Here is a 115,343-nt window from a genome sequence, read left to right on the forward strand (position 1 = left end):
CAATATAAATATCACCAACAGTATTTACCGGAAGTAAATTTAAATCTGTATCTAAAATATAGAAAGAAGTTTCTTTAATAGGTTGACCAATATTCTGAGGCAACGTTCCGGATTCAATCTTTTTTGTTGAGGACCAGATCGTAGTTTCTGTGGGTCCATACATATTCCAAAGTTCTTTGCATGATGCAAGCAATTCCTCAATAAGATCATTATTGATCAAATCACCACCACACATTATTTTTAATTCCGAATCTGGTTCCCAGCCTACACTAAGAAGTCTTTTGAAAAAACTTGGGGTCGCCTGAATAACAGAGGGTTTCACCTCGACAATTTCCTGTATTGTAGCCACTGGATCTCTCAAGGTCTTTTCACTGGCAATGTATAGTGTGGCACCATTAATCAGAGGGGTAAAAAACTCCAGAATAGAAATATCAAAAGAATAAGTAGTTACTGAATACATTGTGTCTTGATCGTCGATTCCCGGCTTTTCACTTATACTTTCTAACAGGTTTAACAATGAAGCATGCCCAATTTCAACCCCTTTAGGGTTTCCTGTAGATCCCGATGTATAAATAATATATGCAGTATCTGTTGGAGTAACATATACTTCTTTATTGCAAAGACTTTTGTTTACAATATCTGAAACTAAAATACTCTCGATATCAGTAAGATTAAGAGAAATATTTTCTTCAGATATTAAAAGCTGCGCCTTACTATCCTGTAAAATATACTGCAATCTTTGTACAGGAAATTCAGGATCGAGAGGTATATAAGCCTTCCCCGCTTTCATTATTCCCAGCAAAACACAAATCATATAAGCCGACCGGTTCAATAAAACAGCAACCGTCTTTTCATCGTTATGATGATGGAGAAGGTAATCAGCTATCTGTGTAGAGATCTTATTAGTCTCAGTGTAGGATAAAGAAAAGTTTTCATCGGCAATTGCAACTTTATCAGGAAATTCTAAAGTCTTCTCATTGAATAGATCAAGGAATGTTTTATTGTGGTCTTGATTTTCATCTTTAGATGAGAATCTTTCATTAAATAAGAAGAGACTTTCTTTTTCTTCCTCAGACAAAAATGAAATTTTATACAGAGGTTCAGCTGCTAATGTTTCGATGTTAACGATCATATAGTGAATATGTCGTACGCACTGTTCAATAGATTGGTCATCAAAATAATCGGTATTGTAATCAAAATCTATTTTAATATCCTCATTATCATCGAATTCCCTTACAAACAAGGCTAAAGCAGACCTCTCAGATTTATTGGTAAGCGGAATCACTGTAGTTTGAGTACCTTCAAAGTGATCAGCATAATTATGTTTCTCGTAAGATAGGGTAATATTAAAAAGCTTATTTTTTTCATTAAAAAGTTTCAGGTCACTTACAATTTTTCCCAACGGATATCTTTGATGCCTGTAGTCGGACATCAGTTGCTTTTTTGTACTATTGATCAGATCCAACAAATTAGCCTGATAATCCAGTCTCATCCTTAAGGGTGAAACTCCCATAAATAATCCAACTGTTTTTTTGAAGACTTTGGTGTTTCTGTTCAGCACAGGAATTCCAATAGCTAGATCATCACTCTGATTAATTCTTCCAAAATACAAGAAAAACAACCCTAAAAATCCGTGAAATGTAGAGAAATTATGCTTTTTACCCAATTCTATGAGTTTGTTATAATCTTCCCTGCGAACTATTAGTTCTTTCCTGTCGCTTTCATGAACAGCGTATTCTTTATTATCTTTCCTGTTAAAAACAACCGGAGGTAGTGTTGAATATCTTTCAGCCCAATACTGCTTATCTTTATAAAATTCATCGGAATCCTGATAAGCCAGATCGTGAGTTACAAACGTACTATATTCGTAAGGGTATTGGTCTTGAACCATATCAAATTTCAGGATGTCATTATAATTTTTAATCAATCTCTGGAACATAAGAGAGGTTCCCCATCCATCTGTGATGATGTGATGGTATACTGAGAAAAGGTAATAGTGAACATTACTGCATTTGATAAGAACAAATCGATACAGACAATCATCTTCCAACACATTGAAAGGTATTAAAAACTCCCTCTCCATAAAGTGTTCAGCGCTACTCACAGCATCAGTTTCATTTGAAAAATCGATCCATTCCAAATGTCTTGGTTCTTCTTCTTTTATATGCTTTTTTACCTCATCTTCAGATTGTCTGAAAAAACTTCGATAGGCATCGTGCTGATTGATCATCTCACGATAGGCCTTCTTAAAAGTTTCAATCTGAATTTCACCTTTAATTTCTATTTTGGCCCCTATATTATAGATCGGAGTATCGGGATACAGCAGTTGTTCAAAGAAAACATCCAGTTGGGGAAGTGTCAGTTTCATAAACCTATGGTATTAAAAGTAAGCATTTTGAAAATTTGCAGGAATATCTTCTTTCACGATTTTACCGTAATCAAATTTCAAAAGCTTATCACAGTAATGGAAATATCTATCGTCATGAGTAACAGCAATGATGGTTTTACCTTGTGATTTCAATTTGGGAATCAATTCTTCATAGAAATATTTTCTGAAATACGGATCCTGATCTGCCGCCCACTCGTCCAGTACTACGATCGGTTTGTCTTCCAATAAAGCAAATATCAACGCCATCCTTTTGCTTTGACCTTTTGAAAAACTTCTTCTGGCAGATTCTTCTGAATCGTCTTTTACGATATTTTCAAGTTTAAATGTTTCAAGTAATATTTTATATTTTGGATTATTTTCCAGTATATAATCATCATAATTTTGTGAAAAGAGGTGATTGCTGGTAAATACAGCAGAAATAAGATTCTGGATTTCCTTCTCTGAATTTATTTTTTCACCGTCAAAAAAAATATCCCCCTGGTCAGGAACATACAAACCTGAAAGAATATTGATAAAAGTACTTTTACCGCTTCCGTTTCCTCCTACAATAAAGATAACTTCTCCTTTGTTAATTTCAAGGTTGATAGGCCCTAACTCAAAATTAGCATCTGCATTATCATTTTTATAGTTAAAATGAATATTCCTAAAATTTAATTTTGAAAAGTCGGCAGCCAGTTCTTTATTATGTACATTAACAATCTTTTCATTTTTAAAATCCTCATAAAATGTTTCAAGACGTTTGTTCGCTACAAACAGTCTGGTGACCACATCCTGAAGATTGATCAGGTTATTAATAGGACCAGCAATAAATAATAAAACCAGTACATATGGAATTACAAATTCTCTTTTCAGCCATCCTAATTCAGGTAATATAAAAAGAATAATACCCATTATAATGTACATCCCATACTGACTGATAAGCCCTATTGATAAAAAGGAAAAACTAATTTTAAAATCCAACGCATAGGATGCAGTCCTGTTTTCATATACATAGTTTTCAAGCAGTTTCTTTCTTCTTTTATCACTGATCATTAATTCTTTAAAACCACTGATCACGTCCTGTACATACCCGAAATAATGCTCATTATATTTTTTCACCTTTTCTATCGACTTTGATAAGGAATTCATTACTAAATAATAGATTCCAGCAATTATCAAAATCGCAACAAGAATAATTACCGCAGATACCGGAGATAATTTGACGAGATAGAAAAGGCATAATATTACCATCAGTAAAGAGGAGAATGCTGCAGTTACCACAGCCGGCAGTGAATAAAATGTTCTTGTATCTTCCACAGCTGTATAAAACCTCTGAGTTCCTAATTTCTCGATTTTTATCAATGGTGTATCCAGTATTTTCTGGAATAATTTCTTTTCTAATTGGGAAAGCAATTCAAAGGTTATTTTATTGAGCTCTCTCTGAAAAAAGATACTTAATAAATAAGCATAGACAACAAAAGCAAAAAAGGTTATATAAATATAGCTGCTTGCCGAAAGCTGATTAGACAGTGTATTGTTTATTATATAAATAATAGCAAAACTCAGTAAACTGCTTATAACCGCATATACAGATATTAAGATGATGTGTTTAGATTTTATTTTTAACATAATTTGATTCTTTTAATTTAAAACAATGGTTAATGAGTTTTCCTATTTCTGGTCCGTTATCATGAATAAAAAAGTGATTTCCAGGCAATATTGAATGATGAAATTGAGACTCTGTAAATCCTCTCCAATTTTCAATTTTTGTATTGAGTGATTCTTCGCTGCCCATCATCGCATAAATGGGTGTTTTAATGACGACATCATTTTCAAAACACTGTTCTTTTTCTATGCATTCGAAATCAGCCCTCATGATTTTAGCGAAAAAAGAAAATGCATCGTGGTTTTCAAGGATTTCGATTGGAATTCCACCCATCTCTGATATTCTTTTTTTGAAAGTATCATCATCTAAATTGTATCTGATAGGAATTTTATGATTTTTTAAAGGCCCCGGATTTCCTAATACCATTAAAAACTCCGGGAAATCATGATCTTCTTCAAGCATCCGGGTAACAGAAAGGCCAAGCAAGGCTCCCATACTATGTCCTAATACGATAAAAGGAGAACCGTTCCTCTTTTTTTTTATCTGCAGAAAAAGGTCATCAATTGCTTCTTTTTTTCCGGTTATTAAACTTTCTCTAAATCTTTCTCCTCTACCCGGCAGTTCTATAGGAATAAATTCGACGTCGGAGGTTATTGTTTTTTGTAAAAAATTGTAAGAATATTTATTTCCGCCTGCAAAATGTAGCAAAAAAAGCTGTTTATTCATTATTTAGGGGTTGGTGTTTAGGGGTTAAACTTTGTCCATGCATCATCTTGCGATGCTTTTTCAAAACTGGATTTCATTTTAGATAAACTATCTTTTATAATGGTATCATTCTGAAGCTTGTTGATTGCTGAAATGATTCCTGAATTATTTATCGAATGAGTTTCTATTTTTATTCCTAATTGGTGGGCAGCTACCCTATCTGCATTTTCAAACTGATCAAGCCCTAATGGAATAACAGCCATCGGAATTTCATGCATGATGCATTCTTTAACCCCCCCCATTCCGCCATGTATGATGGCAAGGTCTGAATGTTGAAGCATGGCCACCTGAGGAAGCCAATGGTGAATTCTTATGCTATCTGAAGCCTGAGATTTATAGTTATCAAATAAGTTTCCGACCGATATATTAAGGATATAATCTTCCATAGATTCCTGTCGAAAACTATCGATAAGTGTTTGCGTAATGTATTGTGCTTTTTCGTTATCAATTTGTTCGGCCCATGAACCTAATGAACAATAAACCAACTTTTTTCCAGATTTCTTCTGTTTAGAAATCTCATTTTCAAGATTATCCATATCATAATGTAAATGAAATATATTCTGCTCAGGGATACAAGGTCCTACATACATATCATTTCCATTAACCACTGCATTTTCTATTAAGAATTCTTTTGAGGCAGGTACTACATTATAGAAGTTTTCAAAAACACATAAAACATCGTTCAGAGAATTCATTGCATATCCTTTATCGATAAGGTAATTAATCAGAAGATTAGTAGATTCCAGGTTGGCATCATCCATAAGCATATTGATGCTCCATTCTTTTACCTTTTCTGTAAATGATGTTTTACTGAAATCGTTATCAACAGGAAAGTGGCAATATACCAGGAATGTTTTTATCTTATATTTCAAATAGAAAGTGGCTGCTTCTATTGGATTATAGGCTGTAAAAAGAATAGCTGACGGATTAAAATCCTGCATCAGCTCATCAAGACCACCATCGATAATTGTACGAATAACATCCGCATTGATTTTACCAGACTCATATTTGCTGCCTTTCGGATAATAATCCCCAAAAATAGATGTGTATGGAAATGATGTCCCGGATATTATTTCTGTCACATCAGGTACACCGATATAATGAACATGGGCCCCCATCTGATGAAGTTTTTCACTGATTCCCAGCGTAGGAATTATATTTCCTCTAAATGCATCCGTATAAACCAATATTTTTTTCATAAGGTTATTGTTTTTTATGGTTATCTGCTTCTCTCTCTTTCACTTTCATTTCCAAGTGCTCTTTCTCCTTTGGAAATTTTATCATTTCCAAAACTATAGTTGATGGAAAATCTAAAGAATCTATTATTGGCGAACGATTTATAAGTCTGTGCGATCCCGTTAATTTCCGACAGCATGGTCCGTGGACTGGAATTAAATATATCGTACGCTGCAATGCTTAGATTTAATCCTTTATAGGGCGTCTTGTAAGAAAGAGCCATATCTAATGAATTGGCATCAGAGTAATGAAACAAATTTTGATTAGATGATGATCCGTACCAGTAATTGATATCCAGGGTCAAGGTTTTTGATTGATTAAGAGTCAATGAATTATTAAGGGCTCCAAAAAACTCAAATCCGTTCCTCAAAACTAGATTAATATCCTGGGTCTTTTTTGACTGGGAATAATTCAGGAAAAGAGTAACATAACTTTTCCACCATGCAAGGGCATTAAATTCATACGTTTCCGATAAAGAATAGCCATAACTTTTAAAATAATTATCAAAGGTTACGATCTGCTCTTTAGTTTCATCATTCATTTTAAAGAACACATTATATGCATTTGAATTTACATTAAAAGCCAATTTGGAAGTCAGGCTCTTATAAGTATGGGAAAGTTCAATATTATCTACATAAGATGGCTTCAGATATGGATTACCCATAGAAGAAATCTGGCTGTTGATATAGGATCTTGCCGGGTTTAGCTGCCCATAAGATGGTCTTTGTATCCTTCTGGAATAGTTTAATAATAAGCTATTATTTTCATTAATTGTATTTTTGATAAATACTGACGGAAATAATTTCAAATACTTATTATAATCAGTCTGATCTAAGATGACAGAATGTCCTTTGGTCTGTGTATATTCTGTTCTCAATCCTATTTGTCCCTCCCATTTATCAGAAAACTTCTTTGTTGCATTAAAATAGAGAGCCTGAATCGCTTCATCATATTTGAACTGATCTGATTGAGTTAGAGTATTATTGGAAGTAAGATCATAATTATTGAGTAAATAATTGGTTCCTGTAAATCCTACTTTACCTCCATAGTTAAGATTCATGAATTTTCCGGGATGTTCAATATCAAATTTTAAACTATAATTATTAATATCCTGGTTTGAAATCCCTCTATTAAAGAAATTAATTCCCTCAAAACTGTAATCCGGATTATATTGATTGGAAAGGATGGTATTATTCCTATCTGTTACATAGCTAAGATAATCCAAGTCTATATTTAACTTTTTTCCCAGGGTATCTAACTTCTGTTCCAAATGAAGGTTCAATGAGTGATTATTATTTTTATCACGGATATGTCCATCTCCTTTCAGAAAATAAAGAGGCACGTTTGCGTTGTTAACTACAGCTGTATTTACATTATCGTCAACGTAATTGTTGTATACTCCTCCCAGATACTGTAATCCAATCTTTGTTTTGGGCATTATGTCATAATCTATCAAAAACCTCCCGGAGAACTGATTATAATTCCACTTTTGCTCCGTCGTTAAGAAATAGGGATCCGAAAAGAAAATATCCGACATCTGTTTTGTAAAGGTGTCACCGTAGCTATATCCCGTGTTGAGTAAAAAACTGAGTTTATTCTTCTGATAGGTAAAATTGTTATTTACCGTCTGTAAGATATATTTTGTTTTTGCAACATCAGTTGTCAAAGTAGTATTGTTATTCCATGAATTCTTTTTGGTCTTTTTAAGAACAAGATTCACAATTCCACTGTTTCCTTCGGCTTCATACCTGGCTGATGGGTTACTAATGACTTCTACAGATTTAATGTTTTCGCTTGGTATAGATTTTAAAAAGTTTTTCAAATCATCTCCGCTTAAATTGATCATTCTCCCGTCAATCATTACTTTAACAGCGTCCCTTCCAAGCATTGATATCTGATCATTTTTCAAAACAAGCCCCGGTACAGATTTCATCGTCTCGAAAATATTCCCCTTGTTCGCAAGAGCATTGTTTTCAACATTAAACACGGTCCTGTCCAGTTTATGGGTGATCATTTTGGGTGAAGAAGTCAGTTTAACCTCTTCTATTAATTTAGATACGGTTACCAACTCTATGTCAGCCAATTTAGTATCCGAATTAATGATTATTTCTTTTTCAAAAGAGGTATACTCGGAGTTTTTAACGGTCAGTATGTATTTACCTTTTATGAGCTCTATACTAAAGTTTCCTCCATCATTTGTCATTACTTTCCTGTTATTATTTGAAGGAGTAGTTTTAAAAAGAAGTTCTGCATTTTTTACAGGTTCTTTTTCTTTGTTTAATACCCTTCCTTCTATTTTATATTGCGAATAAAGTAGAACAGGAAATAGTAAAATTAAAAGATGTAGTAGTTTAACGTTTTTCATAAATATGTAATTACTGCGTTTTTAAAAAGTCTGTGAATTCTTTAATATACTTTGGAAAATCAATACTGGCAGTAGATGCGGGTTGTGATAATTGAATTAAGACTCCATTAGAATATTCAAAGGCTTTCAGATTAATTCCGTCAAATTCTGTCATTTCTTCCATGTATTCATTAAAATAATCATATTCTTTTTCTTCATTCTGGCTTAAATAGCTATAAAATCCAAAAATATTTTTTTCGATATCTTTACTTTCCATGGATTCTATATCCTGTCTAATGACTTGATATGGAATTTTTTGCACTGATCTGCACTCAATCATTCTTACATAGTTCTTCATCATTTCCTCAATTGAATAATTTTCAGAATCAGCATGTGAAACCATAACAAGATTAGTTAATACCCCCATCATATTACCATACTCCGAACTTTCTCTATTACTGCTTAGCATTCCGAATAAATTTTTGTTTGGACTTTTATAATCGGTCATAATTCTGGAAAATACCGACAGGCATAGAGCATTCATAGGAACAGACGCTTTTTTAGATACTACCCTAAGATGTACGAAATCTTCATTTTTAATAAAAGCTTCCTTGATCATAAAATTCTGGAAGAAAACATGGTCACTACCGGAATCTTTATTTTCATACAAAGGAGTTGTCAATAAGGAATTAACCTGATTATTTCTAAGTTCAATCCCGTCATCGGATTTTAAAAATTTCTCCTGGGAATCAATAAAGGTAAAATGGTGAGGTTGCATACTAATTTCTTTACCAGAATTAAAGTAAGCCTCCAATTCATGTTTTAAATAATTAGATGAATAATTATCCAATAAGGAGTGGTGTATTCCGAAAAATAACGAAGCTTGTGGAGTACCGGAAGTTTCGGTTTTAACAACAAAAACTCTTATCAGTTCGCCCTCAAATAAGTCGTACGGCTGGAATATAAACTCTTTTCCAATAGCTTTAATATCCTCTTCTGACCTCACCTGTAAGCTTTCAATATGTATTTTTATAGCTACTTCTGTTTCGGAGATATATCGTTGTAAAACCTGGAGCTGATCCTGCTCATATTTCGTCATCAAAGAAGGAAATCTGGAAAAGCACTTTCTAAGGGTATGTTCAAAATTATTTTCATCAAATCTTTGTATGTCTATATTAAAGTTTACTGATGAATATTTATTCCTGAACAGATGATATTGGTTAGGAGACAACGTCATTGTATCTCCATATTGCCATTCATTGCTGCTTTCATTTTCATTTTCTTCCAGAATCTTTATCATATTTTTCTTATACAATTGAGATAGTTTTTCGATTGTAGATTCATGAAATATGTTTTTTGAATAAAGGATATTTACAGATAGCACTCCGGAAACTATGATCCCTGAAACATCCAGTAAAATAGAAGTTTTCAAATTGTCAGCAGAAACCGCTGTACCTATGCTTTCTGATGAGAAATCAAGCCTCATTTTTTTGTTGTTAACACCTCCTGCATCATCAAAACTTCCCATAAAATTAAAGCATATGCTCGGATCCGATGAGGATTTAATTTTTTCATTCAGGTAGTGAAGAACTCCATATCCAATCCCTTTTTTGGGAATGTTATTTAAGCCTTCTTTTACACTTAATATAAAAGGTTTGGTTTGATCACCAATATCTAATGAAAAAGGATAAACACTTGTAAACCAACCTACTGTCCTGCTTACATCTACATCAGCAGAAATGTTCTCTCTACCATGTCCTTCCATCAGCACCTTAGTTTTGCTTATCCCAAAATGTTCCTGCAGAGACATAGCCATTGCTGTTAACAGAATATCTTTAACTTCAGCATTATATTTCTTGCCTGCATTGGTTTGTAATAAATGAGTCTGCTCTTGATCAAAAGAGAATCCCATACTACTATCAGAAACCTGATTTTCTGCTAAAGGATAATCTGTAGGAATCATTTGATAATCTACGGATTCTATGCTCTCCCAGTAAGCACGTTCTTTTCCTAGAGAAGAGCTGGTACTATATTCCTCCAACACTTTACTCCATTTTTGGAAGGAATGTGTTTTAGCTGGAAGGATATATACATTTCCTAATATAGCCGAATCATACAGATTGTTAAGATCTTCCAACAGAATACGCCAGGATATTCCATCCGCAACCAGGTGGTGAAGGATTAACAGAATTCTGTCGCCGTCACTCATAGACACATGTCCTACATGGAACAAAATCCCCGAAGTGATGTCTATTGAAGTCTGAAGTGTTATTCCAATATCTTCTAAACGTTCAAGTTCTTCTGTTTCTGATGTGCTTGAAGTGATATCAAAATACTCATATCGATAATGCTTACCGGATATATCGGAATTGAATTGTCTCCAACTACCTTCCTCATTAGTATACATCATCCTCATCGCATCATGATGATTGACCAGCTGCTCTATACAATTCTCTAAAATTGAACCTGAGAGTCTTTCAGTGCTTTTTAATACAACGGATTGATTAAAATGATTTTTATTAACAATCTTTTCATCCTCAAAAAAACTACGCTGAATAGGTGTCAGGCTGATCTCTCCACTTACGACAGATTGTTCTATTGCTGAGACTTCGCTTGTAATATGCTTAGTCATTTCTTCCAAAACAGGATACTGTAAAATATGCTCTACTTTCAGGGTATATCCTTTTTGTCTTAATTTTGATACAATCTGAATAGATTTGATGGATTCTCCTCCAAGATTATAATAATTATCCTTCATACTGATAGGACTGTGTTTCAGAATCTGTTCACAAACTTCTACCAAAGCAGATTGCGCTGGTGTAACAGGAGCAACATATTCATTCTTTATAAGGTCGGTAGAAGAAACATCAGGCAGTTTTTTACGGTCAATTTTCCCATTGCTGGTTAAAGGAATATCTTCCAGCTCAACATAAAAGCTCGGCACCATATACTGTGGTAATTTTTCCTCCAGATATTTGGTTAATTCGTCTTTGTCAATCTCAGTATCTGCTACATAATATATCACAATGCTTTTATCACCTTCATGCTCTTTCACATCTGTAACGGCAGTCTTAATGGCATGGCTGTAAGAAATTACCTGGCTGTCGATCTCTCCCAACTCAATACGATGTCCGCGAACCTTTACCTGGCGGTCGATCCTGCCAGAATATTCAATAGTCCCGTCAGGAAGCCATCTTCCCGTATCCCCGCTACGATACATTTTAGTACCCGGTATAAATGGGTTTTCTATAAACTTCTCAGAGGTAAGTTCAGGATTATTAACATATCCCTTTGCCAAACCTGCTCCTGAGATATAAATTTCTCCTGTTACCCCCACAGCCACCAAGTCTTTATCGGAATCCAGAATATAAATTTGCGTATTTGCTATGGGCTTACCAATGGGTATGATTGATAATGCCAAATCACTTCCTTTTTCTATTTTATGCACAGTAGCACAAATACTTGTCTCAGTAGGCCCGTAAGCATTGTAAAAAGTACCATGCTGAAGAAATTCTTTTGTCTTCCCGATAACTGCCGATTCTCCAGCTGTAATTACTGCTTTCAGGTTTTGAAGCTTCTCTACATTGAGTAAGTTGAAGAATGCAGGAGGCAGCGTTACTATATCAATAGAATGCTTCTCTACATATTCTTCAAAGGCAAAGGAATCTTTTCTAACTACATCGCTAAGAATATGAAGGGACTTTCCACAAAGTAAGGTCATAAAAATCTCGAAAATAGATGCATCAAAAGAAAAAGAGGCAAACTGCGCTACATTGTGGTAAGCAGAGACTCCAAAGAATTCCTTTTGAAACTGTGTCATATTGAGTATACCTCCATGGGTATTCATCACACCTTTTGGTTCCCCAGTAGAGCCTGATGTATAAATGATATAGGCAATATCATCCTTTTCTAAAACTTCAGAATTAAATTCTGAATTAATTTCTCCTGTCAATTCTAAATCTATTGAAAAAGATCCACCGGAATAAAAATCAAGATCAAAGAAGTAGTAAGATTCAGTGATCAGTAAAGTCAAACCGGAGGTCATCACTTCTTTTCTGGATTCAGGAAGGTTGGCATCAATCGGCACATACACTGCACCCAGTTTTAATATTCCCAGGATAGAAATGACCTGATTTTCCCCACGGTTAAGCATCACACCTACATGGTCGCCTTTTTTTATTCCATGGGTATTCTGCAATTCCCAGGCAAGGCTAGACGCCCTATCATTTAACTCGGCATAACTTAATTTCAGATCCTCATAAATAATTGCAGTATGATCAGGAGTCTGCTTTACCTGATCCTCAAATAAACTAACGATACTTTGATTCTCAGGATAAAAAGAAGTGGTATTGTTGAAATCTTCTAATAAAAGTTTTTTCTCATTCTCGCCTAAATAACCAGCTTCTAAAATTTTTCTTTCGCCATCAATGAATATATTTTTTAACAAATTAGTAAAATGCATTCCGATGTTATCCATTAATACTCTGTTGAAGACAGAAGCATCATATTTAATATCAAGCATTACCGAGTCTTCTGATGGGAATACAGTAATCAAAAAGTAATAATTGGTTTCATCAACTACTTCTACGTTTTTGATCTCTTCAATTGATGAGCTGCTTTCATTATCCACATAGTTGTCCATGATAGAGTCCTGAACAGGGTAATTTTCAAAAACAATGATATTGTTAATCATGTTATTTCCTAACCCCGAAATTGTCTGGATATCTGAAAGTTTAGAATAATGATAAGGACTGCTTTGAATGGACTTGGTATGTAAATCAAGGAAAAATTCTTTAACTGTATCTTCCTTTTTATATTTTACTCTGATCGGAATGGTATTGATAAATAGTCCTACAATATTTTCAACATCTTCCAGTGCAGGAGGGCGGCCAGACACTACTGCTCCAAATACAGCATCTTCTGATCCGTTATATCTGGAAAGCAGATATCCCCAGACTCCCTGAATATACGTGTTGATCGTAATTCCAATATTCTTGCATAATTTTTCAATTCCTTTGAAAGAATCTCCTTCAATTTTAATCTTATTGCTTACAATTATCTTAGGTTCGTTGGCAGAAGCACGGTCTCGTTCAAACGGAATTACTGCTGGCACGTTAACACCGCTAAGATAGGATTCCCAATATTTCATTGTTTCCTGGTCATCTACTTCTCTTAACCACTCAATATAAGACGAATATTTCTTGGTTTCCGGCAGATTTATTTCTGTTCCGTGTTCCAAAGAACTTAAAATTGCGGAAAAATCATTGATCAGAATACTGAGGCACCAGCCGTCCATAATGATATGATGGTGACTCCAGATGAATTCATAATAGCCATCCGGTAACTCCACAATAACCAAACGCATTTGTGTAGGTTCACTTAAAACAAAGCCTCGGTTTACATCCCCTTGCTTTATATTGTCCAGTTCAAGTTCCGATTCTAATATCAAATGTTTGAAGTCTACATGAGCTTTTTTATGAACAATCTGTAAAGGCACTTCTCCATAACGGTTTTCAAAGGAAGTACGAAGAATGGAATGACGGTTGAGCAACATTCCAAATGCTTTTTCTACCAGAGATAAGTTCAGTTCAGATGATTTAATACGATAGGAGGTCTGCATATAGTAAATTGAGCCGTGAGGGTCTACCAGCCAATGGTAATACAAGCCCTGCTGCATCGGGGAAAGCTCATAAATATCTTCTATATCATTCCCTTTACTGATCTCCTCAATCGTGCTGAATGATAATCCTTTGTAAGTAAGGTCTGATGGAGTTAGAATCACAGATGAATCTTCACTCTCTTTCACTATAGCTTCCAGGTGAGACTGATAAGCGAATAAAAGTTTTTGTATCGTATTTTCTGTAAATAATTTATCTGAAAAACGGATATTGATACTCATCACTCCGTTCACCGTCATTCCTGAGACATCCAACAAGAGATCTGTAGATAAATTAGCAGAATCTACAGAAGAGCCTATATTTTCGGAACTGTAATCAAATAAGGAGCGCTTCCCTTCAGTTTCAGAATCTCCAATTTCATTAAAATCTCCAAGGTAATTGAACTGTATGGAAGGATTACTTGTTGAAGAAAATGCATCACCCAGATAATTCAAAATACCATAACCAATCCCTTTGTTTGGAATACCTCGTAAACCTTCTTTTACACTTACCAAAGCAGGCTGACTGTTATCGCTGATATCAAGGTTAAAAGGATATACACTGGTAAACCAACCTATCGTCCGGCTGATGTCAAGTCCTGTGTTCATCACTTCCCTACCATGTCCTTCCATTAATACCTTGGTCTTGCTAACCCCAAACTGATTCTGTAAAGCCAATGCCAAACCGGTCAGTAAAACATCATTGATCTCTGCACTGTATTTCCTCCCTGCACGAGTCTGTAATAATTTAGTAGCATCAGTACTTAAACTAAAACCTAAGCTTTTATCTAAAACCTGTTTGCCTTCTACAGGATAATCTGTAACAAGAGCTGTATAGTTTTCAGATTCTACGCCTTCCCAATATAAACGCTCTTTGGATAGTTCCAAACTTCTGCTGTATTCATCCAAGGCTTTACCCCAACTCTGGAAGGAATCCGTTTTAGAGGGCAGAGAATATTGTTGTCCTCTAATTTCTGACTCATATAAATTACCTAAATCTTCCAGCAAAATTCTCCACGAAACACCATCCATTACCAAATGATGAACAACTAAAATGATACGGTCCCCATCACTCATGGAAACATGACCCACATGGAATAAAACTCCAGACTCTATGTTGATTGTACTCTGAAGGTCCTTTCCTATTTGTTGTAATTGGAATAATTCTTCTGATTCACTGCCACTGTCCCGGATATCAAAAGACGCTAAACGGTAATGTACGCCATCAATTCCCGAATTATACTGATTCCATTTCCCGTCTTTATGACTATACATCATTCTTAAAGCATCATGATGCTCTACAAGACATTTTAAGGAAGTTTCTAAAACAGAAGCCGACAGTCTTTCACTGCTTTTTAAAATAACAGACTGATTATAATGATTTTTATTGGTGATCCCTTCACTTTCAAAGAAATACCTCTGGATAGGAGTTAGAATACTTTCTCCTGTAACTTCAGACTGGTCGATTTTAGCAACATCTGTTGTCATATAGCACGCCAGCTCTTCTAATACAGGATACTGTAAAATATGTTCTACCTTCAGACTATAACCCTGCTGACGAAGTCTGGAAACTATCTGAATGGATTTTATGGAGTCTCCTCCTAAATTATAATAGTTATCACGGATACTGATCGGACTGTGTTTCAAGACCTGCTCACAGACAGAGACTAATACCTTTTCTTCTTTACTGGTAGCTGCAACATATTCTGTGGTAATAAGATCTTCTGAACTTACTTCTGGTAAACTCTTTCTGTCAACCTTTCCATTGCTTGTTAAAGGAATCTGGTCAAGTTCCACATAAAAGCCGGGTAACATATATTGTGGAAGCTTGCTCTCCAGATGTCTCGCCAGATCCTGCTTGTCAATCGGGGTATCACTTACATAGTACACCACCAAACTCTTATCTTCTTCATGTTCTTTTACTTCTGTAACAACAGATTTAATCGATTCACTGAAAGAAAGCACCTGGCTGTCGATCTCTCCAAGCTCTATCCTATGACCACGGATCTTTACCTGATGGTCAATCCTTCCCAGATACTCTATTGTACCATCAGCTAGCCATTTTCCTAAATCTCCTGTGCGGTACATCTTCGTACCCGGAATAAATGGATTGTCTACAAACTTCTCTGCGGTAAGCTCTGGATTATTTAAATAACCCTGAGCCAATCCAGCTCCAGAGATATACATCTCCCCGCTTACTCCTGCAGGAACCAAATGTTTATTCTCATCTAAAATATAAATCTGCGTATTGGCGATAGGCTGACCGATAGGTATGGTAGAAGAAGCTAAATCACTCCCCTTTTCAAGTTTATGTACGGTAGCACAGATGCTCGTCTCTGTAGGACCATAAGCATTGTAAAAAGTTCCATACTTCAGATATTCTTTCGTCTTACCAATAATTGCTGATTCTCCTGCGGTTATTAAACCTTTCAATCCCTGAAGTCTCTCAACATTCAGTAAACTGAAAAATGCCGGTGGCAGTGTTACCAGATCAATGGAATGATTGTTTACATACTCTTCAAAGGCATAAACATCTTTTCTCACTGAATCACTCAAAATATGAAGACTCTTACCACTTAGCAACGTCATAAAAATCTCTGAAATAGAAGCATCAAATGAAAAAGAAGCAAACTGAGCAACATTCTCATAAGAGGAAACTTCAAAGAATTCTTTCTGGAATAACATTGTATTCAAAATACCGCCATGAGTATTCAAAACTCCTTTTGGTTCTCCCGTAGAACCGGAAGTGTATATGATGTATGCAATATCATCTCTTTCTAAAACTTCTGATGTAAACCCTGAGGCATCTTCTTCTGTAAATTCTAAATCTATAGAAAAAGATTCACCAGAATAGAAATCAAGGTCAAAGAAATAGTAAGATTCGGTGATCAGTAAAGATAAATCAGAAGTCATCACTTCTTTCCTGGATTCTGGAAGATTCGCATCTATAGGTACATAAACTGCTCCTAGTTTCAATATCCCAAGAATAGAAACGATCTGATTTTCTCCACGATTAAGCATTACTCCTACATAATCGCCTTTCTTGATTCCATGATCCACCTGAAGACGATAAGCTAAAGCATTCGCTTTATTATTCAGCTCTTCGTAGCTTAATACTGTATCTTCGAAAACAACAGCTCTTGAATCTGGATTTTTGGCCACTTCTTCTTCAAATAAACTAACAATATTTTGATTGTCAGGGTATGAAACAGAAGTATCATTAAATTCTTTTAGCAATACTTCCCGATCAGCAGAGCTTACATATTCTAATTCTGATAAAGGAGTATTGGGAGAGTCAATAAATTTTAATAGTAATTCTTTGTAATGTTTTATAAAGTTCTGAATAATATCTGAATCATACAGATCCTTATTATAGTTTACTTTGATGTATAACTGGTCATTAATAACACCAAAGTGAAACTCAATATCATTCTTACAGTTACCTCCTTTAAATTCCTGAATATTATCTGTTACTATTTCATGTATTGAATAAGGATCTGTTGTGGCTTCATGAAATGTAATTGAAATATCAAAAATTGAGCTTTTAGACTGATCTCTTTTAAAATCAATATCATTCAATATCTCACTCAGCGGATATATGGAATGCTCATAAGCGGAGATCAGGTTCTCTTTAACTTTTTCAAAGAAAGTATTAAAGCTATCTGTAGAACTTACTTTATTTCTTAACACTAATGTTCTTAAAAAATAACCGATCTGCTGAGAAAATTCATCTCTTTCCCTGATAGCCATCGGGGATCCTACAATAATATCTTCATGGTGGGTATATTTGTACAATAATGCCTTTAACACTGTAAGAACTCCCATGAAAAGGCTTCCATGACGTTTCTGCACCAAATTACTAAGCAGCTTGGTATTCTCAAGGGATAAAAACATCTGAAAAGCTACACTGTCATAGGTTTTGAAAGATGGTTTTATCTTATCTGTAGGAAACTGAACTACTTCCGGTAACGGTAACAAAACATCCTGCCAGTATTTTTTGTGATCCTTTGAAGCTGACAATTGTTCATAGGTCCAGTCAATATAATCCTTATACTGATATTTTACTTCTTTTTCCGGCTCAGCCCCGATTAAATAGGCCTTATATACTGAGAATATTTCATTTTCAAATATCTTAACGGACCATTCATCCGCTATAATATGATGTATATTATAATAGAAAATGCTATTTCCTTCAGGAAGATGAATTAAATAACATCGTAAAAGCAGACCGTTTTCTAAATCAAAATTTACAAGATTATCTTTATTGATAAAATCCATCCCGTCCCCATAATTACCATGAGTATAATTGACTTCATGTATATCCGCTTCTACTTTATGATGGATTATTTGCTCCAAATCTCCTGAAGCATTTAATTTAAAATTGGTTCTTAAAATTTCATATTTGTTTAGAACAAAATTCAATGCCCTTTTTAATAATTCAAGATCTAAAGTTTCCCGAATATAGAAATTTGAAGGTAAGTGGTAGGTTATGGATGCTGTAGGGTCCTGGCATGTTATCCATATTTCCCTTTGAACATGAGATGTTCTGTAATGGATATTACCTTGTTCATCTACAGAAACATTTGAGAGTGATTTATTTTTAAAAAATTGAACTAAAGAATCTTTATTTATTTTTATTTCCTTCAAAAGCTCAGTTGGAATATTCTCTTTCGTGGAAATGATTTCTAAATCATCATTCTTCAATACAACTTCTATGTTATTTTCTTTTAATTTATCAATAAAATTTTTCATAAATTTTGGTATAATTGATATTTCTGTTAAAAATTATCCTTAGTTAATGCAGCTTATAATCTTTGATTATTTTTTAATATATAAAACAATATCAATCTGTTAAGGGAGATAATATTGAGTTTACATAGAAATATCGTTGGGATTCAAGCAGACCATTTAAAAACTTTGCATTTTTATTTAAACCAAATGCAAAGTTTATAATTGATCATTGATTTAAAATCTAACTTTACATTACAATTCAGTAATTCCGTTATACATATTCTATTGTCTTTTCCCCGAATAATCTTTCTGCCTCGATGCCTCTGGATATACATTCTTCCAGCAGTTTATTGGATTCTACAATAGCTTTGGATTCATCTGTATATTTAATAGAACTGATGAATACCAGCCAAGGTTCCATTCCCATTGCATATACAAATACATCTTTAGGATTAAAAATATCGATAAAGGCTATTCCCTGATTGTAGTCAGATCCGGCCAGACGTCGGGAAAGGTCTTTATCCCTTTCTAATTTTTTATACATTAATGGTCCGTACAGCCAGGATAAAGGAGCTCCTTCACATTCCATTCCCAGGAATAACACATCCACTTCTCCAACGATTCCTTTTACTTTTTCATAGATCTTTGGCTCGATGTTACAAGAATCTGCTGCAAATAAAAGTCTGATGCCATTGTGTAGGGAAAAGTGATAACACAGTTTACTTCTAACATCAAGATCGGCATGTTCTCCTAAGAATGGAAGTCCTGTGATCACACAATTCTCCATTTCGATGCTTTCCAACTCATTCAATTCAATAACCTGCTTAAAGCCTATTTTCTTAAACATCAACTTAAGATCTGGATCCTGTAAGTTTCCTTTACTGCTGCTTGGAACAATAATCGTTTTTATTCTGTGGCGTAATTGTAATAACGTTTCCAAAAGAATATGATCCTGATGGTTGTGAGTAATTAAAACATAATCAATTTCTTCAGGAAGATCATTAATGGTATATCTGTTCACATCTGTTTCATATCCGTCATAGCTTATAACGGGATCTACCACAATTGATACTTTTTTGGTTTCAACCAAAACGCAGGCATGTCCGAAATATCTGGTTCTAACTCCCGGCCCGTTATATTTTCGGAATTCTGCCGGTTTTTCTTTAGTAAAAAAGGTTTTGAAAAGCTCTTCTTTTTCAGCAGGAATATTTAATAATTCTTTGATTCTATTATAATCTCCCGGAATTTTTTTCATTGTAAACAGCTCATCTATTACTTCAGATTTGAAAGGAATATCAAGATGAATAACATTTTCATCCGGTAATCTTGGAGTACTTAACACAAATGATCTTGAATCATCGGAATCAATTAATTGTAAGCTTATAGACTGAGCCGACTCATCGTAATACTTACTCGCATATAATAATGGTTCTATTAATCTGTAGTTGACATTATTATTTAAATCGTAATACAGCTCAACATATCCTTTTAGAATTTCAGGAATCTTTTCATACATACTATTAAGAGAGAAGCCCTGAACTTCTGATTGCAAAATCTCATTTAATTCTCTTAAGGCATTGTCCAATTCTAATAAATGTGCTCTTTTTTCGATGGTCTCGTCGTGTAATCTTGAAACCTCATTTACCCTTTCCGTCTGATAATCGATGAACGGACCTCCCAGCATTTTAGGATTTTTAACCGCTAAACTATGTGTTTTTGCATTTTTAATATAAGAGGACATAATTCTCAGGTGTCTATGCTTTATATTCATTGCTGCAGTAACCGGAGATATAAGGTGAGACCATGCATACCATAGATCTACCAATGGCTCAATTACGACATTAAGTTTTAAATAGGTATCGTTTTTTAAATTTTCCATTTTTTAATAATTTTTATAGTCTTTACTAGGTTAAATAATAGTTCTAAATGTGTTTTCTTCTTTGTTTTCTATTTCGTTCATCACTTCAGCCAGCTCCTTAATGGTAGGTTTCTCAAGGAAAACATTAATTTTCACCACCTTTTTCATTTTCTTTTGTATTTCTCCAATGATCCTTATGGCATTCATACTGTTTCCACCCAGTTCAAAGAAATTATCGGTAACTCCTATGTTTTCAATTCTTAATATTTCCTGCCAGATTTCTTTCAACTGTTGTTCTGATTCGTTGGTTGGTGCGATGTATTCGTTCTTTATTAAATCTGAACTGTTTACTTCTGGTAAACTCTTTCTGTCAACCTTTCCATTGCTTGTTAAAGGAATCTGGTCAAGTTCCACATAAAAGCCGGGTAACATATATTGTGGAAGCTTGCTCTCCAGATGTCTCGCCAGATCCTGCTTGTCAATCGGGGTATCACTTACATAGTACACCACCAAACTCTTATCTTCTTCATGTTCTTTTACTTCTGTAACAACAGATTTAATCGATTCACTGAAAGAAAGCACCTGGCTGTCGATCTCTCCAAGCTCTATCCTATGACCACGGATCTTTACCTGATGGTCAATCCTTCCCAGATACTCTATTGTACCATCAGCTAGCCATTTTCCTAAATCTCCTGTGCGGTACATCTTCGTACCCGGAATAAATGGATTGTCTACAAACTTCTCTGCGGTAAGCTCTGGATTATTTAAATAACCCTGAGCCAATCCAGCTCCAGAGATATACATCTCCCCGCTTACTCCTGCAGGAACCAAATGTTTATTCTCATCTAAAATATAAATCTGCGTATTGGCGATAGGCTGACCGATAGGTATGGTAGAAGAAGCTAAATCACTCCCCTTTTCAAGTTTATGTACGGTAGCACAGATGCTCGTCTCTGTAGGACCATAAGCATTGTAAAAAGTTCCATACTTCAGATATTCTTTCGTCTTACCAATAATTGCTGATTCTCCTGCGGTTATTAAACCTTTCAATCCCTGAAGTCTCTCAACATTCAGTAAACTGAAAAATGCCGGTGGCAGTGTTACCAGATCAATGGAATGATTGTTTACATACTCTTCAAAGGCATAAACATCTTTTCTCACTGAATCACTCAAAATATGAAGACTCTTACCACTTAGCAACGTCATAAAAATCTCTGAAATAGAAGCATCAAATGAAAAAGAAGCAAACTGAGCAACATTCTCATAAGAGGAAACTTCAAAGAATTCTTTCTGGAATAACATTGTATTCAAAATACCGCCATGAGTATTCAAAACTCCTTTTGGTTCTCCCGTAGAACCGGAAGTGTATATGATGTATGCAATATCATCTCTTTCTAAAACTTCTGATGTAAACCCTGAGGCATCTTCTTCTGTAAATTCTAAATCTATAGAAAAAGATTCACCAGAATAGAAATCAAGGTCAAAGAAATAGTAAGATTCGGTGATCAGTAAAGATAAATCAGAAGTCATCACTTCTTTCCTGGATTCTGGAAGATTCGCATCTATAGGTACATAAACTGCTCCTAGTTTCAATATCCCAAGAATAGAAACGATCTGATTTTCTCCACGATTAAGCATTACTCCTACATAATCGCCTTTCTTGATTCCATGATCCACCTGAAGACGATAAGCTAAAGCATTCGCTTTATTATTCAGCTCTTCGTAGCTTAATACTGTATCTTCGAAAACAACAGCTCTTGAATCTGGATTTTTGGCCACTTCTTCTTCAAATAAACTAACAATATTTTGATTGTCAGGGTATGAAACAGAAGTATCATTAAATTCTTTTAGCAATACTTCCCGATCAGCAGAGCTTACATATTCTAATTCTGAAAGGGGCTGATCCGGGGAATCAACGAGACTTTCTATCATGTTCTTTAAATGATCAACAAACTTCACAACAGACTCTCTGTCATATAAATCAGTATTATAGGTGGCAATTCCTAATAATTCATGATCACCTTCAGAAAAGTTAAATTCAATATCATTCTTAGAAATATCATAGGCATATGGATAGCTTTCGATCACCAGATCATCCATTTCTTTTGGCCCTTCAAATAAAGCCATGTTATTATGATTGTTCAATACTACAGACACATCATAAAGAGCAGATTTGCTAATATCTTTTTGATAGTTTATATCATTAAGGATTTGATCAAAAGGATAATTTCCATTAGAAAATGCATCTATAATATTTTTTTTCTCCTTCATCAAGAGCGTATTGAATGAGTCATTATTATCAACATTTGATCTTAAAGGAAGAGTATTTAGGAAAAGTCCAAGCTGATTTTCTAAATCCGGATGGTCCCTGCCGGAGAATGTCGTTCCAATGATAACATCATTTTGATGGGTATATTTATTCAGTAATACTTTGGTACAGGCTACTAAATAAGTAAATAAGGAGATGTTATTTCCCTGTAAAAAATGTTTAACTTTTTTTACATTTTCTCCATCAATTACAAATGCAAATTTATCACCATTGAAAGTCTGATACTTCTTTCTTTTTCCTGAAAAAGGCAGCTCAACTCTTTTTATATCATAGGAAAGCGTTTTGATCCAGAAATCCCTGCTCTCTTCAACATTTTTCTTATTTACCCAATCTGCGTAGTCTTTATACTGTATTTTAAGATCCGGTAGGTTGGGAGATTCATTTCGTACTAAAGAATTGTACGTTTTTATAATTTCTGAAGCAAAAAGATTGCTTGACCATCCATCGCAAATGATATGGTGGGTATTGAACCAAAGAATGTATTCATCATTATCAACTTTAATAAGATATACTTTGAATAAAGGAAATTCATCTAATCTAAAATTGATCTTTTTGGTATTCAAAAGCTCAGCTAACTCCTGATCCTTATTCTGAGAGGATGATAAATCAATATTCTCAATCTTAAAATCAATATTATCAAAAGGTAAAACCTGTTGAAAAACAGTTCCGTTGATATTAAGGAAAATTGTTCTTAAAATTTCATATCTATTAACCAGTAATCTGAATGATTCTTCAAGTTTAGATGCTTCCAGATCTCCTTTTAATTTATAGGCTTCACTCACATTATAAGTGGCAGAAGCTTCATAATTTTGCTGGATCACCCAAAATCTGTACTGAGCAGCAGTGATTGGGTAATATTTCGCTTCTGCAACATTGGGAATGGGTTCAAAGTTTTCAACATTTACATCTCCTGAGATTTTTTGGGCTACCAGATCGATGCTTGGGTTTTCCATGAAATCTTTTATTGAGATGGTTTTATTAAATGTAGTTTTAATCTTGTTGATAATTCTTATAAGAATCAGGCTATGTCCTCCCAATCCAAAGAAATTATCTGTAACTCCAATATTTTCTACTCCCAGTATTTCCTCCCAGATCTCTTTTAACTGCTTTTCAGTTTCATTTCTCGGAGCTATATATTCCTGTTTTATCAAATCTGACGGAGATACATCCCTAAGTTTTTTACGATCTATCTTTCCATTATTCGTTAATGGAATATTCTCCAACTGAACATAAAAATCCGGAAGCATATAATTCGGCATCTTCTTCTCAAGATAACCTGTCAGTTCTTTTTTATCAATCTGTTCATCAGATACAAAGTATACCACAAGATGGGCTTCTCCCTCATGATGCTTCACTTCAGTTACTACTGTTTTAATCGTAGAGCTATAAGAAAGTACGTGACTGTCTATTTCACCCAATTCTACACGGTACCCTCTTATTTTCACCTGATCATCAGTCCTTCCCAGATATTCTATATTTCCATCAGGAAGCCAACGTCCAAGATCTCCGGTACGGTACATTTTTGTTCCGGAAGAGAAAGGATTCTCGATAAACTTCTCATTGGTGAGTTCTAAATTATTCAGGTATCCCTTAGCTACTCCTGCTCCGGCTATGCATATTTCACCAGGAACTCCAACCGGAACAACATCATTTTTCTCATTACGAATGTAAACCTGAGTGTTGGATATCGGCTGTCCAATATTTTCACCCGCCTGCTCTATCTTACGGGCTATGCATCCTATGGTTGTTTCTGTAGGACCGTATTCATCATAAATGTCAATGTTTTCACGGATTGAACGAATAGTCTGAATATGGTCTGCATGAAGTTTCTCCCCACCTAAAATAATTTTAGACAGACCGGAAGAGGTAACTTCAGTATTTTTTATTAAAGAAATATGAGATGGAGTAAGCTTAAGAACATCCACCTCTTCATTTCCAAGCATTGAAAGTAAAGACGCTACATTATCTTCCTGCGAATTGCCAAGGAAAAGCTTTCCTCCTCTTGTAAGGGAGCAAAAAACAGCGGTCCCCGATAAATCGAACGAAATTGATGTAAATAACCCCCAATTACCTCTGTCTCCTGCAGTAAAATAAAAATCGTTACTCCATAGTATATAATTAAGGATATTAGCATGCGTGATAACGACTCCTTTTGGGTTACCTGTAGTTCCTGAGGTATAGATAACATAAGCAGAATCGCCAGAACCAATTGTCACAGAAGGATTATCTTTTGAATAGCCTTCCTTCTGTTTATCAAACTCTGATAAAAAAGCATCGTCTATAACTACTTTCGCATTACTATCTTCAATAATGTACTGTATTCTTTCAGCAGGATAATCGTAATCTACAGGAACGTAAGCGGCTCCGGATTTTAAGATCCCCATGATAGAAATAATCATTTGTTCACTGCGGGGAATTTGAATACAAACTAAATCATCAGGCTGGATATTATAGTGAGCCTTAAGATAGTGTGCCAGCTGATTTGACTTTTCATTAAGTTCCTGATAGCTTAATGATCTTCCATTATACTCAATTGCCTCAGCGTTTGGGGTTGCTGTAACCTGTGATTCAAACAGATGGACAATACTGTTTTTGTCTTCAAAATTAGCTGCCGTAGAATTGGTAAGTGCTATAATTTTCTTGTCTGCTGGGGTCAATTCCTGTTTTTGCTGGTACAATAATGTATCATATATTCCTTTGAACTGCTCTCCTAGAATTTCTTTTTCTACAGGTGAGAAAACATCACTATTGTAATAAATATCTACAGATAAAGCTTCACCGGAATCAATTACTGTCAACTTGTAATCAAAAATATCCTGTACGGAATAGGCATTAATGATACCAGCATGTGATTCGCTAAGGATTTTTCCTGTATTAACGTATTCAAAGCAATATTTGAAATAAACTGTATTTTGCTTTTTTCGGTTTAAGGTAAAGTAATCAGCCCAGCTTTTTACAGCTTCCACTTCTTTTTTGATTTTTGCAATAGCTTCTGATAAAACAAGATTTCCCGAATGTGCCTTAAGATTTAATGCTACCTTAGAGTTAACGTACCCTATGGTATGTGCAAGTTCTTCGTATGGCCTGTCCTGAGTTACATAACCGATGGTCAGATCTTTATCATCTGTTGAAAATTGTGAAAAATAATTACTTAAACACAACAACAGATATGATTCAGTAGTAAGATCGTTTTCCGCTAAATCTTTGATTAATTTCTCATAATTTTCCTTATCAACGGAAATGATATTCTCCCTTACAGGTTTGAAAGTTTCGAACTTTTTCCCAAAAGGAATAATTTTGTTTTCAGGATCTGCATTATAGGTTTCCCAGAATAGTTTTGCTTCTTCTTCGGGTTCTGCTAAAAGCTCGTTTTGCCAGGAGCAATAATTATAGAATTCTATTTTTTCATGATGTTCATAACTTCCTTTTATCCTTTGTATAATTTCATTAGCCAAATAGATACAACTATAAAGGTCTCCAAATAATGAATATATTCTAATCGCTATATACCTTGCTTCTCCGGAAGTACCGACTCCGATTTTAAGTGCCTTATTTTCATGATAATGATAAGAAGAATCAAAATCTTTATCAACCACTTTTATAAAGTGGTCCTGATCAATTTCCGTATCAAAATACCAATGTTTAATTTCATGCTCTTTGGTATCTTTATATTGGATCGCATTCTTTACATCATTATTGGAAAACAATGTATAAAACAATACTTCATGTCCTTTTATGGCTTCATTAATATGAGCGGTAATTTTTTCGTCAGAGCATTCATCATTTATTTTAATAATAACCTGATTATAAAGACAGTCCGCATTATAAGCCTGATTTGACACATAATTAATCTGATTCTCAGATAATTTATATCCTTCGATTTTCTCCATTTATTTAGTATTTTTTTGGGAATTAGCAAATAGAAACAATTATTTTACGCTCGCCTTCATACGCATTTCTTCCATGAGAAGACAAATAGTTGTCAAGGAATAATACATCTCCTTTTTCCCACGGAAAATCTATCGTTGCTTTTTGGTAAGCTTCATAAAGCTCTGAATATTCTTCTTTAGTGATTTCCTGTCCGTCACCAAAGTAGGTATTATTAGGAAGCTCATCATCTGATTCTATGGCTGAAAGAAGAACCTCATCGTAGCTGTATTTATTAAAAAATACTCCGTGATTAAACCATATTAATTCTTTGGTCACAGGATGCTCTATAATGGCTTTTTTCTTCCAGTTGATTACGAGATCATTATCATCCAGCCACTCATAGGTGATTCCATTCTTTTCACACTCTTGTTCCACCTCATTTTTATTTTCAGTCTGGAAAACCTCTTTCCAGGATAATCCTAACATCCCATTCATTCTTCTTCGGTACAGAATTCCTTTTTCAAGGAATTTATTCCTAAGATCATCACTGATATATTCCAATACCTTTCTGTTATCCGCAATAGGTGTTTCTCCTTTTAAGGTTGCCGGAGTAATGCAGCAAAATATAATTCTATTAGGTGGTACCGGAGCATAAGAATTTTCACTGTGCATATTGATGCTATAGCTATTAGGATAAGTTGTTGATACATAAACATTTTCCATAATAGAATGCCTTGGGGAAGAGCGGAATTTGTATTCCAGAAGAGGCTGATCAAAAACAGAAACTAAATCCTGAAATTTTTCCACAGTATCAATTTCAAAATTTCTGCATAATATGGCTCCGTTCTCTGATAAACAGGTATTAAAATATTCATTATTCTCAATCAGCCAGTTTTTTAAACCTGTATTGGGGTTTGAAGGCTGAACTAGCAAAGGAAATTTATTCTCATTAAAAAATTCCTTCAAAGCAGGCTCCTCCGAAGATACCGGAGCACTGTTTTGATTTTTTAATTTGTTTAATCTGTTCATAATATTATTGTTTTTTATTTTTTATAAATGCACTAAGCTTGTTTGAGTTCTTTTGCTTGATCACATCGGAATCTGTAGTGTTGACAATTTCTTTAATGTCCTTTTGTCTGATTGCTTTAAAATATATGCTCTGTTTCTCCAGTTCATCGTTAATTTCAGCAAAAGGGACATTTATATTTTCTTTGAAAAATGCAAGGATTTCTTTAAATACCCTTACAATATTGACCACTGAATAGTCATCAAAAACATTTTTATTATAATCAACCAGGATCCTTAAATCTTCATCTGTAGGAAAAACCTCGAAATTAAAAGGATAAGTTGTCTGCAACTGAAACTTAGATTTTTCAATTTTTATAGAGTCAGGATCTTTATCATTTTCAGGATCAACTGAACGCTCAGCCATTAAGAAATTTTCAAAGATCAGAATATGATTAATGAGATTTCTCTTCAAAGTACTTTTGTTCTGTATTTCCGCTAAATTCAGATAATGATATTTTGTACTTCCTATAGACTCACGGTGCATTTTATCCAAAAGGATCTGCGGGGTTTCGTCTTTATTGATCGCCACACGCACCGGAACGGTATTAATAAACAACCCCACCATACTTTCAATGCCAAGTACTTCTGGCGGCCTTCCTGATACTACTGCTCCGAAAGTCACCTCTTCAAAATCATTATAAGCACTTAAAAGATAAGACCATACTGCCTGTATATAGGTATTTAATGTAATTCCTGAGTTTTTGCAAAACTGCACAATCTCTTTATATACATCTTTGTCTACAAATGAAATATGGGACGACAGATCATACTGGATGGTATCTTCGTGAAATTCTTTTGCAAAAGGAATCAGGGTCGGAGAATCTTTTCCCTGAAGATAATCTTCCCAATAAGCCAGGACTTCATCCTTATCAATATTTTTCAACCACTGGATGTATGAAGAATATTTCTCTACCTCTGGTAATGACAAAATAGTTTCCTGTTGAAGGCTTTGTAAAATGGCAGCAAAGTCATTGATCAGAATACTCAGGCACCATCCGTCCATCACGATGTGATGATGGCTCCAGATAAATTCGTAGTAATCATCCGGTAATTCTACCACAACCAAACGCATCTGGGTTGGTTTATTCAAAATAAAGCCTTGATTTATGTCTTCCTGTTTGATGTTATCCAATCCAATTTCTGATTCCAGGATCAAATGCCTGAAATCTACACGGGCTTTTTTATGAACAATCTGAAGCGGTACTTCTCCATAACGGTTTTCAAAGGAAGTGCGAAGAATCGTGTAACGGTTTAGTAACATTCCAAAAGCCTGTTCTACCAAGGATAGATCCAGATTGACAGACTTGACTCTATATGAGGTCTGGACAAAGTATGCTGAACCTTTAGTGTTCATCAGCCAGTGAAAATATAATCCCTGCTGCATTGGGGAAAGTTCATAAATATCTTCTATTTCATGACCAACACTGATCTCTGTAATGGTATTGAAGGATAATTCTTTGTAAGTAAGGTCTGATGGCGTCAGAATTACAGATGAATCTTCACTCTCTCTCACGATAGCTTCCAGATTTGTCTTATAAGCAGATGAAAGATTCTCTATGGTACCTTCTTTAAATACCTTAGTTGAGTAACGGATGCTGATATTCATTTCTCCGTTCACCGTCATCCCTGATACGTCGAATAAAATATCTGTTGATAAATTGGAAGGATCGACGGAAGAGCCTATATTTTCAGAGCTGTAACGGAATAAAGAAAATTTCTGTGTTGCATCGTCCTTTTTATCTCCTTCTTCATTGAAGTCCCCAAGGTAATTGAATAAAACAGAAGGTATTGATTGTGAATCGATCTCTTTTTTTAGATCACGTAAAATACCATAACCGATTCCTTTGTTTGGAATACTTCGTAAACCTTCTTTTACACTTACCAAAGCAGGCTGACTGTTATCGCTGATATCAAGGTTAAAAGGATATACACTGGTAAACCAACCTATCGTCCGGCTGATGTCAAGTCCTGTGCTCATCACTTCCCTACCATGTCCCTCCATTAATACCTTGGTCTTGCTAACTCCAAACTGATTCTGTAATGCTAATGCCAAACCAGTCAGCAAAACATCATTGATCTCTGCACTGTATTTTCTCCCCGCGCGAGTCTGTAGTAATTTCGTAGCATCAGTACTTAAACTAAAGCCTAAGCTTTTATCTAAAACCTGTTTGCCTTCTACAGGATAATCTGTAGCTAGAGGAGCATAGTTTTCAGATTCTACTCCTTCCCAATACAAACGTTCTTTGGACAGTTCCAAACTTCTGCTGTATTCATCCAAAGCTTTACCCCAACTCTGGAAAGAATCCGTTTTCGATGGCAGGTCAGAAGATAAGCCCTGAACTCCCGATTCGTATAGTTTTCCTAAATCTTCGAGCAAAATTCTCCACGAAACACCATCCATTACCAAATGATGAACAACTAAAATGATACGGTCCCCATCACTCATGGAAACATGACCCACATGGAATAAAACTCCGGACTCTATGTTGATTGTACTCTGAAGGTCCTCTCCTATTTGTTGTAATTGGGATAGCTCTTCTGATTCACTACCACTCTCCCGGATATCAAAATATGCTAAACGGTAATGTACACCATCAATTCCTGAATTATACTGATTCCATTTTCCCTCTTTCTTGCTATATACCATTCTCAGAGCATCATGATGTGACACCAAAGTCTTTAGAGAGGATTCAAGTATCTTTTCGGAAAGTCTTTCCCTGCTTTTTAAGATAACAGACTGGTTGTAATGGTTTTTATTAGTGATCCCTTCACTCTCAAAGAAATATCTCTGGATAGGAGTTAGAATACTTTCTCCTGTAACTTCAGACTGGTCGATTTTAGCAACATCTGTTGTCATATACCGAGCCAGCTCTTCTAATACAGGATATTGTAAGATATGTTCTACTTTTAAACTGTAACCCTGCTGACGAAGTCTGGAAACTATCTGAATGGATTTTATGGAGTCTCCTCCTAAATTATAATAGTTATCACGGATACTGATCGGACTGTGTTTCAAGACCTGCTCACAGACAGAGACTAATACCTTTTCTTCTTTACTGGTAGCTGCAACATATTCTGTGGTAATAAGATCTTCTGAACTTACTTCTGGTAAACTCTTTCTGTCAACCTTTCCATTGCTTGTTAAAGGAATCTGGTCTAGCTCTACATAAAAACCAGGAAGCATGTATTTTGGAAGCTTGCTCTCAAGGTGTCTGGTCAAATCCTGCTTGTCAATCGGGGTATCACTTATATAATACACCACCAAACTCTTATCTTCTTCATGTTCTTTTACTTCTGTGACAACAGATTTAATCGATTCACTGAAGGAAAGTACCTGGTTGTCGATCTCGCCAAGCTCTATCCTATGACCACGGATCTTCACTTGATGGTCAATCCTTCCTAAATATTCTATTGTGCCATCAGCTAACCATCTTCCCAAATCTCCTGTGCGGTACATTTTAGCACCTGGTATGAAAGGATTTTCTACAAATTTTTCTGCTGTTAAGTCTACACGGTTCAGGTAACCTCTAGCCAAACCATCTCCCGAAATGTATAATTCTCCGGTCACCCCTATTGGTACTATACCATTCGCATCATCTAAAACATACATCTGGGTATTATCAATAGGTTTACCGATGGGTATTATTGTATTTTTTATGTCTTTCTTACAATCATAGTAAGTAACATCTATGCATGCTTCTGTAGGTCCGTATAAGTTAACCAATGAAATATTTTCAGGGAACAGTCTGTAAAAAAACTCTTTCTGATAAACAGATAACGCCTCACCACTGGTAAAAACGGTCTTCAGGCTTGTCAGTTTTTGTTTTTCTTCAGGATAGGTATCTATGTGATTCAGGAAAGCGGTAAACATAGACGGAACGAAATGGATAATACTTACGTGGTCCCTTTCTATTGTCTCTATGATAAGAGACGGATCTTTTTCGGCTCCTTGTTCAGGAACAGATAACGTGGCACCATATATACACCACCAAAGAAGCTCCCACACAGAAACATCAAATGTATAAGGTGTTTTCTGAATGAGTACATCTTTATCAGCTAAAGGATAACGCGATTGCATCCACATCAACCGATTGACAAGAGAACCATGCTGTATCATCACTCCCTTTGGATTTCCCGTTGTCCCTGAAGTGTAGATGATATAAGCTAAATGATCCTGTCGTATTACGGACTCTTGATTCTCTTTTGAATATAGGTCTTTACAAGATTCGAACTCCAAAGAAAAGATTCATTAATATTAACTTTAGCCCGGGTATCGGATAAAATATAATCGGTCCTGTCTTGTGGATAATCCTGAGAGATCGGTACATAAGCTGCACCTGATTTCAATATTCCTAAAATAGATACCAGCATTTTTTCACTGCGGGATAATTGGATACAAATCAGATCGTCTCCTTTGATAGAAAACTTTTCCCGTAAATAATATGCCAGTTGATTTGCTCTTGCATTTAATTCAGAATAACTAAGAGAAACTCCTCCATAGATAACTGCCGTGTGATCGGGAGCTATTAACACCTGTTTTTCAAATAAACTTACAATAGTTTCATCTGAGGGATAATCAACTTTTGTATGGTTGAATGAATCTAAAGCTATTTTTTCCTCAGCACTTATATAATCCAGAGATCGTAAAGGAACATCCGCTGCACTGACAAACTTCTGAAGAACCTGCCTGAAGTGATTTATAAATGAAATAATAGTTCCTTTATCATAAATGTCTGCATTAAACGCTACAATCATTTCTAAAAATGAACCTTTATTTATAAATTCAAAATTGATATCAAAAGCCCTTTTTGTGAATCCAATTTCTTCTATTTCATCGCTGTACACTTCACCTGATTCGTTATCCAGATAGTCCTGGAAAACCACCGTAATATCAAATAAAGGATTCCTCGAAGTATCTTGGGATAAGTGTAAGTCTTCAATTAAAAGATCAAAAGGGTAATCCTGATGCGTAAATGCTTTTGTAAAAGAATCCTTTACCTTTCTGAATGTATCTGTTAAGGTGTCTTTCTGGTCCAGTATATTATTTAATACAATGGTATTTACAAAAAGTCCGGGCATTTCATTAAGGCTTGGATGATTTCTTCCGGAGGTAAAAGTTCCTAATGTAATATCATTTTCTGAAGTATATTTATTTAATAAGACATAAACAGCGCTCAGTAAACTTACATTTAAAGTTCCCATGTTCTGTTTAGCAAAAGCATCAAGCTTTTGGGTAAGTTCTGATGAAATAACTGTTTTTAGCGTGTAGCTGTTGAATGTTTTAACAGAAGGCCTCTTAGCATAAGAAGGTAAATCGATCGTTGAAATTTTCTTTGATAATAGATCTGTCCAATACCGTTGCGCAGCATTGTAATTTCCATTATTAATTCCCGCAAGTTTCCAGTACGTATAGTCCAGATACTGGAGCTTTGGACCACTTATTTCTTCTGAATGCACTATTGCATGGTAATAGCTTAAAATGTTTTGCTTTACAACATTCAGAGATACTCCATCGATAATAATATGATGAAAGATAAAATAGGTGACGATCTTGTCTTTAAGTTCAAAAATTTTACATCTAAGCAAAGGACCTTTACCCAGATCGAAAGCCTGTGAATTCAGATTTTTAACAAGGTCTGCTATGGATCTAATATCAGCGAATTCTCTTTTAAGATCTATAATCTCAACATCAAGTGCGGCATTATTTTCTTCCAAAATGATTTGCCTTACTTCATCCTGGTCATTGAGATGAAATACCGTTCTGAAGATCTCAAAATTTTTGATCAATTGTAAAACAGCAAGCTTCACCACATGCGGATCATAAGAGGAAGGAAATTCAATAGGAAAATTGATATGATATGATTTGGATCCTTCTTCAGTAAGACTTTGCAGCCACAACCTTTTCTGAGCATCTGAAACAGGATGATCTTCTCCGGTAGAGGTATGTTTGGCAATACTGTTAGAATTATGTTTTAAAATATAGGATATGATTTCCTCTTTATAAACTCTAATTCTTTTAATAAGACTTTCTTCAATATCTTCTGTGGTATCAATAACAAGGTTATTATCTTTTACAGATATATGAATATTTTTATCTTTTAATTCTTCTAATAAATTTAACATATAAAGAATAGGATTTATATAATGATGGTCTTTCTATTAGGCTCACTGCTTACTTCTGTTTTTGAAACATAGGATATCATTTCTATATGCAGAGCAAGATCTTTAATAGTAGGTGAAGTATAAAGATCCTGTGGCGCTAGCTCCAGATTGAATTCTTTATTGATATTCTTCAAAATGCTCATCGCTTTTAATGAATCCCCGCCCAATTCGAAGAAATTATCGGTAGTTCCAACCTTTTTAGGTTCAAAAAAGTTATTAAATAGGCTACACAGCTTAATTTCTGTTGCAGAAACAGGGGCCACATATTCAGTACTAGATAGGATGCCTCCCGAAATTTGATCTTCCGGTTTGTTAATCGTTTTGTAATTATAGGTGAGGTATTGATTGGGATTTTTTGCCGATGCAATGATCTGATGATTTTGAACATTGGAAAGTACTGTAGCCTTAAAAATATCGACGAGTTCAGTCTCATTTATTGCACCCTCACTAACTCCATCCAGATTTACACTGACCCAATTCTGAGGTTTGGATTTTCCAATAAAATAATCTATATAAGAATTGGCTACTGAATACGCTCCAAAAGTCTGACCACCAAGGATTGCTGATAAACTGGAACTGATCCATACAAAATCAGGGGTTTTGCCGGAGAATACTTTATACAAATTAATGATTCCCTGTACCTTAGGAGACAACTGATCCTGAATCATTTCCATATCCAGATGCTCTACTAATTTTAAAGAATTACTTGAAGGGTTTCCTGTTAAATTCAGCACACCATGGATTTTTCCATATTCCTGTTCTATGAAAGCTATCGTTGATTCTAAAGATGTCAGATCTGAAATGTCAGAAGTAAAGTAAGACAATTCATTTCCTATTCTGTTTCTGAATCCTTCATCCAGTTGATCAATTAGTTTCCTACCTACAACGACAACTTTAGCTTTGTTTTCTAACAGGTAACCGGTCAAAACTTTTCCGATCTTACCTGAACCTCCAATGACAACGATAACTTTGGAATCGAGCTGAACATCACCTCTATCTTCACTCCATCTTTCATAAAACGGAACATATCTCTGATCTCCTTTATAGGTTACAAGAGGATCAGAAAAGTTGTATTCGATTTCATCAATGATCTTTCCATAAGCAATATCATTCCCTGATGGAATATCTAAAAGAAAACTGAAGATATTTTTATTTTCCTGCGCACAGACATACAGCTGACCAAATGAAGACAGCAATGTGATGTTACTGTTTTTATTGATCTCCATATTATTGAAATCCCCTACCAAAGTAATCTTTGAATTTAATGTAGGATCATTAGAGATTAAGAATTTCCCGATGATATTAAACAACCTGAAAACAGAGACCATGGAACTTAATTGATCATCCTGTATATTCCAGGTGAAAATAATCTGATAATTAGTATTGTCTGAAATATTAATTTTATCCAGATAATCTACAATACTTCCTAGCTCTATCTCCCCATTTGCTTTTAAAAATTCATTTTTTTCTAATTCAATAAAGCCTATCTCCCTGCTTCCTAGTTCGTTAATGATATTTTGCGATACAGCACTATTTTCAGAAAAAATAATAAATGTTGCCTTTTCCTCCTTCTCGCCTTTAGACAATAGGTTGCTCTTCCATTTTTTCTGATAAAAAAGGTCTAAAGACGAACGATTGTTATCTACCGTAAATCTTTTAAAAGGATTGACATGAAAATCCAGTTTATTTTTTTCAAATGCGTAGGTCGGCAATGAAATTTTCTTTCTTTTCTGATTTTGATAATATTTCTTCCAATCTATCTCAATACCCGATTGCCACAAATCACCCAAAGCTTTGTTTAAAAATTGCAGTTCCTCATTTTGACCGGATCTTTGCAATAAGCGAATAATGGTATTATCATTATAGAACTCGTTTTGTTTAATTGCATTGGTTAGTGTAGAAGGTCCTAATTCTATGAATATATAGTCTTTTGGATCCTTAAGAATATTTTTAATTCCTTTTTCAAAAAGAACAGTATTCAACATTTGTTCTTTCCAGTATTGGGGAGATTTAGCTTCGTCCCCTGAAATAAAGTTGGCTGTAAGATTTGATAGATACGGAATCTCAGGTACCGACAACTGAATATCAGAAAATAAATTTTCAAAATCTGCAGCAATACTATTCATCATTCGGGAATGAAATGCATGTGAAGTTTTTAAAAGAGTGGTTGTAATATTGCTTTCATTAAATACATTAATACATTCCTGAATATCTTCTTCTGTTCCAGACAAAACTGTTGTATGATCCGAATTGATCGCTGCTACCGAAATTCTATCCGGGATCTCATTTTTTATCTGTTCAAAAGAGGCATTTACAGCAACCATTTTTCCGGTTGGTACTTTACTCATTAATAAAGCTCTTTCTGCAACCAGCAATAGTCCATCTTCAAAAGAAAGTACTCCGGAAACGCAAGCTGCAACATATTCTCCCAAACTATGACCTATCATTAATGAAGGTTTTATTCCAAGTTCAATAAGAAATTTTGCTAATGCATATTCAATAAGGAATAATAAAGGCTGGGTATATTGAGTTTCATTAATCTTTAACGGATCAGAAGTTTGAGTATTACCATATCCCAGGACTTGAGAATAGTCTGCATTGAATTTATTCTTCAGGATTAAAAGCCCTTCATCTATATACTGTTTAAAATCTTCTTCCTGATGATAAAGATGTTTCCCCATTTTAAAGTACTGAGCTCCCTGGCCTGGAAAAACAAAAACAATATGTTGGGAAGATTTTGCTTTTTGGTAAAAATCTTTTTTAGCTTCTAACTCATTTAATAAATCTTCTCTGTCTTTGAAAACAATTGTATTTCTATAGTCAAACTGAGCTCTGCCTGTATTTAAGGAATAAGAAAGATCTGAAAGATTCATTTCCTGATTTTCGGTGATGAACTTTTTTAGTTTTATAAAATATTGTCTTACCGCTTCCGGTCTTTTGGCAGAATAGGTTATGACATTACTTACCTGTTTGTCTTTATGGTGATCGTCTGAATGATCAGCTACAAAATTTTCTAAAATCGCGTGAGCATTGGTTCCCCCAATTCCAAAACTACTTACTCCCGCAATTAATGGACGATTGTCTTTTGTCTCCCATTGTTTTGCCTGAGTATTAACATAAAATGGACCTTTGCTAAAACTTATTTCTGAGTTAGATTTTATATAATGTAAAGATGGTGGTATGACCTTTTTCTCTAAGGATAAGGCTGTTTTAATAATTCCTGTAATTCCTGCCGCATTACCGGTATGACCAAGGTTTGACTTCACAGCTCCTATGGCACATTTCAAAGATTGGTCATAGTTAAATGACTTATTCAGTGCCTCGATTTCAATAGGATCTCCCAATTTTGTTCCGGTACCATGGGTCTCGATATAAGAAATCTCATCAATAGAAACCTTTGCAAAATTATGGGCTTGCTTTATACAATCAGATTGTCCTGCTATGCTCGGTGCGGTATACCCTACTTTTCTTTTTCCATCATTGTTAACGGCAGTTGCTCTTACAATAGCATAGATATGATCATTATCATTGATAGCATCTTCCAGCCTCTTCAAGACAACTATACCACCGCCTTCTGTACCTACTGTTCCACTTGAATTTTCATCAAACGCCCTGCAATGTCCATCTTTAGAAGAGATCATTCCCTCTTCATACATATATCCTTTTTCATCTTTGGTGTTTAAAGCAATTCCTCCTGCTACCGCCATGGAACACTCTCTTAATAACAAAGCCCTGCATGCAGTATGCATTGCTACCAGCGAACTTGAGCATGCCGTATCCATAAAAATACTTGGCCCTTTTAGATTTAGATTATAAGAAATTAAAGAACTGCAAAAGTTTTTATTGTTGATTTGTGACAAATAAAAAGGATCCACCGTATCTTTTTTATTAATGGTAGTATGGGCAATCCAGTTGAAATTATCCGGAGCAGTAAGATACAAACCTACTTTATCCTGAATTTTTGATGGATCATAACATGAATCTTCAAATGCTTCCCAAACCAATTGATGTAAAATTCTGGTTTGTGGATCCATACTATTGGCTTCATCTTTTGTGTAGCCAAAAAATGTATAATCGAAAGCATCAGAATGATCAATAAATGTCTTTACTTTCACATAATTGGGATCCTGAATAAGCTTGGGTTCTACTCCGCTTTCCAATAATTCCTGATCTGTATAAAACTCAATCAGCTCATTTCCATTGGCGAGCTTTTCCCAGAATGTATGGGGATTATCGCAACCTGAAAACATACAGGCAACACCTATTATGGCTATGTCTCTTTTTAAGGATTCTCTTTGCATAGTAAAATTTAATCGAACAGGTTATCAATAAGGTTATCTACGTGATCCGACAGATTTTGATCTTCTGCTGTCGTTTCTTCAGTGTATGAGTTCATGCTTTGTATGAAGTGTGCTAACTCTGATACACTTGGGTAAGAAAAGAATTTGGCAATTTCTATTTCTAAACCAAAATCTTTACGCAATAGCTGGGAGAGCTTTACAATAGACAATGAATTTAATCCCATATCAAAGAAGTTGTCCTGAATACTGATCTCTTCTTTCTGATAATTCAAAATTTTTGCTAGTAATTCAACCAGTAGTTGCTCCGTTTCCGTTTGAGGTGCTACATATTCGTTCTTGATTAGATCCGAACTTTCCACTTCAGGTAAGCTTTTCCTGTCAATCTTGCCATTGCTGGTTAAAGGAATAAAATCCAGTTCCACATAAAAACCTGGCAGCATATACTGCGGAAGCTTTGTTTCCAGATATTGAGACAAGTCTTGTTTATCAATCGATATGTCTGAAACATAATACACTACCAAACTCTTATTGCCCTGATGTTCTTTAACGGCAGTAACTGCATTTTTGATAGAATCTCCATAAGAAAGTACATGAGTGTCTATTTCTCCTAGCTCTATCCTATGACCGCGGATCTTAACCTGATGATCAATTCTTCCCAAATATTCGATATTACCGTCTGGTAACCATCTTCCAAGATCACCGGAACGATACATTTTACCGCCTTTTACAAAAGGATTATCAATAAATTTCTCTTCAGTTAAATCTTCAAGGTTAAGGTAACCTCTGGCCAAACCATCACCGGAAACATACATCTCTCCAATCACTCCTACAGGAAGCAAATGACCGTATGGATTCAGAATATAGCAGCCCAACGTTGGGATAGGTTTTCCTATATTAGATAAAGAACGGGTCATGTCTGCAGTGTTAAGCTTTTTATAGGTAACATGGACAGTAGTTTCCGTGATCCCGTACATATTGATCATTTGGATTTCCGGATATTTACGATGCCAATCCTGCAATAGAACAGGATTAAGAGCTTCTCCTCCAAAAATGACATAGCGTAACGACAGTTTCTCGTTATTAAATTCACTGTCAAATTCCAGAAGATTATAAAAAGCAGCAGGAGTTTGATTTAATATCGTGATCTTGTTCTCAATCAGATAGTTTAAGAAGGCTCCGGGATCCTGAGCCGTCTGCTTTGAGATGATATGCAAACTGCCTCCGTAAAGTAAGGCACCATAACATTCCCATACCGAAAAGTCAAAATTATAGGAATGGAATAAAGTCCATGAGTCATTACTGTTAAAATCATACAATGCTTCGTCATTGAACAATAAACGAACTACATTTTTATGTTCAATCATTACCCCTTTTGGATTTCCTGTGGTCCCTGAAGTATAGATAATATAAGCTAAGTGATCTGGTCTGATTACTGTCTCAGGATTCTCTGTGGAATATTTTTCTTTTAAAGAATCAAACTCTAAAAGGAAAGATTCATCAATACTAGCTTTAGCCTGGGTGTCACTCAAAATGTAATTGATCCTTTCCTTTGGATAATCAACATCTATTGGCACGTAAGCTCCTCCCGACTTCAGTATCCCTAATATTGCAACCAGCATATTCTCATTACGAGGTAACTCAATACAAATCAAATCATCTCCCTCTATAGAATATTTCTCACGTAAATAATGAGCTAACTGATTGGATCGGGCATTGAGGTCAGCATAGGTCAGCGAAATATCTTCATAAACAACTGCTGCATGATCCGGAGTCGTTAGTACCTGTTTTTCAAATAAACTTACAATAGTTTCATCAACAGGATAATTAACTTCTGTATTATTGAATGATTCTAAAACTGCCTTTTCTTCAAGGCTTACATAATCCATTGTTTTTAAAGGAGTATCTGCTGCACTTATAAACTGATGAAAAACTTCTCTAAAATGAGACAATAAAGACGTCATTGAAGATGGAGCAAATACGGAAGAATTATAGCGAAACTCAATATGCAGACTGCCATTATCAGGAACCACAACAATGGTAAAAGGATAATTCGTCTGTTCAAAAGAACCTGCTGACTCAGACGATAAGCCTGCATATGAACTTGCTTCTGCATTCCCTTGCTCATTCTTTACATAATTCTCAAAAACAATAATATGATTAATCAGCTCTTTACCTAAAGAGGATAAAGACTGGATCTCTGCCAGACTATTAAAATGATAACGGCTGCTCTGAATAGAGTCCTGATGAAGTTGGCTTAACAGACTACGTGGAGTATCCTCCTCACCAATTCGGGCACATACTGGTATTGTATTGATAAATAACCCCACCATATTCTCAATTCCAGGAATTTCAGCAGGTCTTCCTGAAACCACACTCCCAAAGACTACTTCTTCGGATGCATTATAAGAGCTTAACAAGTAAGACCACACTCCCTGGAAATACGTATTCAACGTAATACCGGAACCCTGACAGAAGTCTTCAATAGCCTCAAAATCATGTTTTCCTATGGTAAGGGTTTCAGTAAGGTAATGGTTGTGGGATGATTCATTGGTATTAATAAAAGGAATTAATGTCGGGGAATCGATTCCCTGGAGATAATTTTTCCAATAGGTTAAAGCTTCTTCTTTATCTACGCTTTCAAGCCATTTAATATATGAAGCGTATTTCTCAGTATCCGGTAATGGAATAGCAATACCATTTTGAAGACTGCCTAATATTGTAGAAAAATCACTGATCAGAATACTAAGGCACCAGCCGTCCATAATGATATGATGATGACTCCAGATGAAGTCGTAATAACCATTAGGTAATTGTACAACCAGCAAACGCATCTGTGTAGGTTCACCCAAATTAAAACCACGATCTATATCACCTTGTCTGATATTGTCTAGTTCAAGTTCTGATTCTAAGATTAAATGCTTAAAGTCAATTCGAGCTTTTTTATGAACAATCTGTAAAGGCACTTCTCCATAACGGTCTTCAAAGGAAGTGCGAAGAATCGTGTAACGGTTTAATAATATCCCAAATGCCTTTTCTACCAAAGATAAGTTAAGCTCAGAAGCTTTAATGCGGTACGAAGTCTGCATAAAATATGCTAATCCTTTAGGATCTACCAGCCAATGATAATACAAGCCCTGCTGCATCGGGGAAAGCTCATAAATATCTTCTATATCATTCCCTTTACTGATCTCCTCAATGGTGCTGAATGATAATCCTTTGTAAGTAAGGTCTGATGGAGTTAGAATCACAGATGAATCTTCACTCTCTTTCACTATAGCTTCCAGGTGAGACTGATAAGCGAATAAAAGTTTTTGTATCGTATTTTCTGTAAATAATTTATCTGAAAAACGGATATTGATACTCATCACTCCGTTCACCGTCATTCCTGAGACATCCAACAAGAGATCTGTAGATAAATTAGCAGAATCTACAGAAGAGCCTATATTTTCGGAACTGTAATCAAATAAGGAGCGCTTCCCTTCAGTTTCAGAATCTCCAATTTCATTAAAATCTCCAAGGTAATTGAACTGTATGGAAGGATTACTTGTTGAAGAAAATGCATCACCCAGATAATTCAAAATACCATAACCAATCCCTTTGTTTGGAATACCTCGTAAACCTTCTTTTACACTTACCAAAGCAGGCTGACTGTTATCGCTGATATCAAGGTTAAAAGGATATACACTGGTAAACCAACCTATCGTCCGGCTGATGTCAAGTCCTGTGTTCATCACTTCCCTACCATGTCCTTCCATTAATACCTTGGTCTTGCTAACCCCAAACTGATTCTGTAAAGCCAATGCCAAACCGGTCAGTAAAACATCATTGATCTCTGCACTGTATTTCCTCCCTGCACGAGTCTGTAATAATTTAGTAGCATCAGTACTTAAACTAAAACCTAAGCTTTTATCTAAAACCTGTTTGCCTTCTACAGGATAATCTGTAACAAGAGCTGTATAGTTTTCAGATTCTACGCCTTCCCAATATAAACGCTCTTTGGATAGTTCCAAACTTCTGCTGTATTCATCCAAGGCTTTACCCCAACTCTGGAAGGAATCCGTTTTAGAGGGCAGAGAATATTGTTGTCCTCTAATTTCTGACTCATATAAATTACCTAAATCTTCCAGCAAAATTCTCCACGAAACACCATCCATTACCAAATGATGAACAACTAAAATGATACGGTCCCCATCACTCATGGAAACATGACCCACATGGAATAAAACTCCAGACTCTATGTTGATTGTACTCTGAAGGTCCTTTCCTATTTGTTGTAATTGGAATAATTCTTCTGATTCACTGCCACTGTCCCGGATATCAAAAGACGCTAAACGGTAATGTACGCCATCAATTCCCGAATTATACTGATTCCATTTCCCGTCTTTATGACTATACATCATTCTTAAAGCATCATGATGCTCTACAAGACATTTTAAGGAAGTTTCTAAAACAGAAGCCGACAGTCTTTCACTGCTTTTTAAAATAACAGACTGATTATAATGATTTTTATTGGTGATCCCTTCACTTTCAAAGAAATACCTCTGGATAGGAGTTAGAATACTTTCTCCTGTAACTTCAGACTGGTCGATTTTAGCAACATCTGTTGTCATATAGCACGCCAGCTCTTCTAATACAGGATACTGTAAAATATGTTCTACCTTCAGACTATAACCCTGCTGACGAAGTCTGGAAACTATCTGAATGGATTTTATGGAGTCTCCTCCTAAATTATAATAGTTATCACGGATACTGATCGGACTGTGTTTCAAGACCTGCTCACAGACAGAGACTAATACCTTTTCTTCTTTACTGGTAGCTGCAACATATTCTGTGGTAATAAGATCTTCTGAACTTACTTCTGGTAAACTCTTTCTGTCAACCTTTCCATTGCTTGTTAAAGGAATCTGGTCAAGTTCCACATAAAAGCCGGGTAACATATATTGTGGAAGCTTGCTCTCCAGATGTCTCGCCAGATCCTGCTTGTCAATCGGGGTATCACTTACATAGTACACCACCAAACTCTTATCTTCTTCATGTTCTTTTACTTCTGTAACAACAGATTTAATCGATTCACTGAAAGAAAGCACCTGGCTGTCGATCTCTCCAAGCTCTATCCTATGACCACGGATCTTTACCTGATGGTCAATCCTTCCCAGATACTCTATTGTACCATCAGCTAGCCATTTTCCTAAATCTCCTGTGCGGTACATCTTCGTACCCGGAATAAATGGATTGTCTACAAACTTCTCTGCGGTAAGCTCTGGATTATTTAAATAACCCTGAGCCAATCCAGCTCCAGAGATATACATCTCCCCGCTTACTCCTGCAGGAACCAAATGTTTATTCTCATCTAAAATATAAATCTGCGTATTGGCGATAGGCTGACCGATAGGTATGGTAGAAGAAGCTAAATCACTCCCCTTTTCAAGTTTATGTACGGTAGCACAGATGCTCGTCTCTGTAGGACCATAAGCATTGTAAAAAGTTCCATACTTCAGATATTCTTTCGTCTTACCAATAATTGCTGATTCTCCTGCGGTTATTAAACCTTTCAATCCCTGAAGTCTCTCAACATTCAGTAAACTGAAAAATGCCGGTGGCAGTGTTACCAGATCAATGGAATGATTGTTTACATACTCTTCAAAGGCATAAACATCTTTTCTCACTGAATCACTCAAAATATGAAGACTCTTACCACTTAGCAACGTCATAAAAATCTCTGAAATAGAAGCATCAAATGAAAAAGAAGCAAACTGAGCAACATTCTCATAAGAGGAAACTTCAAAGAATTCTTTCTGGAATAACATTGTATTCAAAATACCGCCATGAGTATTCAAAACTCCTTTTGGTTCTCCCGTAGAACCGGAAGTGTATATGATGTATGCAATATCATCTCTTTCTAAAACTTCTGATGTAAACCCTGAGGCATCTTCTTCTGTAAATTCTAAATCTATAGAAAAAGATTCACCAGAATAGAAATCAAGGTCAAAGAAATAGTAAGATTCGGTGATCAGTAAAGATAAATCAGAAGTCATCACTTCTTTCCTGGATTCTGGAAGATTCGCATCTATAGGTACATAAACTGCTCCTAGTTTCAATATCCCAAGAATAGAAACGATCTGATTTTCTCCACGATTAAGCATTACTCCTACATAATCGCCTTTCTTGATTCCATAAGCACTTTGAAGCTGAAGAGCAAGGCTGGATGCTTTTTCATTCAATTCGATATAGCTTAAGCTAAGATCATCAAAAACAACAGCAATATTGTCAGGAGTAACATTCACCTGATCTTCAAATAAACTAAGAATTGTTGTACCTGCAGGATAAGCAACTTCTGTAGCGTTAAGCTCATTGATCAGGAACTCTCGTTCAGAGAAACTTAGATAATCTAATTCCGAAAGAGGAGTATCAATGTACGTTTTAAATTGGTTAAGAGCATTTTTCAAATGAGAAACCAGAATCTTGATAAAAGAAGAATATACTGATGCATTGTATTCAAAATCCATATTTAAATGATCCTCATATGGTTCTGCGACTAATGTAAAGTTATAGTTGGATTGATCAAAAACTTTTACTTTTTCAAAGTTTTCATTCGGTTCATTCTTTACGTAGTTTTCAAATATAATAATGTTGCTTAGCAAATCTTTCCCTAAAGAAGATAAGGATTGAATTTCCGCCAAACTGTTGAAATGATATCCTGTATTCTGTATAGAATTCTGATGTACTTTTTTCAAAAGGCTACGCGGTGTATCATCTTTGTTAACCAAAATCCTTACAGGGATGGTATTGATAAACAATCCGACCATACGTTCTACGTCCTCAATTTCTGCCGGTCTTCCTGACACAACAGCTCCGAATATGATTTCTTCTGAGGAATTGTATTTACTTAAAAGATAAGACCACACACCCTGTATATAAGTATTGAGAGTAATTCCAAGTTTCTGACACAGCTGATCAATTTCTTTAAATTCATCTCCCACCACACTAAATTTTTCGGTAACAAAATGAGGAGGTTCTTCTTTGGAGTTCTTTTCAAAAGGTATAAGCGTTGGAGCATTAATTCCTTCTAAATAGTTTTTCCAATGCAACATTGCCGAATCTTTATCAATCCCGCTTAGCCATTTAAGATAAGCAGAATATTTCTGAGGTTCTGGTAAATTGGCTTCCAGACTTTGTTTAAGCGAGTCTAATATTGCAGAGAAATCGTTGATCAGGATACTCAGACACCATCCATCCATAATGATATGGTGATAACTCCAAATAAACTCATATGTATCATTTGATAATTCTACTATTATCAAACGTAATTGTGTAGGTTGATTCAGAGCAAAACCACGGATAATATCATTTTCTTTAATAATCTCCAGATCGTTTTCCAGGGAATCTTTAGATCCTATTGTATGATATTTAAAGTCAACTTGTGCTTTTTTGTGAACGATCTGCAAAGGAACTTCTCCATAACGATTATCAAAAGAAGTCCGTAAAACCGTATAGCGATTGACAAGGATTCCAAATGCCTTTTCTACTTCTGACAGATCAAGACCCTCGGATTTTGTCCTGTACGAAGTCTGCATGAAATACGTGGCTCCTTTGGGTTCCACAAGCCAATGGTAATACAAGCCCTGCTGCATTGGCGAAAGCTCATAAATATCTTCAATATCCCCTTTCTTATTGATCTCCTGAATCGTATTGAATGACAATCCTTTATAAGTAAGATCTGATGGTGTTAAAATCACCTCTGAGCCTTCACTCTCGCCAATCATTTTCTCCAATTGATTCTGATAGCTATCCATCAGTTTCTGAACCGTAGCTTCAGTAAAGAGATCTCCTGAATAACGGATCGTGATAGTCATGGCACCACTCATCGTGATTCCTGAAACATCCAATAGAATATCGGTTCCTAGGTTTTCTTCAGATACCGGATTCCCGATAAACTCTGAGCTATAATTAAATGCTGATCCTATTGTATCATCAAAATCTCCAAGATAATTGAACTGAATAGTAGGACTTCCTGTTGAAGAAAATGAATCCCCTAAATAATTTAATACTCCGTAACCAATCCCTTTATGAGGAATACCTCTCAAATTTTCTTTGACACTCACCAAAGCCGGCTGACTCTCATTGCTGATGTCTAACGAAAAAGGATACACACTGGTGAACCATCCTACTGTTCTGCTGATATCAAGGTCAGTACTCATCACCTCTCTACCATGACCTTCCATCAGCACCTTGGTCTTGTTAATACCAAACTGATCCTGTAAGGATAAGGCCAATCCCGTCAATAAAACATCATTAATCTCTGCACTGTATTTCTTACCTGCACGCGTCTGTAATAATTTCGTAGACAATTCATTTAAGGAAAAGCTGATGCTGCTATCTAAAATATGTTTGCCTTTTGCAGGGTAATCGGTTGGAATAACCGGATAAATCTCTGATTCTATACCTTCCCAATACAAACGCTCTTGGGATAAAGAAGAACTATTGCTATACTTCTCCAATGCTGCTCCCCAACTCTGGAAAGAATCTGTTTTGGAAGGAAGTTCATAAGATACTCCTTTCATTCCCGATTCATATAAGCTTCCTAAATCTTCAAGCAAAATCCTCCAGGAAACTCCGTCAACCACAAGGTGGTGAATAACCAATATGATTCGGTCACCATCACTCATCGAAACATGTCCTATATGGGATAATATTCCGGATTCTATATTGACGGCGCTTTGGAGACGATCTCCTATTTTTTGTAAAGAACTCTGCTCGTTTTCAAAAGAGCCTTCTTCTCTGATATCAAAATATTCAAAATGATAATGATGACCTTCTGATCCTGCATTATATTGATTCCACTCACCTTCTTTCTGGCTATACACCATTCTTAAGGCATCATGGTGTTCTACAAGACGTTTGATCGAAGATTCCAAGACAGAACCTGATAGTCTTTCATTGCTCTTTAAAATAACAGACTGATTATAATGATTTTTATTGGTGATCCCTTCACTTTCAAAGAAATACCTCTGGATAGGAGTTAGAATACTTTCTCCTGTAACTTCAGACTGGTCGATTTTAGCAACATCTGTTGTCATATAGCACGCCAACTCTTCTAAAACAGGATATTGTAAAATATGTTCTACTTTTAAGCTATAGCCACGCTGACGTAATCTGGATACGATCTGGATTGACTTAATCGAATCGCCTCCAAGGTTATAATAATTATCACGGATACTGACAGGACTGTATTTTAAAACCTGCTCACAGACTTCTACCAATGCTTTTTCTTCCGTTGTTACTGGAGCCACATATTCAGTCTTGATTAAATCTGAAGTGCTTACTTCTGGCAAACTCTTTCTGTCGATCTTTCCGTTACTGGTCAGTGGAATATGCGCTAACTCAACGTAAAAACCAGGTAGCATATATTGGGGAAGCTTACTCTCTAAATAATAAGCTAGTTCTTGCTTGTCAATAACAGAATCACTGACATAATACACCACTAGCTTTTTGTCTCCTTCATGTTCTTTGACTTCCGTAACTACAGATTTAATAGATTCACTAAAAGAAAGCACCTGATGATCAATCTCTCCAAGCTCTATTCTATGCCCACGGATCTTTACCTGATCGTCAATCCTTCCCAGATACTCTATTGTACCATCTGGCAACCATCTTCCCAAATCTCCGGTACGGTACATTTTTGTACCTTCAACAAACGGATTGTCTATAAACTTCTCTTCTGTCAGATCTTCACGATTTAAATAACCTCTTGCTAAACCCGCTCCCGCTATATACAATTCTCCATGAATTCCAACTGGTAACAGATGACCATATTCATCCAATATATAAATCTGTGTATTCGAAATTGGACCTCCGATCGTGTTAACAGATAGCTCAACTTTCCGGGCAATACAGCCTACGGTTGCCTCTGTTGGGCCGTACTCATCATAGATCTCAATATCTTTATTGATAGCGTGAATAATCTGAATATGCTCATTATAAAGCTTTTCTCCTCCTAAAATAATTTTTCGGATACCCGTATTATTGATTTCTACATTCTTTAATAATGAAATATGAGAAGGCGTTAATTTTAAAATATCTATATCTGGATTTTCAAACGCATTCATAAGAACAGCTAAAATGTCTACTTCATTCTCTCCCAACCATAAAGAGCTTCCTCTCGTCAGAGAACAGAATAGTGCAGTAACTGAAAGATCAAAGGATATTGAAGTGAATAATCCCCAGTTGCCTCGGTCTCCACCATTAAAATAATATCCATTACTCCAGGAAACATAGTTCATCAAACTAGAATGGCTGATACAAACTCCTTTAGGGTTTCCTGTTGTACCCGACGTATAAATAACATAAGCCAGATCTGAACGATGAATCTCTGTAGAAAGATTTTCTATTGAATAATTTTCTTTCAATGAATCAAACTCTTTCCAGAAAGACTCATCTATACACAATTTAGACTGTGTATCTTTCACAATAAAATCTTTTCTTTCCTGAGGGTAATTCACATCAATCGGAACATACGCTCCTCCTGATTTTAGAATTCCAAGAATCGAAACAATCATCTTTTCATTACGTGGCAGTTCAATACAAACCAAGTCATTAGATCTGATATTGTAATGATTTCTCAGGTAATGAGCTAGACGGTTAGATTCTGCATTTAAATCATTGTAGCTAAGCTTTACATCATCATATATTAATGCTACACTATTCGCACAGCTATTAACCTGTTCTTCAAACAATTTTACAACAGTCTTTTCAGAAGAATATGAAGTTTCTGCACCATTGAAGTCTTCCAATAATTCCTTTACTTCCGGATTACTTAAATAGCTGAAGTTTTTGATTGCCTGATCAGGAAAAGCTGCAAACTGTCCCAATATATTCTTAAAATGCCCGGCTAAAGATGTTATTAAAGATTTATAAAATACAGATGAATTGTATTTAAAATCTATTGATAAGCTATTTTTTCCCGGAACGGCAATAATATTAAAATCATAATTCGTCTGTTCAAAAGTATCTGCTTTTTGATCAGCCATTCCCATGATCGAAAGATGATTATTAACATCTCGCTTTGCATAGTTCTCAAAAACGATAATATTGTTGATCAACTCTTTTCCTAATGAAGATAGAGACTGGATATCGGATAAACCGGTAAAATGGTATCCGGTACCCTGAATAGAATCGTGATGTAATTTTTCGAGTAAATTTCTTGGTGTTTCATCTTTACTTACATTCACACATACAGGAATAGTATTGATAAAGAGTCCGACCATATGCTCAACCTCTTCAATATCTGCAGGTCTTCCTGAAACCACACTCCCAAAAACTACTTCTTCAGATGCATTATAACAACTTAACAAATAAGACCAAACTCCCTGGACATATGTATTGAGAGTGATTCCCAGATTTTTACAAAGATTGCTAATACCAGCGAATTCCTCATTTTCTACTTTTATTATTTCGGTAATAAAGTGAGGATCCTTTTCTGATGTACTCTTTTTAAAAGGAATAAGTGTTGGAGAAACCACCCCTTTGAGATAATTTTCCCAGTAACTTAAGGCTTCTTCTTTATTTACTGTTTTCAGCCAGTTGATATAAGACGAATATTTTTTAGATTCCGGCAAATTAATCTCCACATCTTGTTTCAGGGAGTTCAAAATAACAGCGAAATCATTGATAAGGATACTTAAACACCACCCATCCATGATAATATGGTGATGACTCCAAATGAATTCATATTCTCCATTAGGAAGCGTGATAACCGTCAGGCGCATTTGGGTAGGTACACCCAGGCCAAATCCTTGGGCTATATCCTCTTCTTTTATAGTATCTAATTCAAGCTCTGATTCTAAGATTAAATGCTTAAAGTCAACTTGTGCTTTTTTGTGAACGATTTGCAAAGGAACTTCTCCATAACGATTATCAAAAGAAGTCCGTAAAACCGTATAGCGATTGACAAGGATTCCAAATGCCTTTTCTACTTCTGACAGATCAAGACCCTCGGATTTTGTCCTGTACGAAGTCTGCATGAAATACGTGGCTCCTTTGGGTTCCACAAGCCAATGGTAATACAAGCCCTGCTGCATTGGCGAAAGCTCATAAATATCTTCAATATCCCCTTTCTTATTGATCTCCTGAATCGTATTGAATGACAATCCTTTATAAGTAAGATCTGATGGTGTTAAAATCACCTCTGAGCCTTCACTCTCGCCAATCATTTTCTCCAATTGATTCTGATAGCTATCCATCAGTTTCTGAACCGTAGCTTCAATAAAGAGATCTCCTGAATAACGGATCGTGATAGTCATGGCACCACTCATCGTGATTCCTGAAACATCCAATAGAATATCGGTTCCTAGGTTTTCTTCAGATACCGGATTCCCGATAAACTCTGAGCTATAATTAAATGCTGATCCTATTGTATCATCAAAATCTCCAAGATAATTGAACTGAATAGTAGGACTTCCTGTTGAAGAAAATGAATCCCCTAAATAATTTAATACTCCGTAACCAATCCCTTTATGAGGAATACCTCTCAAATTTTCTTTGACACTCACCAAAGCCGGCTGACTCTCATTGCTGATGTCTAACGAAAAAGGATACACACTGGTGAACCATCCTACTGTTCTGCTGATATCAAGGTCAGTACTCATCACCTCTCTACCATGACCTTCCATCAGCACCTTGGTCTTGTTAATACCAAACTGATCCTGTAAGGATAAGGCCAATCCCGTCAATAAAACATCATTAATCTCTGCACTGTATTTCTTACCTGCACGCGTCTGTAATAATTTCGTAGACAATTCATTTAAGGAAAAGCTGATGCTGCTATCTAAAATATGTTTGCCTTTTGCAGGGTAATCGGTTGGAATAACCGGATAAATCTCTGATTCTATACCTTCCCAATACAAACGCTCTTGGGATAAAGAAGAACTATTGCTATACTTCTCCAATGCTGCTCCCCAACTCTGGAAAGAATCTGTTTTGGAAGGAAGTTCATAAGATACTCCTTTCATTCCCGATTCATATAAGCTTCCTAAATCTTCAAGCAAAATCCTCCAGGAAACTCCGTCAACCACAAGGTGGTGAATAACCAATATGATTCGGTCACCATCACTCATCGAAACATGTCCTATATGGAATAATATTCCGGATTCTATATTGACGGCGCTTTGGAGACGATCTCCTATTTTTTGTAAAGAACTCTGCTCGTTTTCAAAAGAGCCTTCTTCTCTGATATCAAAATATTCAAAATGATAATGATGACCTTCTGATCCTGCATTATATTGATTCCACTCACCTTCTTTCTGGCTATACACCATTCTTAAGGCATCATGGTGTTCTACAAGACGTTTGATCGAAGATTCCAAGACAGAACCTGATAGTCTTTCATTGCTCTTTAAAATAACAGACTGATTATAATGATTTTTATTGGTGATCCCTTCACTTTCAAAGAAATACCTCTGGATAGGAGTTAGAATACTTTCTCCTGTAACTTCAGACTGGTCGATTTTAGCAACATCTGTTGTCATATAGCACGCCAACTCTTCTAAAACAGGATATTGTAAAATATGTTCTACTTTTAAGCTATAGCCACGCTGACGTAATCTGGATACGATCTGGATTGACTTAATCGAATCGCCTCCAAGGTTATAATAATTATCACGGATACTGACAGGACTGTATTTTAAAACCTGCTCACAGACTTCTACCAATGCTTTTTCTTCCGTTGTTACTGGAGCCACATATTCAGTCTTGATTAAATCTGAAGTGCTTACTTCTGGCAAACTCTTTCTGTCGATCTTTCCGTTACTGGTCAGTGGAATATGCGCTAACTCAACGTAAAAACCAGGTAGCATATATTGGGGAAGCTTACTCTCTAAATAATAAGCTAGTTCTTGCTTGTCAATAACAGAATCACTGACATAATACACCACTAGCTTTTTGTCTCCTTCATGTTCTTTGACTTCCGTAACTACAGATTTAATTGATTCACTGAAAGAAAGCACCTGATGATCAATCTCTCCAAGCTCTATTCTATGCCCACGGATCTTTACCTGATCGTCAATCCTTCCCAGATACTCTATTGTACCATCTGGCAACCATCTTCCCAAATCTCCGGTACGGTACATTTTTGTACCTTCAACAAACGGATTGTCTATAAACTTCTCTTCTGTCAGATCTTCACGGTTTAAATAACCTCTTGCTAAACCTGCTCCCGCGATATACAATTCTCCATGAACTCCAACTGGTAACAAATGTCCATATTCATCCAATATATAAATCTGTGTATTCGAAATAGACTTTCCAATATTTACATTTGGATCATTGACAATGGAAACAGATGACCATACTGCACACTCTGTAGGACCATATTCATTATACAGAATAGCATCGCTATGTTTTTGATGATTTAATACTAAATTTTTACTTAATTCCTCTCCTGCAACAATGACATGTTTCAGCGTATTTTCTCCTGAAATGTTTTCATTGAGATAAGGAAGCAAACTGGAGTAATAATTGGGAACACATAATATTCCCTCAATTTTATTTTTTATAATCCGATGCGAAATATATTCAACATCTTTAATATTCATATTGCTTTCAATAAATAATCTTCCGCCACTGCACAGTGTTCCAAAGATTACGGCTACCGAAGAGTCAAAAGAGAAAGAAGGGACAAGTAACATACTTTCAATATCATAGAAAGCAATTCTGTTGATCGTAGAATGAAATACATTCTGATGCTCAATCATTACCCCTTTAGGTTTTCCGGTAGTTCCTGATGTATAAATAACGTATGCCAGATGATTTCCTTTTATTGCACAACCACAGCTTTCCGCTGAATATGCATGTTTAACTTCATTAAACTTGGCCAGGAATACTTCATCTATATTCACTTTAGCTTTAGTATCAGATAGAATGTAGTCAATCCGTTCTTTTGGATAATCTCTATCGATAGGAACGTATGCTCCTCCAGATTTTAATATACCCAGTATGGATATGATCATCATTTCATTCCGGGGAAGTTGAATACAGATCAGGTCATCAGCCTTTATATCATATTGATTTTTAATATAATGAGCCAACCTATTGGATTCCATATCAAGATCAGCATAACTCAATGCTACATCTCCATAGATTACTGCAAGCCCGTCGGGATTTTTCCTTACCTGAGAATCAAATAAATCAATAATTGTCTGATCAGAAGGGTAATCAGTTGTCAAGTTAAACCTGCTAAGCATTTCTACTCCCTCCTCTTCTGAAACAAGGGCATAATCGGTGAGACTTGTATCTAGTAATTGATCATAATTGGAAAGAATATGCACTAAACTCTTCAATAAATTCTCAATTAAATATCCTCTATAAATATCTTTATAACAAATACTTAAAACAACCTTTTCTTCAGATTCGTTATACAAAAGAGAAAGATTATCCTGTACGGATTCAGATCCCTTCCCATACTGAATCGAAAAATTAGAGTATTTCGTTAAATCAAGATCATTGTTATTGTAATCAGAATGAGAAACAGCTTCTTTAATATTGCTGGCAAAACTCTTCAAAAGGTCTTTAAATGTTATCTCTGTATTTTTCTCAACATCCAATAATATTTTATTTTTTAATGGAATATGATCAGATGCAAACACCTTAATAACACCTTGAAAATCTTCACAATATCTATCAAGTAAAAAAGAAAAAACAGATGAAAGAATGGTTAATTTGGATAAAGAACTGTTTTTTGAAATTTTCAGAAAACTATCCAGATCACACTTCAAAATCTCGATTTCCAAAGATGCAGTGTTATCTTCAGATAAGACAACAATTTCTTTATTTTTTGTCTTATTTAGCCAAAAAATATTTGATAAAGAGGATGTGTTTAGCATTATATTAAATGATAAGGTTGGATTTCAGCGATCAGACTTTGTTGTAAAGAATCTATTCTTACACAAATCTTTTGATTGTTATTTATTATAGAATTTTACATGGATAAGACTCGAAAGGGCCGGATATTATAACTTTCTTTTTCTTCTATATTCAGTTCATGTATCCCTTTACACTCATAATAATGGTTCAGACATACTTTAATGCGATTTATTTCTTCATCTAAAATCCGGACTAATTTGCCTCCAGATCTGATAAATAATACAATCTCATCCATTATAAATGCTTTGAAATAATCTTTTATTATTTCCAGATAAATAAAGACATACAAATTAAAAAGAGGCTTTTCTACTTTCTTTTTACGGTCACTCCATTGTGACATTATTATATTGAGAGATAGATATATCGTGAAATCTCGCTCAGCTAAATTCTGAGCTATTTTTCTTTGGAGATGGGATTTGGTATAGATTACATACCAACCTTTGATAAAGTTCATAATGTTAAGCAATCACGGTTATTACAGCTTCGCCACTTAAGTCACAGTTTCTTGTGACAAAAGAGATATTAAAGAACTAAAAAAAAGAGAGATTATTAAAGAGACTTTAGATGATAATATTTTTAATCTTTGATTTTTCCGATTCTTAGTGTTTAGTTTTTCTGAGTTGCTAATGTAAAAAAAAAACATTTAAATTATGTCACTAAATTTTGAATTTAACAAAAAATTAATTTCTCATTAGCAGACAACACCTCTTATTATTCACTTTTTTACAGTAAGTTAGGTAAAATAGTTAAAATATTAATGTACAATATATCAACAAGTAATGAAATGAACAATCGAAAATTCGCCCCTAAATTAAATCAAAAACTAGTGACATAATAAGATTTAAGTAGACTTTATAAATTTCAACAAATTAACAAGATTAACAAAAAATTATTTGATAACAATCTCATCAAGGCCACAAGACCTCATGCGAAGATTACATTCTTCGATGCCGTTTTTCAATTTTAAAATTCGTTACTGTAATGACAGATTAAGCGACAATATTCATTTTGAGTTGATAACTTAAAAAAGTCACTTTTTTGCTAATCTCCTTACCATACCTTTAAAAATAATCCCATGAAATGGTAAAACAGAATACCAGTATAATCTCCCGGTCAGTCCATGCGGCCGGAAAACCGCTTTTTGCCAAAGCTTTCCTTTATAAGTTTTAAACATGAGCCATGCCTCACCGGGAAGTTTCATTTCTGCGAAGAGAATAAGTTTTCCTTCTTCTTTGTTTGCATATAAAACACGCCAAAAATCCAAAGCATCACCTTCGTGAAGTTGATCGGGATGTGTTCTCCCACGCCGCAATCCCGGTCCGCCAATCAATAGATCCAAAAACCCCCGTATTTTCCATAGGCTTTGCCCGTACCAACCGTTTGTTCCTCCTAAAGAAAAAACCCGGTTCAGACATTTTTCACGATCATCGTATTCTGCAGTTCTTAGATCCGTAAAGCATCCATATTTTGGGACATCAAGATAATTTTTCAGATTGGAATCACTTCTGCTGCTGATAAAGCTATCCTTCCAGCTTGATATAATTTCCTTATCCTGAATTTTAGCGAGAGTTCTTCTTAAGGCTGTATCATATGAAAATGGCTGAACACCCGTAATCTGTTTTATTTCCAGTAAGCTTTCTGGTCTGCATACCACCTCAATTTTCATACTTCCAACCAGTGCGGAAGCCAAATTATAGGATGTCGAAGTAATAAAATACAACCAATACGAGGACAGTTTGGGTGTCATTACGGGAACTGTAAAAATCTTTCTTTTCAGCCCTCTGATTTTAGCAAATTCCAAGAGCATTTCTTTATAAGTCAAAACATTATCACAACCTATATCAAAATTTCTGCGATAGGCCTTTTCTTTAAATAATGTAAAAATCAGAAAATCAAGAACATTGGCAATTCCTATCGGCTGACATTTTGTGTGAAGCCACCTTGGAGCGATCATTATGGGTAATTTTTCTACCAGATCTCTTATAATTTCAAAAGAAGCACTTCCTGATCCAATAATAATTCCGGCTCTTAAGACCGTGGCAGGAATTTTACATTGCATAAGAATCTTTTCAACCTCAAACCGGGAACTTAAATGTTGGGATAATTCTTTTTCGTTGACCAGACCCGAAAGATAAATGATGTGTTTGCATTCCGTGTTCTCAATAAAATTGGAAAAGTTAACAGCGCATTCTTTTTCTTTTTCAGCATAATCATTGCTATTGCTCATCGAATGCATAAGATAATACGCTCCTGAAATATCTTTCGGAATATTTTCCAGGGTTTCAGGTTTTAAAAAATCTACTTCCACTACTTCCACCTGACTATCGTTAATATCGACACTTTTGGAAAAACGATTTTTATCTCTGCAACAACAGATAACCCGATAACCCTGAGCAGCGATAACGTCGATCATTCTTTTTCCGATGTATCCGGTTGCGCCGGTGAGCAGAATTTTTTTCATAGGATTAGGCTTTGGTGGTTTGACAATGTTTGCCGGTGAAAGAAAAAATTATACCTTTTCTAAAAGATGTCCGAAATAATCTTTCTTTTTTGCCAGGTAACTTTCATTGACCTCATTCGACTCTATTTCCAGCGGAATTCTATTCTTTAGCTTAATTCCACTGTTATCAAGAGATTTCAGCTTTTCAGGATTGTTGGTCAGCAGATTAATTTCATTTACTTTTAAAATCTTCAGCACTTCTATCGCGATATCAAAATTTCTGCCATCAGCCGGTAATCCCAGTTTCAGATTAGCTTCTACCGTGTCAAAGCCTTTTTCCTGAAGTGCATAAGCTCTCAATTTGTTGATGATTCCGATATTCCGACCTTCCTGACGCAGATAAATAATCATTCCGCCGTTCTCATGCACATATTTCATAGCAGCATCCAGCTGTTGCCCGCACTCGCATTTTTTAGAATGAAAAACTTCGCCGGTGATACACTCCGAATGAAAACGCACATTCACCGCAGTACTAAAATCTGTATTTTCCGCCACCCAAACCAGATTCGGATTCCAATCATCTTCGAACTCTGAAAATGCATAAACAGTAAACATTCCAAAATCAGTTGGAATATTCGATTGCGCTTGTATTGTCAACATAATTTAAAAATTAAAAAATCATATAGTACAAATTTATACTTTATTTTAAATAAAAATAAAATTATTTACTAAATTTGTAGATAAATACATTTTCTTATGCAGGAAAATCCAATATCACACAGGAAAAAAAACTGAATTATATATTGAATACCAAAAAGTTATAATAAATGAAAGAGAAGTCCCGGATCAATGTTTCACTAATTACAACCTTTCGAAATTAATTTTTTTGACAAGGTGAAATAAAATAAAATTGAGCACTGATAAATAACAACCGGCCTTTTAATCCAGAGAACAGGCAAAACTTTACAACCCTAAGCAAGAATTCAGACGATTATGGCTAAAATAATAAAACATACCGCTCAACTGATTTTTCCGCATCAGCTTTTTGAGGATACTGATTACCTTATCCAAGATCAGCCGGTATTTTTGATAGAGGAATTCTTATTTTTCAGGCAATATGCGTTTCATAAACAGAAGATAGCTTTTCATCGTGCGACAATGAAGTTCTATGAACATACATTGAAAAAATCCGGTTTTGAGGTTGAATATATCGAAAGTTCATCAAAATACTCAGACATCAGAAACTTAATTCTGAAACTGGAAAACGACCATTTTAAAACTATAAAAACGACAGATGTTTGTGATAATTGGCTGGAAAAAAGATTAAGACAAACCAAATTAGATCTTGAAATTCATGACAGCTCTCTTTTTTTGAATACCAAAGAAGAGCTGAAAGATTACTTTGAAGGGAAGAAATCATACCATCAGACTGATTTTTACAAGCAGCAGAGAATCACCCGGAATATCCTGATGAAGGCAGGAAAACCGCTGGGAGGAAAATGGACCTATGATACGGAAAACCGAAGAAAATATCCTAAAAATAAAAAAGCACCTTTCATATATTTCCCGACAAACAATCAATATTATGAGGAGGCGAAAGAATATACCGAAAAACATTTTTCAAAAAATTACGGAATTCTTACAGATGAACAGCTTTATCCTACAACTTTCAAAGAAGCTGAAAAATGGCTTGAGCAATTCCTGGAAATGCGTTTTCCGGAATTTGGCATTTATGAAGACAGCATCGTGGAGAAAGAAAATTTTCTGCATCACAGTGTTCTTTCTCCATTAATGAATGTAGGACTTTTAACTGCGGAAAATGTTTTGGAAAAAGCCATTTCCTTTGCAAAGGAAAATGATATTCCGGTAAACTCACTGGAAGGTTTTGTTAGACAAATTTTAGGATGGAGAGAATTTGTCCGGGGTGTTTATCTTTATCAGGGTGTGCATCAGCGGAATAAAAATTACTGGAAACACAAGCAAAAACTTCCGGCATCTTTTTATACCGCTAAAACGGGAATCCAGCCAGTTGACAGCTCAATTCAGAAAATTCTAAAAACCGGCTATGCACACCACATCGAAAGGCTGATGATTTTTGCCAATTTAATGAACCTCTGCCAATTCGATCCTGATGAAGTATATCAGTGGTTTATGGAAATGTTCATTGATTCTTATGACTGGGTAATGGTTCCGAATGTATATGGAATGAGCACCTTTTCGGATGGTGGCAAAATGAGTACGAAACCCTACATCAGTGGCAGCAATTACATCAAAAAAATGAGCGATTATCCTAACGGAGAATGGGCAGAACAATGGGATGCACTTTTCTGGAACTTCATCAATGATAACAAGGATTTTTTCGCCAAAAATCCAAGGTTGGGAATGATGTTGAGAACGCTTGAAAAAATGCCGGAAGAGCAACGGAAACAGCATATAAAAAGAGCAAAAGAATTTATTGAAAATCTGAAATAATAAATAAAAAGTTCAACATACGGGAAAGGGACCGGATTATCGAGATGGCCTGGGAAGACCGTACTCCATTTGAAGCTATAGCATTTCAGTTTGGGATCAGAGAATCTGAAGTGATTGAAATAATGCGTGCTGAATTAAAAGAATCGAGTTTTAAACTTTGGAGAACGAGGGTGAATTCCGGCGTGAGTCAAAAACATTTAAAAAAGCGAAATGAAGATATCATTCGCTTTAAATGCAGTAGACAAAGAACCATTAGCAACAATAAAATTTCTAAAAGATAATAGAGTAATCATGAAAAATATTGTCATCGTCGGATGTGGAAAAGGAATTGGACATGCAACAGCAGAAATCCTTTCCGAACAAAATAAAATCATAGGAATTTCAAGAACAATAAATCCCGGGGTAAATCATGCTAATATAACATTCCATCAAATGGATATTCTTTCCGGAAATTTAGATGAAATTACTTTTCCTGAAGTTGTAGACGGACTGGTATACTCTCCCGGAAGCATTAATCTGAAACCGTTTAACAGGCTTACCATAGATGAGTTCAAGAATGATTTTGAAATTAATGTGATAGGAGCAGTGAAAGTTATTCAAAAGCTTTTACCGAATCTTAAAAAATCTGAAAGTGCCTCTATTGTACTTTTCAGTTCTGTAGCGGCAAAACTGGGAATGCCGTTTCACTCTTCAATTGCTGCCAGCAAAAACGCTGTGGAAGGTCTTACCAAAAGTTTAGCGGCTGAATTTTCGGCACATAAAATCAGGGTAAATGCCATTGCCCCTTCTTTGACAGATACTGAGCTCGCCTCAAGCCTCTTATCAACTCCTGAAAAAAAGGAAGCATCCGCTAAAAGGCATCCTCTGCAAAGAATTGGAAATGCCGAAGAAATCGCGGAAATGACAGCTTTTTTAATTTCCGATAAATCTTCCTGGATTACGGGCCAGATTTTTGGAATCGACGGTGGAATGGGAAGTGTGAAACTTTAACGTAAAAAAGATATATTTTTAGATTAAATTTGTGCCATGAATACCGATTTTTTCATTGATTTGCTTCATCAGGTAAAAGAATTTGAAAACTCCGAAGCTTGTAAACCTCATTCTACCACTGAGGATTTCCGTCTTTGGCTCAATGATCAGAAATACAGAAAAGAAAGCCCTACAAAGCTTTTTAAAAATGAAGAGCATCAGGTTGCTTTTACCGAAAATGAAATCTGCAAACAGGTTCTGCTTTTGGCAAGATATTCCAAGCAACTTATTAGAAAAGGGCTGAATGACTTTCCTGAATTAGCCAATGAAGAATTCACCTATCTGTATAGACTGAAAGATGAACCAAACCTGACTAAAATTCAGCTCATTGAAAGAAACGGACACGAGAAACAGACGGGAACTCAAATTATCAAGCGTTTATTGGAATACGGTTTAATTGAAGAAAAAAACGACAGCGAAGACAAAAGAAGCAAACGTCTGAACATCACTAAAAAAGGAGAAGATTATTTCCACCGTTCTGTTAAAAAAGTAAATATCACTTCAAGAATTCTTGCCGGAAAGCTTGAAGATAATGAAAAAAATGAGTTTCTGGAATTACTCAGAAAGCTTAATGATTTTCATTCTAATCTTTACTTTCAATATAAAAATTCTAATATTGACGAGATTACTGAAGCATTCGACTAGATCCAGAATTACGTGAAGTTTAAACCATGATCTCCTTAAATCGCCTATTCCCGGACCGACACCGGTTGTAAAGGCTAAACCACCAAATAAAGATTCTCTCTTCGAGGTTGCTTTTTTGTTTCTTTAAATGAGATCTTTTTCTCAATTTTCCTATCTTTAAATTTTCAAGTAAGAATTTTCTATGAGCAAGCCTTCTGATCCTAATGCAGAAATGATGAAACGCCTGCAGGGCATGCAGAAAGAACAGCTTATCATTGCCCGTTTAGCCAAAGACTTTTCTACCGTTTTAAACAAAAAACAACTTCTTTCTGTTCTCAATACCTCTTTCAAAAATGAACTGGGCTTTAATGATTGTATGATTGTCAGGGATTACAGAGGGATTATTGAAATGCTCATCAGTGGGATTGAAAATCAAAATTATACTATAGATCATGCACTTGATACGTATTTAAAAAAATGCCTTGATTCCGCGGAACCCCTGTTTTTTGATCTTAAAGAATTGTCATCATTTCCTTCCTGTTTTACCGAAGTTAGAAATTCGGGAATGCGAATGGCTGTGGGATTAGGTCTGCCTGCTGTTAATGAAAATAAAAATGTGCTTTTCCTTTTCTACAGAAATTTTATCTCAAGAGATGCTATTCCGGAAAGAATTTTAAACGGCGTTTCTACCCAGGTTTCCATTACTCTTCATAATATTGATGTTCAGGAACAATTGAAAGCGTTTCAGGAAAATATCCAGAACTTTCCTAAAGAAACTGAAGAAGAAAATAAAAGTGAGTATGGTTTCCATGGAATTGTGGGACAAAGTGAAATAATGCAGACTATTTTTGAACAGATCTCGCAGGCAGCTCCATCACAATCCAATGTCATCATCTTTGGAGAAACGGGTACAGGAAAGGAGCTTATAGCAAAGGCTATTCATGAACTTTCAGAATTTTCGGGAAAGAAGATGGTCAGGATAAACTGTGCAGCCATTCCTGCCAATCTGATAGAATCCGAACTTTTCGGGCACGAAAAAGGAAGCTTTACCGGGGCAACCGAACAGCGGAAAGGAAAGTTTGAACAGGCGCACAACAGCACCATTTTTCTGGATGAAATAGGTGAACTTCCCCTGGAATTGCAAGCCAGACTTCTGAGGGTTCTTCAGGAAAAAGAAATCGAAAGGATCGGGGGAAACAAAAGAATAAAAGTGAATGTAAGGATCATTACGGCCACCAACAGGAATCTTGAAAAAGAAGTCGCGGAAGGACGGTTCAGAAGTGATCTTTTTTACAGGCTGAATGTATTTCCTATCCATCTTCCTGCCTTAAGGGAAAGAAAAGATGATATTCCTTTACTGGCTGACTATTTCCTTGAGAAACTCTATACTAAGACAGGCAAAAAGATTAATGGTTTTTCTCAGAACGTGGTCAAAATGATGATTGCTAATCCATGGTTGGGTAATATCCGTGAACTGGAAAATATGGTTGAAAGAAGCATGCTGACGGCAAAAGGAAATATGATCAGGAAAATGGATTTTCCGAAAGTTATTAACTCTCAAAATACGGATCAGGATTTCCGGATCAAAACGCTCCAGGAATTCGAAAAGGAATATATTCTAAAAATAATCAAAAAATGTAACGGCCGTATTTTTGGTGAAACAGGTGCTGCAAAGCTGCTGGGATTACCGCCAACCACGCTGATTTCCAAAATGCAGAAACTCGGAATAGAAAAAAAACACTATTTCAAGGGATCTGAATAATGTTTGTCAAGCTCCATTTCTATTTTCCCGGAAGACAAAGCCCAGAAAATCCAAAGGCCTAAAATGATCAGCAGCGACAAGACCGGGATCCAGAACGACAGGATTAATGCAAGCACATAAATCGGAAGCCCGTAAAGGTAATTATTATGGATTTTTTTTATAGCAGCATCGGTAATACCGGGACGCAAAAGTTTTTTATTCCGGGTGGCCAGAAACCATAATAAATTATAAGCAAGATTGATCAGAACAAAAATACCGGTATAAAGTGCCACAACAACAGAGGAAGCTTCACCGTCAAAATACCTTGCCAGCAAAGCGGTAGGATAAGAAACTGCTGAAACCAGAAAAAGGATCAGTCCATTCGCAAACATAATTGCGGAATTCCGACTATAGATCTGTTTGAAGATCTTATGATGGTTTACCCACATGATGAAAATGCTGAAAAATGAAAGGATAAATGCCAGAAATGCCGGCCATTGATTCTTCAGAAAGACCAGCAGATCGTTCCCGTTCTGTATTGAATGCTCTTCAGGGAAATGAAGATCCAATACCAAAAGCGTAACGGCTATTGCAAAAACGCCATCACTGAATCCTTCTATTCTGAGTGTTTCTTTTTCCATAATTACCTGATTGATTTATTATCTGATACTCTGCGTAGTAAAGGCATAATGATTTTGTCCTCAATTATTTGAAGAATTATGATTAAAAAAATGAATGAAAATATGGTCTCCGGTTAGCTTTGCCCGTGATTATTTATAGCCTTTGTCAATTCCTAATTTTTTCATTTTGGAGTATAAAGTCTGAGCTTGTATTTTCAGCAGCTCTGCAGCACCGCCCGGTCCGGAAACTTTTCCGTTAGAAGTCTGAAGCGCACTTATAATATGATCTCTTTCCATATCTTCCAATGATTTCAGCTGGCCTGGCATTTCAGAAGATTTTTCAATGATTTTGGGCAGATCAAAGCTTTCTATTTCTGCGGTTTTGGCCAACAGAACACTTCGTTCGATCAAATGCTCCAGCTCACGAATGTTTCCCGGCCAGTGATAATTCAGCAACTGTTCTAATGCTTTTTCACTGATAGAAGTGATATTTCTTCTCGAAGCAGCGGCATATTTATTCAGGAAAAAATGGGCCAGCAATACGATATCTTCCTTTCTTTCTCTCAGCGGAGGCAGTTCTATAGGGAAAACATTCAAACGGTAATACAGATCCAGCCTGAATCTTCCTTCCGCCACTTCTTTTTCCAGGGAGCGGTTGGTCGCTGCAACAATTCTTACATTTACTTTAACTGTATTATGTCCACCAAGCCGTTCAATTTCCTTTTCCTGTAAAACTCTCAGTAATTTAACCTGTGAATCCAGTGGCAGCTCTCCTATTTCATCCAGGAAGACGGTTCCTCCGTTGGCTTGTTCAAATTTTCCGATCCTCAATGTATTGGCTCCGGTAAAGCTTCCTTTTTCATGTCCGAAGAGCTCGGATTCGATAAGCGCATGCGGCAGTGCGGCACAGTTGACTACAACAATAGGATGAGCGCTGCGGTCTGAAAGCTCATGAACGGAATGAGCCACTTTTTCCTTACCCGTTCCGCTTTCCCCGACCACCAGAACAGAGGTATCTGTAGGAGCGACTATTCTTATTTTTTCAACAACATCCTGAAGTACCTTACTTTTCCCGATAATTCCTTCAATCACTTCACGATTTCCGTTATCTGTACACAGTTCACAGCCTCTTTCCATATCATAACGGTATCTGGCAATGTCAAGCATAACAATCATATCACGCTCCCGGAAAGGTTTTACCATAAATCCGTAGGGCTGCGTTTCTTTCACTGCTTCCAGGGTAGACTGGTTGGTATTGGCTGAAATATAAAGAAAAGGCAGATTCATTTCACGCAGTTCCCAGGCAAGATCGATTCCTGTGAGGTCTCCTTTTAAGATGATATCAAGAAGTACCCAATCCGGCTTGCTGTCTGCAATCAGTTTTCTGGCCTGAACCACCGAAGATGCGATTCCTGTGATCTGGTAACCGGCTTTCATCAGCATCAGCTTCAGATCATTGGCTACAATAAATTCATCTTCTACAATTAATATTTTTTCTTTCATGATAGTCAGCCTTTAGTTGGAAGGAGTTATTTCTGTATTTCTTCTGAATGTAATTGTAATTTTTAATCCACTTTTATTTTCGAGATGGAAGGTCCCGTCTAACTGGTCAGTAAGCCCCCGCATCAGGTTCATTCCCAGAGATTCCGTTTCTTCAATATTGAAATCATTGGAAGCCCTACTCCATTATCTGATATAATCAGTTCACAAAGATGGTCATCCGTATTTTTGAATGAGACGGAAACTTCACCTTTCCGGTCATCCGGAAACGCGTATTTTACCGTATTATTGACTGCTTCATTAACAATTAATCCCATAGGAACCGCCTGGGCGACGTCAAGTAACACTTTATCAGTATCCACTGTGAAATTAATTTTTTTGTCATATGAATAACATTCTTTGATATAAGTGATCAACTCATAAATATACCATGACATATCAATCATCGAAAGATTATCGGACTGATAAAGTTTCTGATGGATAATGGACATAGCATGCATTCTGTGCTGGCTGTTCTGGATGGCCATCAGGGCATCTTCATTATCCAGGTAAGCAGACTGCGTATTCAGCAGGCTGATCACAATCTGCAGATTGTTTTTGACCCTATGATGGATCTCTTTTAAGAGCCATTCTTTTTCGGCAAGTAATTTTTTCAGCTGTTCGTTCTGTTCATCAATCTGCTTACGTTTCAGTTCCAGGTTTTTATTGGCATTGCTTTTTAATCTTGATCGGTTATACAACAAGGCAGCAAAAAGGATCAGTGCGAGAATACTTCCAATGAAAACATATCTGATAAAGGTATCATTCGCAATCTTAATATCCTGTAGTTTTGCTTTCTGGGTCAGCAGCTGAATGTTTTTATCTTTCTGTTCTGTCTCAAACTGAATTTTAAGGCTGTTGATCTGCTTGCTTTTTTCGCCGTTAAAAACAGAATCTGAAAGTTTCTTGTACAGCTGATAATGCTGTATGGCATCCAGGTATTTTCCCTGTACAGAATCTGCTTTGAACCACATTAAATGGTTTTCCGAACGAAGCATATCATTTCCGTTATTTTTAGCTATCGAATCAAAAAGCCTCGCTTCGCGGTACATTTTATCAAAGTTACGGGTCTGGTAATGATAAAAAACAAAGCTTCGCAGCAATGAAGCCTGCTGATTGTTCTTTTCTGCATTTTCACCGTAATAGGCGACCAGTTTTTTGTAGTAGGCTTCGGCTTTATTAAACTGCTTTAAAATGGTATAGGTGCTGAACAGGATATAATTTTCTGACATTTCAAAATCCTGGTCTACGATAGGGTAACGTTCTCTATATTCTTCTATCATGGTAATAGCCTGCTTAAACTTTTTCTGCCTGATCAGCATCGTAGAAATATTATTGGCAACGGTTCTGATGTAGCTGTTATCTTTATTTTTTTTAGCAGTAGCTAAGGATTTTTCCCAATATCTCATGGCATCGTCGTTCTGGCGGAGATAGTAATACACCATTCCGATATTGCTGTAAATAGAACACATCTGCAAAGAATAATCATTTACGCTTTCTGCTGTTTTTTCTGCCAGAAGACCATAACGGAGTGCTTCCCCATAATCCGCCTTCTGAATTTCAACCTGGGAAATAAGGTTATAAACACTCTGTAATTCTCTGAATTTCACCGACTGATAAACAGAAAGGGATTGCCTGAGCAAACCGAGCGCTTTATCAGGATTTTCTTTGATATAATATAGTTCTCCAAGATCTTTTAAAACGCCTGCCTGATTCAGTTTTGATCCTGAATTTTTAAAAAGTTCCAATGCTTTTTCTTTCAATCTAATTTTAGTATCAAAATACTCGGGTTTATTGTCATACATATACGATAACTCGTTATATGCCTCTCCGGTCTGTTCCTTAAATTGATGGGTTTCAAAATAAGCAAGTGCTTCTTTCATTTTGGATAAAGCAATGTTTTTACTGCCTCTTTCTTTATCTAGTTTAGCATCCAGAAATATGAGCTTTCCGGCAGACATCGGATCTCCGGATTTTATATTCAGTGCTTTTGCCTGTCTGTTCAGAATAGCGGCACTGTCGAGATCAGCCTTCAACTCTCCTTTTTTACTAATATAATAGTTACTCAGCCGCAACAATAAAGTGGTTTTCTGAGTAGTATTGGGGGAAGAGGAAATCTGTTTTCTCAACAGTGCAGGATTTTCTTGGATTTGTGCTTTTATACTCCATGAAAACATAAAAACCAATGAAAAATATACTACCTTAAATAGATTTTTTGATAAAAAATAAAGCCTGAAATTCATTTTTTAAAGGTAATATTTTATACCGTATTTTGCCATAGTCCCGTACTAGTTTTTACGGTGATAAAAATAGCAGATGATCATGGCCAGCCCCGGTAAAATCAATGTTTCGAGTCCAAATTGTTTTCCCGCATATGCTCCTAAAAAACAGCCTATCAGAAATCCAAGTATGGTAACCAACTGCTTCTTCAGGCTTGCCCAGGCTTCAGGGTGTTGAAAGCCACTTGACAGAAGCGTTCCAAAATCCAGGGAAGCCTGGGTTACATTTCCTGTCATCATGGTAGTAGGACCATGGGTTTCCTTTGCATAGAGTTTCCCGAAAGCATTCTGAAGCCCCATCGCAAAAACGGTCATCATAGCCACAGTATACATCATAACTTCTGAAAACGTTCCGTAGTAACTGAGAACGGCAACAATAATTCCGGCTAAAAAAAGCAATGTTCCTTCCCAGAATAGCAGCGTGTAATGATTGATAACTTTCCCGGCAATCTTCCCTCCTGCCATAACCGCGAGAATAAAGACCGGAAAAGTAAGCAGCTTTACCCAGGCATGAATATCCGATCCCTTCACAAACTGATAGGCAAATACAATAAAGTTCCCTGTAACATGTGCCGAAAAAAGGGCATCTGCCGCTACAAATGTCACGGTATCACAGTATCCGGCAATCATGGTTAACAATAAGGTGACAAAACCGATATTATGTTTTACTTCCATTTTTCTATTTTAAATGTGAACGGAGCATCCAGGCCATTTTCTCATGGGCTTCCAGTAATCCTGTAATGTAGTCGCTTGTCCCTGAATCACGGAATTCCACAGCGAAGTTTTCAATATTTTCACGAAGATGAATGATGATACTTTCGTGGTCGGAAAGAAGCGCTCTGATGTAAGTTAGGCTGTCGTTCGATTCAAGATGGTGCTCAGACAAATGGGTTAATTCAAGATATTCCCTTAAAGTAGCCGGTGCATAATGTCCCAGCGTCCTGATTCTTTCAGCCAGATCATCAATGATGTCGTCCAGCTGCCCGTATTGTGCTTCAAAAAACAGGTGTTTATTGTAAAAATCCGGTCCTTCGACATTCCAATGTGCTTTTCTAGTTTTGGTATACAATACAAATTCGTCTGCTAAAGTGGTAACCAGTACCTCAGCAACTTTTGCTAAATTTTCGTTTTTAATTCCGATTGAAGTTTTCATTTTATAAAATATTTAATAAGTAATAATCAAGTGAATATCTTCCTGCACCCAATGCAAGAATCAGTAACAGGGAAAGGGTGTACATAAAAGGAACATCCCGCACTTCCAATGAATCCTTTCTATGAACCACAAAATATCCGATAGCCGTCACGCCGATTGTCGGTAAAACCGCAAGCCTGGTTCCCAGTCCTAAAATAATCAGAAACGGAACTACCAGATCAGCAAATGAAGCAACTATGGCATTGAGTTGATCAGGCAATCCCAGAGGGTTTGGAATGACTTCCCTTTGCCCGTTTTCCAGTCTGAATTTCTTTAAGCCATGCACTCTGAACAATTGAATCGCAAGGAGTACCCGGAAAACCAAGAATGAAGCATCATTACATGGTGAACCTAAATCCGATGAAAGGATCTGTTTTAAAATTTCCATATGTATTGATAGTTAAAAAGCAAAGCACGAACAGCCTAGAGCTCCCCAGAATGTGTGGTAATTATTAACGGGCACATTGCTCATTCTTGCCTGGTTATGGTTATGATGGTGAATATCGCAGCTTCCTGCACAGCTGTGAATTTGTGAGGTCAGCGGGGCTTTTAAATCCTGTTTCGCATTTTTCTCAATTTCTTTCTGAAAATGTCCGCCTGCAGGGTAATATCCGTTGTAAAGATTGGTGGGAGACCAGTCCGGAAGCACAGGAATAGATGGTGGTGCATAAGATGAGAATGTTCCTTTGGCATAGACTATTTTCCCGTCTACAATGGTCATTTCCGCTTCAATATTTTTGATATCTTCATCATCAACCGTAAAATAATCCTGATCAAGAACTGCCAGATCGGCAAACATTCCTACCCTGATATCACCTTTTTTCTGCTGTTCCTGAGAAAACCATGCGCTGCCTTTTGTGTACAGTTCCAATGCGGTTGATCTGTCCAGCTTTGATTCATGATACAATTGAAGTCCGCCAACAGTTTTACCTGCGGTCAGCCAATACATGGAAACCCACGGATTGTAGCTGCTTACCCTTGTGGCATCTGAGCCTCCACCTACAGGAACTCCCATTTCCAGCATTTTTTTTACGGGTGGTGTACTTTCTGCGGCGCCGGAACCATAACGGTCTGCAAAATATTCTCCCTGATAAGCCATTCTGCTCTGGATGGCGATTCCTCCGCCAAGCATTTTTACACGTTCTATATTTTTTTCATCAATGGTTTCTGCATGATCAAAAATCCATGGAAGACCATTAAAAGGAATATCCCGGTTTACTTTTTCAAAAACATTTAAAAAACGGGTGATGCTTTCATTATAGGTTGCATGAAGTCTGAATGGCCAGCGGTTTTCTACCAGTAAACGGACTACTTTTTCGAGATCTGCTTCCATGTTTTCAGGCAGGTCAGGTCTTGGCTGAAGAAAATCTTCAAAATCGGCTGCAGAAAATACCAGCATCTCTCCTGCCCCGTTGTGACGGTACATATCGTCCCCCTGATATAATTTTACCGTGTCGATCCAATCGCTGAAATCTTCAAATTCATGCTTAGGTTTCTGGGTAAAAAGATTATAGGCGATCCTTACGGTAAGCTGTTTTTTCTCATTCAGTTCGTTCACCACCTGATAATCATCCGGAAAATTCTGGAATCCTCCGCCGGCATCAATGACACTGGTAATTCCGAAGCGGTTCAGTTCTGTCATAAAATGCCTTGTGGAATTCAGCTGGTGTTCGTAAGAAAGCTTCGGGCCTTTTGCCAGTGTTGAGTATAAGATCATGGCATTGGGTGTGGCAATAATCAACCCTGTGGGTTCACCGTTAGCATCTCTTTCAATATGTCCGCCTGCCGGAGCCGGAGTATCTTTGGTAAATCCTACTGCTTTTAATGCAGCTCTGTTCATCAATGCCCTGTCGTATAAATGCAGAATAAAAACTGGTGTTTCGGGGGCGATAGCATTAATCTCTTCCAGGGTTGGCATCCTTCTTTCTGCAAATTGGAATTCGGACCATCCTCCTACGACACGAACCCATTGCGGAGAAGGCGTACGGTCTACCTGGTCTTTTAACATTCTGAGCGCGTCGGCCAGTGACGGAACCCCGTCCCATCTTAATTCCAGGTTGTAATTCAATCCGCCACGAATCAGGTGAATGTGAGAATCATTGATTCCCGGTACTACTCTTTTCTTTCTGAGATCAATAAGTTCTGTAGATTCATCTACAAACTGGTCTGCCAGTCCGTAATTTCCAACCGCGATAATTTTCCCGTCTTTAATGGCCACTGCAGAAACGTCCGGAGTTTCTTTATTGAAAGTGTGTATTTTTCCGTTGTATATGATAAGATCTGCTTTCATCTTTAATTATTTGGTGTTCAACTTTGAAATAGCTTCCTGAATTCCTCCTCCGGCAACGGTGAAAAAAGACGGTCCGGCCAGCAGAATCAGTTTTTTTAGTTTCATTGTATCGGATAAATGCTGAGCTTTTAAATAAGACTGTGTACGGTAGGCATCAAAAGCGCCCAAAACCACATTTTCTGCCACTAAGGCGGTTGGAGAATCAATTCCGGCATCTTTGATATCACTGGCAAAGGATACGGTATGTACCTGTAGTTTCAAAGCTTCTCTCATGGCAACACTTCCTACTTCTTTCATCAGTTCGGCATCGAAAGAGTTTCTGTTACCCAAGCCTATCAACAGCAATTTTCCGGAGGCAAGGCTTCCTTTCGGAGGATTAATTAATAAGGTTTCTAAAGCGTGTCCCTTGAACTGTCCTTTTTTACGGACTTCTGTAATAATTCCTTTTAATGCTTCATCCAGATGAACCATGCCGTTCAGTTCTTTGGGAAGCGCAGGAGGATTGAAAATATCTCCTTCCGTATACTCGAAAACACAGGCGATCTGTAAATCTGCTTTGGCCGCAGATGGCCCCTGTACCATACCTATGACAGAAATCCCGTCAACAGTTCCCCATGTTTTTGAGGTCCCGATAGCTGTTTTTCCTGCAACAGCCTGTGCTGAAACGAATTGGGTTCCCGCAGTTGCCAACACCAATACTGTAAAGATTGTTTTTGACCAATTGATGTATTTTGAAATTGAATTTTGCATAATAAATGATTTAGTAATGATTAAAATTTGAATCCCAGCCTTATATTCCAGAAAACACCGCTTTTTGCATCCTGAATGATATCTTCGATAAAAGGTCCTTTGTGTAAATACTGAAGTCCGCTCACCAAAGAAAAATGTTTGTTGAAATTATAGGTAAAGCTGGTTAAATAAGCCGTTCCGATATACCTTTTATCTGAGCTGCTTCCGGGACGGTTCAATGCTCCGCTTGGCCGGTAAACTCCGTCGTTCAGGGAATATCGCCAGTTGAAGACAACATCCATCTGCATTTTGAGTTTGGAAGTCAGATCAAGGGTCATATACGGATGAATATCAATTAAATTGACAGGACCCACCTGCGGACTGAAGCCGAAATACCCTCCTTTTGGATATAAAGGATTAAATGTACCGAGCTTTCCATCGTTTTTAGAATGATCTCCTGATATATAATCGTTTCTCAGATTGATGCTTGGGCTGAATCTAACGTTTTCAAAGAGATATCCTACATCCACAGAGCCCGTCCAGGCACTGATATTGTCGTTTCCAAAACGTCCGAACTGATAGGCCGCTTCCAGGTTATAGATAAATCCGCCGCCATATTTCCAGAGCCTTCCGCCAATTGTGTGACGCTTTTCTCTGGCTGTTCCGGCTTCAAAAACAGATTCATCTCTACGGATTCCGAGGTAATATAGATCCAGATTTCCGGTTTCAGGAATAATAATTTTGGAATAAAGTCCCCAAAGGTTAAGCTGCTTTGAAATGGTATTATCAAAAACGCCGGTCTTGATAGAGTCTGCCATCATCGCAAAAGCATCTACGGAAATATTTTTATAGGAATACATGATTTTGGCTCCTGTAAAAGACAACCTTGCATTCGGCCCTTCCCTCACAGAAATTAATCTTCCGGAACCGTAGTCCAGCTCCTGTCTTCCCAGTCTCACTATCAGCTTCTGATCTTCCATATTCACCAAACCTGCATCCAGAAAGAGGTTCTGAATATTCATCTGGTCTTCATCAATGCCTCTTGAACCGTTTTTTCTTCCGTTTTGCAAAGCACTTCTGATCTGTGAAAATATTCTGAAGTTTTTCCCGAAATGCCAGTCTGCATGAAGATCATAGCGTTGGAGAAAAAAGTCGTTGTGTCCTATGTTAAGCCTTCCCCAATCTTCGTTGTTGAAATCCACATATTCATACCTTGCCTCACCACCCAATGAGAGATAGATATCTTTCTTTTCATTGAGAGGGAGATATTTAATTTTATCATAAAAGCTTTTGGTGGAATCTTTCAGATATTCATAATTTTCATCATACCGCAGAAGTTTAAAGCTCTGGGAGGAGAAAGTTTCAGAACATAAAAGAACTGTCATGATAAAAGCTTTTAAAAACAGTATTGAAGGTGCAGATTTCAACATTGAAAATGGTATATGGATTTTAGTGATTCAGCATATGGTGAGCATAGTGGATTCCCAATCCGTAAGAAGCACCATATTTTTTCATAAGGTCAGTTACAGGACCATATGTTTCCTGACGTGCCCAGTCTCTCTGAAGTTCCAGGATATACTGAATGGAAGTCATAGGCTTTACTCCTGAATGGATCATTCTCTGTACAGCTCTTTCGTGTGCCTCATCGCTTACATCGCCACAGGCATCGGTAATGACGTACACGTCATAGCCTTCCTCAAGTGCAGATAATGCCGGCCCCACAATACAAACGCCTGTCCATAATCCTGCGAGAACCAGTTTTTGCTTCTTGGTTCCTGTAATGGCTTTATAAGCGGCTTCATCTTCCCATGTATTCATCGTTGTTCTGTCTATATAGCCTGAGGTTGCCATAGGATATGCTTCCTCGATTTCCGGGAAAACAGGACCTGAAAAGCTTTGTTCTGCAACTGTAGTAATGATGGTCGGAACATTGAATATTTTGGATGCCCCACACAGTACTGCTACATTGTTACGCAGTTCGTTCATAGAGATACTTTTGGTTGCAAATGCCATTTGTCCTTCAAAATCAATCAGTACCAGTGCATGATTTTCAGGAGAAAGTAGTTTTGATGATGGTTTCATAAAGTTTATTTAGATGTTATTGAGTTTGAATTTTATTGCTTAAGAAATTTTAATAATTCTTCATTGAATTTGTCTTTTTCTTCGAGGAACAGTGCATGTCCGCTGTTTTCAAAAGGAATAAGCTTAGATCCTTTAATAGCTTTGTTCATTTGCTCTGCTAAAGCATAAGCCACTATCCTGTCCTGTTTTGCCTGCATGATAAGGGTCGGAATCTTGATTTTCGGTAAATCTCCACGAAGATCTTCGTCTCTTAAAGCGATTAAAGCCTGCTCCATTGCATAAGCAGATGACTGCATTTCAATCCCTCCCAGCCAGGTACCTACCCCTGGTGAAACAGAAGTTGCGGATAAAACAAATCTTTCACCTATCGTATTCAGTAATCCCGGTCTGTCTACGCTTACAAGGTCTATCCATTTGGTAATATCTTCTTTTGTAAATAGCGGATAAGGATAATCAGGTTTTTTGGTATGAACAGGTGCCGCAGCAGCGAATAATGCCAATTTACTGACATGAGCACTGTTGTATTTCGCCACGTAATGCAAAGCAATCGCACCACCCATAGAATGGCCGCCCAACGTAGCATCTTTGATATCCAATTTGTCTAAAACAGTTTTGATATCAGAAGCAAACTGGTCATAATCATATTTTCCATAAGGCTTGTCCGACTGTCCGAACCCTCTCAGAGTGATTCCTATAACCCGATAACCCGCTTTAATTAAAGGAAGATACTGGTACTCCCATGAAGCATCACTTACCGGATAACCGTGGATTAAAACAACCGGCTTACCTTCTCCAAGGTCGGAAACATGAAGCCTTACATTAGGTTCCACTTCGATATATTCTGCTCTGGCTTTCGTAGATTTTGCCGTATTTTGTGTATTAATATTGGTAAGGAATACCGCTGACAATAAAACGGCAGTACCAAAAATTGTTTTTAGTTTCATAATGATGATATTTTTAATGGCTGATTTTTGACAGATTTATTGTAAACATGTCAAAGTGGTATTGAATCAGCTGCCTTCCCTAAAAGGATCTCCATTTAAAAAGAAGACAGCAGATTTGAAAAAGAAATTATCTTTTTAGTAAATATTTATGCTGCCCTTCCAGAACGAGTTCAGATTTTTGGTTATAGACTCTCACTTTTGTGGTCACTATACCTCTGTCTTCCTGTGGCGTTAAATCGGTGATTTCCAACGAAGAATACAACGTATCTCCTGAATGTACCTCTTTCAAAAAATGGCATGATAATTCTAAAAAAGCAATAAAAACACTTCCGAAGTAATGAGGCAAAAGAGTCGCGCCCGGTGCGGTAAAAGCCAATACCTGCAAACCGTGAACTACCGGAGCTTCATGGCCATATCTTTTTGCATATTCCACATCGTAATGAATCGGATGATTATCACAGGAAACCGTTTGAAAAGCTGAAGCATGTGCATCAGTAAGAGTTCTGCTTGGCGCCCTGAACAATTCACCTACTTTCAGTTCGTCAAACGTACGGGCAGGAACAATAGCAAAATCTTCAGGATTGAATTCCGCTTCGTGAGTTTTTGAGTTTTCCATATATTTTGGATTTGAATGGAATGATAATTATTCAGCAATAAATTCCAAAAGGTCTTTATTAATGGTTTGATGCTCTGTAGTGGGCATTCCGTGAGGGAACCCCGGATATGTGATCAGTTTTCCGTTCTTTAGTAATTTAATTGATTTTAATGCCGCATTGGCAATAGGGACGATTTGGTCATCCTCACCATGCATCACCAAAACAGGAATATCCACAGCTTTTAAATCTTCGGTTAAATCTGTTTCTGAAAAAGCTTTGATCCCGTCATAATGAGCAACAATTCCTCCCATCAATCCTTGTCTCCACCAGTTTCTCTGAACTCCGTCCTTTACACTCGCTCCTTCTCTGTTATAGCCATAGAAAGGGAAAGTAAGATCATAATAAAACTGGTTTCTGTTGTTCATCGTCTGTTCTCTGATATCATCAAAAACTGACATCGGAACACCGTCAGGATTATTTTCACTCTTAACCATTACCGGCGGAATGGCACTGATCAGAACCGCTTTCTTAGCTCTTCCGTTTGCATATTTGTTAACATAACGGATCACTTCTCCACCTCCTGTTGAATGCCCGATGTGTACAACATCTTTCAGATCTAAAAATTCAACCAGTTCTGCAGCATCAGAAGCGTATTGTTCAATAGTATGATTGTAGATATTCTGGCTGGAGCGTCCGTGGCCTCTTCTGTCGTGGGTAACCACTCTGTAGCCTTTCTGTAAAAAGAAAATTACCTGTGCATCCCAGTCATCAGATGATAATGGCCACCCGTGGTGAAACATCAAGACAGGTCCTTGTCCCTGATCTTTGTAAAAAATTTCTGTTCCGTCTTTTAATGTTAATGTGCTCATTGTTGTATTATTTTTTGAATTAAACTTATGAGCATAATGCCAAAAAATAACCCAAAACAACAAAACACCTGATTTACAGAATATTATTTAAAATATCATAATAAAAAAAACTACGATATTTCGTAGTTTTATGATTGCATTATTTAGTTTTGTATAAAGAAAGTTCAATGGAAATAAATTCCATTAAAATTCCGATCATAAATAAACAAAAGCCTTTGAGGTTCCAAAGGCTTGTCTATTGTTTGCTATTTGATGTTTTCTTATTGCTGTTTTACAAACTGTAAATCGCCCGCAAGTTTCACCTGATCGCTTACCATTACTCCTCCGCCCTCAAGCGCAGCATGCCAGGTAAGTCCGAAATCTTTTCTATTGATTTTGCCTTCAAAAGAAAATCCTGCTCTTGTATTTCCGTATGGATCTGCTTTAATTCCGTTGAAATCCACATCAAGAGTAATTGGTTTTGTAATGTGGTTAATGGTAAGATCACCCTTTACTTCATTGCTTAATGCAGAAGCTTCAAAAGTGATTACAGGATGTACTTCAACATTAAAAAAGTCTGCCGATTTCAGGTGATTGTCTCTGTCGGTATTGTATGTAGATATAGAATCTGTCTGAATAGTTGCTACTGTTTTTACATTGGTAAAAGTATCGTCTTCTGCTTCAAGCTGCACATCAAAATTGGTGAAATTTCCTTTGACATTTGAAATCATCATATGTCTTACCTTGAAAGTTATTTCACTGTGTGTCGGGTCTAGGTTCCATTTTGTAGCCATTGTAATTATATTTTAAAGGTTATTTATATCACAAATTTACAGGTATCCAAGTCTGGAAGTTGTTGATATTTGATAATAAATATTTTGCATCAAAATGATTCAATGATTTATTTTGATAACGGATTTGATAATAACTTTTAATGACCAGATAATTTTCATTAAATTCGTAAATCAAGAAATCAGTTCAGGACCTAACTATGAATATCAATCAGGACAGTTTTTTAATTCTTTTCAGTTATATCGAAGCTCACAGCTCATCCACATTAAGTTCTGATGACAAAAAATTTATACGAGAGTTATTTGTTTACAAAAAAATTGAAAAAAAACAGTTTTTTCTAAAGCAGGGAGAAATTTGCAAATACTGTGGTTTCATCATTAAGGGAGCAATGAAACAATATTCTGTGGACGACTCTGGAAAGGAAAATGTCATCAACCTTTATCTGGAAAACTGGTGGGTAGCTGATCGAGAAAGTCTATTAGGTTCAAAACCGTCCATTTATACTATTGAAGCCTATGAGGATACTGAGATGTTGATGATTTCAAAAGAAGACATTAACGAAATGACAAAAGTTCCGGCTTTAAACGAATTGACAAAACGATTGGATATGAACCACGGCATAGCGATGCAAAATCGCATCAATAATGCAATAAGCCTTTCCGCAGCAGAACGTTATCATAATCTTTTTAAAACTCATCCTGCATTTTTACAAAGATTTCCACAACATCTTATTGCATCGTATTTGGGAATTACAAAAGAAACTTTAAGCCGTATCCGTAAACAGAAATAGATTTGAGAAAAATTTAATAAGAATCACCAATTAAATAGTTAACGTTATTTTGAGCGTTAATGATTAAATCAAGCAAGCTATGAATGTTTATCATGCTCTCCCATTCTTGATAGAATCACTCTTCTCAGTCTATCTTCATTCTCGTCGCCCCAACCGCCTAATACAGAAATTACAGGAATTAGTGTCTTACCAAAATCTGTGAGTGAATATTCAACTTTGGGAGGGACCTGAGCATAGATTTTTTTAGTGACAAGTTCATGCTCTTCAAGTTCCTTTAATTGAATATTTAATACACGCCTTGATGCATCCGGAATTTTACGCTGTAATTCACTTGGACGCAGATGTCCCTGATAGATAAACCATAGCAGACGGATTTTCCACTTGCCATAAAGGACTTCACCAATAAGGTCAAGACCACAGTTCAAATTCAAAGGTATTTTTCTTTCATGCATATACAAATGTAGCCCAATGTACCAAATTGTACAATAGGGGAATAAATTATCCCTATGCAATTCGATTTTCCGTTATTGCCTAAAATAGTGATACTTCGGAAATTTGTATCAAAGAATTAGACAATGGAAAATCAATTTAATTACAACGATGAACTTCAAGGTAAAATTGCCTTGGTAACAGGAGGAACAAAAGGGGCCGGACAAGCCATAGCAGAGAGATTGCTACAAGCCGGTGCAAAGGTTATTATTACAGCGAGAAACAAGCCTGAAAAAGAAAATGAAAACCTGCATTTTATTTCGGCCGATTTAAGTACAGCTCAAGGAACACAAAATGTCATCAGCGAAGTGCTGTCTACTTATGGCAGACTCGACATTCTTGTGAACAACCTTGGTTCTTCATCAACACCTGCGGGAGGCTTCATTGCACTGAACGATGAAGATTGGGAATCAACTCTTCGAGCCAATTTGCTTGCTCCGGTGAGACTGGACAGAGGGTTTTTACCACAAATGATAGAGCGCAAAAGCGGTGTTATTATTCATATTGCTTCAATCCAGGGTAAACTGCCGTTGTATGATTCTACTTTGCCGTATGCAGCTGCAAAGGCAGCATTGATCAATTACAGTAAAAGTTTGTCAAATGAAGTAACCCCCAAAGGTGTCCGCGTGCTGACTGTTTCACCGGGATGGATCAATACAACGGCATCCACAGCGTGGCTGGGTGAGATTGCAAGAAATGCAAATAGTACAGAAGAAGAGGCCATGCAAAGTGTTATGGATGCATTGGGTGGAATACCTTACGGCAGACCCGCAGAACCGGGAGAAGTTGCTGAATTAGTAGGTTTCCTAGTTTCATCAAGAGCCAGCTATTTAACCGGAACTGAATTTGTAATCGATGGTGGCACAGTGCCAACAGTTTAATCATCTTAAAAAAATAAAAAATGAACCTACCAAAAGTTATCACAGATTTAATCGAAGCCCAAAACAATTTTGACAGTATTGCTTATGCCAATTGTTTTAATGAAAATGCAGAAGTATTTGATGAAGGCAAAACTCATAACGGAAAAACCGAAATTGAAAAATGGATTGATAAAGCCAACAAAGATTACAATGCTACTATGAAGCCTTTAGACTATAATGAAAATGAAAATATTTTATCGGCAGAAGTTTTAGGAGACTTTCCTGGCAGCCCTATTGTTTTGAAATATCATTTTCAATTGTCTGACGGATATATTCAATCATTGAAAGTAACCGGTTAATATAATAACCGATACAATTAATTAAAGCTGGAGATTTCACTTCAGCTTTTTGGTTTATAAATCCTGCTATTCATTCTCTTTTAATAAAAAATGGCTACAATGAGTAGCCATTTTTCTAAATATTTTTATGATATTTCAATCCTTCTTGGTGGTTTCTGCTTTGCATCTTCCTTCTTAGGAATAGTAAGCATAAGCAATCCGTTTTCATATTTCGCGTTAATGTTATCCTGGTCAACAACATTTTTCGGAAGTTCAAAACTACGCTGGAAGGACTGATAACTGAACTCTCTTCGGGTGAAGTTCTCTTCTTTTGTTTCACTACTGTCCTGTTTCATGGATGAAATGGTCAGCAGGTTACCATCAAGGCTGATATCAAAATCATTCTTATCCATTCCGGGTGCAGCAACCTGAACCTCATACGCATCCCCGTTTTCCTTTATATTTACCGATGGTACGGTTGTACTGGTAGATGAGTAATTGTTATTACCCCAGTTAAAAAGTTCACGACTAAAAAAATCATCAAAGATGTTTGAAATGCCTAAATTGCTGTTTCCGTTTCTTTTCATTAGATTATTCATAGTAATCTCTTTTTAAATAAGTTTAACAATTATTTAATAACACATCAGCTGGCCAGCTGTACTTAAAAACCAGCAAAAAAAATACCACCGGATAAATGGTGATATTTTTTCAGAATTTCTGTCAAAATTTCATTTTTGTGACACAAAATGAGTCCTGATTTCAATCCCATATCTCTCATTTCTTATTTTAAGTGCGTACAGGTTTACGAATCTTAACGAATGCACCGCAACTGATCCAAAAGGTGGATAGCAATAGAGACAAACAGGTAATACCTAATCCGGCTTTATACAGATCATATCCTACCATATCGGATTTATAGGCAATAGATAGTGCCAGGATCCCAAATTCCCCGGTCTGAGAAAGCAATGCTCCACCATAAAAACTGTCTTTCCAGCTGAAGTTCAGAATCCGAAAGAAAACGGATGACATAATACTATTGCTTATTAAAACGACTAAAGTACCGATACCAATCAGCATATAATTGGATAAAAGATAATTAATATCCAGTCTTAGACCAATGGATACGAAAAAAAGTGAAATAAAGAAAACCTTGAAGGGCAACAAAGAGTTTTCAAGCCAGTGGAATGCCTGTATTTTTCCAACCAGAACTCCTGCTATAAAACTTCCCAATGCGGCACTAAGACCAATGGTTTCCGCAATAAGACCAAAGCCAAGACAGATAAAAAGGCCAAAAAAAACCTGCAGATCATGGTCATTTTCAAGAAAAGTATTTGAAATTCTGATCTCCCTTAAATTTCTGACCTTCCTGAATATTAAAAAAATACCGATGCATAAAGCTAAAGGAAGCACAAAGTTAAAGATGTTGAATTCTTCACCACTCCAGAACTTCAGCAGGGTCAGTACCGGAGCAAGAAGAAGGTCCTGCAATAACAGGATATTGAGTATAATTATTCCAAAGGCGGTATTTAACGTTCCATGCCTTTTCATAAAATCGACAACAACTGCTGTACTGTTGAACATAAAAAGGATGGCAATCAGGAGAATACTTTTATAGTCCAGGTGAAGTATCCTTCCGAGGAGATAGGCAAATACAAAGCTCAGCAACACTTTAATACTCTGCGCCATCACAGGCTTAATAATAAGACTTCTTTTATTCGGAATATTGATTTCCATTCCGATGAAGAACATCAGCAACAATATCCCGATCTCTCCAATAACTTCTATTTCATCTGGTTTATCTACAATTCTGAAAACATAGGGTCCCAACAATACCCCGGCAATAATATAAGCGATAAGATAGGGCTGCTTAAGTTTTTTCAGCAAAAACATCAGACCTAAAATTGTCATACACAAAACACATACTGTCCAAAGCATATCTCTATAACTATTAGGGTTTAAATATTTCAATCTTTAGATTCAAACAAGTAAAATCCGTTTAAACGGCAGTGTAAAGGTAGCTGGCCGGCTATGTGGAAAGTCAACAAAAAAAATACCAGTTGATATGCTGTGATATTTTTTCTGAAATACTGTCAAAATTTCATGGTTCCTGGCTGCTAAGATTTATTGAGGGAGGCATCCAGTACACATTAATTAACTGATTATCAAAAATATATTCGTACCTTACACCCATAAATCTAATTGTTTGCAAAGAGCGGATAATTTTATAATTCCAGCATATGCAAACCACCGCAGTACAACCGCATCCCTTATCCCACAGATCAGATAATAACCCATCTTCTCAGATCCGAATTGCTTATTTTATCATGGTACACCACAAGCCGGAAATATTTAAGGCAATGTTCGAAAAAATCTACACCCGTGATCAGTTTTATCTGGTTCATATAGACCGGAAAGCCAAAGAAGAGTTTACCGAGGAAATCCAGCAGTATCTGGTACATTTTCCCAACGTTTATATTCTGGAAAGCATAAATATCGTAGCTGGCGGATTCAGTATGATTCAGGCAGAACTTAATGCCATGGAATACTTACTTAATGTGAACGCAGAATGGGATTATTTTGTCAACCTAAGCGGAGAAGATTATCCACTTAAATCACAAAATATTATTCGTCAGTTTCTCACAGTAAATAATGGCAGGAACTATCTTTTTTATTATGATCAGAAGTTTTACAGACCTGCTACGCTTCAGAGGATACAGAACCACTTCACGGAACTCACCCATAAAATCTCTTCAATGATTTATAAAAGGGCATTCATGGACGGTGTTACTCCTTATATCGGCGGAAAATGGTTTATGTTCACCCGAGAAACATGTTCCTTTTTAACCAATAACAAACGGGTAATGGATTTTGAGGATTATTATTTACATACGCTCTTACCTGCAGAATCATTTTTTCAGACCGTGCTCATGAATACGGTTTTTAAAGATATTATTGTAAATGATGATAAAAGAGCATCTATTGAAAAGTCTTTTTTTAACAGGGATCAATCCCAAAATCATCTTATCGGATTATTAAAAACTACTAACCAGCTTTTTATCCGAAAGTTAAATCATGAGATCCATCAAAAGATTCTTAAATATATTGATGAAACTTACGATCTTCCATTAACTGATGTGAACGAGGTGGAAAGAGAATTAAAAAGGGATGAGCGTAACGATAAATGGTCGTAATACATTGAAAAGCTAGTCGGAATGGTTGTTTCGTAAAAAATGCAGTCCGGGTTATAACCCATTTCACAAAAAATTGTTTCCCTGCCTATTGTTTTCCGGAATTTTCACCCTGAAATACATTGGTATTAAAATTAAATGTGCAGTTATTTGTTAAAATATGAATTTTGAGATTTTCCACATAAACAGGATTTCCTTTTTTGACGTTATCCGTATTTGTTTGTCCAATATCTTTCGCATCCATTATCCACACTGATCCCGATCCGAAACAGCTTGCATTAGCCCCTCTTTCTATAAGCAGAGCCGTGTCTTCCCCCAGACCGATTCCCCAGCAATTTTGATGTAAGATTATGGCGTGTGCAAGCCTCCCGAAACGTGCCCGATGTACAAAATGTGTATCGACAATACAATTTTCTATAAACCCCAACCCGGCACCTAATTCAATATCATGTTCCAGAATAGCTTCCCCGTTGATGGCTTCGAGAATGACTATTTTAGGGATACACATTGCTCCTGCACTGGTTCCTGCAATCATAAAATCCTCCTCTTCAAAGTATTTTTTCTTTAGCATATCTGTGAGAACGGATTGTGTTAAATATTCACAGATACGGTTTTGATCTCCTCCGGTAAAAAATACAGCTTTGGCAGCCTCCAATCTTTTTAAAAAATAATCTGTATGGCAATGATCATCGGCTATATGAAGAAAATCAAAATTTGTGAATCCGATTTCTTGAAAGGTTTTCATATACGTTTTCTTTGCATCATCCGGTTCAGAGGTGGCTACTGTGATCACTTCTATCCGGTCATCTTTAGATTTTACAAGCAATTTAAGAATCTCATAAGGAGAAAAATCATTATTTTTTTCCTTCATTTCAGGATCATTTCCATCCTTATCTTCTTTACCACCTATAATTAGTAATTTTCCTTTGGGTGTCATTTTAAACCGTATTTAATTAGTAGTTATTGAATATTATTTCTATTGATAAAATTTAAATTATAATGAAGTAAATCATCCTTTATCCGATTTCCACTAAATAAATTAAGTGTGGCTCCTCCTGTAAGGATATGTCCTTGTAAATTTTTGGCATAAACAGATGCTCCTGCTTTTATTCTTCTATTTTTTATATTTCTAGCATTGACAACCATTACAGTACCTTTACCTAAACATGAAACTTTGTAGCCTTTGTCAATAATTAATGCCATTCCTCTGTTTAAACCAATGCCTAAGCATTCCTTATTAGCTATGATTGCTTTTACAAGACCTTTACATCTTTCACCATGTTGAAACTTTGTATCTATGATACAGTTATGTATAAATCCAAGACCGGTACCAGTTCCTCCTTCACTTAATATAACCCTTGAGATGCACATGGCCCCGGCATCTATTCCCACAATGGTAAAATCCTCCTCATCATGGTACCTCTTAAGTAAAAGCTCCATTATTGCTGATCTCTTCATCATTTTCCATATTTCAGGCTCTCCACCGGCCAAGAAAACAACTTTAGCTTCACTTATCTTTGTATAACAATTGTGAAAATCTTCGGTATGCTGAACATTTATTATCCCAAAGTTGCTATACCCCTCTGCTTGTAGCATTTTAATTAGCCTTTCGTTAGCGCATCCACCAGAATTGGAAGTTGTAAGGATTTCGAGACGACTATCCTTTTCCTCTGACAAGAAGCTGAAAATTTCAAACGGAAAATCTGGTGATGTAACTTCATTTTTAGCATCATGGAAAATACCCATGTCAGCACCTCTCATGATTATAAGTCTACCTTTTGGATTCATAATAAATAGTGATTAATTCCCTATCTCACGACAGCACTATCTTTTGTAAGTTTCGTCGTGTCTGAGATTTCGTTTAATGTTTGGATCGTATCTGATTTTTTGTCGTTCACAGTCTCTTTTTTATTGGACTGATCAATATACTGTGTTTCAGATTTTGTACATGCCGACAAAACCGACAACAGGAATAAAAACTGTATCAAGTATTTCATAATAATGGGATTTGATAATAGCAAACCTAGCCATTGAAAAAAGAAAAATATATGATCAAAATCACAAAACAATTAAAAAAATTAACCAAAACAATAAACTACACATTGAAAATAAATTTATTATGACATGAATCATAAAAAACGCTTGAAGAGGAAGAAGATACCGACTATAACCTGACAGAGATTGCTGAGACATATATCAATCTTGACGCTGAACAGGAAGATTAATGTGAAAAGAAGGGAGGTTTCAAAAATGGACAATATAATGCAGTGAAAAATCCAATATGACAACCAGTCAATATGGTTTTCATACTTAAGAAAGACAAAAGCAAGATTATATGGTTTTGAGACCTCCCTTATTTTATCATCGAATGTAAGTGATAACAGTATTTATATGCAAAATTTCCGCACAATTCCATTTTTCCAGACCGTGTATTATTTTCTAACCGGAATATGGCCTTTGATCCATCTGGAAAGTTTCTTATTTGTTTCAGGTCCAAAAACAGATATTTGGCTTGTTAAAACCGTAGGCTTACTTCTTTTACCTTATTCATTACTTCTTGCGTACCTTACGATAAGTGTTAGAAAAAATAAGATAATTGCTTTATCAATATTAATTTGTTGCCTCAGTTTACTAATTATCGACCTATATTATTACATCCAAAAAGTTATTAAATGGGTATATCTTGTTGATTGTTTTTTACAAGCTATCTTTTCAGCATATTGGTTATATTATCTGTGTATCAATTCAAACAAAAAACATCTCTGATTTTTTGATTCCCATAAAATAATGTGCTGAAGTAGCAGTGTTTATTATTAATCTTTCAATATATACTCTTCATATACGGTATTGATCAGCTGATCGGAATGGATGTTCCGTGAAAAAATGGGATAATGAAAGCGATCCAGCTTATTGAGAATACGTATAAGTTCCATCTTTTCATTGTAATTAAGGTTTCCTGCCACAATATTCGTGGCCTGGCGGATCTTTTCCATTTGTTTTTCTAAAACCGATAATCCTCTTTCCGTGATACGGATCAATTTACTGCGTTTATCGACCTCGGATTCCGTCTGCTCTATAAGTCCCTGACGCAGTAATCTTGCAATAATAAGCATACCTACCGGTTTATCATGAATATTTTTCTTGATAAGAGCCATCTTCGTCATTTCTCCGAACGCCTTTAAATTAATTAAATAAATAAAATCTTCCTGGGTGGAAAATTCAGAATCCAGAATAGCAGATTTTGAATAGGTTTTTGCATACCGATTCAGATGAACGAGCAGTGTACTGATAGCACTTTCCGGCGTCCTTCCGTTCTCTTTACCCTCCCAATAAGGCTCCTCTAAAGAATTTGACCCCATATTTCCCTGAGCAGAAATCCATGTTTTAAAGCCCTGGATATTGCCCGGATATAAATCAGGATTGGAACGGACTTCCGTTTCAAACTCCTGTAACAGATCTATACAATCTTTAATAAGCGTGTAATTCATTTTAATTAAATAGTTTACAAATATACCAAATTCCTCATACAAGTCTATAGCTTACCATTATGAGCTAGACCAAATAAAATTGATTCAGCTGTTCTTCGCAAAGTGTCCGGATGACTTCGATCCACCGGTCTTCATCATTCAGGCAAGGTATATAATTGAAATTTTCACCACCTGCTTCGAGAAAGAGTTCTTTTCCCTCAACTGAAATTTCTTCCAGGGTTTCAAGGCAATCTGAAACAAATGCAGGACAAACAATAGCAAGATTTTTAATTCCTTTTCCGGGAATCGTTTTTAATGTATGATCTGTGTAAGGCTCAATCCATTTGTCTTTTCCTAATCGGGACTGAAAAGAGACAATCACTTTATCTTTAGGTAATCCCAGTTTTTTGATCACCTGCTCGGTGGTATTAAAACACTGATGGCGGTAACAAAACGAATGGCTGGGAAGGGTATCTTTATAACAGCAATCATTCATATTGCAGGTCTTCGTTGGATCCGTTTTGTAAATATGTCTTTCCGGAACCCCATGATAAGAGAACAACAAGGCGTCAAAATTTTCAGGAAGTTTCTCCCGGATACTTTCTGCCAGACAATTGATGTAAAGGTCCCGATGATAAAAAGGCTGAATGTAATTGATCTTTATATGGGGAAATTTTTTCTTTCTTATTTCTTCAGCTTTTTCAATCACAGTTTCGGTAGTACTCATCGCATATTGGGGATAAAGCGGAAGTAAAACAATTTCTGTAACTCCCTTTTCAGCCAGGTTCCTGATGCCTGTTTCAATGCTGGGTTCAGCATACCGCATTCCTATTTCAACGGGAACATCCACGAGCTTTTGCAGCTTTTGCCGTATCTTTTTTGTTATAACAATAAGTGGAGAGCCTTCATCTGTCCAGACGGTTTTATAAGCTTCTGCTGATTTCGCCGGGCGGGTATTTAAAATAATTCCACGAACCAGAAGTGCCCGGAAAATCCACCGGTAATCAATCACTTTTTCATCCATCAGGAATTCATCCAGATATTCTTTTACATCCTTTACCGCCGTTGATCTTGGTGAACCAAGATTGATTAATAAAATTCCTTTTTTTGCCATGTCTTTTTCGTTATTCTGCTAATGCTTCCTTATAAGTTTTTAATGCTCTTTCTCTGGCTTTTGCATGTTCTACAATCGGTTCTTCCTTGTAATCTGCGGGAAGCCATTTTGTGATATATTTAGTTTCTTTATCAAATTTTTTAGTCTGCTCATATGGATTAAATATCCTGAAGTAAGGTGCAGCATCACAACCGCAACCTGCAGCCCATTGCCAGTTCCCGTTATTGGCTGCGAGATCGTAGTCTAATAATTTTTCAGCAAAATAGGCTTCTCCCCATCGCCAATCAATGAGCAGATGTTTGGTAAGAAAACTTGCAGTGATCATTCTTACCCTGTTATGCATAAATCCGGTTTGATTGAGCTCTCTCATTCCGGCATCCACAATAGGATATCCTGTTTTACCTTCACACCAAGCCTTAAACTCTTTTTCATCATTCCTCCACTTAATATCTTCATATTTCTTTTTAAAACAATGATGAACAACATCTGGAAAGTGATACAGAATTTGCATGAAAAATTCCCTCCAGATAAGCTCATTAAGCCAGACTTCATTATGCTTAATAGCGTACCGTATACATTTCCTTACCGAAATGGTACCGAAACGCAGTGCGATCCCAAGGTGTGTGGTATGATCCATAGCTGGAAAATCCCTGTATTTTCCGTAAGAATCTATTATATTCTTTTTCAGCTCAGGTTCTTTAAATTCAAGGTCTGTTTTCTTAAATCCGATTTTTTTCAGTGAGATGATCTCCGAAGGCCCGTTATAATCTGCAAACTGATCAAATTGTATGGTAAAAGTTTCTACGTTTTTCAAATTTGCCTTCCATTTCTTAGAATACGGAGTAAAAACGGTATAAGGAGAAAGGTCATCCTTCACAATATCATTACCCTCAAACAGTACCTGATCTTTAAAATCTTTAAAATCAATATGACTTTTCAGCAGCAGATCAGCTACCCGTTGGTCCCTTTGTATGGCTGAAGGTTCATAATCCCTGTTGCAAAAAACCGTATCAATAGTAAAATCCTCCGTTAGTTTTTTAAAAACATCAACGGGACTACCATAATAAACCCTAAGTCCGCTGTTGTATTTTTGCAAAGTCTGATGCATCCGTTGCAAAGCCTGATGAATATAATCTACTCGTTTATCATTTTTATCCGGAAGACGGTCCAGGATCTCAGTATCAAAGATAAAAACAGGAACAACCTTTAACCCTGAGGTAAGGGCATGATGAAGACCAACATTATCTTCCAGCCTAAGGTCTCTTCTGAACCAAAAAATATTTACTTTCTCCATGAGGTATCTTTTACAATTAAAGTATAGTATTTGTTTAATAGCTGGGAATTTTCTGTTCTTTACTTTCAGTCAGTTTTTTAAAGAAATAAATAATAAGCAAAAACTGACTGTAACCATACACAGCATCTTCGACAGGAATGGTCCCCATTCTGATTCCCATAAACTCATCAGGGTTATAATTCACCACCGGAGATTGAATCAAAGAACCGGTAAGTATTCCATTTACAGCAAAGAATCCCGGCATTAAGACCAGATACACAAAGCTTGCTTTCCCTATCCATTCTTTTTTACCTATAAAATGGAGATAACAAAGGGTGAAAATCGTAACAATGATCGTTACCAGGGTATATATTCTGTCATAAAAAAGAAGTCCTGTAACACTGAGGATAATAACGGCAGCAAATACGATCAGGTTATTGAAAGCATTGGCCCAGTCCAGATTAAAAAATTTGTCCAGACAGTAGTAGGTAAAAACACACGCAAAGGGAATGCAGAAAAAAAACAGCCACTCTTCAATAGGAAGTCCGGCCATCTTAAATCCCATAGTGTACCTGAGATCAAACCACCACACCCCTTTTGCAGTGAACCATATATCCCAGCCAATAAAAGGAATGGCTACAATAGCAGAGGAAATCAAAAACTTTCCGAAAAGCTTATGAAACTGTATTCTCTTATCAAAAGAAGCCAAAAAGCAAATGATAATAGTGAAAAAATTGATTAGTATGTAAGTATAAGGCATCATTTTTTATTGAAATACATTTTAAAATACTTTACAGGAACCCACAAAAAACCAAAGCACTCCCCGCTTTCCTTTCCCAGATGTTTATGATGCTGTTTATGGGCACGCCTGATGGCAAGGAAATACGGATTCTTTGTCTTAGTAAAGACCTTTGCCCTTTGATGAATAAAAATATCATGCACAAAGAAATAGGCCATTCCATAAAGGCTTATTCCAAGGCCTACAAAAAAAGATAACTGAATTCCTGTTTTACTCCAAGGTATAATAGAGCAATAGCCGGGCTTGCGAAAATGAAAAAGAAGAGGTCATTTCTTTCCAGTTTTCCATCGTGACTATGGTCATGATGATCGCGATGCAGGCTCCAGAGAAAACCGTGCATAATATATCTGTGGATCAGCCATGTTGCGCCTTCCATTGAAATAAAAACACCTAAGACGATCAGAAAATGCATGTTAATAATCATTATTGTTAAAAAGAGCATTTAAAACGCCGGACCTTAAATCGAATATACTTTCGAGCTTTTTCTTTATAAATAACCGATGGGCTATTCTTCCTATGATCCCCAGGGGAAGTTCATAATCTACAGTATCTTTCATCAATACTCCTTTATCATTTGGAATGAATTCATGAAAATGATTCCAATACTTATACGGACCTTTTTTCTGGAAGCCGGTAAAGCTTTTATAATCTTCTACCTGGCTAATCATCATTTCCCATTTGATCGGGCTTCCTAAAAAAGAAAAGGCCCTATACTCTATTTCCATTCCTTTAAAGACCGGCCGGTCCAGAATACCCGAAACAACCAGAAAATTCATTACTTCAGGAGTTGCTTCAGAAAAATGATCATGCGATGAGAAGAAATTCCAGACCGATTCGATAGTACAATTTAATTGTTGCTCCCTGTATAATCTGTGTAACATTCTTTTTATTAATTAGAAATAAGCAGCTTTGTATCTTATATAGCTTTTGAACGCAACAAAAAGTTTCTGTGAATTAGCGATTCTGACTCTTTGCTGTAAAATACGATGAGAGCTTGTCTTCTTTATTTTTTCAAACAATGACAGATAGTATCTGTATGCGAGATATACTCCGAACATAGAGGAACCCGGTAATTTTTTAATCCCCTGTAATGCTTCTTTAAATTCTCCTTCAATTTCTTTTTCGATCTGCCCTTTCACGGTGTTATCAAAGACAGACATATTTACAGACGGGAAATAGGTTCGTCCAAGGACCTGATAGTCATCTTTCAAATCCCTTAAAAAATTAACTTTCTGAAAAGCAGAGCCCAATTTCATGGCAAACGGTTTCAGCTTTTCAAATTGCTGCTTGTCACCTTCAGTAAAAATCTGCAGACACATCAAACCCACCACTTCAGCAGAGCCATAGATATATTCATCATAGAGTTCCGAGTTATAATCAATTTTATGAAGATCCATTTCCATGCTGTGTAAAAACTGCCTGATCAGCCTTGTATCGATATCATACCTGCGAACTGTTTCCTGAAAGGAATGCAAAATGGGATTCAGCGATATACCCTCTTCCAGTGCCCGGTAGGTTTCAGCTCTTAATCTTTTCAAAAGTCTCTCTTTATCATAGCAATGAAAACTATCAACAATTTCATCTGCCAGACGTACATAACCATAAATAGCATAAATAGCAGGTCTGATGGATGGCTTCAATGCCAATATTCCTAGTGAGAAACTGGAACTGTATTTTTGTGTGGTGCTCTTACTGACTTCGTAAGACAATTCATCAAACAATTTTTTCATATTAATTTATTTTTAGTTTACTAACTTCAGCCGCTACAATTTTTCCGGAAATTACTGACGGAGGAACACCCGGTCCCGGAACAGTTAATTGTCCTGTATAAAAAAGATTCTTAATCTTTTTGTTTCTTATTTTAGGTTTTAAAACAGCCGTCTGCGATAATGTATTGGATAATCCGTACGCGTTACCTTCATAAGCATTATAATCTGAAATAAAATCGCTGACACAATAGCTTCTTTTGTATTCAATTCTGGATAGGAGACCGCTTTCTCCCGTATGTTTTTCAATTCTTGCAAGCATTTTCATCAGATATTGCTCTCTTAGAGACTCTTCGTCATGTATTCCCGGAGCAAGAGGCAACAGCAAGAAAAGATTTTCGCCATCCTGAGGTGCTACATCCGGATCTGTCTTTGAAGGACAGCATACATAAAACAAGGGTTTTGACGGCCACTTCTTATCTTTATAAATACAATCTATATGATCATCAAGCTCATTTTCAAAAAACAGGGTGTGATGCTTTAAATGAGGAATTTTCCCTTTAACACCGAGATAGTAGATGAGACATGAAGGAGCAAAGGTTCTGGTTTTCCAATAGGCATCGGTATAGTTTCTTAGGGATTCAGGAATTAATGTTTCGGTATGATGATAGTCTGATGAGGCAATGACGGCATCAAATTCATGGTCTTCCCCATTGATCCTGATGGAAGTAACTTTGCCTTTTTCCGTATTGAACTGCTGTACGTTATGGTTAAAATGGAAAGTTGCGCCTTGTTTTTCTGCCACCTTCTTCATGGCAAGAACAAGCTGATAAAATCCTCCCATAGGATATTTTGTTCCCAGGACATATCCTCCGTAATTCATCAGGCTGTACAATGCGGGAATATGTTGCGGTGAAGCACCGAGGAATATAACCGGAAATTCCATCAGTGATCTGAGCTTCGGATCCGAAAAGTATCCCGAAACATATTTTCTGAAATTACTTACAAGATCAAGTTTCAGAGCACTACCCGCTATTTTTAAAGAAGCGAATTCAAGCCAGCTGTAACATGGTTTTGTCACAAAGTCTTTCATCCCCGTTTCATATTTGAATTGAGCAGACTGCATAAACTGATCATAACGCCGGCCAGCTCCGGGTTCTATTTTTTCAAATAAATCCCGGATTTCACTGTTTTTCTCGGGAACTGAGACTTTCTCTTTTGAAAAAACCATTTCAAACTGAGGATCTAACGATACCAATTGAAAAAAATCGGATGCTTTATAATCAAAATCACTGAAAAAGTCTTCAATGATGTCAGGCATCCAATACCAGCTTGGTCCCATATCAAAAACATACCCGTTTTCCGTTTTAAATTGTCTTGCCCGTCCGCCAGGCTGGTTATGCTTTTCAAATACATGTACTTCATGTCCTGATTTTGCAGCATACGCAGCAGCAGAAAGTCCGGAAAATCCCGAGCCTATCACGGCAATTCTTTTTCTTAAGCTATTGGTATTCGTTATCATTTATTTAATCATTTTAACACAGACTTTTAAACTTCATCAGTTCAGCTTTTTATAGACAGCGTCCAGTAATTCCTGGGCTTCCAGATTCATACGGTAAAGGGAATGATGAAATTCATCCAATTTAGAGAGTATGGCAATGAACAGCATTTGTTCAGAATGGGTAAGGTTTCCTACTACAGCCCTTGAGGCTTTACGGATTTCATCCATATGCTCATTTAATACAGTAAAGCCTTCCTGTGTTAGCTGAACATGTTTTGTTCTTTTATCTTTTTGAGAAATCTCCTGTTTTACCCAGCCATTTCTGATCAAACGATTAATAATAAGAATGCCCGAAGATTTTTCATGCACATTACGTCTTATCAATTCCATTTTGGTCATGGGTCCTACAGACTTCAGGCTTATAAGGTAAATGAAATCATCCTGGCTTGAAAAAACGGAGTGGTAGGTTGCTGATCGCGAGTAAGATTTTGCATATCTCCCCATCCTTGTCAATAAAGTATTGATAATACTGTCGGTGCTCCTTCCTGATTCCATCCCCAGCCATCCAGGTTCTGATTCAGAATCCTCAGGATGCGAAATAATTAACCATTCCGAAAAACCCTGGATGTCGTTACTGTATAGAGCTTTGTCTTCATTTTGCTCCATAAATTGCTGAATAAGCTCTACCACTGTTTTGATAAGATCATAATTCATATCGAATAAATTAGTATACAAATATACTTATAAAAGAATATAAATATACTTTTATTGTATTTTATTTTTGTTAAAAGTCTTATAAGTTAATCGGTAAGAGCATTTAAATTAAAGAATACCATGTGATCATAAAATCCAATAATATTTTGATAAACAATTAATTAAACAATTTTAAAACACCAAGGAACAGAATAAAAAGAGAGGAAAAAAAAATGTCTATTAATAAACTATAAACAAGCTTATAACCAAAATTTTATATACAAATCTCATAATTAATTAAAATCTCATTAATTTTTTAAGTTAAAAGACAAATATCAAATTCGGAATCTTTAATTGAGTAATTTAGCATTGGACAAATGCACTAAGATTTTTATGAAAAATATCTTCTTTTTAATGCTGATTTCAACGGTTCAACCCTTATTATCACAAACTAAACTGGAAAAAGCAATCACTAATCTTGAAAATAATTACGAACAGGAAAAAGTATACCTCCTTACCGATAAACTTCAATATGCAGCGGGAGACCAGATCTGGTTTAAAGGTTTTGTATTTGACGGTTACAACCGTTCGACATTATCCACCACCCTGTTTGTGGAATTGTACGATTCCGATAAGAAGTTAATAGACTGGAAAACAGTACTTCTTACCAATGGCGAAGGCAGCGGAGATTTCAAGCTTAAAGCAGACCTTCCGGAGCAGGTTTATTTTGTAAGAGCCTATACTCCGTACATGACGAATTTCAGCGATGATTTCCAAATTGTTAAAACCCTTCCGGTTTACAATCCTACCTCAACTAAAGCATTAGAAGTTGCTAAAAATTCAGATTGGTCCGCCAAAGCGTTTCCTGAAGGTGGAAACTTCATTAATGGTACACCTACAAAATTTGCTGTAAGACTTTATGGCAATGTTTCTCTTCCGGAAAAATGGAGTGGAAAAATAATAGACGTACAAAATCCAGATGTTCCTATAACCACTTTCACCTCGCTTGATAAAAATGTAGCTTCTTTTAAAATAACGCCGGCATCAGGAAAAAAATACCAGGCCATCATTGAAGATAATACAGGAAAAAAGCAAACCATCAATTTACCCGAAGTTACAGACAGTGGTCTCCATGTAGAAGTTTCCAGCTCGAATGAAGGGATAAAATACAGTTTAAAAGGAGTCAATTTAAAACAACAGCTTCAGAATTATAAAATTGTAGGGACCATTAATAATCACTTAGCTTACAAAGCAAATATTACCCAATCAACCGGTGAAGTCTCAAGCACGATCCCTACAAAAATCAGCAATGGGGCCAACGGTGTTTTACAGCTGGCTATTTTTGATGAACAGGACAATCTGGTCGCAAAAAGACTTTGCTTTATCAAACCGAATAATTTAAAGATTGAGAAAGCAGAAATTGTTGGCCAGAATTTAAAAGAAACACCAAGATCTTTCAACAGTATCGACCTTTCACCGGAGTCTTATTTTAAAAATTATACGGTTTTGGTAAGTGAGGATGACGGAAGTAACACAACTGAAGAAGAGAATATCCTGAGCAGCCTTTGGTTAACAGGAGATCTTTCTTCAAAAATAGACAGTCCAGCCCAATACTTCTCTAAAAATGCCAACACCGAAGCTTTGGATGCCCTGCTTATTTCTGAAAACTGGAAAAGGTTTGACTGGAATTCAGTACTTAGCGGAACGGTTCCCGCCATTAAAGCCAATTCTCAGAAATTTCTTTCTTACAGGATAAAACCCCTTAAAGACAACGCCCTGATGAGAGATACCAATGTAAATGTAGTTCTTAAATTAGGGGAAAACGAACCCAGTATCAATCAGTTCAGAACCGATCAGATGGGATATATTTATTTGAACAATCTTAGTTTTGATGAACCCCTGAACGTTTCCGTATTTGCAAATTCTGAGAAGGGTAAGGAATCAGAAAATGATCATTTATTCGTAACCGTAGAACCCTTAGTTATCCCAACACCCTTTAAAGGAAGCTTGCCGGCTACGAAATACACATTGGTAACAGCCCCTGAGAATAAAAAACTTCCTCCGGCCATTTCAAAAGCCATCAACACTCAGAAAAATATTAAAAAGCTGGAACATATTGATGTCCAAATTGAAGAAGTACAATTAACAGGAAAAAAGAAGGATCCCAAAGAAGAATTAAACAAACAACTATCCTCGGGAATGTTTAGTTCCGTGAATTCCACTATATTCGATTTCGTTAACGAGGACCAACATGTCGCCGGATCAACCAATATATTGGACTGGCTGCAGGGAAGAGCTGCCGGTTTAACATTCCAGAGAAATAACTCAGGGATCAATGTACCCTATATCCGTGGTCAGCAAGCCAAGCTTTACCTGGATGAAACCCCTACCGATGCAAGTATGATCACCAGCCTTCCGGTCAACAATATTGCCATGGTGAAAATTATTAAGGGTTCCGGACTAATCGGTAACGCTGTACTCATCTATACAATGAGAGGCAATATGAAATCTAAAAATAATGAGAAGGATCCTCAAAAGAATAACCTATCGGTTATAAAGGGGTACGACAAACCATCAGAATTTCCTATTGAAACACTGGATACGGATGATCCTGCAAAGAAAATTGAAAATGATACCCGGGAAACGCTTTACTGGAATCCTAATCTGTATGACAGTGATTATGTTCCTCCAATAATTAAATTCTTCAATAACGACACCGCAAAACAATATAAGGTACTGATCATCAGTTTTGATGAAGATGACAATATTCTGTATGAAAACAGGGTGTTTAAATAGTATTTATCTATCTCCAAATAAAAAGATTCGAAAACGTGCAGTTTTCGAATCTTTTATTATTTGTTAATCCGTAAGATTAATAAAATAAAGCCACAGGATCGAAAAAAAACGGTTCACACATCATTCTAAGATTTACGTTTCTTACAATTTGTGGCTTTATTTTTACTTTATTCCTGATTTTGTTTTTTGTGCTTCCATTAAATGGTGATCCAAGGTTGGCAAGGTTTTGCTTGCAAATGACTTCAGTGAAGCTTCCTGACCATCAGCAGCTTCTTTTTTGAACTCTGCAATATCTTCTTTGTGGTCACTCACCATAAGATCACTATACATACGATCGAATTCTGCTCCTTTTTTAGACTTCAGCTCATCGTATTTCTTTTGTTTTTCAGCATCTAAACTTGTTGGTAAAGTATAACCAACTGTTGACGCCCAGCTTTTTAGTTCTTCATTCGCTTTACTGTGATCTTTTACCATCATTTCACCCAGGTTTTTTACATTTTTGTCGGAAGCATTCGTCGCGACAAGCTTCCCCATCATTACCTCCATCAAACCTCCCTGAGCTGCCCCGTCGGCAAATTTCTTATCCTGATCCGAAAGAGAGACTTTGGTATTGGTAGTGCCTGTTACAGTGGTAGAATCGGCCGTCACGGCTGGTGAATCAACGGAGGGAGCCACTGCTGTACTGTCCATCGGTTGATTAACTGTCGTTGTTTCGCTTTTCTTACAGGCCAACATCGTGGAAACTGCAAGAAGGGTTAAAATTGAATTTTTCATAATATAATTAAATTGGTTTGGTCAGTAAAATAAAAAAAATCATCCCTTACACCGGAGAAGATCATTTCTGTTTCACATCGAATTTAGAAAAGTAAAACCGGATACTTTATGACCTGAATCATATTCATCAATCACTTTTTATCTTTTTTATGTTTCTCAAGGGGTAAATCTTTTCTTATGGTAAAACATTGTAAAACCAATACCTCGGTAGTCTAAAACCTATATGCTCAATTCATTAAGAAAAAAGAAAACAATACCCCAACCCAACACCTGATTTACAAAAAATAGGGGTATGCCCTGACCCACAAATTCAATTTTCATAGGAAATTAGCAATACAAACCTGGTTTATGGATATGTTTCGGGATTCAGTTCAATAGAATTCCAGAATCATAATGTCCCATAAGATGGAAAATCAAACCACAAAAATGGAGAGATGGAAATATTACATATCGCTTAAGAAATAATACTATGAAAGAAAAACTTGTAAAGCAAAAGGAAGAACTATCTCAGATACGAACTATTTTACAAAGCCTGGATATTGACAACGATGAAAGATTTCAATGGGGCTCAGAAGGATCACTACAGGACTATGAATATGACTTAAAGGTTGTAAAAAAAGATGTCAGCTTTTACCTGAAAGAGGATTTGTATTACATAAACCGTATAAGGCAAAATTACATCTCATCTGCACCCGATACGGAAGAGCAAAAAATCTTAGAAGCTGAGTTAAGCAGAATGAAAAAAATGTACAATTATAAGATCAATTATCTGACTATTATGTCTCACCTGAAAGATATGGAGGATAAGCCTAAGATTGAATTGGCTAAACTTGAAAAAAGATACTCAGATCAAATTCGCCAGCTGGAATATGAACGTTCCAGACCAATACATTTCAGGCAACGTACCCATGAAGGATACAAGAGGAAAATAATCAGAAAGTCTGAGCGATCATATGATCAAAAAATAAAAAAAACAAAAAAGACCTCGAAGATGAGAAAAAAGAAACAGCTATCAGGATAAAAAAAGAAGAAAAAGAGCTGTTCAAAGAAGTTACTCAGTTTCTGAAAATTGATGAACGTTATATATCGCTTATAAAATCCGGTGTTATGTTATTGCCTAGTGATTCACGCCTGGCAGCAATTTTCCCAAAAAACCGGTGGCTCACATTCAACAGTTTCAACAAAATTAACAGACATGAGATCATGCATCAGTATGCGCGCAAACTTTTAATGAAGCATAATTTGTTTACAGGAGAAACAGGCATATTACCTGGTAGCAGGAAAGGATGTATTTGTATTATGTACATTAAAGAGGGACATATGAAAGATCGTAGTGGAGCAACTTTCAGACCCGTCTTTGGAGCCTCTGGCATCAGGCCTTATGGTGAAAAATTTAATTTAGAAGAAGTACAGATTGAAAGAAATAGTTATATCAGCATGGGAGTCCCCGATCCCATAGATGCAGCCGGTAATTCTTATGAAAAAACAGTCGAAAGGTTACTTAAGCATGTGGATATTATGCAACGCCTTGGCATAAAACCACCTTCAATGCAATCCAGCTTATATTTCCTGCAAACTCCCGAATATAGGGACAATAAAAATAGACAAAACAGGATCACTATGCTTGAAAACTGGATGCCAAGTAACTGTGCTGAACCAGCTATTATGACGGCCATTTACCAAATGTACAGCCGGCCGGCTGATATTTACCTGTCCGTACCTTTTGAAGGTTATTTGTCTGAAGGGAAACTTTTACTTAAATATACCTGTGCGAGGTGTGCCCTATCGGAACCTGCTTTTATGTCACCAGTCGACACAAGCACAGGACAAAGGCTTACCGACATGCGCTTACAGAGTAATAGATCGTTCCTGATAAGCGATCGTATATTATCTAAAGGGCTAATGTATAATCATGCCAAGAAGAAAAACAATGAGGAGGACAAAGCTCATCCTTATAGTAAAAAGGATGTTGCTATAAAACGTACAGCTCTTCTCAATCAGGCATATGGTTTTGAACATGTAAAACGTGGACACGAGCAAGTCGCTATGGATACCACAATGATACTCATGATAGGTCTGAAATTTAAATAAAATAGATACTGACCATATACTGCAATAGTAAGATGCGGATATCCATAGGACTGCAACAATAGCATCGTTAAAGAAAATCCACATCAATTTTAGTACAATACCGCAAGTTTCGGATTTCTTATTTCTCTGTGTAAAGCTAATTTTACTTCATAAAGATTATGATATGAAAGATATAGAAAAGAGGCTTGCTGCGAAGGATTGGCATTCAGTAAAAAGGGAATTGCACGATAAGGGTTTTGTGATTGTCCGGGATATATTAACAAAAATGGAATGTGACAATTTAATTGCTTTATACAATGCAGACAACACGTACCGCAAAACCATCAATATGGAACGGTGTCGTTTTGGCCGGGGAGAGTATAAATATTTCCAATATCCTTTACCTGAACTCATTACCACAATACGGGAACAGGTATATGCTGAAATAGCACCGGTGGCCAATCAATGGATGCAGGAACTTGCTATTGAAAAAACATTCCCTTCCACGCATAAGGAGATGAAAAAACTCTGTATGGAACATAACCAGGAAAAGCCAACAATATTAATATTAAAATATAGTGAAGGTGGATTTAACACCTTGCATCAGGATCTGTATGGTGAAATTTATTTTCCGATGCAGATCGTTTTTATGCTGGATCAGACAGAGGAAGATTATACAGGTGGAGAATTTGTTATAACAGAGCAGATTCCCCGTGCGCAATCCAAAGCTAATGTATTAAAACCCAACCGGGGCGATATGCTGATACTCACAACCAATTTCCGTCCGGTGAAAGGGTCTAAAGGGTATTACCGTGTTAAAATGAAACATGGTGTAAGTCTGGTTCACAGTGGACACAGGCACAGCCTGGGTATTATTTTCCATGACGGATTGAGTTAAGTCTTACCTCCATCAAAACGGTTTAAAAGACTTTTTGAGATAAAAATAAATCTGGAAACCAATATCAAGCAGTAAGATGATAAAGCATACCGATCTCGGCCAGACTTCCGAGGAAAGAAAAAAAGCACTCAGCTCTATGATCCGTAATGGCGTTATAACACTTGGTGGTTATAAAAAAGCAAAGATTTATGGTTTACTTTCGTGTTCTTCAGGTAAAAGAATGAAGACCGAAAACCGTGTTTTTCTTTAAAAACGAAGAAGAAGCGCTTGCATATGACTATAGGCCTTGCGGAAACTGCATGAAGGAAAAATATGAGGAATGGAAAAAGAAGACTAGTAAAGTGAGAACCACATAAGAATCATCAGATCATACATAATAAAGTGAATATTAATCCTATATTGCTGTATCCATTATTAAATACTTTGAAAAGGAATTTACGGAATCCTCATTCGCTCCTCACATCATATTTTAATAAAGTTTATTTATGTATATTGGATATGTATTTTTATAAAAAAATAAAAACTAAATACCAATTTTATGAAAAACTTAAAAAACTTACCCCAAAAGCTCACCAAAAGAGAACTGAAAAAAATTACAGGAGGAAATGATCCGGATCTATCTTATCCGATGTGTACGCCAAGACAATGCGAGACGCTTGATATGAAATGTGACCGCCTTAACAGCTGTCCACCACTCTATCCGGATCCGGACTAGTAATGAAATATTGTGATCCACTCATATAAAAAGCATCATTATTTTAATGGTGCTTTTCTTATATTTATAGTATATCTGATTACTTAAGCCTGCCATTCATCTCCTTAACAAAATCATCCCATTGCTTATTCAGATACGTCAATGACTGTTTCTTTTCACTTTCATTCAGAGACGAATAATTAATTGAATTAAAAACAAGCTTCTTCAGGGCTTTTACATCAAGTTCCCAATACACATACGCGACCCAGAAATCATATCCAAGACCTTCGTATCCGTAAACACTAGGATCATCACTGTTAATGGAACACTGTATTCCGTTACTTAACAAAACTCTTGCAGGATGATTTCTCAGATCACTCACATATCCTAAAACCTGGTTACTGATCGGGCTAACCTCAACAAGCTTATTTTGTTTTTTGATCAGTTCCATAGTTTTGGGAAAATAGATCAGATTCAAACCATGTCCGATTCTTGGGTTATCCAGTGATGCAATGTCGATCATATTTTTATTAAAGACAGAAACGCTTTCCCCTGCATGAAGGAAAAGAGGCATCTTTACGCCATACTTTTTACTGAGTTCATTCAGCTTCGCCCAATCTTCCCGAAAAGAGTAAATACTATTCCCGGCAGCCTCATCGGCCACAAGGTCAAAACCTGAAATAACATCCGGAAATTCTTTTTTAAGTTCAAAAGCTGTTTCAAGTTGTTTTCCTACAGCCTGTGGATCTAAAAATTTAAAACTTGAGTAAATTAATTTCAGACTGAATTCCGGGTACTTTTTCTGTATCTCTTTCACTACTTCCTGCAAATCTGTGACTGAAGTTTTCAGAGGGTATTTTCCATGCTGAAAATCGTACAATTCATCAAAAACATATCTTATTTCTACATGCTGTACTTTATTTGCCGCTAAATCTTCAAATCCTTTTTTATAATACTCTTTGAAAAAAGGACGGTAAGGCAACAGGAGGCTTATCCTTGTAAAGCGTTTTTCAAATTCAATCCAGTAATCCGAGTACGTACAGAGTGATTCCCGCTTCAGCAGAAGAAGTTCTGTCAACTGTTTTTCAAAGCCGGGTTCGGAACTCAATTTTTGATCAAGGCTGACAAATCCTTTTGGGACTTTCCCATCTTGAAAAAACGCCAGCTGCCCGAAAATAAAATCTTTGGTATCCGCCTGATCATAGATATAGCATTCTTTATATTTTCTTGCTGCAGCAATCACCCATTTTGCATCCGTGATCCCGCCACTATGTGTATGCAGTAATCCTCCTTTAGGCATTGATTGAAAGATCTCAAATAATCTACTGCTTTCAATCAGAGGTTTTAATTCATTAAATGAGCTATTATATAAAGATACTTTTTGCTTTTCTGCTCCGGCCAGGAAATCTTTTCTTATCTGAAATAGCTTTTGATCCAAAGAAATTTCAGCATCAGATAACTTTACATCAGCATCAAAAGCAATTGCTTTATTCTGCTGTTCCAGCTGCATCCAGTTTTGTTGATATGCAGAATTTTCAGCCACTTTGCTTTGGCATCCAAATAAAGGAAATCCAAAAAATAACAGATAAGTAATATATTTTTTCATCATAATATCGAGGGTTATATGGCATAATTCGGCATGCCTAAGAATTAATTATTATCAAAAATATAATTAATTTTTTGAGTAAAACAACTTCAACCTGGCAGAATCTCAGATAAAATAAAGGAATGCAGCCGGTAAGAACTGAGTCTCAACGACTTTATTTTTGATACTCCTGATTTATATTTTGTTCTTTTAGGATCATCAAAATTATTTCAATCTGAATGAACCCAAACAGCCTCTTAGTAATAAGGCTTCTGAGATTATACTTCAGAAGCCTTATTTTTCCATATTTTCCAAAACTAAAAAATTCCTTTTTTGTGATTTGCTATTTTAGCCGTCTGGGCTGGGGTAATTCCAAAATGATCTTCAACAAGTTGCGCCGGATTAGAGGCCAGCCAGTCATTCAAGGATATATCCTGATATTCGTCAGAGTTGAAAACAATAATCAATTTAAGGGTTTCAGTGCCGGTGTTTTCTATATAGTGGCCAAAGCCTTGCTTGATAAAAGAAACCATACCTTTTTTATAAGGCATTGTTTTAACCCGTCCATGTGAACCAAAAATACTCAGATTTCCCTGTCCGCTCATAACGTATTGCCACTCGTCGGCATTAGGATGCCAGTGCAGTTCACGGATTGCTCCTGGTTCGATATCCATCCGTAAAGCAGTTAAAGTCTTTTGAATAGGGAATTCCTGAGCGGATACTTTTATAGTAGAACCACCAGGATATTTTTCATAAACACCATCGGTCTCCATGCGAAATTTATGGGCCGCATAACTTGGAGGTATATTGGGATCTATGTTTTGTGGTTTTTTGGCTGTAGCTATTTTCCCCGTACCAATATAAAGCTCTTTATGAGGAGAGGATGCAAATGCATTTGCCGGTAATCCGGAATTGCGTGCCAGTATTTCAGGAGAGAGATGGTTGATCCAGTCTGTGGAACTGAAAGTTCCAAATTCAGAAAAGTGACCATTGTCAAAGACTAATAAAAACAGGCATGATTGATCACCAATACACTGCAGGCAATGTCCGTGGCCCTTCGGGAAATACCAGATATCACCTTTCTCGAAATCATCTGTTGCCGTAGTTCCATCCGGAGCAACAACAGTTGTACGTACACTTCCTTCTAACACATAAGCCCATTCTGCTGCGATTGAATGCCAGTGTAATTCACGGAAGCTACCCGGGTTTAACCGCATAATTACTCCTGCAATACTTTGCGATACCGGAAATTCTTCTACAGTCGCTTCTTTGGCTGTACCACCGGGACCTACCCAGCCCTTACTACCATTTTCAATGTCGTATACAAAATCTTCCAATTCTTCTACCTTGGGACCGTTTGACCCATTTTTTACTGAAGTTTCGGCCTTTTTTGGAATTAATAAATCTAGGCCTGTTGATGCTGTTACCAAACCAAAGCTTGATAAAGATACTGCGGAAAGAAATCCACGTCTTGTTGTTGCCATATCTTTTTATATTAATATTAAAACAAATGTAAAATTTAAAAATGACATCTCAAAGCAAAACATCATATGTTTTTAAAAAACATCATATGTTTAATTTTTATACTTATATAACTGTATTGAAAGGCGTTTTATGGTAAAATAATATTATCAACGAGTCCAACTACCTAAGAATCCTAAGGAATTATATGATGTTTACCAGAAATGTCGTATGTTTGCTGTAAAGGAGTTAGCGAATCATGAAACTTTACGAAAAGGTAATCAGTCTGATAAAGAAAGATATTTCTCAAGGGAAATACAAAGCGGGTGAAAAGATACCTTCCGAGCCTGAACTGATGAAGTTATATGGCGTAGGTCGTTCAACGATCAGAGAAGCGATTAAAACCATGGCCATTTCAGGGATTCTGAAAGTACAGCAGGGATCAGGGACTTTTGTTAATAATAGCTTCCAGGAGGTCAGCATTGAGCAGCGCTTAAGACGTGCAGATTTTGATGACGTCAATGCAGTAAGGAGACTTCTGGAGAAGGAAATTGTAAAATTGGCCGCACAAAATCGTACGGAGGAACAACTTCAGGAGATCGAACAATATTTAGAAAATCGCAGACTGGCTATTCATGCTGAAGACGCTCAGCTTTGTGCCGATACAGATATTGCTTTTCATACAGCGATTGCCAAGGCTTCCTCAAATACAGTATTATCTGATTTATATTACAGTTTCACCTTAATCATGCGTAATTTTTTTCTTGCAAGAGAAAAGCAAGGAATCAGCCGTTTTGCAATGAATCATCATTTGCATGAACAATTATTTAAAGCGATTAAGAACAAAAAAACCAACCAAGCCCAATTAGTTCTTCAAAGAATTCTGGACAATAACTATTAAGATTTTTTGATATACACCAGCCGTTATTTGTGAATCTTGTGTACAACAATAGCTACAGCTAATAATTATTGGACAGTTTCACTTTTAAAGAAAACAATAGCCCCTCTGTATTTCAGAGGGGCTACCCTTATTGCATTTCAGCTAATACATCCTTCAGTTTTTTAAGGTATTGTCCAAAATATTTATTAAATGTGTATTCACTGATCAGATAATGGAATCCGAATATCGCCGCATATATACATAATCTGAGAGGAAAATCAATTTTAGCCAGCAGGTCAAGTCCCTGAATCCAATCCACCCTATTATATCTGAGTAAAACTTCCGAAGAAATGATCAGCAATAAAAAAAGGAACCTTGTTGCTATAAGATAACGGCTATTGCTTTTGATAAGTTTCCTGATCTTCATTTCAATATCTTTCTTTACCGGGCCATTAAACGTTTCTAAACCATTGATCAGTTTTAAATTGAAAAAATGATAAATGATCATTACAGGCAGAATGGCGGCCGCCACCCATATAAAAAAACTGTTTCCCGTTTTATTTGCATTTATGCCTGCAATTATTAAAAAAACGAAAAGAGCGGGTAAAATCATCAGCTGCTTTTTTGTTCTTTTTTTGAGGGCATCAAGTGGAGAGGCTATCCCTTTTCTAGTAGCAGAAATAATATCAAATTCGTTCTGATCTACATTTACTGAAATTGTTTTCCAGTTGTTTTTCAATACATCTAATTCCATCTTATTTGTTGTTTGTTAAGGTTCTTAATTTGTCTTTAATCCTGTTCATCTTTACTCTCAACGTTGCATTGCTGATCCCCAGAATCTCTTCCATTTCATCGTAAGATTTATCTTCCAGGTACAACATTACAACCGATTTTTCCACATCATTCAGTTGTTGTATCGCTACATACAACTGTTGATGCTGCTCTTCTTTCAATCCCGTATCTTCTTCATAGGAGACCTGAACGTACTGCAGTTCAATATCACTGATCTGAATAGAACGTTTCGGTTTGGAAAGACTCATCAGAACCGTATTAATAGCAATCCTGTAGAGCCAGGTACTGAATTTTGACTCACCTCTGAATTTCGGATAAGATTTCCACAACTGAATAATAATATCCTGATACATCTCCTGAATAGTATTGGGATCATTGCTATACATCCTGCAAACCTTATAGATTAAAAGTTTATATTCTTTTAGCCTGAGCTCAAACTCTAATTCTAAATCTGTCTTTTTCAAATCTTTAGATTTTAGCTATTTGTTACCCGTTGTAACAAAATGTTACGAAATAATTGATCAAAAAAAATAATCCCTCCTGATGTTTTCCGGAGGGATTATTTTAAATCTTTTTCTAATTTATATTAATCAAACTTGATGAACATCTGATCGAAATTCATCGTCATTTTATTAAATTTTCGGATAACATCCTGCCCTATATTTCCATACACGGTTTCTTTATTGATCTTATCTTTTAATAAACGGATATCCCTTACTTCGATTTCTTTTCCAAGGATATGGAAAGTATGATTTATTTTAAATCCATCGTATTCGGCTTTTCCACCAGCTCCTCCCATGCCGATCTTACTTACTTTATAATGCTCATCGATTTCTTTTTTATTCTCCTGGTAAAAGGGAGCATATAACATCGTCTGATCTGCTCCCGTATCAAAACTATAGTGTTTTCCATCTATAAAAATAAGAGGTGAAAGACCGTCGATCGCCATATTGGAAGGACTACTTATTTTGGTTTCAGCCTCCGGTACAATAAAATAGTCATCCTGTGTCAGCTGTACTTCACGAAGTGCTTCAATAACAGGAAATCCAAGAATGCCATTGATCTGGTATTTAATTTGCGGAAAGCTAAGCGCAGTATCTGCAAACACCAAAAAAACAGCATTTTCTATGATGATATTCCCTAGCTTAAACTTTTCACAAACCGCAAGGTCAGCCTTTACGGATAGACCGGTAATTGCATCCACATCTATGCCTGCGGGAATAATCCTCATTTTCAAACGCTTAGCCGCAGATTCTGAAATAGTAGATATATTAGCTCCCGTATCGAAAATAAAATTCATAAAATCGTCACCAATCTGCACTTTGAGATTTTTTAAATTAGCCACATCTTTTTCCATTTTCATGTTTGTACTCCCTTTCATCGTAACTTTCTGACGAGGCTCCTTTTCAAGTGCCGTCCAGATTTTCAGGTTATTCTTCAGATCACTCCTCTCTTCTTCTGTCAATATCTGATCATATTTTTTCAGGGTATTCTGTACCGCAGTTTTTGCTCCCGCATAATCATATTGCTTCATACTGTTATCCTCTTTAAGATGAGATATTTTCAACAGTAGTGAATCTGGTAACGTTATTGTTTTCAACTCTTCCAGTTTCAAAATCTTCAGGTTAGACTCCCGGGGCTTATTGAATGCATTGTTAAGAATCGCTTCCGTAAAGTATTGGTATTCTACCGGCAATTTTTTCCTGGCTGTTGTAAAAATTTCACGTGCACTAAAGAAGTTTTTTTTCTGTATTTGCGCATACAAACTATTAAATTCAGAATTATGGGTCTGGCTAAAACTAAAGCTACAAACCAACAGGAAGGTCATTACCATAATTTGACCAATAATCTTATTCTTATGAAACAACTTTCCTCTTTCTAAGTTTTTTCTAAATCTTTTAAACTTAATTTTATAATTTTTCATAATAACAAACTTTTCACTAATAATTTAAATAGTTAGTCCGCTAATTTATTAAATACAGCAACGCTGCACATATAAATTACTTAAAATTTTAAACACTTACCTTCAATCCATTTTCCCTGATCATCCCTATTATCAATAATCTTGTCATATTGTTGCTGCAACCCTGTTCAATTATCAGCACTTAAACTGACCAGCTTGGTACCAAATTATTGAAGCAATTCCTCGAATTGATTCTTATTCGTTTTGTAAAAAAGACGACGTTTTTAATATTATATTTTTGTAATACAAAAAACAAATCCCTACCCGTTGAAATATTTAATTTTTATTTGTACATTTGCGTGACGTTACCGGATAATTGTAAACATTTTACAATTGAAGTGACACAGATTGTACCCGTTTAATGACCGGAATAAAAATTTAAGAAACAGATAATTAGCATTATTTGGAGTATGGATTTTATGATATGGACGTGACCATCTTTATACAAAATCAACTGAATTTTCTACCAATTCAGCCTGCTCATTTTTTCCAAATATACCCCTATTTGTATGTTATCTTTTTGTAATATTAAAAAAACAAATCTCCACCTATTGAAATATCACATTTTTATTCATATATTTGCTTAATATTGCTAAATAATTATAAATATTTATAATTATTATCACATAGATTGTACCAGTTTTTTCATAAGAATAAAAATATAAGTTTCAGGTGTTTAATGATATTTGAAGGCTAAAAAGAGGCATTGTTAAAAAATCATTACCAAATCGCCTTTATTATTAAACATATCACAGAATTAATTATTTTTATTCCATCATAACAGACGATCGTTCTATATATCGGACGTTCAGCATCCTGCTATGACATTTCCCGCCGTTTATCTCAAAATTATAAATGTAATGAAAAATCTAATCACCATCGACTTAAAGCCCCATGAAAAGAGCAATGTAGAATGCATGCCTTATAAGCACCGCTCAATAGCATTTTGGAAAACCAATTCTTTTAAAATTAAAGAATAATCATTAAATACTATTTATTATTGAATATATAATATAATTTTACTATTTTTATTCCTCCATAACAAAACAACCGGATATAACATTAAACGTTTTACCGATTGGTTATAGGAATCCTGATCACTCAATATAAAAACGCCATGAAAAACATAACTATTATTGGGCTTACTCCTTTCGAGAAGCCGGATGCCCATCTTATATTAAAACTACACCAGGCAGGTGCATTTGCTGTTTTAAGCTTGGGACATGAGTCAGCAATCGCCCAGGCAGCACTTCATCAATTAGACCAGACCGATATACCTTCTTACGGTATTTATTCCTCCGATGATAAATTCGAATCCCTTCAAATCTCTGAAAAAGTAGAATTTGTGATCCTTCCATTTGGCACTTCCGCCAATCTCTTCCCGAATTTACCGATTGTTTATCAGGTAAGCAGTCTGGAAGAAGCCAAAGAAGCTGAACGTATGGAAGCTGCAGGTATTATTATTAAAGGAAATGAAGCCGGTGGACTTGTAGGATATGAGTCAACATTTGTTTTATTTCAGCGAATCATAAAAGAAGTAACCTCTATCCCGGTATGGATCCAGGGAGGCGTAGGACTTCATACCGCTGCCGCCGCAAAAGCACTGGGAGCAACCGGTGTTGTACTGGACAGCCAGCTTTCGCTGTTTCCGGAAAGTTCTGTTCCACAGGATCTAAAAGATCTCTGCTCAAAGCTTAACGGAACCGAAACAAAAATCATTGCTAACCATCGTGTTTTGGTAAGACCCAACTCACCTTCTTTACCGGAAAATACCACCGCAGAAGACCTTAAAGAATTTTTCACAGATCTTGACCCGGCTAACAGCTATATCCCAATGGGACAGGATATTTCATTAGCAACAGATCTCTTTGAAGACTTCAAAAACCTGAAGAAAATGGTTTTTGGATTTAAAGAAGCCATGTATGGCCATCTTAAACAGGCAAAAGCCCTACAGGTAATTGACGAGGAAAATGCTTTAGCGAAAGAGCTAAACCTTCGTTATCCTATTGCTCAGGGTCCAATGACCCGTGTCAGTGATGTTCCTTCGTTCGCTAACGCTGTAGCTGATGCAGGCGCCTTGCCTTTCGTTGCCCTTTCTTTACTTAAAGGAAACCAGGCTAAAGATTTGGTTATGGATACTAAAAAGCTTGCGGGAGAAAAAACTTGGGGTGTAGGAATTTTAGGATTTGCTCCCCAGGAATTACGAGATGAGCAAACCTCTTATATATTGGAGGCAAAACCTCCTGTAGTTTTAATTGCCGGAGGAAGACCTGCCCAGGCAAAAATATTTGAAAAAGCGGGAATAACGACCTTTCTTCATGTTCCTTCACCGGCTTTGCTGGATATTTTCTTAAAAGAAGGAGCCCGAAATTTCATATTTGAAGGACGCGAATGTGGCGGACACGTAGGACCGCTTTCAAGCACTGTTCTTTGGGAAAAACAAATTGAACGTATATTAAAAGAAGAACACCCTGAAAATATCAGCGTCTTTTTTGCAGGTGGGATCCATAATGCATTTTCAACAGCATTTGTTTCTATCATGGCAGCACCTCTTGCAGCAAGAGGTGTAAAGGTTGGAGTATTGATGGGTACAGCATATCTTTATACCCAGGAAGCCGTACTTACGGGTGCTATCCAGGAAGAATTCCAGATACAAGCCATGCAGGCAAAAGACACTGTTTTATTGGAAACCGCACCGGGACATGAAACGCGTTGCCTGAACACGGCATTTGCTCAACATTTCAGTGCTGAAAAAACAAAACTTCTGGCAGCCGGAATAGATAAAAAACAGGTTTGGGAGCAGCTTGAAAAGCTCAACGTAGGCCGTCTGAGGATTGCAGCAAAAGGAGTAGATCGTCAGGGGGACCAACTCGTTAATATTCCTAAAAATCAACAGCTGGATCTTGGGATGTACATGATTGGTCAGATCGCTACCATGCACGACCGTGTTATTTCGATTTCGGACCTTCATGAAGATGTTGCTGTAGATAATTTTAAATATATACAGGATGCCGCTTTACCGGAAGAACCATCTTCTCATGAAAAACCGCTTGACATAGCAATCATAGGTATGGAATGTATATTTCCGGGTGCAAAAAATCTGGAAGAATACTGGCGTAATATCATTTTAGGAAAAGACAGTGTAACAGAGGTACCCGATGAACGATGGAATAAAGAGCTTTATTATCATCCGGATTCAGATGGACCGGATGTATCCCATTCCAAATGGGGTGGATTCATTCCGAAAATTGATTTTGATCCGCTTGCCTTCGGAATACCTCCTCAATCTCTCGCCGCTATTGAACCTACACAATTATTAACATTACTGGTGGCCAAACGTGCCATGGAAGATGCTGGTTATGGTGAGAAACATATCAACAGAGAAAATATCTCTGTAATCATAGGAGCTGAAGGTGGTAATGACCTTGCGAACAGCTACAGTTTCAGAGGGTATTACAAACAGGTTTTCGGGGAACTTCATGATGAAGTAAAAGAAGCATTCCCACATACTACAGAAGATTCATTCCCGGGTATTTTAGCCAATGTAATCGCCGGAAGAATCACCAACCGTCTGGACCTTGGAGGAAGAAACTTTACGGTGGATGCCGCTTGCGCATCATCTCTGGCCGCAATAGAACTGGCATGCCAGGAGCTTGTATTAGGCAAATCGGATATGGTGCTGGCCGGTGGAGCAGATTTGCATAACGGGATCAACGATTATCTTATGTTTTCAAGCACACATGCACTTTCCCGAAAAGGAAGATGTGCAACTTTTGATAGTGAAGCCGACGGAATTGCCCTGGGAGAAGGGGTTGCTATTCTTGTCCTGAAACGATATGAAGATGCCTTACGTGATGGTGACCGCATTTATTCGGTAATCAAAGGTGTCGGAGGATCCAGTGATGGTAAGGCTTTAGGGCTTACTGCTCCACGGAAAATTGGCCAGGTAAGAGCACTGGAACGTGCTTATGCCCAAGCAGGTATTAGCCCTGCAGCTGTAGGATTAATAGAAGCTCACGGAACTGGAACTGTAGTCGGAGATAAGACCGAACTTAATGCATTAACCAATCTATTCAGCCGCTCTGGAGCGATACCGGGCCAGACTCACCTGGGATCTGTAAAAACCCAGATCGGACATACCAAATGCGCGGCAGGATTAGCAGGGCTGATCAAAGCATCATTAGCAGTGTATCATGGTGTAAAACCACCTACCCTTCACCTTCAGCAGCCTAATGCTTATTATAATGCACAAACCAGTCCTTTTGCATTCTATGCAGAAAGCGGATTGTGGGGCGATAAAAACCGTTATGCGGGAATCAGTGCTTTTGGATTTGGCGGAACCAATTTCCATACTGTGATTGCCAATCATTCGAAACAGGAAGAGCCTGTGACCATGCAATCATGGCCATCGGAATTATTTGTATTCCGTGGAGATACTTATGAAGAAGCAAAAAGCCAGCTAAGCCAAATCACTTCTTTACTGGAAATCAATGATGATATCTCATTGAAAGATATAGCATACAGCTTAAGCGTAGGTTCTGAAAAGCCTGTCCAGTTGAGTATTGTAGCGGACACAGCTGAAGATCTGATGATGAAGATCGAGCTGATTCTGTCCGGCATCGAAACCAAAGACACTTTTACCGTTAATAAGAAAGCCGGTAAGGTAGCCTTTTTGTTCCCTGGACAAGGCAGTCAGCGTATCAATATGGCGCGTGATCTGTTTGTCGTATTCCCTGCAATGCGTAAACTTCTGGACCAGTACCCTGAGCTTGAAAAAGTAGTTTTCCCTTCTACGTCTTTCGATCCGGAAACTTTAAAGCAACAAAAAGAAACCATTAAAGATACCCGCCTAGCACAACCTCTTTTAGGAATTGTGGATCTTGCACTGGCTAAATTCCTTCAATCTCTGGGGATTGTTCCGGATATGCTGGCAGGTCACAGCTACGGAGAACTGCCTGCATTATGTTTTGCCGGTGTTTTTGAAGAAGAAAAACTTGTAGACCTTAGCAGACGCAGGGCGCATGCTATTCTGAACTCTGTGGAAGGCGGAGATCCGGGTACCATGGTAGCTGTAAGCATAACAAAAGAACGTTTATTACCGATCCTTGAAAAAACCGAAGGCTGCTATCCCGTAAACTATAATGCACCTTCCCAGTGCGTGGTTGCAGGAAGTACCAATGCAATCAATAACCTGATGACAATCCTTAAACAGGAAGGAATTTCTGCTAAAAAGCTGGAGGTTGCCTGTGCATTCCATAGCCCTGTTGTTGCCAAATCCAAAGATCTGTATACAACGGTACTCAACGATATTCCATTTGAGGAAATGCAAATTCCTGTCTGGTCGAATACTACCGCAACAGTATATCCGACAGAATCTTCAGAAATAAAGGAAAGGCTAACAGACCATCTTGTACAGCCGGTGAGATTTGTAGAGCAAATTCAGGCGATGTACGAAGACGGAGCGAGAATATTCATCGAAGTAGGACCAGGAAAAGTACTTACCGGATTAACGCAATCTTCCTTAGGTAAAGATCAGTTGACCCTGTATGTGGAAGACAACAGTCGTAATAAATTCAGCCATCTTCTGTGCATGCTTGCCCAATATTTAGGTACGGGTCGAAACTTTGACATCAGCAAGCTTTTCGATGGCCGCAATACCCGATTTATTCAGATTGACCAACCTGATCTTTATAAGAAAAACCCGGCCATCTGGCGTGTTAACGGACAAACAGCACACCCTACTACAGGTAATTTGCCTGCCAATGGTGCACTACCCATTTTAAACCCTATCCAAATGAACAACTTTACTAATAATCAAGCACCTGCAACCGAGAATTTACCCGCTGCCGAGCGTATGCTGCAGGAATATTTAAATAGTATGAAGATGATGATACAGGCTCAAAGGGATGTAATGCTTTCATTCCTGGGTCAGAATCCTCAAATTACTTCTGCTCCCGTGTATCACGCACCAGTAACAAACGGAACCAATGGAACCAACGGGGCTAACGGGGCTAACAACGTGGTTACTATACCAACTTCGCAAATCGTTACAGAAAAACCGGCAGTTGTTACTCAGACAAAACAAGCCCCAACAAAAGACGTTAAAACTTTATTACTACAGGTTGTAAGTGAAAAAACCGGATACCCGCATGAAATGCTGGGCATGGAAATGGATCTTGAAGCGGACCTTAGTATCGATTCCATCAAAAGAGTTGAGATCATAGGAACACTTCGAAGTGAGCTGGGTGCTTTATCTATGGACAGTTCTAATGAAGACACTGTAATGGAGCAACTTGCCTCTATCAAAACTTTAAACGGGCTGGTTTCCTGGCTTACGGAATTTATGGGAGCTCCTGCTGCAGTGAATACAAAAACTGAGGCCGTAGAAGTTGCAGAACCGAAAAATCAGTCTTCTTTTTCCCTGGAAGACCTTCAAAATGCAATCCTGGATATTGTAAGTGAAAAAACAGGATATCCGAAAGAAATGCTGGGACTAGACCTGGATCTTGAAGCAGATTTAAGCATCGATTCCATCAAAAGAATGGAAATTATCGGAGATCTGAAAACCAAAATAGGATTCGGACAGGATTTAGAGCAGGCAGATGACATCATGGAGAAACTGGCAGCAATTAAAACCCTTCGGGGATTGGCATCATGGATCAGTGAGCTTAATGGAAAAAGCAGTGAAGCCAGCCATGAAGCAGAAGCTAAAATTACTGAACAGATATCAGGAGAAGCTCAGGAACAGGCCATGTTATCACGTCTAAGATTTGACCTTACGCCAAGTGATGTTTTAGCAATACAAAATACAGAAACAATAAAAGGAAAACGTTTTGCCATTACTCCTGCTACGATTATAGAAACATTAGCCATTAAAAATATACTTGAAAAATGCGGAGCCATCGGTGAAGTGATCGATATGGAAACGGACCTTAAAAATTTTGACGGGCTTATCATTCTTGACATCTTCTCTTCTGAAGTAAAAAACGGCATCATTGAATACGTTGACCTTATAAAGAAGCTGGACTTCGATAAAGTAAAATGGGTATACCTGATATCCGATATTCCTGCACATCTTCAGGAACTGACCGATATTAAAGTATTACGCCATTATCAGGGATATCCAGGCTTCTTTAAGAGCCTTGCCAGGGAGTATGAGCAAACTTCATGCAGACTGATCAACCTGAGTACTCCTCAGGATCTTGATCAAATTGCAGAAATCGCGTTAAAAGAAATACTTACGACAGACAAGCCATCCGAAGTTATTTATAAAGATGACCAACGTCACAAGGTAGATATTATACCATCTCCTCTATCAACCAGCCTGGAGGAAGCACACATCCAATTGAACAAAGAATCTGTAGTGCTTGTATTAGGTGGTGGACAGGGCATCACGGCTGAACTTGTTAAACACATGTCCGAAGCCTATCCTTGCACCTATATCCTTGTTGGCCGGTCTGCAGATCCGCGAGAAGGAACGTCTGATCTTAAAGAATTGGAAACCCTGAAAACGAAAGAAGAAATCAGAAGTTACCTGATTAAAACAGGACAATTTACTTCTCCTTCAGAAATAGAAAAAGAAACGGTTAGGGTATTTAAGAGCAATCAGATCCTACGGACTATCAGAGATATGGAACAACTTGGAAGTACGGTAGTTTATCATTCCCTGGATCTTTGTGACGAAGACGGATTATGCGATCTTATCAATACTATTTATGAAAAATATGGGCAGCTGGATGGTGTGATCCACGGTGCAGGCCTTTTGGAAGACAAACTATTTAAACAGAAAACAACCAGTTCGTTCGGACGTGTATTTGATACCAAAGTAAAACCGTTACGTGTATTAGCAGAACAGCTTCGTCCGGAATGCCAGTTTGTAGTTCTCTTCTCAAGCATTGCTTCCGTATATGGAAATAAAGGGCAGACGGACTACGCAGCAGCCAATAGTGTATTGGATGATTATGCCAAAGCTCTGGATAAAAAATTAAAAGGAAAAGTGATCTCCATCAACTGGGGACCATGGAAAGGTGCCGGTATGGTTTCCTCAACCCTGGAAACAGAATATGAACGTCGTGGAATCTCTCTCATTCCATTGGATCAGGGAAAAGAAATCTTCCTTAATGAGATCAAGTACGGAACGGAAAGCCAGGTGCTGATCATGTCAGGAAATAATTGGTAAATCGCTGTATCAGATAACTATGAAAAAAACAGATATTGCTGTAATTGGCCTATCCTGTGTCTTCCCCGGAGCACAGGATGCCAACACCTTTTGGCAAAATATCATTAATAAGGTAGATTCTACCCAAACTGCACCTGCGGATCGTATTGATCCGATCCATTTCAGCGATACACCAGGTTCGGTTGACCGTTTTTATTGTCAGCGTGGCGGATTCATTCCCGATTATGAATTTGACCCCACCGCCTATGGTATTTTACCGTTAGCTGTAGAAGGCACCGAACCTGATCATTTGCTAACCCTTGATCTGGTGCAAAAAGCATTAGACGATGCCGGTGTATTCAAAAAACAGGTTTCGCTCGAAAAAACAGGAATCATCATTGGTAAAGGAAATTATACAGGCCCGGGAGCTACCCGTGCTATCGAAATCGTTAGGACCGGGGAACAAATATCTTCATTGCTTCAGGAGCTGCTTCCACAAATATCTCCTGCAGAAATTGAAAAAGTAAAACATGCTTTCCAGGAAAGAAAAGGACGCTTTGCTGCAGATACTGCAATGGGACTCATCCCTAACCTTGTTGCTTCTTTAGTGGCCAACCGGTTCAATCTG

68 protein-coding genes and 1 pseudogene (2 of these 69 running past the window's edge) are annotated in these 115,343 nt (G+C 36.6%); 18 read left to right on the forward strand and 51 right to left on the reverse strand.

Annotation, left to right across the window (positions count from 1 at the left end; genetic code table 11):
• The 16 genes from MTQ00_RS08425 to ribA all read right to left on the reverse strand — a co-directional run.
• Window positions 1-2,368, reverse strand: the 5' portion of a protein-coding gene (locus MTQ00_RS08425) for an amino acid adenylation domain-containing protein (protein WP_273648441.1). Its footprint begins 2,039 nt before the window's first position; only the first 2,368 of its 4,407 coding nucleotides appear in the window; its start codon is at window positions 2,366-2,368; its stop codon lies beyond the left edge, outside the window.
• Window positions 2,369-2,380: 12 nt separating this feature from the next.
• Window positions 2,381-3,997 carry a cyclic peptide export ABC transporter gene (locus MTQ00_RS08430; protein WP_273648442.1) on the reverse strand — a complete coding sequence of 539 codons (1,617 nt, stop codon included), beginning with the start codon at window positions 3,995-3,997 and terminating at the stop codon, window positions 2,381-2,383.
• Complete coding sequence (locus tag MTQ00_RS08435; RefSeq protein ID WP_273648443.1) at window positions 3,978-4,700, reverse strand: thioesterase II family protein; 723 nt, start codon at window positions 4,698-4,700, stop codon at window positions 3,978-3,980. Before MTQ00_RS08435 ends, MTQ00_RS08430 begins: the two co-directional genes overlap by 20 nt.
• Window positions 4,701-4,717: 17 nt before the next feature.
• Window positions 4,718-5,938, reverse strand: coding sequence for a glycosyltransferase (locus MTQ00_RS08440; protein WP_273648444.1), 1,221 nt, complete (start codon window positions 5,936-5,938; stop codon window positions 4,718-4,720).
• Between the two features lie 20 nt (window positions 5,939-5,958).
• Complete coding sequence (locus MTQ00_RS08445) at window positions 5,959-8,340, reverse strand: TonB-dependent receptor domain-containing protein (protein WP_273648445.1); 2,382 nt, start codon at window positions 8,338-8,340, stop codon at window positions 5,959-5,961.
• Window positions 8,341-8,350: 10 nt separating this feature from the next.
• Window positions 8,351-18,727 carry a non-ribosomal peptide synthetase gene (locus MTQ00_RS08450; protein WP_273648446.1) on the reverse strand — a complete coding sequence of 3,459 codons (10,377 nt, stop codon included), beginning with the start codon at window positions 18,725-18,727 and terminating at the stop codon, window positions 8,351-8,353.
• Window positions 18,728-18,977: 250 nt separating this feature from the next.
• Entirely contained in the window at window positions 18,978-20,585 is a 1,608-nt protein-coding gene (locus MTQ00_RS08455) for an MBL fold metallo-hydrolase (RefSeq protein ID WP_273648447.1), read from the reverse strand.
• A 30-nt stretch (window positions 20,586-20,615) separates the two neighbouring features.
• Entirely contained in the window at window positions 20,616-26,783 is a 6,168-nt protein-coding gene (locus tag MTQ00_RS08460) for a non-ribosomal peptide synthetase (protein WP_273648448.1), read from the reverse strand.
• A gap of 22 nt (window positions 26,784-26,805) precedes the next feature.
• Entirely contained in the window at window positions 26,806-27,792 is a 987-nt protein-coding gene (locus tag MTQ00_RS08465) for a TauD/TfdA family dioxygenase (RefSeq protein ID WP_273648449.1), read from the reverse strand.
• A 4-nt stretch (window positions 27,793-27,796) separates the two neighbouring features.
• A complete protein-coding gene (locus MTQ00_RS08470; protein WP_273648450.1) occupies window positions 27,797-32,068 on the reverse strand; it encodes an amino acid adenylation domain-containing protein in 4,272 nt (1,423 codons plus the stop codon).
• Window positions 32,014-33,954: a condensation domain-containing protein gene (locus tag MTQ00_RS08475; protein WP_273648452.1), complete on the reverse strand. Its 1,941-nt coding sequence runs from the start codon at window positions 33,952-33,954 to the stop codon at window positions 32,014-32,016. Before MTQ00_RS08475 ends, MTQ00_RS08470 begins: the two co-directional genes overlap by 55 nt.
• A gap of 14 nt (window positions 33,955-33,968) precedes the next feature.
• The gene (locus MTQ00_RS08480; protein WP_273648453.1) at window positions 33,969-38,294 is read right to left on the reverse strand and encodes a type I polyketide synthase; all 4,326 of its coding nucleotides are present in this window, start codon (window positions 38,292-38,294) and stop codon (window positions 33,969-33,971) included.
• 8 nt (window positions 38,295-38,302) lie between these two features.
• Window positions 38,303-54,076, reverse strand: coding sequence for a non-ribosomal peptide synthetase (locus MTQ00_RS08485; protein ID WP_273648454.1), 15,774 nt, complete (start codon window positions 54,074-54,076; stop codon window positions 38,303-38,305).
• Window positions 54,077-54,264: 188 nt separating this feature from the next.
• Window positions 54,265-54,663: a transcription termination/antitermination protein NusG gene (nusG, locus tag MTQ00_RS08490; protein WP_273648455.1), complete on the reverse strand. Its 399-nt coding sequence runs from the start codon at window positions 54,661-54,663 to the stop codon at window positions 54,265-54,267.
• Between the two features lie 576 nt (window positions 54,664-55,239).
• The gene (locus MTQ00_RS08495) at window positions 55,240-56,670 is read right to left on the reverse strand and encodes an SDR family oxidoreductase (RefSeq protein WP_273648456.1); all 1,431 of its coding nucleotides are present in this window, start codon (window positions 56,668-56,670) and stop codon (window positions 55,240-55,242) included.
• 48 nt (window positions 56,671-56,718) lie between these two features.
• On the reverse strand, window positions 56,719-57,309 hold the full coding sequence (ribA, locus tag MTQ00_RS08500) for a GTP cyclohydrolase II (protein WP_273648457.1): 591 nt from the start codon (window positions 57,307-57,309) through the stop codon (window positions 56,719-56,721).
• A gap of 333 nt (window positions 57,310-57,642) precedes the next feature.
• Here ribA and MTQ00_RS08505 point away from each other — a divergent pair, with 333 nt between their 5' ends.
• The 5 genes from MTQ00_RS08505 (at window position 57,643) to MTQ00_RS08525 (ending at window position 62,536) form a co-directional block, all read left to right on the forward strand.
• Window positions 57,643-59,121, forward strand: coding sequence for a cryptochrome/photolyase family protein (locus tag MTQ00_RS08505; protein WP_273648458.1), 1,479 nt, complete (start codon window positions 57,643-57,645; stop codon window positions 59,119-59,121).
• Between the two features lie 44 nt (window positions 59,122-59,165).
• On the forward strand, window positions 59,166-59,402 hold the full coding sequence (locus MTQ00_RS08510) for a TIGR03643 family protein (RefSeq protein ID WP_273648459.1): 237 nt from the start codon (window positions 59,166-59,168) through the stop codon (window positions 59,400-59,402).
• Between the two features lie 10 nt (window positions 59,403-59,412).
• Window positions 59,413-60,111 (forward strand): SDR family NAD(P)-dependent oxidoreductase, encoded by a 699-nt coding sequence (locus MTQ00_RS08515; protein WP_273651056.1) that lies wholly within the window; start codon window positions 59,413-59,415, stop codon window positions 60,109-60,111.
• A 36-nt stretch (window positions 60,112-60,147) separates the two neighbouring features.
• Window positions 60,148-60,795 (forward strand): MarR family winged helix-turn-helix transcriptional regulator, encoded by a 648-nt coding sequence (locus MTQ00_RS08520; RefSeq protein WP_273648460.1) that lies wholly within the window; start codon window positions 60,148-60,150, stop codon window positions 60,793-60,795.
• A gap of 181 nt (window positions 60,796-60,976) precedes the next feature.
• Window positions 60,977-62,536 carry a sigma-54 interaction domain-containing protein gene (locus MTQ00_RS08525; protein WP_273648461.1) on the forward strand — a complete coding sequence of 520 codons (1,560 nt, stop codon included), beginning with the start codon at window positions 60,977-60,979 and terminating at the stop codon, window positions 62,534-62,536.
• On the opposite strand, the gene MTQ00_RS08530 is transcribed toward MTQ00_RS08525, so the two are convergent.
• The 14 genes from MTQ00_RS08530 to MTQ00_RS08595 all read right to left on the reverse strand — a co-directional run bounded on the left by MTQ00_RS08530 (window position 62,515) and on the right by MTQ00_RS08595 (window position 76,428).
• On the reverse strand, window positions 62,515-63,156 hold the full coding sequence (locus MTQ00_RS08530; protein ID WP_273648462.1) for a TMEM175 family protein: 642 nt from the start codon (window positions 63,154-63,156) through the stop codon (window positions 62,515-62,517). The genes MTQ00_RS08525 and MTQ00_RS08530 overlap by 22 nt on opposite strands.
• A 129-nt stretch (window positions 63,157-63,285) precedes the next feature.
• Window positions 63,286-64,638, reverse strand: coding sequence for a sigma-54-dependent transcriptional regulator (locus MTQ00_RS08535; protein ID WP_273648463.1), 1,353 nt, complete (start codon window positions 64,636-64,638; stop codon window positions 63,286-63,288).
• Between the two features lie 128 nt (window positions 64,639-64,766).
• On the reverse strand, window positions 64,767-66,917 hold the full coding sequence (locus MTQ00_RS08540) for a histidine kinase dimerization/phosphoacceptor domain -containing protein (protein WP_273648464.1): 2,151 nt from the start codon (window positions 66,915-66,917) through the stop codon (window positions 64,767-64,769).
• Window positions 66,918-66,962: 45 nt separating this feature from the next.
• Window positions 66,963-67,628 (reverse strand): YoaK family protein, encoded by a 666-nt coding sequence (locus MTQ00_RS08545; protein WP_172279121.1) that lies wholly within the window; start codon window positions 67,626-67,628, stop codon window positions 66,963-66,965.
• 4 nt (window positions 67,629-67,632) lie between these two features.
• Entirely contained in the window at window positions 67,633-68,106 is a 474-nt protein-coding gene (locus MTQ00_RS08550; RefSeq protein ID WP_273648465.1) for a Dps family protein, read from the reverse strand.
• 1 nt (window position 68,107) lies between these two features.
• On the reverse strand, window positions 68,108-68,533 hold the full coding sequence (locus MTQ00_RS08555; RefSeq protein WP_273648466.1) for a DoxX family protein: 426 nt from the start codon (window positions 68,531-68,533) through the stop codon (window positions 68,108-68,110).
• 12 nt (window positions 68,534-68,545) lie between these two features.
• The gene (locus tag MTQ00_RS08560) at window positions 68,546-70,435 is read right to left on the reverse strand and encodes an amidohydrolase (RefSeq protein ID WP_273648467.1); all 1,890 of its coding nucleotides are present in this window, start codon (window positions 70,433-70,435) and stop codon (window positions 68,546-68,548) included.
• A 6-nt stretch (window positions 70,436-70,441) separates the two neighbouring features.
• Window positions 70,442-71,185 carry a M17 family peptidase N-terminal domain-containing protein gene (locus tag MTQ00_RS08565; RefSeq protein ID WP_273648468.1) on the reverse strand — a complete coding sequence of 248 codons (744 nt, stop codon included), beginning with the start codon at window positions 71,183-71,185 and terminating at the stop codon, window positions 70,442-70,444.
• Between the two features lie 20 nt (window positions 71,186-71,205).
• Window positions 71,206-72,549, reverse strand: coding sequence for an alginate export family protein (locus tag MTQ00_RS08570; protein WP_273648469.1), 1,344 nt, complete (start codon window positions 72,547-72,549; stop codon window positions 71,206-71,208).
• Window positions 72,550-72,613: 64 nt separating this feature from the next.
• The gene (locus MTQ00_RS08575) at window positions 72,614-73,246 is read right to left on the reverse strand and encodes a hydrolase (RefSeq protein WP_273648470.1); all 633 of its coding nucleotides are present in this window, start codon (window positions 73,244-73,246) and stop codon (window positions 72,614-72,616) included.
• 32 nt (window positions 73,247-73,278) lie between these two features.
• Entirely contained in the window at window positions 73,279-74,190 is a 912-nt protein-coding gene (locus tag MTQ00_RS08580) for an alpha/beta fold hydrolase (RefSeq protein ID WP_273648471.1), read from the reverse strand.
• A gap of 127 nt (window positions 74,191-74,317) precedes the next feature.
• The gene (locus tag MTQ00_RS08585; RefSeq protein WP_172279137.1) at window positions 74,318-74,806 is read right to left on the reverse strand and encodes a MaoC family dehydratase; all 489 of its coding nucleotides are present in this window, start codon (window positions 74,804-74,806) and stop codon (window positions 74,318-74,320) included.
• 27 nt (window positions 74,807-74,833) lie between these two features.
• Window positions 74,834-75,655: an alpha/beta fold hydrolase gene (locus tag MTQ00_RS08590; protein WP_172279139.1), complete on the reverse strand. Its 822-nt coding sequence runs from the start codon at window positions 75,653-75,655 to the stop codon at window positions 74,834-74,836.
• Window positions 75,656-75,915: 260 nt separating this feature from the next.
• Entirely contained in the window at window positions 75,916-76,428 is a 513-nt protein-coding gene (locus MTQ00_RS08595) for a YceI family protein (protein WP_273648472.1), read from the reverse strand.
• 197 nt (window positions 76,429-76,625) lie between these two features.
• Between MTQ00_RS08595 and MTQ00_RS08600 the strand changes: the two genes are divergently transcribed.
• On the forward strand, window positions 76,626-77,216 hold the full coding sequence (locus MTQ00_RS08600; RefSeq protein ID WP_273648473.1) for a Crp/Fnr family transcriptional regulator: 591 nt from the start codon (window positions 76,626-76,628) through the stop codon (window positions 77,214-77,216).
• A 77-nt stretch (window positions 77,217-77,293) separates the two neighbouring features.
• Here MTQ00_RS08600 and MTQ00_RS08605 read toward each other — a convergent pair whose 3' ends face one another.
• On the reverse strand, window positions 77,294-77,647 hold the full coding sequence (locus MTQ00_RS08605; protein WP_228456963.1) for a winged helix-turn-helix transcriptional regulator: 354 nt from the start codon (window positions 77,645-77,647) through the stop codon (window positions 77,294-77,296).
• 144 nt (window positions 77,648-77,791) lie between these two features.
• On the opposite strand from MTQ00_RS08605, the gene MTQ00_RS08610 reads away from it, so the two are divergent.
• Complete coding sequence (locus MTQ00_RS08610) at window positions 77,792-78,586, forward strand: SDR family oxidoreductase (protein ID WP_273648474.1); 795 nt, start codon at window positions 77,792-77,794, stop codon at window positions 78,584-78,586.
• Window positions 78,587-78,606: 20 nt separating this feature from the next.
• Window positions 78,607-78,924, forward strand: a complete 318-nt coding sequence (locus tag MTQ00_RS08615; RefSeq protein ID WP_172279149.1) for a nuclear transport factor 2 family protein — start codon at window positions 78,607-78,609, stop codon at window positions 78,922-78,924.
• A gap of 125 nt (window positions 78,925-79,049) precedes the next feature.
• On the opposite strand, the gene MTQ00_RS08620 is transcribed toward MTQ00_RS08615, so the two are convergent.
• Both MTQ00_RS08620 and MTQ00_RS08625 read right to left on the reverse strand, forming a co-directional pair.
• The gene (locus MTQ00_RS08620; RefSeq protein WP_172279151.1) at window positions 79,050-79,502 is read right to left on the reverse strand and encodes an Hsp20/alpha crystallin family protein; all 453 of its coding nucleotides are present in this window, start codon (window positions 79,500-79,502) and stop codon (window positions 79,050-79,052) included.
• Window positions 79,503-79,689: 187 nt separating this feature from the next.
• The gene (locus MTQ00_RS08625) at window positions 79,690-80,838 is read right to left on the reverse strand and encodes a cation:proton antiporter (protein ID WP_273648475.1); all 1,149 of its coding nucleotides are present in this window, start codon (window positions 80,836-80,838) and stop codon (window positions 79,690-79,692) included.
• Between the two features lie 302 nt (window positions 80,839-81,140).
• Between MTQ00_RS08625 and MTQ00_RS08630 the strand changes: the two genes are divergently transcribed.
• Window positions 81,141-82,094 (forward strand): beta-1,6-N-acetylglucosaminyltransferase, encoded by a 954-nt coding sequence (locus tag MTQ00_RS08630; RefSeq protein ID WP_273648476.1) that lies wholly within the window; start codon window positions 81,141-81,143, stop codon window positions 82,092-82,094.
• Between the two features lie 85 nt (window positions 82,095-82,179).
• Here the strand turns inward: MTQ00_RS08630 and MTQ00_RS08635 are convergent, their stop codons facing one another.
• The 12 genes and pseudogenes from MTQ00_RS08635 to MTQ00_RS08690 all read right to left on the reverse strand — a co-directional run bounded on the left by MTQ00_RS08635 (window position 82,180) and on the right by MTQ00_RS08690 (window position 92,665).
• Window positions 82,180-83,028, reverse strand: a complete 849-nt coding sequence (locus MTQ00_RS08635; RefSeq protein WP_273648477.1) for a cyanophycinase — start codon at window positions 83,026-83,028, stop codon at window positions 82,180-82,182.
• A gap of 23 nt (window positions 83,029-83,051) precedes the next feature.
• Window positions 83,052-83,879 (reverse strand): Type 1 glutamine amidotransferase-like domain-containing protein, encoded by an 828-nt coding sequence (locus MTQ00_RS08640; RefSeq protein ID WP_273648478.1) that lies wholly within the window; start codon window positions 83,877-83,879, stop codon window positions 83,052-83,054.
• A gap of 20 nt (window positions 83,880-83,899) precedes the next feature.
• Window positions 83,900-84,088 carry a hypothetical protein gene (locus MTQ00_RS08645; protein ID WP_273648479.1) on the reverse strand — a complete coding sequence of 63 codons (189 nt, stop codon included), beginning with the start codon at window positions 84,086-84,088 and terminating at the stop codon, window positions 83,900-83,902.
• A gap of 816 nt (window positions 84,089-84,904) precedes the next feature.
• Window positions 84,905-85,579: a MarR family winged helix-turn-helix transcriptional regulator gene (locus MTQ00_RS08650; RefSeq protein WP_273648481.1), complete on the reverse strand. Its 675-nt coding sequence runs from the start codon at window positions 85,577-85,579 to the stop codon at window positions 84,905-84,907.
• 64 nt (window positions 85,580-85,643) lie between these two features.
• Window positions 85,644-86,672, reverse strand: a complete 1,029-nt coding sequence (gene hemH / locus MTQ00_RS08655; RefSeq protein ID WP_273648482.1) for a ferrochelatase — start codon at window positions 86,670-86,672, stop codon at window positions 85,644-85,646.
• 10 nt (window positions 86,673-86,682) lie between these two features.
• Window positions 86,683-87,966: a cryptochrome/photolyase family protein gene (locus MTQ00_RS08660; protein WP_273648483.1), complete on the reverse strand. Its 1,284-nt coding sequence runs from the start codon at window positions 87,964-87,966 to the stop codon at window positions 86,683-86,685.
• A 34-nt stretch (window positions 87,967-88,000) separates the two neighbouring features.
• Window positions 88,001-88,708 carry a lycopene cyclase domain-containing protein gene (locus MTQ00_RS08665; RefSeq protein ID WP_273648484.1) on the reverse strand — a complete coding sequence of 236 codons (708 nt, stop codon included), beginning with the start codon at window positions 88,706-88,708 and terminating at the stop codon, window positions 88,001-88,003.
• A pseudogene (locus MTQ00_RS08670) lies at window positions 88,705-89,156 on the reverse strand (beta-carotene hydroxylase). Before MTQ00_RS08670 ends, MTQ00_RS08665 begins: the two are co-directional and overlap by 4 nt.
• 1 nt (window position 89,157) lies before the next feature.
• Entirely contained in the window at window positions 89,158-89,625 is a 468-nt protein-coding gene (locus tag MTQ00_RS08675) for an SRPBCC family protein (RefSeq protein ID WP_172279167.1), read from the reverse strand.
• A gap of 12 nt (window positions 89,626-89,637) precedes the next feature.
• A complete protein-coding gene (locus tag MTQ00_RS08680) occupies window positions 89,638-90,474 on the reverse strand; it encodes a phytoene/squalene synthase family protein (protein ID WP_273648485.1) in 837 nt (278 codons plus the stop codon).
• Window position 90,475: 1 nt separating this feature from the next.
• The gene (locus MTQ00_RS08685; protein ID WP_273648486.1) at window positions 90,476-91,972 is read right to left on the reverse strand and encodes a phytoene desaturase family protein; all 1,497 of its coding nucleotides are present in this window, start codon (window positions 91,970-91,972) and stop codon (window positions 90,476-90,478) included.
• A gap of 36 nt (window positions 91,973-92,008) precedes the next feature.
• On the reverse strand, window positions 92,009-92,665 hold the full coding sequence (locus tag MTQ00_RS08690) for a MarR family winged helix-turn-helix transcriptional regulator (protein WP_273648487.1): 657 nt from the start codon (window positions 92,663-92,665) through the stop codon (window positions 92,009-92,011).
• Between the two features lie 372 nt (window positions 92,666-93,037).
• Here MTQ00_RS08690 and MTQ00_RS08695 point away from each other — a divergent pair, with 372 nt between their 5' ends.
• Window positions 93,038-95,440, forward strand: a complete 2,403-nt coding sequence (locus MTQ00_RS08695; protein ID WP_273648488.1) for a hypothetical protein — start codon at window positions 93,038-93,040, stop codon at window positions 95,438-95,440.
• A gap of 162 nt (window positions 95,441-95,602) precedes the next feature.
• Here MTQ00_RS08695 and MTQ00_RS08700 read toward each other — a convergent pair whose 3' ends face one another.
• Entirely contained in the window at window positions 95,603-96,214 is a 612-nt protein-coding gene (locus tag MTQ00_RS08700; protein ID WP_273648489.1) for a DUF4142 domain-containing protein, read from the reverse strand.
• 469 nt (window positions 96,215-96,683) lie between these two features.
• On the opposite strand from MTQ00_RS08700, the gene MTQ00_RS08705 reads away from it, so the two are divergent.
• The 5 genes from MTQ00_RS08705 (at window position 96,684) to MTQ00_RS08725 (ending at window position 99,897) form a co-directional block, all read left to right on the forward strand.
• Window positions 96,684-97,235, forward strand: a complete 552-nt coding sequence (locus MTQ00_RS08705; protein ID WP_273648491.1) for a hypothetical protein — start codon at window positions 96,684-96,686, stop codon at window positions 97,233-97,235.
• Between the two features lie 86 nt (window positions 97,236-97,321).
• The gene (locus MTQ00_RS08710) at window positions 97,322-98,305 is read left to right on the forward strand and encodes a hypothetical protein (RefSeq protein WP_273648492.1); all 984 of its coding nucleotides are present in this window, start codon (window positions 97,322-97,324) and stop codon (window positions 98,303-98,305) included.
• Between the two features lie 163 nt (window positions 98,306-98,468).
• Window positions 98,469-99,182 carry a 2OG-Fe(II) oxygenase gene (locus MTQ00_RS08715; protein ID WP_273648493.1) on the forward strand — a complete coding sequence of 238 codons (714 nt, stop codon included), beginning with the start codon at window positions 98,469-98,471 and terminating at the stop codon, window positions 99,180-99,182.
• A gap of 76 nt (window positions 99,183-99,258) precedes the next feature.
• Window positions 99,259-99,432, forward strand: coding sequence for a hypothetical protein (locus MTQ00_RS22275; protein ID WP_337249969.1), 174 nt, complete (start codon window positions 99,259-99,261; stop codon window positions 99,430-99,432).
• 288 nt (window positions 99,433-99,720) lie between these two features.
• Complete coding sequence (locus tag MTQ00_RS08725) at window positions 99,721-99,897, forward strand: hypothetical protein (RefSeq protein ID WP_273648494.1); 177 nt, start codon at window positions 99,721-99,723, stop codon at window positions 99,895-99,897.
• Window positions 99,898-99,976: 79 nt separating this feature from the next.
• Here the strand turns inward: MTQ00_RS08725 and MTQ00_RS08730 are convergent, their stop codons facing one another.
• Window positions 99,977-101,485 (reverse strand): adenosine kinase, encoded by a 1,509-nt coding sequence (locus tag MTQ00_RS08730; RefSeq protein ID WP_273648495.1) that lies wholly within the window; start codon window positions 101,483-101,485, stop codon window positions 99,977-99,979.
• 293 nt (window positions 101,486-101,778) lie between these two features.
• Complete coding sequence (locus MTQ00_RS08735) at window positions 101,779-102,945, reverse strand: cupin domain-containing protein (protein WP_273648496.1); 1,167 nt, start codon at window positions 102,943-102,945, stop codon at window positions 101,779-101,781.
• Between the two features lie 236 nt (window positions 102,946-103,181).
• Between MTQ00_RS08735 and MTQ00_RS08740 the strand changes: the two genes are divergently transcribed.
• On the forward strand, window positions 103,182-103,823 hold the full coding sequence (locus MTQ00_RS08740) for a FadR/GntR family transcriptional regulator (protein WP_273648497.1): 642 nt from the start codon (window positions 103,182-103,184) through the stop codon (window positions 103,821-103,823).
• A 127-nt stretch (window positions 103,824-103,950) separates the two neighbouring features.
• Here the strand turns inward: MTQ00_RS08740 and MTQ00_RS08745 are convergent, their stop codons facing one another.
• The 3 genes from MTQ00_RS08745 to MTQ00_RS08755 form a co-directional block, all read right to left on the reverse strand.
• Window positions 103,951-104,556: a hypothetical protein gene (locus MTQ00_RS08745; protein WP_273648498.1), complete on the reverse strand. Its 606-nt coding sequence runs from the start codon at window positions 104,554-104,556 to the stop codon at window positions 103,951-103,953.
• A 1-nt stretch (window position 104,557) separates the two neighbouring features.
• Window positions 104,558-105,058 carry an RNA polymerase sigma factor gene (locus MTQ00_RS08750; protein WP_228456965.1) on the reverse strand — a complete coding sequence of 167 codons (501 nt, stop codon included), beginning with the start codon at window positions 105,056-105,058 and terminating at the stop codon, window positions 104,558-104,560.
• Between the two features lie 122 nt (window positions 105,059-105,180).
• Window positions 105,181-106,518, reverse strand: coding sequence for a retropepsin-like aspartic protease (locus MTQ00_RS08755; protein ID WP_172279195.1), 1,338 nt, complete (start codon window positions 106,516-106,518; stop codon window positions 105,181-105,183).
• A gap of 1,156 nt (window positions 106,519-107,674) precedes the next feature.
• Between MTQ00_RS08755 and MTQ00_RS08760 the strand changes: the two genes are divergently transcribed.
• Window positions 107,675-114,736: a type I polyketide synthase gene (locus MTQ00_RS08760; RefSeq protein ID WP_273648499.1), complete on the forward strand. Its 7,062-nt coding sequence runs from the start codon at window positions 107,675-107,677 to the stop codon at window positions 114,734-114,736.
• A gap of 19 nt (window positions 114,737-114,755) precedes the next feature.
• Window positions 114,756-115,343, forward strand: the 5' end (the start) of a protein-coding gene (locus tag MTQ00_RS08765; protein ID WP_273648500.1) for a beta-ketoacyl synthase N-terminal-like domain-containing protein. Its footprint extends 3,096 nt past the window's final position; only the first 588 of its 3,684 coding nucleotides appear in the window; it begins with the start codon at window positions 114,756-114,758; the stop codon falls past the right edge of the window.

Origin of the sequence: Chryseobacterium sp. B21-037, assembly GCF_028570785.1 — a bacterium.
GTDB lineage: Bacteria > Bacteroidota > Bacteroidia > Flavobacteriales > Weeksellaceae > Chryseobacterium > Chryseobacterium proteolyticum.

Bases quoted from the DNA above. Each gene is read 5' to 3' on its own strand.
- MTQ00_RS08480 (WP_273648453.1), bottom strand. From the start codon at position 38,294: ATGCAAAGAGAATCCTTAAAAAGAGACATAGCCATAATAGGTGTTGCC.
- MTQ00_RS08555 (WP_273648466.1), bottom strand. From the start codon at position 68,533: ATGGAAATTTTAAAACAGATCCTTTCATCGGATTTAGGTTCACCATGT.
- MTQ00_RS08740 (WP_273648497.1), top strand. From the start codon at position 103,182: ATGAAACTTTACGAAAAGGTAATCAGTCTGATAAAGAAAGATATTTCT.
- MTQ00_RS08495 (WP_273648456.1), bottom strand. From the start codon at position 56,670: ATGAAAAAAATTCTGCTCACCGGCGCAACCGGATACATCGGAAAAAGA.
- MTQ00_RS08680 (WP_273648485.1), bottom strand. From the start codon at position 90,474: ATGAAAAAATTGTTTGATGAATTGTCTTACGAAGTCAGTAAGAGCACC.
- MTQ00_RS08535 (WP_273648463.1), bottom strand. From the start codon at position 64,638: ATGAAAGAAAAAATATTAATTGTAGAAGATGAATTTATTGTAGCCAAT.
- MTQ00_RS08565 (WP_273648468.1), bottom strand. From the start codon at position 71,185: ATGCAAAATTCAATTTCAAAATACATCAATTGGTCAAAAACAATCTTT.
- ribA (WP_273648457.1), bottom strand. From the start codon at position 57,309: ATGTTGACAATACAAGCGCAATCGAATATTCCAACTGATTTTGGAATG.
- MTQ00_RS08505 (WP_273648458.1), top strand. From the start codon at position 57,643: ATGGCTAAAATAATAAAACATACCGCTCAACTGATTTTTCCGCATCAG.
- MTQ00_RS08460 (WP_273648448.1), bottom strand. From the start codon at position 26,783: ATGGAGAAAATCGAAGGATATAAATTATCTGAGAATCAGATTAATTAT.
- MTQ00_RS08610 (WP_273648474.1), top strand. From the start codon at position 77,792: ATGGAAAATCAATTTAATTACAACGATGAACTTCAAGGTAAAATTGCC.
- MTQ00_RS08760 (WP_273648499.1), top strand. From the start codon at position 107,675: ATGAAAAACATAACTATTATTGGGCTTACTCCTTTCGAGAAGCCGGAT.
- MTQ00_RS08635 (WP_273648477.1), bottom strand. From the start codon at position 83,028: ATGACACCCAAAGGAAAATTACTAATTATAGGTGGTAAAGAAGATAAG.
- MTQ00_RS08590 (WP_172279139.1), bottom strand. From the start codon at position 75,655: ATGAGCACATTAACATTAAAAGACGGAACAGAAATTTTTTACAAAGAT.
- MTQ00_RS08450 (WP_273648446.1), bottom strand. From the start codon at position 18,727: ATGAAAAATTTTATTGATAAATTAAAAGAAAATAACATAGAAGTTGTA.
- MTQ00_RS08445 (WP_273648445.1), bottom strand. From the start codon at position 8,340: ATGAAAAACGTTAAACTACTACATCTTTTAATTTTACTATTTCCTGTT.
- MTQ00_RS08545 (WP_172279121.1), bottom strand. From the start codon at position 67,628: ATGGAAGTAAAACATAATATCGGTTTTGTCACCTTATTGTTAACCATG.
- MTQ00_RS08630 (WP_273648476.1), top strand. From the start codon at position 81,141: ATGCAAACCACCGCAGTACAACCGCATCCCTTATCCCACAGATCAGAT.
- MTQ00_RS08465 (WP_273648449.1), bottom strand. From the start codon at position 27,792: ATGAACAGATTAAACAAATTAAAAAATCAAAACAGTGCTCCGGTATCT.
- MTQ00_RS08550 (WP_273648465.1), bottom strand. From the start codon at position 68,106: ATGAAAACTTCAATCGGAATTAAAAACGAAAATTTAGCAAAAGTTGCT.
- MTQ00_RS08600 (WP_273648473.1), top strand. From the start codon at position 76,626: ATGAATATCAATCAGGACAGTTTTTTAATTCTTTTCAGTTATATCGAA.
- MTQ00_RS08695 (WP_273648488.1), top strand. From the start codon at position 93,038: ATGAAAAATATCTTCTTTTTAATGCTGATTTCAACGGTTCAACCCTTA.
- MTQ00_RS08715 (WP_273648493.1), top strand. From the start codon at position 98,469: ATGAAAGATATAGAAAAGAGGCTTGCTGCGAAGGATTGGCATTCAGTA.
- MTQ00_RS08645 (WP_273648479.1), bottom strand. From the start codon at position 84,088: ATGAAATACTTGATACAGTTTTTATTCCTGTTGTCGGTTTTGTCGGCA.
- MTQ00_RS08625 (WP_273648475.1), bottom strand. From the start codon at position 80,838: ATGCTTTGGACAGTATGTGTTTTGTGTATGACAATTTTAGGTCTGATG.
- MTQ00_RS08620 (WP_172279151.1), bottom strand. From the start codon at position 79,502: ATGAATAATCTAATGAAAAGAAACGGAAACAGCAATTTAGGCATTTCA.
- MTQ00_RS08700 (WP_273648489.1), bottom strand. From the start codon at position 96,214: ATGAAAAATTCAATTTTAACCCTTCTTGCAGTTTCCACGATGTTGGCC.
- MTQ00_RS08705 (WP_273648491.1), top strand. From the start codon at position 96,684: ATGAAAGAAAAACTTGTAAAGCAAAAGGAAGAACTATCTCAGATACGA.
- MTQ00_RS08520 (WP_273648460.1), top strand. From the start codon at position 60,148: ATGAATACCGATTTTTTCATTGATTTGCTTCATCAGGTAAAAGAATTT.
- MTQ00_RS08650 (WP_273648481.1), bottom strand. From the start codon at position 85,579: ATGAATTACACGCTTATTAAAGATTGTATAGATCTGTTACAGGAGTTT.
- MTQ00_RS08725 (WP_273648494.1), top strand. From the start codon at position 99,721: ATGAAAAACTTAAAAAACTTACCCCAAAAGCTCACCAAAAGAGAACTG.
- MTQ00_RS08745 (WP_273648498.1), bottom strand. From the start codon at position 104,556: ATGGAATTAGATGTATTGAAAAACAACTGGAAAACAATTTCAGTAAAT.
- MTQ00_RS08735 (WP_273648496.1), bottom strand. From the start codon at position 102,945: ATGGCAACAACAAGACGTGGATTTCTTTCCGCAGTATCTTTATCAAGC.
- MTQ00_RS08690 (WP_273648487.1), bottom strand. From the start codon at position 92,665: ATGAATTATGATCTTATCAAAACAGTGGTAGAGCTTATTCAGCAATTT.
- MTQ00_RS08710 (WP_273648492.1), top strand. From the start codon at position 97,322: ATGTTATTGCCTAGTGATTCACGCCTGGCAGCAATTTTCCCAAAAAAC.
- MTQ00_RS08455 (WP_273648447.1), bottom strand. From the start codon at position 20,585: ATGGAAAATTTAAAAAACGATACCTATTTAAAACTTAATGTCGTAATT.
- MTQ00_RS08430 (WP_273648442.1), bottom strand. From the start codon at position 3,997: ATGTTAAAAATAAAATCTAAACACATCATCTTAATATCTGTATATGCG.
- MTQ00_RS22275 (WP_337249969.1), top strand. From the start codon at position 99,259: ATGATAAAGCATACCGATCTCGGCCAGACTTCCGAGGAAAGAAAAAAA.
- MTQ00_RS08615 (WP_172279149.1), top strand. From the start codon at position 78,607: ATGAACCTACCAAAAGTTATCACAGATTTAATCGAAGCCCAAAACAAT.
- MTQ00_RS08585 (WP_172279137.1), bottom strand. From the start codon at position 74,806: ATGGAAAACTCAAAAACTCACGAAGCGGAATTCAATCCTGAAGATTTT.
- MTQ00_RS08515 (WP_273651056.1), top strand. From the start codon at position 59,413: ATGAAAAATATTGTCATCGTCGGATGTGGAAAAGGAATTGGACATGCA.
- MTQ00_RS08540 (WP_273648464.1), bottom strand. From the start codon at position 66,917: ATGAATTTCAGGCTTTATTTTTTATCAAAAAATCTATTTAAGGTAGTA.
- nusG (WP_273648455.1), bottom strand. From the start codon at position 54,663: ATGAACTTTATCAAAGGTTGGTATGTAATCTATACCAAATCCCATCTC.
- MTQ00_RS08530 (WP_273648462.1), bottom strand. From the start codon at position 63,156: ATGGAAAAAGAAACACTCAGAATAGAAGGATTCAGTGATGGCGTTTTT.
- MTQ00_RS08570 (WP_273648469.1), bottom strand. From the start codon at position 72,549: ATGACAGTTCTTTTATGTTCTGAAACTTTCTCCTCCCAGAGCTTTAAA.
- MTQ00_RS08675 (WP_172279167.1), bottom strand. From the start codon at position 89,625: ATGTTACACAGATTATACAGGGAGCAACAATTAAATTGTACTATCGAA.
- MTQ00_RS08435 (WP_273648443.1), bottom strand. From the start codon at position 4,700: ATGAATAAACAGCTTTTTTTGCTACATTTTGCAGGCGGAAATAAATAT.
- MTQ00_RS08560 (WP_273648467.1), bottom strand. From the start codon at position 70,435: ATGAAAGCAGATCTTATCATATACAACGGAAAAATACACACTTTCAAT.
- MTQ00_RS08730 (WP_273648495.1), bottom strand. From the start codon at position 101,485: ATGATGAAAAAATATATTACTTATCTGTTATTTTTTGGATTTCCTTTA.
- MTQ00_RS08575 (WP_273648470.1), bottom strand. From the start codon at position 73,246: ATGAAACCATCATCAAAACTACTTTCTCCTGAAAATCATGCACTGGTA.
- MTQ00_RS08440 (WP_273648444.1), bottom strand. From the start codon at position 5,938: ATGAAAAAAATATTGGTTTATACGGATGCATTTAGAGGAAATATAATT.
- MTQ00_RS08510 (WP_273648459.1), top strand. From the start codon at position 59,166: ATGGCCTGGGAAGACCGTACTCCATTTGAAGCTATAGCATTTCAGTTT.
- hemH (WP_273648482.1), bottom strand. From the start codon at position 86,672: ATGGCAAAAAAAGGAATTTTATTAATCAATCTTGGTTCACCAAGATCA.
- MTQ00_RS08595 (WP_273648472.1), bottom strand. From the start codon at position 76,428: ATGGCTACAAAATGGAACCTAGACCCGACACACAGTGAAATAACTTTC.
- MTQ00_RS08660 (WP_273648483.1), bottom strand. From the start codon at position 87,966: ATGGAGAAAGTAAATATTTTTTGGTTCAGAAGAGACCTTAGGCTGGAA.
- MTQ00_RS08640 (WP_273648478.1), bottom strand. From the start codon at position 83,879: ATGAATCCAAAAGGTAGACTTATAATCATGAGAGGTGCTGACATGGGT.
- MTQ00_RS08580 (WP_273648471.1), bottom strand. From the start codon at position 74,190: ATGAAACTAAAAACAATTTTTGGTACTGCCGTTTTATTGTCAGCGGTA.
- MTQ00_RS08685 (WP_273648486.1), bottom strand. From the start codon at position 91,972: ATGATAACGAATACCAATAGCTTAAGAAAAAGAATTGCCGTGATAGGC.
- MTQ00_RS08525 (WP_273648461.1), top strand. From the start codon at position 60,977: ATGAGCAAGCCTTCTGATCCTAATGCAGAAATGATGAAACGCCTGCAG.
- MTQ00_RS08475 (WP_273648452.1), bottom strand. From the start codon at position 33,954: ATGTTAAATTTATTAGAAGAATTAAAAGATAAAAATATTCATATATCT.
- MTQ00_RS08665 (WP_273648484.1), bottom strand. From the start codon at position 88,708: ATGATGCCTTATACTTACATACTAATCAATTTTTTCACTATTATCATT.
- MTQ00_RS08755 (WP_172279195.1), bottom strand. From the start codon at position 106,518: ATGAAAAATTATAAAATTAAGTTTAAAAGATTTAGAAAAAACTTAGAA.